Raw genomic sequence first — 105,977 nt, 5'->3', positions numbered from 1 at the left:
GCCCCCTCCCCGGAGGATTTCCTCGTCCCCGCCTCGGATTGGCCCGCCCGCCGGGTCTACAATTTCATTCGCGCTGTCGCCTCCTGGGCCGGGCCTCTCTCCGTTCAGAGTCAGCAGGACGTGCTCGTTGCAAGCGATGCACTGGCCTGGTGGGACCCCAGTGCTGGACGGCCTCCTCTCTCGCTTCCCTCTGCCCTCCCGCCAACCGAACGGTTGCTTCTTTGTGGCAGTGGCTTGGTCCACCTGCGCCTCGCTCACTCCGAGTCCTCCTATACTGGGCCTGCTTCACTCGGCGAGCACTGACAGGCAAGCTGCTTCGCTCGAGGAGCAGCGACTCAGCGAGCAGCGGGGCCGCTCCCAAGCAAGCGCTCGATCGTCTCAAGCAGCTCATCCAGCTCTAAGGGCTTACTCAGTCCAACGATCTGGCGCTGTCGGATCTCCTGCTCAGGGAGACGGGCACTGACCAGGATCGTTGGAATGGAGGCCAGCTCTTCCATCGTTTGCAACTGGTCGAATAGCTCGATGCCGTTCATTCCGGGCAACTGATAATCGAGAATCAGCAACCCGGGCCTAATTGAGCGCACCGCTTTGAGAGCCTGAAAGGCATCGTGAACCAGCAGCACGCGGTGGGGGGTCTCTTGAGAGATTGCTTGGACCAGAAAGGTGCCGATCCCGTCATCATCTTCCACGATGAGAATGGTTTTTGCCCCGGCCTTCTCCTCTGGCAGCTGCTCCTCACGCTTGTGTGACATAGGCTCATCTCACAATCACTGCATGGCGCAAGAGCCTATGGCTGCGCGGATCGCCCGCCACTCCTCGGGGGCCCACTGGTGGAGTGGCGCCATCTGTGCCGGCTCTTTTCGCCCGGAATGGCGCGCCCTATTTCGGTCTCTACCGAAATTTCCGAGCGCTTTACGATTATATCACGCTGCGGCAATCCTTCCAGAGCCAATTCCACCGGGAATGGCCACCCTACAAGCCGTACTCCCCTTTTCCCTCAAGCTGCCCGTTCCTGATCGCTTGGTACTGGTGGGTGAGTCGGGGCTGTTTTCTCCACGGCGCTCCGGTTCGCTCGGCCGGTCGCTGCTGACCTGCCTGGAAGAGGTCTCCTGAGTCTTTCACGCCCGGCAGGCGCCTGCTGTTTCAGTTCGGCTCCTCCCCTTGGCTCAGGCAGGGCCTTCTTTGGCGGAGGCCAGGCTCCAGGAACCCCGCAGGAGCAGGACTGGACAGCTTGCATGATCCAGCACAAAGCGCGCGACATGCCCAACCGAGGCCGGACCTTGCTCTGGTCCTCGCTCTCCGCGTGGTGAACGCGCACAGAGGACGATGAGGGTTGCTCCCCACTCCTGGGCACAGCGGAGAATTTCTTGCTCGGCTCGTCCTTCACGTTGCAGGAGCTCTGCCCCACGCACATAGCGCGCCCCTTCCTGTAGGATCTCTTGCGCTGTTTCGCGCTCTGCTTGCCGTAGTTGCTCTTGACGCGCTAATGGCAGATGGGGAGGGCGCCAGAAGCGCTCTCGTCTCCGCTCCAGCTCCCCTCGGGGGCGCGTATCAATCACATAGAGCAGGCCCACTTGCGGCTGCTGACCGCTCGCCGAGGGCCAGAGCTGGCTGATCGCCTGCCCCAGAACCTCAGCATTGACTCCATCGAGACAGCCAAGGAGACGCAAGGTCGACACCGTGAGAACCTCCCTTCCTGGCTCTAGCCCAGGCTACCGGCGCTCCCCTGGCGCCAGCCAGAGAAGTGCTCTCTGCCTTTGCTCCCTGCCTGGCCATTAGAGCAGGAGCCAGATCAGCACGGCCCCCACCAGTAGCATCAGTGGCGTCACCAGGATACCTACCTTAAAGTAATCCAGGCCAGAGATGTCAAGCTGCCGTTGGCGCAGAATGAGCAGCCAGAGCACGGTCGCCAGCGAACCGACTGTCGTCAGGTTCGGCCCCAGGTCACAGCCGAAGATGGTCGCTGCCACAAAAGCGAGCTGCGTCGTCGGCGCAAGCTGCCCGTGCAGTGCCTGCAGCGAGGCAGTCAGTACTACTGCCATCGGCACGTTGTTGATCAAATTAGTTCCCAGCGCTGCCCCCAGGGTTCCTACTAAGACCGCTCCCAGGGTGCTCCCTCCTGACAGGCGGAGCAGCAGCTCTCCAAAGAGACGCGTCAGGCCGGTCTCTTCAACAGCCTGAACAATGATGAACATGCCGGCGATAAAGCCAAAGAGCGACCACGAGATATGCTCGGCCAGCTCACGTGGCCTGAACTGATGCCAGCGCAGTGCTCCCGCGAGCAGGAGGAGCGCCCCCGCCAGGGCCACACAGGAAAGGGGAAAGCCGTTGGCTGAGGCCAGCACATAGGCCACTGCCACTGCTGCCAGCACCAGACAGCAGTAGCGGAAATAGCCCGGAACTTTGATCGCCTCCTCCGGCGAGGGAAGACGCTTCAGGTCAAAGCTCCCCCGCACTTCACGCCGGTAGAGCCAGCAAAATACCCCGATGTTGATGGCAATTACTGCCAGCGCTGGTATCCAGAGCAAACGCAGAAAGGTCCACAGGTCAAGCTGAAAGCGTGAGAGCACCAGGATGTTAATCGGGTTACTGACCGGCAGCAGAAAGGAGGCGGTATCAGCAATGAAGGTGCACGCGAATAGGTAGGGAATGACTGGCAGCCGCAGGCGCGTGACGAGGGTGTAGACGACGGGCGTTAGGATCAGGGCAGTGGCATCATTAGAGAGCACCATTGAGATCAGGCTGCCGATCAGAAAAACGTTGAGCAGGAGGAGCCGGGCTCGCTGCCGCGCTAGACGGGCGGCCACGATCGCCAGCCAATCAAAGAGACCAGCTTGATCGGCAAAGGCCGACAGGGCCATCATGCCCAGAAAGAAGAGAAAGACATTCCAGTCCCCTAGCAGTGTCTGGAGCGCTACCAGGGGACTGATCAGACCCAGGAGCAGCAATAGTGCCGCTCCCGCCAGGGCGATCAGGGCCTCATTCCAGCGGAAAGGGCGCGTCATGATGCCGACGAGCGTCAGCAGGGCAATGAGGGCTGTCAGCAGCGTCCTGGTCAGGGCCGGCAGTGGAACCAGTAAGAACATGAGCAAGCGCTTGCCAGGTGATCTCGACGGGCAGCACCAGGTGGCTTCATTTGTCTCACCTTTCCGCCGGTGCGGTTCCCTGGGCCGGGAGCGCTGTGGTCACAGCCTTGACAAGGCCCCTGGCTCGTCAGCACCTGTCGGCTGGCCACCGGTTGCTGTTCCTTTTGTCTGCAGAGCAGCATAGCAGACGGCCAGGTTCAGCGTCAAGCCAGGTTCGACCTGATCTCTGCTCTGCGCGCGCTGCACCTCACCGCTGCGGCCAAGATGGCTCAGATGGTTCTGGTCCCGTTGATCTCCCGGACCCCAAAGGTCCCCCCGGCGGCCTTACTCCCAACGATCTCCCTTCTGGTGACCCGGCTTTCGCTGGGAGGCGCAACGCTGGCGCCCATGCCGCTGGGGGCAAGCCTGTCGAGGTCGGCTGCGACCCGCTGGCCTGCCCCGGCTGCTGGCGTCGTCTACCCCTCTGGTCCTGGCCTCTCCATACCCTGATTCCTCCTGCGAGGATCACCACAGCCCCGAGCAGGCTGATTGCCCCACCGAGTGGCCAGTCGTTCTCGTAAAAGCCTTGGGGGTGCTGCCGATAGAGCGTACTCCTGAATTCTTGGATCGCTCTTCCATCGAGGTCGTAAAGGGTCAGGGCCACAACTGTGTAGGCCTGACCAACCAGGTGCGTCCCCATGCGTGCCTGTACATCAATGGCCGTGCTCTCATCGGGTCGGTAGAGCAGTCCCACGAGCATCAAATCTTTGAGGGTAGTTGTCCCCTTGATCGGCGGCGCAAAATCTTGCTCTCTGAGCAGATAGAGGGTGGGACTCCCCTCTAGCTGCAGATAGCCCTCATGAGTCTGGGGATCTGAGAGATAATGCGCAATCGCTGCCCGCCCGCTGCTGCGGTAGGTCACCTGATGCGATTGCCAGCCCACGATTAGACCAAGGCCGATTACCAGTAGACCAGTGAGACAGATCAGCCAACGTAGCATCGCTCCTCTTCTCCTTCTGGCGCTCCTTCTCATCTTGAGCCGGCGGCTGCCTTGCTTCCTTTGAGCTTTGCCATCTTGCACTCGCCCCACAGCAGCGCTCTTGCCCGATGGCACTCCATAGAGAGCAGTATATCCTACCCAGGCCGCTGTTGAGAGCAAGCAGCGCCTCCTCTAGCTAGCCGCGGCGCGGAGGACTTGCTCCCCCTCTCCCTCTTCTGCTCTCGACGGCAGGCCCACGGCTATGGTATCATCGGGAACACGACACACGACAGAACCGTGGTACCATAGACCGGGAATAAGCGGTGTATCTGAAGCGTCTGGAGCTACTTGGCTTCAAAAGCTTTGCAACACGCACCTGCCTTGAATTCAGTCCAGGCATCACTGCCGTCGTTGGACCGAATGGCGCCGGCAAGTCCAACATTGCCGATGCCATTCGGTGGGTCCTGGGTGAGCAGAGCATGCGCCAGCTTCGAGGCAGGAAGAGCGAGGACATTATCTTCGCCGGCGGGCATGGCAAGGCCGCCCTCGGCATGGCCGAGGTCTCGCTGACCATCGATAACAGCACCGGCTGGATGCCCTCGGAATATAGCGAAATCACGGTCACGCGGCGCAGCTACCGCTCGGGAGAGAACGAGTATTTCATCAATAAGCAGAAAGTACGACTCAAAGACGTCTTGCTGCTTTTAGCTCAGGCTCGCATCGGTCATGATTCCTACACCGTCATCGGGCAGGGCCTCATTGATGCTGCCCTGAGCCTGCGCCCTGAAGAGCGACGGAGCCTTTTTGAGGACGCCGCCGGTATCCGTCCCTACCAGGTGCAGCGCGCTGAGGCTGAACAGCGCCTGCGCCAGACAGAGGCCAACTTACAGCGCCTCCATGACATCGTGAACGAGATCGAGCCTCGTCTTGGACCGCTTGAAGAGCAGGCCAGGCGTGCGCGCGAATATACGCGCCTACAAGAGGAGCTACGTCAGGCGCTGGTGGCCTGGTATCACTTGCAGTGGAACCGACTCCAGACCGCCGCGGCACGGGCCGAGGCCGCTGAAACAGAACAAGCGGCGCGTCTCCATCAGCTTGAGCAGGCACTGCACGAGGCCGAGAGCCAGCGTGGCGAGCTGTTGCAGCAGCGCCAGGAGGCCCAACAGCAGATCAGCGCCGCTCGCCGTGCTGCCGGAGAGGCTGCCAGCCAGCTACAACGCCTTGAACGTGAATTGGCTGTCGCTGAGGAGCGAGTGACAGGCATGCAGCAGCAGCGCGAGGAGCAGCAGCGCCAGGAGCGCCAGCTCCGTGAACGTCTGATTGCTACCGAGCAGCGCCTGACCGATGTAGAGGAGGCGCATGAGCAGGCTCGTGAAGCTCTCGATGAAGCGGCCCAAGCCCTTGCCTCTCTGGAGGCAACGGTCGCCCAGGTGCAGAAGGATTACGAGCTAGATGAGCGTCGTCTGCGTGCTGCCCAGAACGACCTGATCCAGACTCAGGCCCGCCTTGGGGCCGCTCAGACCGAGCTGGGACGCCAGCAAAAGCACCTGGGAGAGCGCAACCGCGCCCTGGCCGCTCGCCGCGAAGCCCTGGCCCAGGCTCAGCAAGCCCTGCGCTCGCTGGAAACGCGCTTGGCTGAACAGCGTTCGCAGCTCCAGGTGGCTCGCGATGAGGAGCAGCAACTGATCCAGCGCAAGCAGGCGCTCCAGCGCCTGATGCAGGAGGCCCAGCAGGAGCTAGAGCGCCTGAAAGGCCTGCTGGCTGAAGCCGAGCGCACACGGCGCACGCTGGCTGACCGTCTCGCCATGCTACGCAACTGGCAACGTGATCTGAGCGGCTACAGTGAGGGCGTGCGCGCCCTGCTGCGTGCTCCACGCGACCAGGTTCCAGGCCTGATTGCTCCCCTGCCGCGCTTGCTCCTGGCACCTGCCGGGCTGGAACGCGCCATTGAGGCCGCGCTTGGCGAAGCACTGCAGGGTGTCGTCGTCAGCACGCGGGCCGAAGCCGAACGTTGTCTGACCTATCTGGAGCGCCAGCGCGCCGGACGTGCCTTGCTGCTCTGGCTCTCTGAGGAGCCTGGCTCCTCCAGTGCTGCTGTGCCCTCGCCGGCCCTCCCTCCTCAGACCGGTCAGGAGCAGGAGCGGGCTGCCTTGGAACAGCTCCTGAACCAATCACCTGACCTGCGCCCGGGCGTGGTGGGTCTGGCCTGGCAGTTTATTGAATGTGATGACCGCTATCGGCCTCTCTGCTATCGCCTCCTCACAGGTACTGTCTTGGTAGAGGATCTCTCGTTTGCCTTCCGGCTCCAGGCTCAGGCGCCGGCCTTCTCTGCCCGGGCGGGGTGTCCTCTACGTGCCCTCGTGACGCGCAAAGGAGAGGTGCTTGCTCTACAGCAGGGCTGGCTGAGCGGGGGCAATGCTCAGGGCGAGCACAGTGGGGGCCTCCTTCACTATGAACGCGAGCTGCGCGAGCTACCGGCCCAGCTTGAGACCCAGAGGGCCCACATCGATCGCCTCAATGGCTTGCTCAGCGAGATCCAGCGCTCCCAGGAAGGGCGCCGCGCTGAACAGGCCTCCCTCGATCGCGACTTGCAGAAGAATGCGGCGCGTCTGCAGGAGCTAAATCGTGCCCTGACGCACAGTGAACGTGAACAGGAGCGACTGCAGACAGAGCTGAAGATGGCCGCTTCGGTTGAGCAGCAATTAGCGGCGGAAATCGCTGGTCTGGAGCAGGAGCTGCAGGCCACCCGCGAGCGGGTCCAGGCCCATGAACGAGCTCAGCAGGAGCTGCAGGGCCTTGTTGAGGAGCTGCAGGCCCAGGTTGAGGAGCGCGCCGCCGTCTACCGCCGCCAGCAAGAGGAGCTGGGACGCCTGCGCACTCAGATGGCCGTCAAACGTCAGGAGACCAAGACCCTGGAGCGCCAGGTGACCGAGATTCAACAGCAGCGGCAGGAGCTACGCTCCCAGCTTGATCAGCAGCAGCTCCGCTTGCGCCAGGTCGAGGAGCAGCAGCAGCACCTGCGCGAGCGCATCGCTCGTCTGCAGGGTGAGCTAGAGCAGGCTCGCGAACAGGCGCGACAGGCCAGCCTGCGTGTCCAGCAGCGCGAGCAGGCCCTGCGCGAATTGGAGCAGCGCCTCGCGGCCAGTGAGCAGCAGCTTGCCGCCTTACGCCAGGAGCAGAGTCAGTGCGAGGTCCTCTATCGGCGCTGTCTGTTGGAGAGTCAGCGGGCTCGCGATGCCCTGGACGCTCTCCTCAGCCAGATTCAGGAGGATCTGGGTCTCAGTCAGCCCCAGGAACTGGGAGCGCTGATCTCTCAGCTCCCTCCCCCCTCGACAGCAGAGGACCAGCGTCCAGGACCAGGCCCTGAGGAGGACGAAGAGGCAAGGCAGCGTCGCCTGCGCCGCCAGATTGAGCAGACGCGCAGCCGTCTCAAAGCTCTCGGCGGTTGCGATCCCGATGCCCCACGCCAGTACGAGGAGGAGCGTCAGCGCTTCGAGTTCCTTAGCTCCCAGATCGCGGATATGGAGCAGGCGGCCGAGCAGTTGCATACAATCATCGGTCAGCTCGATGCGACCATGACACGCCAGTTTGAGACCACCTTCGAGGCGGTCAATGCTCGCTTCCGCGAGCATTTCCGCACTCTTTTCAATGGCGGTCAGGCGCGCCTGGAGTTGGTGGTCAGCAAGGGGGGCGAACGCTCTCAGGAGAGCAACGAGGGACGCTCCGCCAGCAGACATGGCGGCACCAGCAGTCAGGCTGCCCGCAATGGGCATGGAGCCGCGGCAGAAGACGAGCCAGCAGGCACAGAGGAGACCGCTAGCGTGGCGCGTAGCGGCTTGCCCTTTGGGGTTGAGGTCATCGTCCAGCCCCCCGGCAAAAAGGTGCAGGATCTCTCTCTGCTCTCGGGCGGAGAACGGGCCCTGGTCTCGGCTGCCCTGCTCTTCTCGCTCCTGGAAATCAATCCGCCGCCGTTCTGTCTGCTGGACGAGGTCGACGCCGCCCTTGATGAGTCCAATGTCTCGCGCTTCTGCGATATTCTGAAGCGCCTGGCTGAGCGGACGCAGTTCATTGTCATTACTCATAACCGAGTGACCATGACTGCTGCCCAGGCTATCTACGGCGTCTCCATGGGAAGTGACAGCGTCTCTCGCTTGGCCTCCCTGCGCTTGAGCGAGGCGGAGGCCGTGGTCGCTCATCAGCGCTCAGGCTGAGGCCCGAGAATTTCGGCCCTGATCCCCTCGCTCAGGCGTGACCAGCCTCCCGCCAGCATTGTGCGCGCCACCTTCGAGCGAGAGGTCGGCAGCTCTGTTCTCTGCCAGTTGCCTCTTGACAAAGCTGGCCTTGCCATGCTACGATACTTCTCGCCAAGCGCGAACGCCTGTGAGTGCAGGCGAATCGGCGACTCTTGCGGAGAGGAAACACCCGTTCCCATCCCGAACACGGAAGTTAAGCTCTCCAGCCCCGATGATACTGCGGGAGCAGTCCCGTGGGAAAGTAGGACGTCGCCGCTTCACCTGCGCTCACGGGCGTCGTCTGTTTCTCCAGACTGCTCCCCCACTCTTGAAGCTAGCTCGCTCTCCCGATCGACCCGATTGACTTCCTTCCCCCTCGGTTGATGCCACTCGCTCTGGCTCTGGTCAACAAGGGGCGAGCGAAGGGTCGCACAGGCCGGCTAAGCCCGTGCCCTCCCAGCACCCTCCACCTTCCGGGCCTTTAGGACCAGGTCCGCAAGATCCTGGCAACCCTCTCTAGCTCCTCCTCGGTATTGTAGAAGCCTGTCGAGAGACGAAGGGCCTGCCGCTCATGAATGCTTCGAATGAGCACATTGTGCTCTTGCGCCAGGCGACGGACCACCGCCTCTGGCTCTGCACGCTCGAAGGTGAATGAGAGCAGACCACTGGCTCCAGGCTGCGGCGTCAGAAGGCGGACCCCCGGCACGTCTCTGAGGAGATCAGCCGCATAGCGGTTGAGGGAGGCAATTCGCTCCCGGAGCCAGTGATGGCCCACCTCTTCGGCCAACCAGCGTAGGACTCGGCTCTGTCCCACCAGAGCGGCTGTCTGCCTTCCACCTAGCTCAAAGCGCTGCGCCGTCTCGTGCAGCTCCCAGTCTCCGCTTTGCTCGTGCTTGAGCGAGTAGTAGCCGACGTAGGTCGGCTGCACCTGAGCTAAGGCCGTGCGCCTCACGTAGAGGCCCCCCGTGCCATCTGGGCCGCACAGCCATTTGTGCATCGGAAAGGCATAGAAGTCGACCTCTAGCTCCTGGACATCGACGGCAATCGCCCCCGCGGCCTGCGCCCCATCGACGAGTACCGGCAGCCCGTGGCGCCGCCCCAGGGCGGTTACCGCGCTCACATCAAAGCGAGCCCCGGTCATAAAGGAGACATGCGAGAGCACGATCAGGCGCGTCCGCGGTGTAATGAGCTTGGCAATCTCTTCCTCGGCCGCACGCTCTCCGCGTTCCCCCAGATCGGCGATGCGTATGCCTATTCCATAGCGATCACGCAACTGGTAGAGCGGAGCCAGCGCGCTGATATGCTCGTGATTGGTTGTAATGACTTCATCGCCTTCCCTCCAGTTGAGGCCGAAGGCAATGATGTTCAGCCCCTCGCCGGTATTGTCTGTCAGCGCGATCTCGTCCTCGCTCGCATTGAGCAGCTCGGCACAGCGCCGCCTGGCCTCCCGATAGCAGGCCAGTAGAGAGGTTTGGGCCTCCGCTCCCAGTCGCCCCTGTCGCCATTCTGCCTGGAGCCGCTCACGCATGGCCTCAATCACACAGGATGGCAACGGCCCAAAGGTTCCTGTGTTCAAATACGTATGTGCCGTCGTCGCCGGCATGGCTTCACGAATCGCCTGGAGCTTCTCTACAGCAGCAGAATCGTGCAAGGCCACACTCCTTTGCTTTTGCTTTGCTCGCTGTGGTTTGGGAATCTCTCTGGCTTCCCCTTCCTGCATCGATCCAGCTCTTTTCAGGAGAGGGCAAACATTCACATTATATGACAGACGGCCTGGCCATGGGTCGGTCTGGCTCCTAAGCCGGGCCACCTGCCAGCAGGCAGCGGCAGACGCCTGTTGCCCGGCCTGCCCGGCGCGCGCTATTATAAGCAGGGGGATGCTTCTTATCTTGCAGGACTGTCCTGGCTTCCTGGCAGGCTAGCCAAGACAGGCCCACGCCCGACATCCGGCCAACTTCATCAGTTCAGTTCGCAATGACAAGGGAGTGAAAACACGTGCGCGTTCGCGAAGCGCGACCCGGCGATCTGGCCCAGCTCTGGGATCTTCGCCAGCAGGCCGAGAGCCTCGATGGCTGCCTCTTTTCTCGCGCAGCCTGGGAAGACTGGCAGGCTAGCCTGGCTCGGGGTGAGCCTGGCCCGGCCCTCTTCGTCTTGCTCGATGACGACGACGATCTGAACACCTGGGGACAGGGGGGGACACTGGAAGGGCTGGAAGGAGAGCTGATCGGCTATACGTTGTTGCATCTCGTGCGCGACGCTGAGGGCTATCACTTGCGCTGTGAAGGCACGGTCCACCCCCGCCACCGTCGCCGCGGTGGCGGGCGGGCGCTGCTCATCTGTGCCCTCAACCGGGCCCGCCTCTGGGGGGCAGAGTTAGAGGTCGAGAGCCAGCAACAGGGATACCCCCTTTGGTTTGAGGTCCTGCTCCCGCAACGTGACCCAGCCGCTCCACGGCTCGCCGCCCGCTGCGAACTGGAAGCTGTGGCAGCCACCACAAGCGCTGGGCAGCAGGCCGCCGACGACGGCCTCCGCCTGTATCGCCGTCTGCTCCTCTAGCTAGGCCAGCGTACAAGGGAAGGTCGCGCCGGTCCGCTGCGCCTGGCCCTTGCCTCGCTCACACGATTAGACCTTCTCATAGGGGGTGCGCACGCTATAGGTGCCGTCGGGCAAGCGCTCCAGCGTGTAATCTCCAAAGAGGATCGGATCGACTAGAGCTAGACAGACAAAGATACGGACGAACAGCTCCCGAATCTCAATTTCGGCATGCGGGGCAGTACGCTCCTCGATCACGTGGCGCCAGGCTCTCGCATTGGCCGTCACCACTAATGGCGCTTCCGTCTCATTGGGCAGCAGTGAGCGTGAGCACTGCTGCACCCGCTTACGCAGATCAGTACGTGCTTCCGCGCTCAATAAGGGATCACCGGCCTGCTGGCGAGTCAGCAGATACTCGCTCAATTCAGCATATTCCGTTGCGGCACGCTCAATACGCTGTAAAAAGAGACGATGCAAATGCTCGTCCTGACGGTACTCTGGACGCTCCACAAAGCGCAGGGTCCGACCATCGACAAAACGCTGGCTGGTCTGCGAATAGCTGAAGCCAGCCCGATGGCGGATCAGCTCATGCGTCAGGCTGCGCGAGACGCCGTAGACAAAGAAACTAAAGGTAGCGTGTTCCAGCACCGAGCCATGACGCGATGCCTTCAGGTGATCGAAATAACGGCCCGCCTGAGCGTTGAGCGTGCGCCGCGGGCCAAAGCTCAGATAGCAGGTCTGCCCCGCTACCTTGCAGAGCTGGGCTCCGTCGGGCAAGACGGTGGGATCGTGCACATACTCGCTGAAGCGATAGGCAGGATCAAAGCCCTCTAGGAAGGGAGCCAAACCCTGCAGGTTCGTTTGCGGACGTGCCAGCAACACTACCCCCGGGGCAGTCAAGTAGGGAACGCCGGCGGGGGAGTGCTGGACTGGGACATGGATAGCCGCAAAGCCCGCCTCCATCTGACCCTGCAGCTCATGAAACAGCTCCTCAGCGGATCGCTGTGTCATCGCGTAGATCACTCTCCTCTTTTCCAGGTTGCAACCTGCCAGACCTATGCTATCCTGCTGAGCGCCCCTGTGTCGGCGCCTTTCTCTCTGCCTCAGCCTGCAGCTCCTGTCAGGAACCGCAGCGATCCACAAGGCAGCGCCAGATCACGACCTTGCGGGCAGCAGGCGCAAACCACCTACCTCCTGCGGCAACACTAGCCACTTCCTGCAGCCAGTCTAGCTGCTTGCCGCTGGACGCCAGGGCACAGATAGCAGGTGCCAACAGTCTACCACATCCTGCGAAGAGGGGGGCAGTGAGAGCCAGGGAGCTGCGCGTCTCCCCTTCTTGGGCTGCCGCTCGTCTACTCACTCACTCGCGGTCACGGGGGGCAGAAGCGGGGGGTGATGAAACCGGCGGCGTCGCCAGCATGGCCTCCAGCGTCGCACGGCGGATGCGATACGCCTGGCGCCGGCCACGGTGAGGCAAAGTAATGGCCTCCAGTACGCCGGTTTTAATCCAGCGCCTCACCGTTGTATCATCGACCCGCAGTTGGCGGGCCACCTCACGCACCGTGAGTAAATCAATAGCTTCGTGTTCCACAGAGCCTCCTTCCTGGCTGCTTCGAGTATTCTCCTGCTCCCATGATGGCCTTGCCGGCCAGAACCCCACAGGCTCCACTTCAACTGTGGCTGTGTCACCTTCCCTCCTCTGCCCAATACCGGCAAGCAATAAAAAGGAGCTAATCTCGCATGATCAGCACTCGAAGACATACCATGTCGATTTGCCTATTTATTTAGAGAGACGAACATCCCCCTGTGAGGTAACACGCCGAGCATATGCGGGCAGTATTCCTGATATAGAAGGAAGAGGGATGTTTAACCGCCAATCATGGACATCGTGCGGTTAGCTCTCTTGAAACGTGTATCGCCAATATAGTGCTTCAGCTCCTTGTGCCAAACGGCGCGGCGGATAATAGCCATCAGCTCCTCATCGGAAGCCCCCGAGCGGAGGGGTGTCCGTAGATCGGTCTCCTCGGTGGCAAAGAGACACGTGCGCAACTGACCATCAGCCGTCAGGCGAATCCGGTCGCAGGTGGAGCAGAACGGCTCGCTGACAGGATTAATAAAGCCTACCTCACCGATGCCATCGCTGAAAGTATAGCGCCGGGCGGTCTCTGATGGATCGCCCTGAATCGGCACCAGCGGGCCATACTCGGCCTCAATGATCGCCTTAATCTCGGCGCCGGTCAGAATATCCTCCTTGCGCCAAATCTGGTCGGCATCGAGAGGCATGAACTCGATCCAGCGCACCACATAGCCCTTACGCCGTGCCAAGCGTACGAAATCAAGCACTTCCTCCTCCGTGAAACCACGCATCGCTACCGCATTGATCTTAATCGGGCGGATGGAAGGATACTTCTCCAGCTCCTCCAGGCCCTCCAGTACGCGTTCGAGCTGATCGCGACGCGTCAAGCGAGCGAATTTCTCTCGTACCAACGAATCGAGGCTGACATTAATGCGCGTCAGGCCGGCTTCGGCGAGCGGACCAGCCAACTGCTTGAGCAGGACGCCATTGGTAGTCAGGCTGAGGCTGCGCAGTCCCTCGATCTGGCGAAGTTTGCGCACCAGTTCGGGGACATCGCGGCGTACCAGCGGCTCGCCGCCGGTCAAACGGATCTGCTCAATGCCCATGCGCACTGCCAGACGGGCCAGCCGCTCAATCTCTTCATAGGTCAGAATCTCTGCCTTCTTGAGCCACGGCAGCCCCTCGGCAGGCATACAATACGTACAGCGGAAGTTACACTTATCTGTGATCGAGATGCGCAGATTGCGAATGCGCCGGCCATAACTGTCAACAAGCGGGTCCATAGAGCGCCTCTCCAGACAGAGCGAGGATGGCATCGTACCGCGTGGGTAGGATAGACATCCTATTATATCACCGCCAGCGCAGCGCTAGCCAACCAGCCAGATGAGCTACCTGACCAGTCGAGCACAACTGTCACCGCTCTGCCTCATGTAGCCAGCGAGCGGCGGTGGCGAGGGGAAGCCAAAGCGAGCCAGCCGACGAGCGAGCAGGTGAGGGCAAGCCCGAGAGAGCCAGCAGCAAGACAAAGAGCCCCAGGGGGACTCAGTCAGGGGCCAAGCGTGTCCTCCCCTCTCGGGCAGCCGATTGGTTGGCTGGACACGGCCTTGACCCGTCTCCCTGGGGCTACTGGCTCGTGCGTACGATCAGCTCAGAAGGATCAGGCGTCGTAGTAGAGGGCGAATTCAATCGGCACGGGGCGCATGCGCACCTCGTTGACCTGAGCGCGCTTCAATTCAATATAGTGTTCAAGCACGTCAGTCGTGAAGACGCCTCCCTCCAACAGGAACGCATGATCGGCCTCTAGAGCGTTGAGAGCCTCCTCCAGCGAGCCCGGAACCGAGCCGATCTCACGCAGCTCCTCCGGGGGCAGGTGGTACAGGTCACGATCGATCGGTCCGAAGCCGTGCTCGCTGGGTTCGATCTTGCGGCGGATACCGTCGAGGCCAGCCATCAGCAGAGCAGCGAAGGTCAGATAAGGATTGGCCGTCGGATCGGGCGGACGGAACTCAATCCGCTTCGCGGATGGACAATCTGTATTGGGGATGCGCACAGCGGCGCTGCGGTTGGCCTTCGAGAAGACGAGATTAACCGGGGCCTCGAAGCCGGGCACCAGCCGCTTGTAGCTGTTGGTAGTCGAGGCGGCGATCGCCAGCAACGCGGGGGCGTGCATCAACAGGCCGCCGATATAGTAGCGCGCCGTCTGGGAGAGGCCAGCATAGCCCTCGGGGTCATAGAAGAGCGGGCGCTCATCCTTCCACAGGCTCTGATGGACGTGCATACCAGAGCCATTATCACCGAAGATCGGCTTCGGCATGAAGGTCGCCGTCTTTCCATGCTTGCGCGCTGTATTCTTCACCACATACTTGTAGATCATCAGGTTATCGGCGGTCTTGACCAGCGTATTATAGCGAATATCGATCTCGCATTGACCGGCGCCGCCGACTTCATGGTGCTGGGCCTCAACTGGAATGCCCAGCTCCTCCAGCGTCAGTACCATTTCGCTGCGCAGATCCTGCAGCGTATCGCTGGGAGGCACAGGGAAGTAGCCCTCCTTGGGGCGCAGGCGATGGCCCAGGTTGACGCCGCCGTTGCGGCCATTATTCCAGTGCGCCTCATCCGAATCGACCTCGGCATACTGTACATTCTGGGTCGAGGTAAAGCGCACATTGTCAAACACGAAGAACTCGGCCTCAGGGCCAAAGTAGCTCACGTCGGCGATCCCGGACGAGCGCAGATATTCCTCCGCCTTGCGTGCGATTGTCCGCGGATCGCGGGTGTACGGCTGCTTGTGCGCGCCCGGCCCTGGGTGGGCAACAGTGCAGATGAGGCTCAGCGTGGGGACGCTGGTAAAGGGGTCCATGAACGCGGTATCTGGATCGGGGATTACCAGCATGTCGCTGTCGTCGATGGTCTGGAAGCCGCGGATGCTCGACCCGTCAAAATACTTCCCCTCGACGAACGTCTCCTCATCCAGCTCGTGCAACGGAACGCTGAAATGCTGCCAGGTGCCCGGTAGATCTACAAATTTGAAGTCTACCATCTTGGCACCGCGCTCCTTGGCAAATTGCAGAACTTCTTCAGGTGTCATGCCGTTGAACTCTCCTCTTTACTGGTCTCTCCCCAGCCTCTTTGCCGGACACGCCTTCGGCTCTCGTTGCCACTCCGTGCTCTTGACTTCTGACTGCTCGTCGCTCTGCTTTTATTCTGCTGAACAGATGACTGCTAGCGTGCCGTTTGCTCAGCAACGCCTTCGGGTAGCGGCCTCGCTCCTGTCCACACTGCTCTCTTCCGTTCCCGCTCTCTCTCTGGTTATCAGGCGAGGCTCAGCTCCCCTACTTGCTTCTATGATACGTCCCCCCTTGCTGCTGAGACTACGGGCACTTTGTCTGAAAGCAAGGCGCTCTCTTTTGTGCGATCTGCCCAAAAAGAAAGCCCCTTGTAGACTTGGGGCCAAACAGCTATGATACACAGCAGGTTTGCTTGTGAAGGTAAGGAGTGCTTCCAGCTATGCCCTGGTTCACCGATGATAATCTCAATGATCACGATGGAACAGACCCGGCTCCCGAGGTCTCTTTTCCTACCCTTCCTACTAGCAGCGATGACCTTGCCGACCTCACTGAGCGCATGTCAGTCAGTGACCCCGCTGAGCTGCCAAGCTGGCAGTCAACCGAGACAGCTTCCCCTCCCCTCCCGGGAGCGCGTCCGACTCGACGGCTGACTACTTCCCTGCCTCCCGTATTTTCCCCGTCGGCACTGGAAGCGGGGTGGTCGCAGCCCCTCCGATCCCCGACCCCTGCTCAAGGACGGGTTCGGCGCTGGCTTCCCCTGGGAACGTTTCTGCTGGGGATGCTCAGCGGCGCCAGCGGCGCGCTTGCCCTTTTGCTTGTAATGCTCCTCATGCTGGGTACTGATCGGCCTCCGCTTTCCTCTCCTCCTGCTGGTCAGAGCGATGTGGTATTACAATTGTCTTCAACCTATCTGACGGCGCTTGTGACGCGCAGTTTACCCCAGGTTGGCTTACCGGGCCAGGCTAGTAACGTGCGTGTGATTCTCCAACCAGGCGCCCTGGTCGACGTCACGGGCGACGAGACGCTTACCCTACTCGGCGTCTCCGTTACCCGTCCATTCACCTTGCAGCTTCAGCCGCTGGCCTCAGCCTGTCATTTGCAAGTTCATCTGCTGCATGCTGATTTGGGGGGATTACCGCTAACCTGGCTGGCCCTTCCCTTAGAGACGCGCCTCAATGAGCTGCTGACTCGCCAGCCTGCTCCCACGGGCTTGCCTTCTGGCTTTCGCTACTGTACTGTGGCGGTGCACACGACCGCTGACGCTCTTTGGATTAGCTACCGGGCAGAGCCAACGGCGGGCGCTTCGTCAATCTCTCGCTGGCCTCAGACAAGCTAAAGAAGGATGGACCCCCGCGGGGGCGAGAGCGAAGGCACGTTTGCCGGTAGCAGGTCCTGCCTGCTTGGACCATCAGCCGCCCTCGCTTGGCCTCCCGTTTGGCCATCGCTGCGTGAGCGAGCGAGCTAGCGAGCTAGCGAGCTAGCGCTTTTGCCCGTAGGCCACGCTGAAGTGATAGCTAGTGTGCAGCTCATTACATTCGCGTTGCATAGTTTGGAGCAGGGCCTCAAAGGCTTCTCGCGGGATCTGGAAGCGCTGACTGACACGCTCACTGAGTGCCACAAAGGTTTCTCGGAGATCCAGGGCGACGAGCCGCCCAAGAGGTCCCCCCCACTCGCCCATCGGCACGGCAACGACATGTTGCTGAATAGCGCTTAGGCCGGCATCTTCCAGGTAGCTCCCCAGCGAATGGGCAATCGTTCCATGACCATCGAGACCGCGGCTGGCAAGATATTGGCCGATGAGAGTAAAGACCTCTTGTGTAGCTGGACCAGCAGGGGCCACGTCTGGCCCTCCTTCAACGAGTTCAATCCAGCCCCCAGGGGCCGTGACGCGCGCAAGGTCCCTGACGAGCACCGGCCAGCAGGTGATAGGCAGGGAGAGCGCCATGAGACGCTGATGCACGAAGTCAAAGCTGTCGTTTGCAAAGGGCAGGCCATCCAGGAGGTTGGCGCGCACAAATCGGAAATTGGCTGGCGGCGAAGTAGCTTGCTTGATCTGTTCGATATCCAGGCCGACTACCAGCGCTTGGGGGAATTCCTGACAGAGTTCATAGGCCCAGAGGCCTGTGCCACACCCCGCGTCAAGAATGCGGCGCGGCTTGCTCACTGGTGCCAGATAGTTGGCCCGCAGGACCGCTCGCAGAGCATAGTGCTGAAGGTCTAGGCGATCAATCTCCCGCATGTCCTTGGGCAAAGGCAATGGATAAGGCAAGGTGGACTCAGCAGCAGGCCCTCTCTCCCTCAAAGGGCCACTGATCAGCTCTCCTGCAGCAGGCATTGACTCATCTCCCGGCGCTGGCTCACTCCCCCCTCCATGCTTAAAGAACCACCAGGGCATGGTTCCTCCTTTCGCACACGTCGCTCTCGGCTTACACTCAAATGCAGGGTCTTAATTGGGCCAGATTGGGTTTTTGTCATGCTTGTCCTTCTCCTTCCCTCTGAGAAGCTATCTCCGGCATCTGCCTCTTCTCCTTGCCTCTCCCACTTGCCCGCCTATGGCCCGTCTCGACGGGCGAGAGCGAGACGCGCGAGCAAAACGCCAGAGGACAAAGCCCCCCCAGGGTATGACTCCTGTATTGCTTCTTCCACTCAAAACAGAGGACAACCTACCGCTCTTCCCGGTCCCCTCTGTATCCAATCCTCGGCACACCCCAGGCAGTCACTCGCATCAGCTCCTTAACGACTGCTAGCCAGGTGGCCAAGCGATCGCCCGGCACAACTCGCATCGAGAATCTGGCGCGGATGATGCAGTGAGGCCAGAGAGTCTCTTCGTAGGACGACTCACACACACTACGACTACGTCATGCTAAAAGCCGAGCCGATTGACCTCCTTCAAATCCTTGGGCGGGATAGAGAGCTGTTCGTCTCACCTGGAGAGCGCCGTTTGCGCTACCACTCAGGCTCACTGAGCGAAGCTTCCAGACAGACAAAGGTGGGCGCCTCGGGTGCTGGCGGTCCCCAGGCCGGCACAGGGACCGCTGGCGGCAGCGCCAGTTTGTGTCACAAAAGCCACCAGGGCATAGTTTTCTGCCTTGCTCCTTTCTTGCCAGGCACTCCCCCGCTTCTCCTCAAGGATGCACAGCTTTGGCTCAGAACACTTTTCAGTTTAGAAAAGAGGAGATGAATATGTCAATTCGAATATATGGAGACGGTGCGTGGCCTTCAATTTTAACGGATTTTTAATGCATACCTCGGTAATGGTGCGGAGCAGCGTCAAGAAAGCCGATCTGCCCCTTGACAAAATTGATTAGGCCATGCTAATATCCGAGTGCAACACTAAGATATTAGCCTGCCCTAATATCGAGAGCGCGTAGCGGATCGACAACACGAGGTAGGTCACAACTGGGTAGACTGACGAAAGGACTTGCTGGAGTGAGGTACGTCCAAGCCTACTTTACTGGAAGCCTTCTACAGCGGATCACACGTGTAGTGCTCCTGGTGGCCGGCGTGGTGGTCGTTGCGGCCCTTGTCTGGCAGGGGATCACCGCGGAAGGCAATCCCGACCCCACTGTTCCGCACCTGAGTCCGGGAGCTGCTATTTTAGACACTGGCCTGTTAGTGTTCCGTGAGGGACTGGAAACCATCCTGGTGCTGGCGGCGGTCACGGCCAGCATGATGGGGAAGCATGAGAAGTATCGCCGCCCCATTGCTGTTGGCGCTGGTTTGGCCCTCCTGGCCACTCTCATCACCTGGTTCGTCGTCGTTGGCATCTTGAGCAACGTCAACGCCCCTGAGCTGCACATCCAGGCGGCCACCGGTCTGCTGGCGGTTATTGTGCTGCTGATCATCATGAACTGGTTCTTCCACCGCGTCTATTGGACCGGCTGGATCTCTTTCCACAACCGTCGACGGCGCAGTCTGCTGAGCCTGGGGGAGGATGAGGAGGCACGCATTGTCTGGGGCATGGTGGTTTTGGGCTTCACCTCGGTCTATCGTGAAGGCTTTGAGGTCGTGCTCTTCTTACAGAACCTGCGCATGCAGGTCGGCTCAGAAATCGTGCTCATTGGTGTTCTGATTGGCCTGGCCTTCACGGCGACCGTTGGTGCACTGACGTTTGTGGCTCACCATCGTCTGCCGTACAAGCGGATGCTGGTGCTCACGGGCGTGATGCTGGGTGTGGTGCTCATTGTGATGGTGGGCGAGAGCGTCCAGGAAATGCAGCTTGCTGGCTGGCTCAGTACTACCCCCGTTCCCTTGCCCATTCCCGACTGGATGGGTCTCTGGTTCGCGGTCTTCCCCAATGTTGAGGGGCTGGTGGCTCAGGCATTGGCGGCCATTCTGGTCATCGGGTCCTACTTCCTGGCCGAGTATGTGCGCGTCTGGCGCCCGCGCCAGCGCGGCGAGCAGCCCGCCATGCGTCCCGAAACACCCCCGGCTGTCGAGGTGGCTACCCCGGCTGCCTCGGCTACGGAGGCCTCTTCGTGAGGCATTCCTGATGGCCGGTGCCTGAAGGCACCGCCTCCCTACCATGCCACACGGGGGGCCAGGAGGAGGGTTCTGCGCGCCCATCCCTGCCTGGCCTCTCCGTGTCTGTTCTTTCTTCCTTGGCCGGCGGGGCTACCTCTCAGAAATGTTCGACGACTTGCTCACAGGTGAGCCGCACAGTGACACGCTGCTCTCGGCTGAAACGCTCCATCTGCAGGCGGGCGGCCTCTTCGCCATCGTAATGCCGTGCCAGGCGGTAGATGTCGGCCTGGGCCACCGTTGGGTCATCGATGAGACGCACGCGACCGCTGATCGTCACATAGCGATAGCCGTCTTCTACACACAGTGATACTCGCGGATCGCGGCGCATATTACGCTCCTTGACGCGTCCCACCTTTGTATTCATGAGGATCTCATCCCCATCGAGCATAAACCACATGGTGGTGAGATGTGGTGAGCCGTCTGCGTTCACCGTCCCCAGTACTCCAAAGCGGGGCTTCTCCTGCAGGAAAGCGCGTGCACGCTCCGAGAGTGCTGGCATGGCTCAGGATTCCTCCTTTTCTCTGCTCTCGTGCTTCTCTTCTATCGTTCTCCGAAGTGGGTTCGGCTCCTCGGCCCTGATCTCTCTGGCGAGGCGGGCCAGACAGGGAGCGAGAAGCCAGGCTCTTCACTCAGGTGCCCTTGTGCTCTGTCAAGAGCTGACCGGCCGACAGAGAGGGACGGCTGACCAGCGCCCTGGCGCTGGAGCTAGAGAGTCGGCTGCTGAGGGGCAGCCTGCGCGGGCGAGGCTGAGGCTGGCTGATGGAGCGCTGGAATCACTGCCTCGCCATAAGCTCGGATAAAGCGGCTCTGGTCGCGCCCCACGTTATGGACATGCACCTCATCAAAGCCAAGATCGAAGAAGCTCTGGATATGGCGCCGGTGCTCCTCCAGGTCAGGTGAGATCAAGACGCGGCCCTGGAAGTCTTCCGGGCGCACCAGTTGGGCGAAGGCTTCAAAGTCCTCAGGGGAACGGATGTCTTGCTTAGGGGCCTTGATGCCGCCATTAGGCCATTCCTTGAGGGCATTGTTGACGGCCTCCTCATAGGTCGGTGCCCAGGAGACATGCAGTTGAAGCAGACGCGGCATGGTACTCGGATCTTTGCCGGCCTCACGTGCTCCTTTCTCAAAGCGCTCCAACAACATCTTGAGCTTCTCGGGTGGTGCGGCTGGCGTGATAAGACCATCACCTAGACGCCCGGCGGTCTCCGCCGCCTTGGGGCCAGAGGCTGCGACCAGAATGGGTGGTGGTGTCTCTGGGCGTGTGTAGAGGCGGGCGCTTTCCATGCGCAGGTGTTTGCCACTGTAGCGCACCTTTTTGCCGCTGAAGAGCAGCTTGATGATCTCGATGGACTCGATCATGCGCTCCAGGCGGATAGGCGCTTCGGGCCACTCACCACCAACGATATGCTCATTGAGGGCTTCGCCAGTACCGATCCCCAGCCAGAAGCGCCCTGGATACATGGCCGCCAGGGTGGCGGCGGCCTGGGCAATGATGGCTGGATGGTATCGGTAGGAAGCGCAGGTCACGCCCGGGCCAAAGGTCAGCTTCCTGGTCGCAAGCCCAAGGGCTCCCATCCAGGACCAGACGAAAGGACTGTGCCCCTGGGTCGGCGTCCAGGGGTGGAAGTGGTCGGCTGCCATCACGCCGCCAAAGCCCGCTTCTTCAGCCTCCTGGCACCAGCGCAGGAGATCACTCGGATGGAATTGCTCTAGTGCTGCCGAATATCCAACGACTGGCATGATGTCATCTCCCTGAGACAGTGCGAGAGCCGCGCGGCCTCCCAGCTCTCGGCCAGGCCCGACCGCTGCAGGTCCTCCACGGTATCGATATCGAGAGCCAGCCCAGGACTCTCATAGCGAGTATAGGGAAGGTGGCGTAGCTGAGCGGCTTCCCTGTAGCGTTGCAGGCTGCTTTCTCCAAACAGATAGGGCAGCAGCCGGGGTGGTCGCTGCAGCAGGGCATTGGTGCCCTGGCCATCATGGGCCGGCGCCAACACCACCGGATAGCGCTGCGCCTGCTCTAGCAGGGCCTTAACCTCTTCAACTTGCAGGAGTGGCAGGTCAGCAGAGATTGTCAGCAGGGCCGTGACTCCCTCGGCCTGCAGCCGTCGGGCGGCGGCCTCGAGCGCCCCATTATGGCCCGGTTGCTCCTCGGGCCAGCCCTCGGCGCCCCAGGCGGTTGCACAGGCCCGCACGTGCTCGTCCGCACTGACCACAACAATTCTGGTAAGCATGCCGCTCGCCTGCAGCGTGACCACAACGTGGTGGAGCATGGCGAGCACCAGTCGGGCGCGCTGGGAAGGTGTCAGGTGGCTCGCCAATCGCCCTTTGGCGGCGGCGAGCCTTTTCACGGGAACCAATGCGCCGCAGTGGTCCAGGGACCTGCTGCCTTGCTCCGCTTCCTGCGCTTGTGTTGCCACAGTTATCGCCATCCCCGCATGATATGTCCTCGAACTAGGCGCTGTGCGTGCAGACACGCAGCACCTCGCGCGCCAGACGGGCCTTAGCCTCGTTGTCGCGCATAATAGTATCGGTTACCAGCACACGCGGGCCGAGGGCCTCGATAGCCACTGCCAGCTCCGCGTCTTGCTGGTCAATAACCATCACGTCTAAAAAGTCAGCATAGCAACGCGCCACACCCAGGGCCGAGACCTCATGTCCGAGACCACGCATCAGTTTATCCGCCGGCCCCTTGATCGGGGCGCCGCCGACGATGGGACTGATGGCGGCCACCGTGGCCGGGGTGGTGCGCAGCGCTTCTCGTACGCCGGGCAGGGCCAGGATGCTGCCGATGCTTACAATAGGATTACTCGGAGCCAGCAGGACAACCTCAGCCTGCCGCAGGGCTTCAAGAACGCCTGGAGCTGGCTGGGCTTGCTCGAGGCCCACGAAGACAACGCCCTGGACCTCATCCGTGCAGCGTCGTTTGACCATATATTCCTGAAAGTGCAGCAGACCGGCGGGGGTCTGAATGTGGGTTGCTACGGGGTCATCGCTCATGGGCAGGATGCGCAGCGTCAACCCGAAGAGACGGCGCAGCTCATCGGTGATTTCGCTGGGCGTGCGTCCCTGGCGCAGACGCAGCGTGCGGTGAATATGGGTTGCCAGGTCGCGATCTCCAAGCAGAAACCAGTCCTCGTGACCGTAGCGTGTCAACTGCTGCATCACGTGATAGGTGTCGCCGCGAATGCCCCAGCCGTGGCGCTCGTCTACAACGCCTGCCAGGGTATAGATCACAATGTCGACGTCAGGTGAGACGCGCAGCCCGTAGAAGTCGCGATCGTCTCCTGTATTGACGATCACGGTCACCTCCGCTGGCGGAACGACCTGGACGACGCCTTGAAGAAAGCGTGCACCTCCGACACCACCGGCGAGCACGACGATCATGGCTCTCTCGCTGCTCCCTTCTGGTGTATTGCCCTGTTTACACTGCTATGCAGTTGCGACAGGCTACCTGATTTATGACACATCTCCCTCTTCCCTCTCACCACTCCTCCGACGATCGAGACGAATGACAAGAGTCTCCAGGGGCAGACGGGGCCGGCGTTTGGGATCGGCGGCGGCGTAGCCCAGAGTAATCAGCGCCTGTGGATGCAGGCGCCGGTCCAGCTCAAGGGCCTCGCAGACAACTGTGGGGCAGAAGAGTGGCGCGCACATCCATCCGGTATCAAGGCCCAGCTCATAGGCCATCAATAGCATATTTTGTACAGCGGCCCCCAGACTCTGGATCGCCATGATGCGCTCATTTTCCTGGCGCTCAGCATCAGGATAGCGGTCCAGGTCTTCCAGATACAGGCAGGCAAGAATCAGCACTGGAGCCTGGCGGATGCGCTGGCGCGATTTTTCTAGGCGCAGGGCAATGATTTCCTCGGGCTGCTGATCTAAGCGGAGCTGCGCCTCCCAGGCGGCACTCATCCGCTCAATCAAGCGCTCCTTGCGCTCGCGATCGCTGAAGATGACAAAGCGCCAGGGCTGCCGGCCATGCGGCGATGGCGCCCAGCGCGCCGCCTCTAGTACCTGCTCTAGCAGGGCCTCAGGGACCGGACGCTCTTGGAAGACACGGACACTACGCCGGCTGCGCAGGAGCGTCATCAGGTCACCTGCGCGCTGAGAAAAAGTCACAGCTCGTTCACAAGCGGTTGTCACGGCTCGTTCGCTCTAGTCTTTTGCTTGGGACTTGGCACACAGCCTGCTCTGGTAGAGGATGGGCTTGGCATGGCGTAGGGCCGTAGGGCCAACTGATGCCGGCGTACCCCTCCTCCAGAGCTGGCAGGAGAACAGATCACGCTCGCCAGAGAGTCGGCGCGCCGCCTGGCCACGCGGGCCATTCCTTTCTGGCCTATCCTGCTTGGCTCTCTATACTGGCCACTCGCCCGAATCTCATAGACGACTAACGAAAGAGATCGCTGGCAGCATCCCGCAGCAGCGGCTTGACTCCATCCACGGCAGGGCGATAGGAGTAGCCCCGAATCAGCGCAACGGGAATACCGGCGGTCTTGCCCATGACCAACTCTGCGGCTGCTGCTAGCTCATCAGCCACTGCAATGGCACTGACACGCAGCTCACGGCCATAGGCGTCAGGCTCGCCTCGATAGTCGCGAATCGGCGCCAGCCCAGCTACGCCAATCGCCATGTTGACCTGGCCATTGCGCCAGGGACGCCCCCAGGTGTCCGTAATCACGATCGCCAGCCGTTGCGGCCTCTCCGCCTCTGGCAGCGGCTGAGACTCATCGGCGGATGCCAGGTGCACAAGCTGCTCACGCAGCAGGTGCGCCGAGTGATCAGGATCGCGCGGTAGCAGGCTCACCTGGTGCTGATCAGCCAGGTTGGATTCATCCACGCCGGCATTAGCGCAGATAAAGCCGTGATGTGTCTCGCAGATCAGGACCCCGCGGTCCATACGCACCAACCGTCGTGTTTCGCGCAGAATCACCTCCACCAGGCGGGGGTCCTTACCAGTCTCGTGGGCAATGGTCCGGGCGAAGGCCGAGGGAGTGACCTCCTCCAGGCTGATCAGCCGTCCCTCGGCTTTTGACACAATCTTCTGCGTAACGACCAGGATATCGCCATCGACGAGCGTCAACCCCTGGTTTCGCAGGGCAGTATAGATGATAACCCCCAGGTCGCTCCCTGGGGTAATCTCGCCAATACCTGTGACGGGGATAATCCGTAGTTCCGCGCCCATACATCCTCCTGGGTGAGTATTATATTTCGTCACTCGCTCCTCCTGCAAATGCAGAGCAGCCGCGCAAGAAAGTGGTCCGCACTCAGCACGCTGGCATCCCCTAGCCCGACAGCATAGAATGAAGAAAGGAGGAGAGCAAGCTGCCATCTGATCTGTTTCTCGCCGGGCGGACATCTTGACTGTGTGCTCGCCTGGGCGAGGTTGAGTAGAGGAGAAGTCGAGCGGCTGCTGGTGGCGCCCGCTCGGCCCGTTTGAGCAGCGGAGCCTTTGCGGGGCCATGCAGAGCCCGAGCAGGTTTGCTGCTACAGTGAGAGAAAAGAGGAGACCACGATTACGCTGATGATCCGAGCACTGGCACGTTTGCTGCTATCCCTCATCTTCATTAAAGGCGGCGCTGATGCTTTCCTGAACCCGGGGAACCGTCCGGCGCGAGTAGCCCGCTTCGGAATCGCCCAGCCGGAGCGGGCGGTTGTCCTGAACGGGGCCACAATGGTGGTCGCTGGGACGGCTCTGGCACTGGGCTGGTTGCCGCGTCTGGCTGCCGCAATCCTGCTTGGCGTGCTCGTTCCCACAACCATCGTGGGCCATCCGTTCTGGCAAGAGAGCGATCCGCAGGCCCGTCAGGCCCAGCAGATTCAGTTTGCCAAAAACCTGGGCCTCATGGGTGGCCTGTTGCTTGTCCTTCTGGAAGAGAGGCAAGCGAAGACCAGAGGGGCTCGTCTCCCAGGCCGGTAAGTCCACGGGCAGGCCCGGCGGACGATCGGCAGCCAATGAGAGCGACTGACCACCGGAGCAGCCGCTCACCGAGTGCCGATCGTCCACGGCGGCCTGTTCTCCTGCAGAGAGCGGCTCCCTCTTGCACCGCTCCTGCGCTCTGTGTCATAATATCGACAAAGATAAAAACAAGACCTTCGGGGCAGGGTGCAATTCCCGACCGGCGGTATGGCAGCCATACGCCACAGCCGCGCATGAGCTGCCGAGCCCGCGACTCGCTGAGCGCTTGTGAGACATGTCAGTGCAAGACTGGAGCTGGCTAAGCCAGAGAGGTTGCGCTGACAGCCAAGACCATTTTGCATGGTCGGCGCCGGCGATGGATTCGGTGAGAGGCCGAAGCCGACGGTAACAGTCCGGATGGGAGAAGGCTTGGTATCTCGCGAAACGGATGAGTTGATCCTTCGCTCGCTGCCAGCATGACGCGCCTGAAGCGGTGCAGTGCATGCGATCAGGCTCTCCGTCAGCGCCTTCCTGCATCTCCCTCACATGCCCCCCGGGTCGGTTGAACTGACAGCGTCGCTGTCTGATATCTCCCTGGCAGAACAAGGCCGTTGCTGGGCAGGACCCCAATTCTGGTCGGAGCCGCTCCGGCTGCCGAGCATACGGCGGCTCAGGATGGGAGAAGCAGCAGCGTTGTCACGAGAACAGATCACCGAGGGCCATGATGGGTATCGACACTTCTTCCTCTCGCAGCCAGCAACTCCCGCTGACGCTGCCTCACCAGGACCGCCAGGGCCAGGGAGAAGAGCATGAGCAACTCAAGGCACTGATCGGCGCGCCAAGGCCTGGAGCCAGTAGGGCACGTCGACGGAGCAGTGCCTTGAATGTAGTGCCACCCGTGCTGGTGGCCGCTGTGCTTCTGGGCCTCTGGTATCTCGCTACCGCTTATTGGCGGATCAATCCGCTCTTTTTACCAGCTCCTGCCGATGTCTGGCAACGCCTGCTGGATGGTCTCAGCTCGGGCCTCTATGAGCTGAATGCTCTGGCCACCATTCAGGAAAGTCTGCTGGGCTTCCTGCTGGCGGTGGTCATCGGGCTTCCCCTGGGCTATGGCCTGGCCAAGTCACGTCTGATCGCTGCCACAGTTCAGCCTTATCTGGCCGCTGGCCAGGCGATCCCCGCCATTGTCATCGCGCCCTTTCTCGTGCTTTGGCTGGGTTACACCTTGCTTCCTACCGTCATTCTGTGTATGCTGGTAGTGCTCTTTCCAATGGTGATCACGACTGCGCTGGGTGTGCGCACGATCGATCGCTCCATTTTGGATGCAGCGCGTGTCGATGGGGCCGCCGGCTGGTCGCTGCTGACCGCTATTGAGTTTCCCCTGGCACTGCCCGCCATCATGGCAGCGGTGCGTACCGGCCTGACGCTTTCGATCACCGGCGCCCTCGTGGGCGAGTTTGTTGCCGGCGGCAATCAGGGGCTAGGGGGCCTCATTCTGCAAGGACAGCACCAGTACGATACACCCTTTATGTTCGCAACACTGGCGTTGCTTGCCGCGCTGGCGGCAGTCTACTACGGTCTTGCCTGGCTGCTGAGCAAACTGGCCGAAGCGGTCTATTGATGCGCCCAAACACGCCTGCTGGTGCGCTTGACGAAGGGCCGCGCTCCGGCCTCCTAGCTCTACCTGCCACCTGCTCGGCGCCGCTGGCCAGCCAGCGTGCCGCTCCTATGTCCAGTCGCTCACTCTCGACAAGCAAGCATTGTTGTGTTGTCTGTATGGGGGATTGTGCGCCTTATGCGGAAGATCACGTACCTCTTGTTTACAAGTGGCCTGCTTGTATGTTGCCTGCTGCTGAGCGCTTGTGGCCAGTCGGCGGGGCAAAGTGCGCCCTCGTCCAATGGAGGAAAGACGCTGACAGACGTGACCATTGGCCTGGGCTACATTCCCGATATCCAGTTTGCGCCCTTCTACGTGGCCAAGGCCAAGGGCTATTACAGCCAGGCTGGACTAAACGTCACCATTAATCATGGGATTGTCACCGACCTGATTGGCTCGATGGTGGCGGGACGTAACACCTTTGTTTTCGCCAGTGGCGATGAAGAACTGACAGCCCGCAGTAAGGGAGTCCAGGCCGTCGATGTTGCCACCATCTTCCAACGCTACCCGGTCTGCCTGATCGTTCCTGCGGACTCGCCGATCCGCACCTTGGCCGATCTCAAAGGTCATAGCGTTGGGGTCCCCGGTCCATATGGAGCTACCTATGTCGGACTGCTCGCTTTGCTCTACCACCAGCATCTGAGTGTCAACGATATTCATCTCCAATCTATCGGTTTCACCCAGGTTGCTGCCTTGCTCGGCCACAAGGTCGATGCCGTCATGGGGTATTCGAACAATGAGCCGCTGCAGCTGCGCCGTCAAGGTTTTGCTGTGCGTACCTTTGAGGTCTCGGACTATCAGCCGCTGATCTCAAACGGCATCGTGACGCTGCAGGAAACGCTGCACCAGCAAGCGCAGATGGTGCGGGCCTTTGTCCAGGCGACCTTGCGTGGATTGCGGGAGGTCATTGCTAACCCCGATGAGGCTCTGCAGCTGAGTAAGAGTTATGTTCCGGGGATGGATCTCGCCAAGGCCAGGGAAGTGCTTCAGGCAACCATTCCTATCTGGCGCGGCAACGGCCACCTCGGCTACAATGATCCAGCGGTCTGGCAGGCTACGGCCTCCTTCATGACCGCGCTTAAGCTGGTTCCTTCTGTCTCTGATATCAGTGCTGCCTATACCAATCAGTTTATAGCCTAGACGAGGAGACGCCGAGGCACAGGGAACGGACCGGTGCCCGTCGGGTGCGGGGGCGATCCTCGCCAGCGCCCGACGGACATCGGCTTCATTGGCCCGCTAAGCAAAGCCAAGCAGAGCAGACAGGAGATTCCATAGGGCGGCGCCTCACCGGCAGCGAAAGGCAAGCGAGCTGCCCTTCCGATGTGATATGCTTAAGGCAGAGCTATCGCTCCGACCGGTCCAGTGCGCCAGCTCAAGTCAGCGGCAGGTCGGTCGATGTCTGCCTTTGATCTGATCTGCCATTGCTCGGGTTGCGGCTCCCCGTCGGCGACAACTGTTGACGTCTGTCCTGTCGCGGTCGGGGACCGGGCCCGCCAAGGAGGACATGATTACCGCGCTGATCTTCGACTTCGATGGCCTCATTCTCGAAACCGAACTGCCCGAGTTTCTGGCCTGGCAGCAGCTCTATGCCCTCTATGGCCAGCGCTTCGAGTTAGAGGCCTGGTTACCCTACATTGGCATTGGTCCTACCTCTAACCCCTTTGACCCCTTGCGCGAACTAGAACGCCGTCTGGGACATGTCTTCTCTCCCGAAGAGCGCGAAGCGCTCCGGCAAAGCCGGCGGGAATACTGTCGCCAGCTTCTAGAGGGGCAGGCGGTCGCAGAGGGAGTGCTGGACTATTTAGAGGCTGCCGAGCGACTGGGTTTGCTCCTGGGAGTAGCCTCCTCCTCATCGCGGCGCTGGGTTGTTGGGCATCTCGAGCGCCTGGGGTTGCGCTCGCGGTTTCAGTGTATCTGCTGTGGCGACGATGTCCATGTGACTAAGCCGGACCCAGCGGTCTATCTCGCGGTCCTGCGCTGTCTGGGCGTAAGACCAGAGGAAGCAATTGCTCTCGAAGATTCGCCCAATGGCGTACGCGCGGCACGGCGGGCGGGCATCTTTTGCGTTGCCGTGCCCAGCGTTCTCACACGCCACGCGACCTTTTCTGACGATGCCACGCCCGATCTGCAACTGCCAAGCTTGAGCGCTCTGCCTCTCGAGGAACTGCTCCAGCGGATCTCGGCCCTGCGCACCAGCCGCCAGCGATGACCGGCGTGCGCTGAGGACTGACAAGCGTCCTGCGCCGTTGCCTGCCTTCAGGCGTCAGAACCAGGCTCGGCCAGGGTGAGGTTCTGGGCCAGCCCCAGCCATCCCGGGTCTCAGGCAGGTGGATTACTCCGGTGGCTCCGTATGAATGGCGACCGAGCCGAGCCGGGGATACTCCTGGCGCAGGGCGCGCTGGACTTCCTCAGCTCGGAGATGGGCCTGACTCAGGGGCGTCTCTGGAGCACAGGTAATATGCAGAACGAGATCCAGCTCATCTTCACGTCCGTTGGCCTTCACCTGTCCTCTGGCTCCTGGCGACTGTTCCTTGCGGGACCCAGACCCAGAGCCTGTTGCTCCCCCAGAACAGTCCTCGGCCCGGCAGGAGCGATAGAGGTGGATATCGTGAGCGCTACCTGGACCGGCTACTGCATCGGCAAGTTGGCGAATGCGTTGCACCATCTCGGGATAGTCGCTAGTGACGTCCTGGCGCCGCTCGATGGTAGCCGGTGGAGCAGCCTCCAGGTGGGTGGTGACACGCTGAAGCTGGGCATTGCCCCGCAGCACCGCCTCCTCAAGGCGAGTGGCGGCTGCGTGGGCGCTGGCCAGATCCATATCCGCCTCCACCTCAATATCGAAATCGGCCTCCAGCTTGCCGCCTACTTCACGCACACGAATGTCGTGCGCCCGAATCCCCTGCTGCTGTGCCAGGTAGTGAATCTGCTCGCGTACCGTCTCCTCAGCACTGGCCACTGGTTCCAGGTGCACGACTACATCGGTCTCAGCCTGAGGAGCGTGCGCCCGCACGCCAGCGATTGCGGCCTGCTCGACGCGCTCGCTGAGGGCATGAGTCTCCTCGAAAGTGAAAGAGCGCGGGGCAGCGACCACCACATCGGCGAAAATTTTGTTACCGGCGCGGCGCACCCGTATCCGACGCAGTTCGCTGACGCCTTCGACCTGCCGGATGGCGCTTTCAAGGTGGTGCAAGAGTTCCTCAGGCGCGCGGTCGAGGAGGGCATCGACTGTTTCACGCGCCAGGCGCAGCGCGACGTAGATCACGATCAGAGAGACGCCGAGGGCGGCGACAGCATCGGCCTGCTTGACCCAGGGCGGCAAGTGCCAGATCTCCGCCAGGCGCAGGACCAGCAGGCCAGCGATCACAATCGCTGAGCTCCAGATATCGGTGCTGAAATGGAGTGCATCGGCCTCGAGGGCCTGGCTACCCAGGCGACGCGCAACGCGCAATAGGGCGCGCGAGCGTGTCACGTCGACAGCAATCGAGATAGCCATCACTAGCAGAGCCAGAATGCTTGCCTCGACATGCCCCTCGCTCAGAATCAGGCGACGCAGGGCTTCGTAGATGATCCACAGAGCAGTGGCCAGCAGGAGGATGGCCTCGAAGAGAGCTGAGAGGTTTTCGATCTTGGCATGGCCGTAGTTATGGGTAGCATCGGCAGGCCGGTCGGCGACCCGTACGGCCAGAAAGGTCAGAAGGGCCGCCGCAAGATCCAATGCCGAATGGGCCGCCTCGGCCAGGATGCCCAGGCTACCGCTGAGCAGACCAGCCATGAGCTTCAGAGCGGTCAGCCCGACCGCCGCCCCCACCGAGGAGAGCGCGACAAGCACCTTCTCCCGATGTGCCTCTCGTGCTGCTAACATGCGCTTCGTTCCTCATCCTTCACTGTCGGTGCTCAAGATGGACAGGGGTGGACCGCCGGATCTCTGTCGCATGGGCCGAAGGTGAGAGCGATCACGGTTGCGGTCGCCGTTGGTCTGCGCCAGAGGAGCTTGCGGGACAGTCATGCGCATGGCAGTTGACCTGCTTTGTTGCCTGCGCTGCCTCCTGACGGCACACCCCCAGTAATATACCTGATTGTCGGCTCACCAGGGAAGAGCAGGAAAGCGCGAAAAACCGCAGCTCGTTCATCCACTGGTTGACAACGCACGCCACTGCTGCTATCCTTAAAAACAATAACAAGTGCATACAAGTCTGTCCCGCGTTGAGCGAAACTAGTATGAGTCCGACGGCCAACAGCGAGCCGAAGGTTGGTGAGAGTTCGGCAGGGATGCGTCGGCTCAGAACCCGTTCGTGAGCGGCTGGCCGAAGAAAGTCCGGGTCGAGCGCGTCTTCTCTCGCAGGCCCAGGTCTGGCTGGGGCAAAGTGTGATCGACTGGGGCAAGTAGGCCAGGTGGGTGGTTCCCACGCAGCAGTATAACCGGCAAGAGTGGTCACAGCACAGTTCCACACGATGAGGTGAGGAATCTCTGGTGCTGGCATGAGCAGACTGCAGCGGCAATGGCCAAGGCGCCAAGTTGCCAGTGAGGCCCTGGCTGGTGTAAAAGTGGTCGCGTTCCACTGACTGGGCGGCACGGCGGATCATCATCTCATGGTCCGGGTCGCTACCAACCAGTCAATGGCATCGCCAAGAGGCTCCAAGGACCAAGGGGCGGCTGTATGGCATAGTCGCTGCCTGAGTAAGTAGAGCTGCAGGTCGCTGCGTTGCCAGACCGAGGCTGCGCTGCAGGTGGTGACAAGCAGGGTGGTACCGCGGGAGCGTTACTCGTGGCTCTCGTCCCTTCGATGCAGAGTGGTCAGGGACGAGGGCGTTTTTATTTGGTCTCTCTCTGACCGGCTGGCTGCGCAGAAAGGCTGGCAGATAGAGCCGTCGCTGCAGAGAGGTGAAGACAGTGGTCAGGCCAGTCGGCCAGCACGTATGCCGCCCTCGTTCCTCGCAACAGCCCAGGAGTTCAGGAGCGTGTTTCGATGGTGAGCGTTTCAATTGTCAATGTTACCAGCTATACTGGTCTGGAGCTGCTGAGGCTGCTGGCCAATCACCCTCACTTTCGTGTCGCTTCGGTGACAGGGCGCAGCGCTGCTGGTCAGCGCCTGGGTCAGGTCTTTCCTCAGTTGTATGCTCTGGCCGGCGGCGCTTGCCAGGAGGCGGCACGCCATTTGGCGGAGTTGCCGATCACAGAGGAGCCAGAGGCGACAGAGCTGGCTTTTGTCTGTCTGCCTCATGGTGCTGCCGCGGAGGCGGTACAGGTCTTGCTCCAGCGCGGCACGAGAGTAGTAGACCTCTCCGCTGATTTCCGCCTGCGTGATCCTTCCCTCTATCAAGAGTGGTATAAGCATACGCATCCGGCTCCCGCCTTACTGGAGCAGGCTGTCTACGGGCTATGTGAGCGCTATCGCGAGCGTCTCCGTACAACCGCGCTAGTAGCTAATCCTGGCTGCTACGCGACGGCGATCATCCTGGCTCTGCTGCCAGCTCTCTCGGCGGGCCTCGTCAGCCGGGACCTGATCGTCGATGCCAAGTCGGGCCTGAGCGGGGCTGGACGAGGGCTACGCCTGGATACTCATTATGCTGAGGCCAATGAAGATCTAAGCGCCTACAGCCTCGGAGGCCATCGCCATCTGCCCGAGATCGTGCAGGAGCTAGAAACCGCGGCCCGCGCCGCTGGCCAGGCCTATGAGCCAGGTCTGCGCCTGACCTTTGTCCCTCACCTGGCTCCTATGACACGCGGTATTTTGGCCACCTGCTACGCGGAGCTGCGCCACGACAGCTCGGGTCGCTTCCCGGACCGAGCCCAGATTCAGGCCATTTATCGTGACTACTATGCAGATGAGCCGTTCGTCCACGTCATTGATCAGCCGCCGCATACTAAGTGGACCTATGGGAGCAATCACTGCCTGCTGTATGTGACGGTTGATGAGCGCAGCGGGCGGCTCTTGGTGCTTTCGTGCCTGGACAATCTGGTCAAGGGGGCTGCTGGGCAGGCCCTGCAGAATGCCAATTGCATGTTTGGTTTCGACGAGCGCTCTGGCCTGCAGGTGGGCGCAGTCTACCCGTGAGGCCCCCGTCTTGTGAGCTTGTGCACGAGCCTGCGTCTACAAGCGGCACCCAGCCCGCTCAGAGCGAGCACCGCCCCCATTTGAGCGAACAGAGGGGACAGCTATCTTCCCCCGGGGCGACCAGAGCAGTGTGAGTCAGTGAGTGACCGGCAGGCCGGTGAGAGGTGCTTGCTAGTGAGAAGATTGATGGCTGCTGTGTTGCCGGTGCCGGCTGAAGCCTGTTTGACAACGGTCTGACGAGGAGTTAGCAGAGAAATGGCCATTGCATTTTCAAGAACACCTGATGGAGATATTATTAGTGATCATCATTTGATCGCCGAGGTCTTGCGTGAGGCGTTGCCATATATCGATTACCTCAAAGGGAAAATTCTTGTGATAAAATTGGGGGGGAGCACGCTGGAGCACCAGCAGATCGTCTTGCAAGACATTATTTGGCTCAGTGCCCTTGGCGCCAAGCCGGTCCTGGTGCATGGCGGGGGTCCCTATATCAATGAATGGCTCAAGCGCTTACAGATTCCCACGCGCTTTGAAAATGGTCTGCGCGTGACCGATGCCCAGACGTTGGAGGTGGTGCGGATGGTGCTGCTGGGGCAAGTCAATCAGGGGCTGGTGCTGATGGCCTCACAGATGGGCGGCAAAGCCATCGGGTTATGTGGCACCGATGCCGGTCTGGTGCGCGCACGCGTCGCAGATGAGCGTTTGGGCTTTGTTGGTGAGGTGGAGGAGGTTGATCCCACGCTGGTGCAGGTGCTGGTCGAGCAGGGCTATATTCCCATTATTGCGCCTCTTGGTCAGGGACCTGACGGCACCTGCCTGAATATCAATGCCGATGTTGTGGCCGCCCACCTGGCGGGCGCCCTCAATGCCGAGAAGCTGATTTTCTTGAGCAATGTGGTAGGCATTTGTCGTCCCGACGGCAGCCTCATTTCAGAGCTGACGGAGGAGGAGGCGCTGCGCCTGATCGATGAGGGGGTGATCCAGGGCGGGATGATCCCCAAAGTTGCAGCCTGCCTGGATGCCTTGCGCTCTGTTCCCCGCGTGCATATCGTCGATGGCCGCGAGCCTCATGTATTGCTGCGCGAGTTATTCACTGATAAGGGGGCTGGCACTATGATCGTGCGGGGCGCGCGCCAGCCGTCGGCCTAGTCGCTTCGGCTCTGCTTTTCTCGCCAGGCGAGCAGGCCTGCAGAGCATCACCGTGCAGGCCACGGCTCGCCTCGGTTCGAAGTGGCGAGCGGAGCTGACTGCCCGCTGGCCGCCTTGGGGGGAGGGCAGCGCAAGGCTGGCTAGGAGGGACTGGCTGGGATCGATATCTCCTCGGGGGAGAGGCTGCTTTCCCTGCCGCAGCCCATCGTCGCCAGGCTGGCTCTGGCGGAGCAGGCATAACTCTACTGGGGGAACGAGAGTTTGTCTTATGAAGAAGCGTATCGAGCGCCTGCGCGGTATGCGCGATGTCCTGCCCGATACATACCGTCGGCAGTTGCAGGTGGTGCAGCGCGTGCGCGCTCTCTTGGAGAAGGCCGGCTACGAGCCGGTGGATACACCGGTGCTGGAGCGTAGCGATCTTTTTCAGGCCAGCTTTGGTCAGGAGGCCTGGCAGAATCTCTATGCCTTCCAGCTGCATCAGCGCGAGTTGTGTCTAAGGCCGGAATATACTGCGTCAATCTGCCGTCTTTATTTGGAACAATATCAGCAGCATCCTCTCCCTCTACGGTTTCAGTACGTTGGCCCTGTCTTTCGCTACGAGGCACCTGGGCGGGGGCGCTACCGCCAACACACGCAGCTTGGCGTCGAGCTTTTCGGGGGTCTGCCGTTGCGAGCTGACGGAGAGATCGTGCAGCTTGCCTGCGAGATTTTGCATGAGTTGGGCATTGCCCGCTATCGCTTAGAGCTGGGCCACGTCGGAGTCGCCAGTGGCCTGATTGAGCGGCTGCAATTAGATAGCCAAACTGCGCGCTTGTTGCTCAGTCTCATGGAGCAGATCAGTCGTTCGCCCGAGGGAGAGCAGGCAGCACGCGCTCGGCTAGAGGCACTGTATCCTGAGCCAACGGTAGAGAGGTCGCTGCCGCCGACTGGTGGGGCTGAGGCGTCGTCTGCCCGCGCCGAGCGCTGGCAGCGCCGGCTCAGCTCTGACGGCTCTAATCATCTAGTCGCGGCCCTGCTGAACAGCTTTAGTCTGCCGTTTGGTGACGAGGACAGCCGGCGTGAGATTGTCGAACGCTTTCTTTGGAAGATCGGGCGTAGTGAGCAGCGTGCGCAGGTGTTCAGCGCGTTGGCGTTTCTGCAAAAGTTACGCGCCCTGGCCGGCTCACCCCCGGAGGTCTTTCAGGAGCTGCGCCAGTTGCTCCTGAGCTATCAGTTGGAGGCTAGCCCGCTGGAGGAGCTGGAGCAGCTAGTAACGACGCTCATGGAGGTAGCGGGGGTTGATCGCCGGCAGATCACTCTGAATTTGGCCTTGGGACGCGGGGTGAGTTACTATACGGGTCTGCTTTTCGAGATCCATGCCCCCGATGAGGAGGGCATGGATCTGCAGCTATGTGGCGGGGGACGCTATGATCACCTGATTCAGGCTGTGGGCGGAACACGTGAAGTACGAGCCTGTGGCTTTGCCTTCGGTTTAGAGCGACTCCTGCCTTTGATTCCTGCCAGCCAGTGGCAGGAGACTCCCCAGCGAGTGCGAGCCCTGGTGATCCCTGTCGGCAAGCATGACCTGGCCTATGCCAGTCAGGTGGCGCGCCAGGCTCGCCATGAGGGCGATATCATCGCTGAGCTAGATGTCCACTCTCAGCGGATGAGCAACGCCCTGCGCCAGGCCTCGCGGCGCGGTTTCCAGTTGGCCTTGATTGTCGGCGAGGAGGAGCGCCAGGCCAATACGGTCAAGCTGCACGATCTGGCCTCGGGGAGAGAGTGGACGGTAGCCCGCCGTGACCTGGCGGCGGCCTTGCGGGAAGGAGGCTGCCTATGAGTGAGTCGCGTACTGCTCCGGGGTCCGTACCTACTCAGCTCCGCTTGGCCTTACCTGGCAAGGGGACGTTGGAAGGGGCTACCCTGACCTTTCTGGCCGAATGCGGTTTGAAGGTCCAGCGCAGCAATCCACGTCAGTACCTGGCTCGCATTAGCAGCCTGCCTGAGCTAGAGGTAGTCTTTCAGCGTGCCGCTGATATTCCTGCGCTGGTGCACGATGGCGATGCTATTCTAGGCATCACAGGCTATGATCTTCTGGCCGAGTTTCGTGGCCTCGCCGAGGAGCCGGATGAGGATGAGGAGAGCGATGACGATCTGATGGTGCTGGAGCGCGATCTTGGCTACGGCTCCTGCCGGCTGGTGGTCGCGGTTCCTGAAACCTGGATCGATGTCAATACCTGTGCGGACCTCTGGCATCTGGCCGGCTATTACCAGGCGCATAAAGGACGTGGGCTACGCATCGCCACTAAGTACCCAACGCTGACGCGCCATTTCTTGCGCCGCCACGGTATTTCTCACTGCCGTATCGTGACCCCTCACGGCGCTTTAGAGGCCGCACCTTTGACAGGAGTGGCCGACTTGATCGTCGATCTGACAGAGACCGGCACGACTTTGCGTGAGAATCACCTCAAATTGCTTGAGGATGGCGTGGTGCTACGTTCGCAGGCGTGTTTGATCGGCAATGTCCGCCTGCTGAGCCAGCTTCCCCAGGCGCAGCGGGTGGCGCGCGTGCTCCTCGAATTGATCAATGCTCGCCTGCAGGCCCGCAATCGCGTCCTGCTGACGGCCTATGTGCCGGGCAGCGGCGAGGAGGTTCGCTCACTCTTGAGCATGCATTTGAAACGTCTGGTGCCGGGCTTTGAATACCATATTGGCAGCTCGGAGTCGACAGATGATCCCCAGGCCCAGCGCTGCCGGGTCTCGGGGGTGCTACAGATGGGGGAGGCGGTGGCGGATCTGGTAGAGATCATTACCGCTTTGCGCAGTGTGGGCGCCGAGCATATTGATGTGACGCCCCTGGCCTATCGCTTTGGTCAGGAGCCGGCTAGCTTGCGACTGCTGAGCGAGAGGACGGCGCGACGACTGTGAAGACACTGATAGTCTTTGATCTCGATGGGGTCATTACCAGTGAAGACGCCTATTGGGATGCGGCAGGGCTGACGCTGCATGAGTTGCTCTACAGCCCCCGCTACTGGAATGTGACAGGCCAGCGCGGCTATGAGCCAGTCACCGGAGCCGAGGAGAGCCGCCTTCTGAGCCGGTCCACCCTCCCAGAGGAGGAGATTCTGCTTTATAAGGCGCTGGCTCTCAACTCCAACTGGGATACGTGTTATGCAGCGGTCTGCTGGCGCCTGATCGCTCTGCTGGAGCAGGTGCTGCCCGCTCATCGGGCGCTACTGTTGCCATTGCGCCCCTGGGAAGCGGATTGGTTAGCTCGTCTGCGTAGCGTACTGGCTACCCAGCGGGCCGCGCTGGAGCCAAGGCTAGGGACACTGCTGAGTGGGACGCCCCCCTTTGCCGGGGCGCCCTTCTCTGGAATAGTGGGGCTGGAGCTGCTGAATCGCTACGATGCCTATGCCAGTGCCAGGCTGGGCCTGCGGATTGAAGGGGTCTTCTCCCGCCTTAGTCCGTTCTGGGATTTCTGCCGCTCTCTCTTCCAGGAGTGGTACCTTGGGGAGGAACTCTACAGCCGCACTTACGGGCATCCTCCGGCTCAGGCTGGCAAGCCTGGCTGCATCCATTTCGAGCGGCCCTTGTTGCCGCCTGAGGCGCTCAGAGAGACGCTGGATGCGCTGCGGGCTGCAGGCTATGTGTTGGGATTGGCAACAGGCCGCTGCTCGCAGGAGGCAACGCTGCCGTTGCAAGCCTATGACCTGCTGTCGCGCTTCGATCCCGAACACGTCTGTACCTATGACGCGGTCGAGGCGGCGGAAACTGAGCTGCGACGCGCTGGCGACACGACGCTTCTGAGCAAGCCGCATCCGTTCCAGTTTCTCTATGCGCTGGATCGGCGTGGTCCCAGCGCTGCCGAGCTGGCTCGCCCTAGACCGCCTTTCATTGTGGTCGGTGACTCCTCTGGCGATATACTGGGGGGACGAGCAGCAGGAGCTTTGACGGTGGCGACGCTGAGCGGCGCCCGCAGTCAGGAGGCTCGCCAGCGCCTACTGGCCTGCGCGCCAGACTTTGTCATTGACGATGTGTGTCGGCTGCCGTCGCTGCTGGCCGAGGTCGAACGCCTGGAGTCGATCCAGCGTCTGCAGTTTGAGGATCGTGCGAAAGCCGAGCGTTTGCTACGCTGGTGGTTCGCGCGTCAGCTCGATCTGCTGCCTGAACAGGTGACTCTGACGCCTCGCCCTGTCTCGCTCAATTCGTTTAACGGGACCTATGAGCAGAATGGAGAGCGCTACTTTTTCAAAACGCATGTGGAGGAGCAAAGCGCGCTCTCCGAGTATTATCACGCCGAGCTGCTACGCGATGCCGGCTACAATATGGTGCTGCCCTTGCGCGTGGTTCGTCAGGAAGGGCGCCAGATGGTGATCTATCCACTGGTGCAGTGGCCGGTGATGTTCGACCTGATGCGGGCCGTCGAGACGGGAGCACCCTGCCCGGTGACGGCGGAGATCCTGGTGGCTGCCGAGCGCCGGGCCTGTCAGCGCTTGCTGGAGATCTACCGTAGGACAGGCCGCCTCAGCAGTGCAGAGGAGCACGCTACCGCTCCCATTCATCAGCTCTTCTGGCACCGGCTGACCGGCGGACGTCTGACCCGTTTCTATCGCGGACAGAGCATCCCGCTGCCATCCTCCGCTAACGCCAGGACCGGTCAAAGCGAGATAGGCTTTGAGGACTTGCTCAGATGCCGCTGGGTGGTCAATGGGGAGCAACAGCAGCGCACTCTGGGGGAATTGCTGGAGGAAGCTCAAGAGCGACTCCACCCACGGCAGGCAGCTCTGACCGTCATCGGGCATGGGGATGCCCATTTTGGGAATATCTTTCTGGAGCATGAGCGCGACTATCTCTATTTCGACCCAGCCTTCGCAGGTCGGCATGCGGTGCTCTTGGACATTGTCAAGCCGCTTTATCACAATGTCTTTGCCAGTTGGATGTACTTCCCACAAGAGACAGCTCAGGGCTTGACTGTGCGGGTGGCTCTCCACCACGGAGCGGGTGGCGAATGGATTGAGGTCATGCACAGCTATCAGTTGGCCCCTATCCGCCAGGCAATCTTGATCACAAAGGTGCAAACCTTGCTACGTCCGCTGCTCTCCTGGCTGAAGGAGGAGGGGGCTTTGCCCGCCGACTGGGATCGCCTGCTGGCCTTGGCCCTGCTCTGCTGTCCTTTGCTCACCATTAATTTGCTGGACCACGGGCGTATTCCGCCGGCGGTCTGCTGGCTTGGCCTGACCCAGGCCGTGTTGCTGGGTAACGCTGGACTCCTGCCCTGGCGGACGCTACTGGAGAGCGAAGCGGAAGACGCCTCTTGAGTCCCACCCCTCCCCACAGGGCAGGTGTCTGACTAAAACAGTGCGTGATGAGAAGGAAGAAGGACCAGCTCGAGGAGAGGAAAGAGAGCAAAGACAATGATCGCCATTGTTGACTACGGCGCTGGCAATTTACGCAGTATTCAAAAGGCTCTGGAACACGTTGGGGCCCAAGCGACGGTGACCGCGGACCCGGCCATTGTCGCGCGTGCACGGGCGGTCGTGCTTCCAGGTGTTGGCTCCGGCGGGGCTGCCATGCAGCGCCTGAAGGCTACCGGTCTCGATGCAGCCATCCGCGAGGCTACAGCCCGCGGGCGTCCCTTTCTGGGCATCTGCCTGGGGATGCAGCTACTGGCTGAGCATCATGCCGAAGGGGAGGTCGAGGGCCTGCACCTCTTCCCTGGTGAGGTCCGACGCATTCCCCAGGGTCCGAAGATTCCGCACATGGGCTGGAACCAGGTTCACCCACTGCGCCCAGAGCTGCCTATATTTAAAGGAATACCTGCTGGGGCCTTCTTCTACTTCGCCCATTCTTACTATGTGGAGCCGCGCGATCCCGCCGGGGTAGCGGCCATCACCGACTATGGCACGCCCTACTGTAGTGTCATTGTCAGTGATCATCTCTGGGGAACCCAGTTCCATCCTGAGAAGAGCGGAGTGATGGGGCTGCGCCTGTTGGCGAACTTTGTAGACTGGGTTGGGGAGCGCGTGCCATGATTATCCTGCCCGCTATCGACCTGCGCGAGGGGCGCTGTGTGCGTCTCTACCAGGGTGACTACCATCAGACAACGGTCTACAGCCATGACCCGGTCGCGGTCGCCCGGCGCTGGCAGGAAGCGGGAGCACGCTGGCTACACCTGGTCGATCTGGATGGTGCCGCTCAGGGGCAGCCGGTCAACCTGAACACGGTCGAGCGCATTCGGGCCGCCACGACGCTGCAGATTGAGCTAGGGGGCGGTCTGCGTGATCTGGCCAGCATCGAGCGAGTGCTTGCTCTTGGGATCAATCGGGTGGTGCTGGGGACCAGTGCCGTGCGCCAGCCCGCTTTGCTTGCAGAGGCTATCCAACGCTGGGGGGAGCGCATCGTAGTTGGCCTGGATGCCCGCGATGGATTAGTCGCTGTCGCCGGCTGGCAACAGACAGAACGCATTGCGGCTGTGGAGCTGGCCGCCCGGCTCTGCGAGCTGGGAGTAGCGCGCTTTATTTATACCGATATCGCTCGCGATGGCACCCTGAGCGGGCCTAATTTGGAGGCCCTGCAGGCTATGTTACAGGTGGTGAGGCAGGCCCAACCACCGCGTGCCTTGATCGCTTCGGGCGGCGTGCGCGCGCTGGAAGATATCCGAGCCCTGGCGCGCCTGGGGGTCGAGGGAGTTATTATCGGCAAGGCTCTCTATACAGGAGATGTCGACCTAGCAGCGGCTCTGGCCTGTGCTGCCGCCTGTGAGCCGTCGACGGAAGACGCCGACTGACAGCAGAGAGACCGGCGAGGAGGAGAAGAAGACAGGGACTGGCCCGGGTCCTGTTCTGGTCAATCGCTGGCGCGGCGCGCCGGAACGCGCGGGAAGGGCGGAAGGAAGGTCGCCGCAGAACTGCGCGGGGCAACCGTGCAGAGCGCTAGGTTATGCAGCGGCCTGGCCGGCCAGGCCGCGCAGAGGAGAAGTATGAGGAAGGGGCAGCCATGTTAACGAAACGGATCATTCCCTGCCTGGATGTGGCCGCCGGGCGCGTCGTCAAAGGGGTGAATTTCCTCAACCTGCGCGATGCCGGCGACCCGGTCGAACTGGCAGCTTTCTATAACGCCGAGGGAGCTGATGAGCTGGTCTTTCTTGACATCACGGCTTCGTACGAGCAGCGCAGGACCATGCTGGATGTGGTCGCTCGGACAGCCGAGCAGGTCTTTATTCCGGTAACTGTTGGCGGAGGCATTCGCAGCGTTGAGGATATTCGGGCGACCTTGGGAGCCGGTGCCGATAAGACCTCTGTGAATACGGCGGCGGTGCAACAGCCCGAGCTGCTGCGTGCAGGAGCCGAGCAATTTGGGTCTCAGTGTATCGTGCTCGCCATTGACGCCCGCAGCAATCCGACCATGCCCAGCGGCTACGAGGTCTACATCCACGGAGGCCGGACACCAACAGGTCTTGATGCCGTTGATTGGGCCTGCCGTGGTGTCGAGCTGGGGGCGGGTGAGATCCTATTGACCAGCATGGACCGTGATGGAACACAGCAGGGCTACGATCTCACGCTAACAGCCCGTATCGCTCAGGCGGTCAATGTGCCGGTGATCGCCTCTGGGGGAGTCGGGACGCTAGAGCATCTCTACGAGGGGCTGACCACGGGAAGAGCTGACGCTGTTTTGGCGGCTTCGATTTTCCACTTTGGCCAGTACCGTATTGCTGATGCCAAGCGTTACTTACGCACGCGAGGGGTAGCCGTGCGCTGGGATGAGGAAGAGACAAGCGGAGGAGGAGGAAACAGAGATGGCGCTGAAGTTTGATCGCCAGGGGCTGATTCCGGCTGTGATCCAGGATGATGAGAGCAATGAGGTGCTGATGGTCGCGTTCATGAATGAGGAAGCCCTGCGCCTGACGCGCGAAACCGGCTATACCCACTTCTATAGCCGCTCGCGCCAGGCCATTTGGCGCAAGGGCGAGCAGTCTGGACATGCTCAGCAGGTGCGCGCTATCCTGGTCAACTGTGAGGAAAATAGCCTGCTGATCCGCGTAGTCCAGCAAGGCGGAGCTGCCTGCCACGAGGGCTATCGTAGCTGCTACTACCGGCGTCTGCTCCCCGATGGCCGCTATGAGCTGGTAGCTACGCGCCTCTTTGATCCAGCAGAGGTCTACGGTTATCCTGACCGCCAGCTCCAGCAGCCCAACGTCGGCGAGATCTCGGCGTCGACAACAGGGTTGGCCTCGGCAACACAGCAGCCAACGCCAGAGGAGAGGCTTCCTCGTGAGGCAGACAGTGAGAAGGCTGCAAATGAGACCCTTGGCCAGCAACTAGAGACGCTGCTCCGTCAGCTCTACACGGCCTATCTCTATCTGCGCGACCATGATTTGAGCGAGCAGTCCCATACCTCACGTTTGTTGCAGGAGCGCAATCCCACTTACCTGCTTGGACGGCTTGCTGATGAATTGCAGGAGCTGGCCGGCGTGCTTGAGGGGACACACCGCCATCAGAATCTCCAGGCTGATACCATCTTAGAGGGCAGTCAAGTCGGCTACTGGCTGCTGTTGCTGGCCGCCACGCACCAACTGCGGTACGAAGACTTCCAGCCTCATCAGGCCCTCCTGACAGGCTACCAGGCAACCGTCAGCGAAGAACTGGCAGTTGAGCAACAGCAAGCCTGCCTCAGTGCCCTCGCCAGCCCTGAGCACACTCACCGTATTGAGGGCCTGAGCCTGGGCTTTGCACTCATCGGGCAAGCCTGTGCGCTGGCCGGCCTCAGCCCGCTGGAGCCAGCGCGTTACGACCTGGAGCAGATGCGTCGCAAAGGTTTCGTCTCCTGAGTCCTGCCCAGGGAAGGACAGAGGTCAGGCAACACCAGGCAACACCAGGCACACCCAACCTGGCCGAGGCGTGGGCTATTCGCTGCCTCGCTCAGCGACAGAGGCGCAGATAGCTACCACGCCTTGCCTTGTGTAACACAGCCTGTTGTAGAGCTGCCAGCTCCGCATCGAGCGCCGAGCAGCGAACCAGGCGTCCATCCTCCTGGAGCACGAGAGGATCAACCATGCGCGGCTTGACCCGGGCGTAAACATCAAAAGGCTGATCGGCAGAGACCTCCTGTACCTCTAGTCCGGGCTGGAGCAAGCTCAGGCAACGAGCGATCTCAGGATGAGCTGCACGACGCAGCCGGGCTAGCAGTTCAGCATCTTCTAGAAACAGCTCCTCCTCGCGCAGCAGGCCCTCATCTAAAGCCAGACGCAAAGCTCGTGCTAGCTGGTAGTCAGCGAACATCTCCACCGGATGCATAAACAGTTCCGTTACCAGGCGCACGTACTGATGGACAAACCACATAGCAGCATCGCGGCTGACCACCACGATGCGCCCTTCCCAAACACAGAGCGTCTGGAGGAAAGCCTCGACTGCTGGCCGCGTCAAGTAACCCGCATGCCACAAGTCACGCAGTGTATAATCTACGCGATCGGCACACAACTCAGGAACAGGCTGCTCTAGCAGCGGCCAGTGATCAAAAGCGAGAATTCGCTCTAGATCGAACCCTGAGGAGCGTAGCAGTGCAGGCAGCTCCGAGCGTGCAAGCACCTGCCGCAGATGCTGCTCATGATAGTCCTCCTCGTAGCAGGAGAACAGATAGTCGGCCACATGAGAGAAGGCCGTATGAGAGACATCATGCAACAAACCTGCTAGCTGCTCCTCCAGACCACCGCCGAGCCGGCGAATCAACAGCATCACCCCAAGCGAGTGCTCATAGCGCGTCGTATCGCGTCCTGCACGTACCAGGTAAGAGGCCCCGGCCTGATGCACGCCCTTCAAGCGCTGCAACGGCGCCGAGTGTAGCACCGCCAGCAGCACGGACTCGCTGAGCCGCTGCTCACCCAGCAGAGGATCACGGATCAGCTCTTCAGCCACGCTCTGTCTGCTCCTTCCACACTTGCCTTGTCTTGGCCTTGCCACTTGCTTGTCTTTTGACCCTCTCCACCCTGCCGCCCGGTATCTTTAGCCATCGCGAGCCTGCTTTTCCGCCACCCCTCTTGCGAGCCGGGGGGCGGGAGAGGGGAGTATTGTACACTATAGCACCTCGTGGCTTGCATTGCCAGGCTAGCAAGGGCCAAAGCCCATCACACCACCAGCAGCGAGGCCACGAGTCAGGATCGGCCTCAGGCAACCCAGTAATGCAGAGTAAAGAGCAAAGCGTTGAAGGCAAAGAGGGGAGCGCAGAAGCCCCCGTAGACCAGATCGAAGCTGGGGAAACGCTTGCTCCAGTGCGCCAATACCAGGAAAAGTGGAAAGGCCATCATCAGATAGCGTGGCTGCGAAGCCAGGGTCTCGCCCGAGGTGAGCGGGAAACAAAGAGCAAAGAGCACCAGCGCCAGAGAGAAAAAGCGGTAGGCCGCAGAAAGCTGGCGCCAGCCGACGACCAGGATTCCTAACGGCAGCAGTGTGAAGAGGAGATCCATCAGATTGCGCGCCGCCATCTCCGTATGGAGTGGACCGCTCAGCAGCGCCCCCAGCGCCGGACCAAAAGCCACCCACGGCCATTCAAACTGCCGTCCCCAGACAGTGCGCTCCATCCGGCTGTAGACAAAAGGATCGCCAAAGCGCCACCCCAGGTAGAGCATATAGGCGGCCACCGTCGCCGGAATCAAGAAGGCCGGCAAGATAGCCAGCAGGCGTCGCAGCCACAGGCGCCAGGAGGGAACCGCCTCCAGAGCCGTCGCTCCTGGGTCTGCCGAGAGCGAGGGAGCACGCCAGAAGCGCTCAACCGAGAAGAACAAGAAAGGTACCATCAGCACAATGGCTGTCGAGCGCGTCAAGGCCGCAGCGCAGCCCAGCAGGCCCGCTAACCACCAGCGCCAGAGCGCTGCACCTTGCAACAGAAGAAAGATCGCCAGCGTAAGGAAGAGGAAAAGTGACTCACTGTAGCCGGCGAAGAAAAAGATCGCATAGGCATAGAACGTCAGGTACCAGAGCAGCTTGCGAGCCTGAAGTGGATCGCAAGCCAAGCTCTCTCTAGCCAGGATGTATAGCAGAATAAGGGCACCAAAGAAGAAAAGATTTGAAAGCAGCAGTTCTGACAGAAGAAATGAGAGAGGGAAATGGTTACCGAGAACGGCGGCCCCGAGACGGATCAGCCAGGGCCACAGAGGGAAAAAGGCCACATCCGCGATGGAGCGATAACCCACATGCGCGATGCGCCCGAAAGCCTCAGCATCCCAGCGATACCAGCCGAGCAAGCAGAAGCGCAGCCCGTTCTGTACACAAGGAATAGAGGCCATATTTTTGGGGCGGAGCAGGACCCCGCCAACATAGGTAACAAGGAGCAGCAAGAGGCGGCTGAGTCCGAAGGCCCAAGCCGCCTCTTTCCACGCAGATCGCAGCGTACCCATTGCAGTATTCCCAGACCATACCAGTGTTATGCAGTTGAGCTTAGCCTACCGTTGCATAGAAACGCATGAGCAGGAAGTCTGCCACTGCTCTGAACCGATCAGGCTACTCTCCGACCAGCGAAGGCTGCGCCGGTTGCACTGCCCTGGGTTGCGCTGCGCCAGGGAGATGAGCGGAGCCCGGTGGTGGGCTTACTAATCCGTCAGCTAGCGGGCGGAGGTTGAGGGCTGGGAAGCTGCGATCACCACCTGGACCGTATAGCTCTCCAGCTTGCGCGCAGACGACGGCGAGAGGGTTTCGCGATACAGCTCGCCAGGGAGCGCCTCAGCAAACGGGGTCGTCTCGACGCGCAGGCTATCGGCGAGCGTCTCCTCTTGCAGTTCCGAAGCATGGCGCTGCACCATAGCCGCTAGCTCCTCATCGGCGCAGATAGCGAGCTGAATATGATCCTCGATCTTCAAATTCGCCCGCTTGCGCATATCCTGGACATAGTGCGTCAGGTCGCGGATCAGCCCTTCCTCGCGCAGCTCAGGGGTAATCGTTGTTTCCAAGACGACCACTGCGCCGCGCTCTTCAGCGGTTACATAGCCGGGGCGAGCCGTCGCGATCACCTCGACCTCCTCGGGGGTCAAGGTCACCTCGCGGCCCTCGACCGAAAGAGTCAAAGCGCCCCGTTCGCGCAACTGGCGAGCGGCCTCGCTGGCCGCCTGGGCATCCAGGTTCTTGAGCGTAGCCAAGATCTTTTGCACCAGAGGTCCGTACTTGGGACCCAGGACGCGTGCCTGAGCACGCAGCGTATAGGCCAGCATCTCGCTATCGTCGCTGAGCAGCTCCAAGCGCTTAATATTCAGCTCCTCTAGAACCTGCTCTTTCAGGCGCAGCAGGGCCTCCTGCTCGGCCTGCGAGGGTAAGCGCACATAGAGGGCATTGAGCGGCTGGCGGACGCGAATCTGAGCCTTCTCGCGAGCGGCGCGACCCAGGCCGACAACGCGCATGACCAGATGCGTATCACGAGTCAGGGCCTCATCGATCAGCTCCTGGTGGGCCTGGGGCCAATCACAGAGATGCACGCTGAGCGGTGCCTCTTGATTAACACTGCGGACCAGATTCTGATAGAGGCTTTCGGAGAAGAAGGGCACAAAGGGGGCCAACAGCGTCACCAGGGTGGTCAAGCACTCGTACAGCGTCAGATAAGCGCCCAACTTATCATCATCCAGCTCCGATTTCCAGATACGCTCACGGCTGCGGCGCAGATACCAGTTCGAGAGGTTCTCGATGAACTCTTGCAGGGCCGCCGTAGCGTGGGCGCTATCGTAGCGTTCGAGGCAGGCAGTTACCTCCAGGATCGTCTGCTGCAGCTCTGAGAGAATCCAGCGATCCAGATCGCTGCGCTGCTCCACCGGGAGCTGATAGCGCCTTGGATTGAAGCGGTCGATATTGGCGTAGGTCACAAAGAACCAGTAGATATTCCACACCTTATCAAGGGCCCGGCGGACCAGCATCCATTTCTCGCTCAGGCGTACCGGGACCCCTTCGCGTGCCGCTCGCTCGACATCCTCCTGTGTGGGGATGCGCGGGAAGCGCAGATTCTGCTCTGGGTCCTGACTGGTATAGAGCCAGCGCATCGTATCGGCGCCCACGCGCTCGGCGGCGTCATCGAAGTCGATGGCGTTGCCCTTCGACTTATGCATGATCTCGCCATCTTCATCGAGGACCGTCGCGTAGCCAAGCAACGTTTTAAAAGGCGTTGTCCCCTCCAGGACCGTGCTCATGACCAGCAACGCATAGAACCAGTTCTTGAACTGGCCCGGGAACGACTCCGTCACGAAGTCCGCGGGGAACCACTGGCGCCAGTAGTCGCGGTTATGGCGATACTCCAGGGTTGAGAAGGGAACGATGCCGGCATCCAGCCAGGGATTGCCCACATCCTTAATGCGTGAGACCAGAGAGCCACACTGACGACAACGGATCTTGACAGCGTCAACCCAAGGGCGATGAGGGGAATGGCCTTCGAATTCCTCCCAGCCCTCAACAGCGCGCTCGCGCAGTTCCTCCTTGCTGCCGATGACCTCGAAAGTCCCGCACTGTTGACACTCATAGATAGGCAAAGCCAGGCCCCAATAGCGCTTCTTGGAGATCATCCAGTCGTCCATGTTGCGCAGCCAGTCCAGCTCACGCTCCAGGCCAAAGGCAGGAATCCAGGTCACCTGGCGGGCGACCTCCATGATCTCGTAGCGCAGCTTCTCCATCGAGATATACCACTCATCGACCAAGCGGAAGATCAGCTCGGTCTTGCAGCGCCAGCAGACAGGATAGCGGTGGCGGTACTGCTGCGAGCGATAGAGGAGGCCCTTCTGCGCCAAGTTCTCGGCGATAGGGCGAGCCACCTGAGAGACCGCCTGGCCGGTCAGCCAGTCGTAGCCATCGACGTAAACGCCAAACTCGTCGACGGGGGCTAACACCGCCAGATCGAATTCTTTCGACAGCGCGAAGTCCTCGCGACCGCAGCCCGGGGCAATGTGGACAATGCCGGTGCCTTCGGTCGAGCTGACTTCCTTCCAGGGGATGACACGATGGCTGACCCCCTGAGCAGCGGGCAGCTCATCGAAGGGGCCGCGGTAGCTCCAGCCCAGCAGCTGCTCACCCTTCAGACGCTCCAGGACACGATACTCACCCTTATCGCGCCCGCGCAGCTCCCGTAGCAGGCTCAGGCGCTCCTCAGCCAGATAGAAGATCTGGCCATCCTGTTCCACCTTGACGTAAGTCAGCTCGGGGTGAACCGCGGCGGCCACATTCGCGGCCAGGGTCCAGGGGGTTGTCGTCCAGACGAGCAGGGCCTCGCCAGGGCGTTCGACCAATGGGAAGAGGACATAGAGACTCAGGTGGCTGATTTCATGCCAGTCCTCCGACAGGGTCTCCATGTTAGAGATACCAGTCCCACAGCGGGGACACCAGGTCATGACATCGTGCCCCTTGTAGATAAGACCGCGCTCGTAGCAGCGCTTCAGAAAATGCCAGATCGTATAGTTATTCTCATCAGAGAGCGTGTAGTAGTCGTTGCCCCAGTCCATCCAGTAGCCGAGCCGAATCGACTGCTCAGTAATGCGGCGGGCAAAGCGGAAGACGCGCTCTTTACACAGCTCAACAAAGCGTGCAATGCCGAACTGCTCAATCTCCCGCTTATTCTTGAGTCCTAGCTCCTGTTCGACATTGACCTCAACCCACAGGCCCTGGCAGTCAAAGCCGTTCTGGTAGCGCTGCCGGTACCCCTGCATCGTCTTGAAGCGCTGGAAGAGGTCCTTGTAGGTGCGACCCCAGGCGTGATGGACTCCCATCGGATTGTTCGCCGTCATGGGGCCATCCAGGAAAGAATATTGCTTGTCACTCTGGTCGTTGCGGTGCAAGTAGCGCTGGAGCACGCCATGTTCATCCCACCACCGCTGAATCTCGTGCTCCAGGGCCGGATAGTCGACGCGATCAGCTGCGATCACGGGCCGAAAGACACTTGCTTCTCCAGACACGTCAGCTTCCTCCTCGCTCACTGACAAATGTGTTGTAGCCTTGCCTGGTACTAGGTGCTAGCAAAGACGATGGGTTGGCCGAGCTAAGTCGAGCTTCTTGCGGGTCTGTTCTGCTACGGTTGAGTCGCCCCGGAGGCAGAGCCTGGTGGCTCATCGACCAATTGGATTTCGAGGCGCTTATTGAGCCGCCCTTTGTTTTCGGCGCGCACAATGCGAATGCCGCCGACCTCCTTAGTATGGCGGACATGGGTGCCCCCATCGGCCTGCAGATCAAGGCCGACGATCTCGACAATGCGCACCTCCTCCAGGTCGGGAGGCAAGAGATTGGTACGAGTGCGAATGAGGTCAGGGATGGCGAAGGCCTTTTCCCGGGGGAGGGTATAAACTCGGATAGGCAGATCGGCCTCGATGGCCTCATTGACGCGCTGCTCAATGAAGGCCAGACGCTCTTTGGTTAGGCCCTCCATTGCAAAGTCCATCCGTGCCCGATCTGGGTACATCTGGCCACCGGTTACCGGGACGCGGAACTCCTGCCAGATCACGCCGCAGAGCAGATGCAGAGCTGTATGGGTGCGCATCATCCTGTAGCGGAACTCCCAGTCGATGCAAGCCGTCAGGTCGGTGCCCACGGGTGGGGGAGGGCAGTCGAGCAGGTGCCAGACAACCTCGTCCTGTTTACGCAGAGCGATGACCCTGGCCTGCTGGCGCCCATGATCCCAGGAGAGTGTGCCGCGATCGGCCATCTGGCCTCCGCCGCCGGGATAGAAGACGGTGGCATCGAGGGCCAGCTCATCGCCCTCTGTGGCAACGACTTTGGCGCTGCATTCAAAGGTATAGCTATTCTCCAGGTAGATCAGCTTCGTCTTCATCCTGCAAGCTCCGATCGCCATATAAAAAAACCTCTCATCCGTGCAGGACGAGAGGACTTCCCGCGGTACCACCCGCATTAGTCACGACTAGGCACCTGTGCCGGGTCCGTCCCTGAAAGGAACAGCCCCGCCAGCTCTCACGCTGTCTTGCCTGCTTGGCCTGGCGACCTCAGTGATCCCCTGAGAGGCCCCGCCCAATCATCCCTCGTCCTCGCGCTCTCAAGCGGCGCCGTTGCTTGTCAGTCTGACCTGGCCTATCCGGCACCCGTCGCAACTCGCTCCATGCCGCCGTCTCTCTCGATGTGATATACTATTTGTCGGTCCCCCGCCCTCAGCATGATCGGGCCAGCGTGGCACGCTTGAGCTTTTCTTGCACGTTCCTGCGAGCGCCCAGGCGCCCAGGTGCGTGTCCCGCGACTGCTGGCGCCGGTAGTCGCACCGGCCCCAGGGCGGAGCCATCGAGAGGTTGAGACAGGCGGCCCTCTCTGGTAACGGAGAGGCGCCGGCTAGCTCTACTCGCTTACGCGTTCTGCTAGCTGCTCAGGAGTGATCTTCGGCCTGCTCCTTAGCATCCGGCTCTCACCTGACCCGGACTCTCTGTCGCCAGGGAAGCGGCCTACTGGCTCCCTCTTCGCATCTGTTTGGACTGTGTGCTTGTGTCCGCTTCGGTGGATAAAGGCTACCGCGTTGAGTATGCCATATTCATCACTCTGTGTCAAGCCGCATAAAGGAAACCAATGGATAATTTACAGACATTTTATGGACCAAATGCAGGCTATGTGCTAGATCTGTATGAACGGTATCGCACTGATCCCTCGTCAGTAGATGAGAACACGCGCGCAATCTTTGCCCGCTGGAAGCCGGTGGTAGTTGAAGAGGAGGTAGAGGGCCTGGCTCCGGCAAGGGCCGAGGGGGCGCCGTTGGCTGTAGAGAAAGTCGTGGCCGCAGTGGCTCTAGCGCATGCCATTCGCGAGCGTGGGCACCTGGCAGCGCAGCTTGATCCTCTTGGGCGGCCTCCCCAGGGAGATCCCGCCCTCTTGCCAGAGAGCCACGGGCTCAGCGAAGAGGATCTGGCGCACTTGCCGGCCAGTGTGGTTGGTGGGCATGCCGCGGAGGGAGCCCGCAACGCGCTGGAAGCGATCCAGCGTCTGCGCGCCATGTACTCAGGGACGATCAGCTATGAGTTCGATCAGGTCAAGAGTCCCCATGAGCGCCTTTGGCTACGCGACGCCGTCGGTCTGCAGTTGTTCCAGCGTCGCCTTAGCCCCCAGGCCAGTCGCCAGTTGCTCCAGCGCCTGACCCAGGTTGAGGTCTTTGAGCGTTTCCTGCACCAGACCTATCCAGGCCAGAAACGCTTTTCGATTGAGGGCTGCGATGTCCTGGTGCCGATGCTCGATGAGCTGATCCGCTGCGCGCTGGAGTCAGAGACGCGCGAGGTGATCATCGGCATGGCCCACCGCGGACGTCTCAATGTGCTGGCGCATGTCCTGGGCAAGTCCTATCAGGCTATTCTGGCGGAGTTCGCCCATACGCGCCATGAGGAGGGAGTGCCGCTCACCGATACCTTTGGCTTTGGTTGGAGCGGCGATGTCAAGTATCACCTTGGCGCGGAGCACCTGCTCGGCGGAGAGCGCTCGGTGGCCCTCAAGGTCATCCTAGCTCCCAACCCCAGTCATTTGGAGTTCGTTAATCCAGTGGTCGAGGGCATGACACGCGCAGCCCAGGAGCGCCGCGATCGGCCTGGAGCTCCGCGTCAGGAGCTAGATGGGACGTTGCCGGTCTTGATCCACGGCGATGCCGCTTTCCCAGGCGAGGGCGTGGTCGCCGAGACGCTGAATCTCTGGCATCTGCAGGGCTACTCGGTCGGGGGCACGATCCATATTATCCTCAATAATCAGCTCGGGTTCACAACCGAGCCGCAGGAAAGCCGCTCGACGCTCTTCGCCAGCGACCTGGCCAAAGGTTTTAGCATCCCGATTATCCATGTGAATGCCGATGACCCCGAGGCGGCGCTGACGGCCATCCGCCTGGCCCATGCCTACCGCGATGAGTTTCACAAGGATATTCTGATTGAGCTGGTCGGCTACCGACGTTGGGGACATAATGAGGGGGATGAGCCAGCCTTCACGCAGCCACAGCTCTATGAGCTGATCCGCGCGCATCCAACGGTTCGCGAGCTGTATGCACGGCGCCTGCAAGAGCAGGGAGTGGTAACGGCCCAGGAATGTGAGCAGATGGTGGAGGAGGCCTTTGCGACCTTGCGACGGGCAAAGCAGGAGGTTGATGAAGATCCACGACGCTTCGAACAATTGGGGGGAAATGGGCAGAACGGGCTGGCGGTGGAGTTAGAGCCTGCCCCACCGGTATCAGCAGAGCAACTGCGCCAGTTTAATCGCGAGCTATTGCGCTGGCCCCAGGGTTTCACTGTGCATCAGCGCCTGGCCCGTGTGCTGCAGCGTCGTGCTGATGCGCTGGAGCATGGGAGCATTGATTGGGGCCACGCCGAAGCCCTGGCCTTTGCCTCGATTCTGGCCGATGGGATTCCGATTCGCCTCAGCGGTCAGGATTCGGAGCGAGGTACCTTTAGCCAGCGCCATGCGGTGCTGCACGATAGTCGCACGGGCGAGCGCTATGTTCCTTTGCAGCATCTCTCTCAGGCGCGTGCCAGCTTTGCCATCTATAATAGTCCGCTGACGGAGACAGCGGTCCTGGGTTTCGAATATGGCTATAGTGTGCAGGCGCCGGAGGCGCTCGTGCTGTGGGAGGCCCAGTACGGCGATTTCGCCAATGTCGCCCAGGTCATTATCGATCAGTTCATTGCCTCGGGGCGAGCGAAGTGGCGTCAGCAGTCATCGGTGGTGCTGCTCCTGCCGCACGGCTATGAGGGCCAGGGGCCTGACCATTCGAGCGCGCGCCTGGAGCGCTTCTTGCAGCTATCCGCGAACTACAACTGGCGTGTGACCAACTGTTCAACAGCAGCGCAGTACTATCACCTGTTGCGCCAGCAGGCGCACAGCCTCCAGCATCATCCGCTCCCCCTAGTCGTGTTGACCCCCAAGAGTCTGTTGCGCCATCCACTGGCGGCAGCAACGCTGGAGGAGCTGACACGTGGCTGCTTCCAGCCGGTGCTTGATGATGCTGAGGCGCAGCAGCGAGCAGATGCCATCCGCCGTGTCTTGTTGTGCAGTGGGAAGATCGCCATTGATCTGCTGGCCAGTGAGCAGCGGATGCAAGCCGGTGAGGTGGCCGTGGTACGCCTGGAGCAGTTGTATCCTTTCCCTGAGGAGGAGCTACGGCAAGTGTTGAGCGGCTATCCGGCTGTGCAGGAAGTGGTTTGGGTGCAGGAGGAGCCGCTGAATATGGGAGCCTGGAGCTATATGGGGCCACGTTTGCATACGCTGCTGGCTTCTCTTCCGGTGTCCCAGGTGACGCTGCGCGTGTTGGCCCGTCCTGAGAGCGCCAGCCCAGCCACCGGCTTTATGGACCGCTACGAGGCCGAGCAACGGACTTTGATTGAGGGGGCTTTGCTTGGTGAGGCCGGTCTGGTGGTAGAAAAGCGCTTCGGCGAGACGCCAGCGGGCAAGCGCCGACGCTAGGAGCGGGGGCCAGGGTCGGCCTGAGTCAGACAAGCGAGCCTGCACACAGTGGTGATCAGGCCAGATGTCGACAGGCTCAAGCCGACCCGGCCCGGATGCACAATGCTATAATACCAGAAGCCAGTGCACTCCAGAACCTACGACAGCGGTGCGCTGGTTCGCGGTTAGCTGAGTGGTGCCTTTGATGGGAGACCATGGCCCTCAGCCCAAGCGAAAGTCAGCACTGCAGCAGGAAAGGCAGAGCAAGGAAATGAGGATAGATGTTCGTGTTCCCAACCTGGGCGAATCGGTGGTTGAGGCCACGGTAGCGCGTTGGCTCAAGCGAGAGGGGGAACAGGTCCGTCAGGGCGAGGTGCTGGCGGAGCTGGAAACTGACAAGGTCAGTGTTGAGGTAACAGCGGATCACGACGGGGTATTGGCCGAGATCGTCAAGCGCGAGGGTGATGATGTCGCTGTTGGCGAAGTGCTAGCCCGGCTAGACGCCGCGGCTGTGGGGGCGCAAGAGCGTGTGGCTCCAGCATCTGGGGCGGGCGAGGGGGTGGCCTCACCGACCTCAGGTGCAGCCCAGTCCCCGACGGTACAAGTTGAGGGAGGAGGGCAGGTCGAGGGCGCCCCGGCAGGTTCACGGCTGGCTGATGGCCAGCGTCCCCCTTCGCCGCTGGCCCGTCGTATTGCCGCTGAGTACAACGTGGATCTCTCGCAAGTCAAGAGCAGCAGCCCACATGGTCGCGTGACCAAAGACGATGTTCTGCAGTATCTTGAGCAGCAGCAAGCTCGCCAGCAAGGCCGGGATCAGGCACAGGAGCAGAGGCAGGCGGAGCGAACAGCAGTTCCATCAGCCAGTGCGGAGGCCCGCGTAGGGGCGGCTGATGGGGTAACGGCCCGCGTAGGTGCTGGGACAGTGGGAGTTGAAGAGCGTGCCGCTCAGAGGGAGTCGGCGCTTGAGCCTCCGCCACTGTTGACGTCTGAGTTCCGACGGGAGGAGCGTATTCGGCTCTCGCGTCGGCGCCTGACGATTGCTCAGCGTCTGGTGGAAGCGCAGCACACGGCAGCCATGCTGACCACCTTCAATGAGGTTGACATGGGCGCCATTTTGGCGGTGCGGGCACGCCACCGTGAGGAGTTCAAGCAGCGCTATGGCATCTCGTTGGGCTTCATGTCCTTCTTCACTAAGGCTGTCGTGGGTGCGCTTAAGGCTTTCCCCTATCTGAATGCGGAGCTGCAGGGGCGCGAGCTGGTGGTCAAGCATTATTACGATATCGGCATTGCTGTTAGCACCGATGAGGGCCTGGTCGTGCCTGTTGTGCGCGATGCCGATCGCAAGAGCTTTGTTGAGATCGAAAAGGAGATCGCGGAGCTGGCCCAGCGGGCGCGTAGCAACCAACTCACGCTAGCCGATCTACAGGGAGGCACGTTCACCATCACCAATGGTGGCGTTTTCGGCTCGCTGCTCTCGACGCCGATTCTCAACGGCCCCCAGGTAGGTATTCTGGGGATGCATAAGGTCCAGGAGCGTCCAGTCGTGGTTGATGGGCAGGTAGTCGTGCGCCCGATGATGTACGTGGCGCTGTCTTACGACCATCGTGTTGTCGATGGCCGGGAGGCCGTGCAGTTCCTGGTCCGTGTCAAGGAGCTTCTGGAGGACCCTGAGCGGCTGCTCCTGGAGGGCTGAGCAGTGAGCGGGTGGTAGGCGCCAGACCTGAACGCTGGCGGAGGGGCCGGGAGGGAGCAGCCTCGCCGACAAGGTGTTTGCTTCAATTGACAGGGGCCGTCTGTTAGGCGATAATCAAAGCTGTGCTGTCCGCTCCCGGCGGACCCTTCTTGCCAGCGGGGAGCAGGGGGACGCGCTGGCATGCCCAAAGGCAGCACGGCGGGTCAGCGCACTGGAAGCGGACAAGCCTGGCTGAGGGGAGGGGGAGAGGGACGCTCTGGAGTCGTTCAACTGATGGCAGGAATCGAGGAAATGAGCCGGCTATGCAACCACCAGAGAATCCCTATGCCCGGCAGAAGGGGCATGCTGATGATCTCCAGGCCCTCGTTGGGCGATCCTTGGGACAATTCCGTATCGTAGAGCCGCTTGGCGCAGGCGGGATGGCGGCCGTCTTTAAGGCCTATCAACCGGCGCTTGATCGCTATGTGGCGATCAAGGTGCTGCCGGCACGCTATGCCCATGATCCTGTGTTTGTCAAACGTTTTGAGCAGGAGGCTCGCTCGATCGCTAAGCTGGCAAATCCCCATATCGTGCAGATCCATGATTTTGGCGAGCAGGATAAGATCACCTACATCGTGATGGAGTATGTCGATGGCGGAACGTTGCGGGACCGCCTGAAGAGCCGCTCGCTGTCGCTGCTGGAGGCTGTTGACTTTTTGCTGCAGGCGGCGGAGGGGTTACGCTGTGCCCATAGCCATCATATTGTCCATCGCGATGTGAAGCCGAGCAATATGCTTTTGCGCCGCGATGGTCATCTCCTGCTCTCCGATTTTGGGATCGCCAAGATTCTGGAGGGGACGACACAGCTGACGCGTGCTGGGGTTGGCATCGGGACGCCGCAGTATATGTCTCCAGAGCAGAGCACGGGCCAGGCCGTTGATCAACGGAGCGACATTTACTCTCTGGGCATTGTCTTTTTCGAATGTTTGACGGGACGGGTGCCCTTTACGGCGGAGAACCCGGTCAGTGTGACGCTGAAGCATTTGCAGGAGCCGCTGCCGGTTGACTTGCTGCGTCAGGCTGGGGTGCCGGCTGCCGTTGAGCAAGTGGTGGTGAAGATGACTGCCAAGGCTCCTGCTGATCGCTACCAGTCGATTGAGGAGGTGGTGGTGGCGCTGGCTGCGGCGCTGCAGGCGGCGCATTTGCCGATGCCACATCCCTGGCGTTTGTCGGCTGGCCTTTCGACCTTCGAGGGAGGTGGTTCCGTCGGACTAGGCCCCTCTACGACGCTGTCTCCTCAAGCGAGCACCTGGCCTGCTGCCTCTGGTGGCGGGCAGCAGCCCGCTACAGCCCCTGGGGGGTCCGCTGCGTCAGGCCCTTTCGGGGGGTCCAGTGTGGGTCAGGGCTTCGCTCCGACGCTGCCTGCTCATGCAGGTGCGGGTCCGGCCTCGCCTACTTCGGCTACGCCCTTCCCCACGGTGACGCTGACCTGTTTTCGCTGTGGCACTCCTAATCCCAGTACTCGTCTGTTCTGTACTACGTGCGGTTATGAGCTGGCTGATCGCAAGGCGGCGAAAGATCGCTATGTGGATGCTCAGGGACGCGTCGTGCTGGCCAGCTTGACGCTGCAGAGTGGGCCGCTCGCTGGTCGCTCTTTCCGCTTCCATCAGGATGTGACGACGATCGGGCGCACCAATGGCAATGATTTTATTATCACCGGTCGCACGGTCTCGCGGCGCCACGCCCGGCTATGGTTCGATAATGGTCATTGGTATTTGGAGGATCTGCAAAGCGCCAATGGCACCTTAGTGAATGGCGAGCGCATTCAGCAGACAATCCTGCGCGATGGCGACGTGATCCAGTTCGGCGATGAACGTTTGATCTTTCATATAGTTTATAAATAACAGGGTATTGTTTTTGTTCGGCACGGCAAGGGCTAGCTGGGATGGAGCTGAGCTACTCAGGTGATCCTTGCTGGGAAAGGGTGACGAGCGATGGCTTCGTTCAATCCATTGAATGCGGCTTTGCAACAGCTACTGTTGGGCAGTGCGGTGCGTCAAAATCACGCGCTGGAGCATGCCACCATCGTGCTGCTCAGTCGCAAGTTCCCGGAGGTGCGTTTCTCGGGAATTTCATCGGCCGTGGGCTTTGTCGTTTTTGGGGATGTGCCCACGGAGGAAGTGCTGCCGGCGGCAGAGGAGGCACTGCACCTGCTTCGTACCACGCAGCCAGAGCTGGCGGTCCATGAGCGCTGCGGAACGAATCTAGCGGTAGCCGGCTTGCTGAGTGGCCTGTCAGCAATGACGGTAGCGCGCATGCGGCGCCCGTTTAATACGTTCAACAATGTGGTACTGGCTACGACGGCGGCCCTCGTGTTAGCGCGCCCTCTAGGGCTGACGGTCCAACGCTATCTTACGACACAGACTCCCTCACAGTCAATGCGTATCACAGGGGTGAAGCGCTTCGAGTTACTGGGAACGCCGGGCCACTTTGTGAGCACGGAGAACCCGGAAGCAGAGCGTCTGTTTTCCTGGTGAGAAGAGAAAGGAGGCCGCTGGTAACGATGGCGAGTGGAGAGCGTGATCGCCTCTTGGTCGAGCCGGCCTGGCTGGAGGAGCACCTGCATGATCCCCGGCTGCGCATCGTCGATATGCGTGGCTACGTGCGGACAGTGGAGTGCGGTGCGGGTGAGCAGGAGGCCGTCTATGAGGGTGCACGGACGGAATATGAGCAGGGGCATATCCCGGGGGCAATCTATCTGGATTGGACCAGTGACATTGTTGATCCTGACAGCGAGGTAAAGGCTCAGGTGGCGCCGCCGGAGCGCTTCGCTGAGGTCCTGGGGCGGCTGGGAATAGGAGATGAGCATATCGTTGTGGCATATGATGCTCATCCTGCCTCGCAGTTTGCCACGCGGCTGTGGTGGGCGCTAACCTATTATGGCCACCGCGAAGTACGGGTACTGAATGGGGGGTTTCCGCGCTGGCTACGCGAGGGACGCCCGGTGACGATGGAGATACCGCGGTTTCCACCGGCGCTCTTCACGCCGCGGGTGCAGCCCGAGCTGCGGGCGACGGCGGAAGAGGTGCTGGCCGTGTTGGGGCGCGAGGGAGTGCGTGTCATTGATGCCCGCGATGTAGGACAGTACAGCGGGCAGGTGGTGCGCCGTCCGGGCCGTCGGGGGCATATTCCTGGGGCTATCAATATTCCGCGCGAAGAGCTGGTTGATCCTCACACAGGGCAGTTCCGCAGCAATGAGGAGCTGGCAGAGGTGTTTGCGCGTGTTGGGGTGCGGCCAGAGGAGCGGGTGATTGCCTACTGTAACGGCGGAGTGGCGGCGACGGTTGTTCTCTTTAGCCTGGCGCTGCTGGGCTATCCTCATCTGACGAACTATGATGGCTCCTGGAATGAGTGGGGTGTGCGCCCTGATCTCCCCACAGAAGTCTAGGGGCCTGGGTCTGGTTGCTGGATTGTGAGGCGTGCTCATGGAGGGTTTTTTCTCTGCTGATTCTGGCGGAGGTAGGCGTGGGGAGTGGCCCGGGGCCAGCTCCTTTGACCTGGAAGCGATCATGGAGGGCTTCGGTGTGCCGTCTTGGCAGCCGCTTGGTCCGTTGCTGTCTCCCTATAGCTCTGAGCCACTAGGGGTGTTGCTGGAGATTGAGGGGGAGCCTTATCTACTGCGGCCTCGTCCGGAGGGACCGGCGGGTGAGGACAGTGAGCACTGCTATCGCTTCCAGCGCTTTTTACGTCTGGCCGGTTTGCCCGTACCTGCGCTGCGCCAGACGCCAACGGGGTCGTACTGCCTAACTCTAGGAGAGGAGCACTTTGAGCTGCAGCAGTGGTTAGGTGGGGAGGACTTCGCTAGCGCGGGGCCGCAAGGACTGCGCTGGGTTGAGGCCGCGGGGCGGACGCTGGCGCAGTTGCATGAGGCTTCGCTGCGCTTTCCGGGTCCGCAGCATCGCTGGCCTTCGGAGTTGCAGGCAGGAGGGCTGGTGCAGGGCTGGCTGAATCTGGCGCGGGAGCGGGCTGAGCGCTGTGAGGTGGGTGCCCTCTCTGCCGCGCTGCAGACGTGGGTTGAGCAGTGGGAGGCGGTACTGCCTGCGGCAATGATGACGCTAGGAGCTGCTCAGGGGCTGCTCGAGCTCCATATTCATGGGGATTACCAGGCGCTGCATATGCGCTTTAGCGCTGAGGGGGTCTGCTCAGTCTCAGACTTTTATGCTTCGCGCTGGGAGAAGCGCATTCTGGAGGTAGCGGCGGCACTCTTTGCTTTTAGTGCTTTGGATTGGCAGCCGGCGACGGGCCAGACGCGCCCACTGGTGGCCCGGGGTCTGGAGCCTGAGCGCGCGCGGGCATTCTTACGGGGCTATGGCTCGCTGCTTCCTCCCGAGGGGCAGGAGGCGGTTTGTCTGGCTGAGGCGTTGATGTTAATGGTGCCCATCTTGACGATCAATGGCCCGCTGGAGGACTTTGTCTTTGGGGAGGAAACAGCGCTGGAGCAATCCCAGGAGCAGACAGAGGAGATGCTCGAGCGCCTGGCCTGGGCCAGCGCCTGGCCTGGCTGGCTGCGGCGAGCCAGGCGCTGGCTCAGTGAGCTGTGGGAGGAAGCTGCTTCTGGTTGAGTGGACAGCCTCCTCTGCAGCGCTGCTTTGCCCTCTGCCACTACGGCTACAGCTCTAGGCTGGGGAGCCGAGCAGGACGGCTCACTCGGGGCCGACAACGCGATGAGGGACGTATGGTTCTTCCAGGTAGGCGATGTCCTCGGAACTCAGGCGAACGTTGAGTGCGCCGACGGCCTCTTCGAGTTGACTGACTCGGGTAGCGCCAACGATGGGGGCGGTCACCGGATCTTTTTGTAAGAGCCAGGCCAGGGCGATCTGCGCGCGTGGAACTCCGTAGCGGCTGGCCAGCTCTCCAACGCGATCGATGATCTGCTGGTCAGCGCTGGCGCTGGCGTCATATTTGATGCGCGCCATCTGGTCCGTTTCGGCGCGCTTGGTGGTGGGCTGCGAGGGATCACGGGCCAGTCTGCCAGATGCCAGGGGGCTGTAGGGAATGACGCCGATGCCTTCGGCGCGACAGAGGGGGAGCATCTCACGCTCTTCTTCGCGGTAGATCAGGTTGAGGTGGTTCTGCATGGAGATGAAGCGGCTCCAACCGTGCCGCTCGGCCACGAAGAGCGCTTTCTGGAACTGCCAGGCGTACATGGCCGAGGCGCCGATGTAGCGCACCTTGCCGGCCCGAACAAGATCATTGAGCGCTTCCATCGTCTCCTCAATCGGTGTCTGGTAGTCCCAGCGGTGGATCTGGTAGAGGTCGATGTAGTCGGTTCCAAGGCGCCGGAGGCTGTGGTCGACTTCACTGAGAATGGCTTTCCGCGACAGGCCAGCGCCATTAGGCCCCTCACGCATGCGAAAGAAGACTTTCGTGGCGATGACAACCTCGTCCCGCTTGACAAAGTCCTTGAGTGCGCGCCCAAGGATCTCCTCACTCATGCCAAGCGAGTAGACATTGGCTGTATCGAAAAAGTTGATCCCCAGGTCAAGGGCTTTTCGGATAATCTGCCGGCTCTGTTCTTCGTCGAGGACCCAGGCGTGAATCCAGCGGTTGGGGTCACCGAAGCTCATGCAGCCGAGACAGATGCGTGAAACTTCTAGCCCGGTCCTTCCTAGTTTTGCATACTCCATGTTACACCTCTAAAGGTCTTTACTAGCCGTTTTGCTGCCCAAGGGAGCAGTAGGAACACGCCACGCAGCGAGCGCGCGTGCGCAGGCGTCACATCACAGAGGATCAGGAGCAGATCCTGAGAGGAGTATAGCCTCCCCCAGGCGTGGGAGGAGAGGCAAATTGTCGTTAATCCTTGGCCGATTCTGCAGTGGACGGACCGCAACGCTGGGCGGTGACAAATTTCGTATTAGTCGGGAAAATACGAAATTTTGGCCGCGACTCTGCTTGCTAGCTGAGCGGCAACTTCAGGTCGGGCCGCCGCAAACTTCCCTAGATCAAGCCGAAGGGCTTCTGTAGACAGAGTGGCCGCTTGCTCTCCACACGCCCTACAACTGGGGGTCTCTTGGATGGTCTGGCTTGCTGATGCACGCCTTGATCACTCGCTGCGCACTCCTCGCTGTGCACTTGAGCCTCTTCCCTCAGCAGGGGCTGCTTGCACGTGCGGTGGCACGAGGCGCGGCAGAGCCTGCCTCTCTACCTCTCATGATCGGCGGGCTAGCTAGACTATAAGACACTCTGCTACGTGCAGGACGCCGGTCATGGGCAGCCCTCGTCAGATCTTACGCAGAGAAGATCAACTGTGGCGACGGCCTTGCCCCCTTGTCGTTCTGTCCCTCGCTTCACCAGCTCCAGAACCGCCAGGGAATCCAGCAAGCTCCTAATGATCAGCAGCCATCGGTAGCCCTCAAAGTGCTTAGTCCTCCAGAGGCCAGTAAGCCAGCTCCCCGTGCCGTCCCCTCACGTACCAGGGCTGCGCCACAAAGATCCGCTTGCCCCCTGGCAACACCTGCTCCTGCACCTGCAGTCGCTGCCTCTGCCGCGCCTCTTCGGATACCTCGAGCGGTTGCCCAAAGCTCGCCAGCACCGGTGTGCCTGGGGCTGCTTCCCCCCAGCTCATCTCTCCACGACAGGGCTGACAGACCACAAAGAGCGTCTTGCAGCATGTCCAAAGCAGCCGGAGCCGTTCCTTGACCGTTCCGGGGTCGATATCATCTGGACTCAGGTACGCATCATCACATCCCAGCGAGACGCTGAGTCCAGAGGCGTTCTCCCTCAACGCGATCAGGAGATCCAGGGGAAAGGGATCAGCGGTTGAGGACCACAGCGACACCATGATCTGGGCCTGACGACCTACGATCCTCTCCCACAGCTCGCGGAAAGAGGCACATACAAAGTCGCTATCCTCCTCCTGCAGGTAGGACCGGTAGAAGTAGTAGCCCATCCCAGCGGGCTTTCCCGGCGCGGTAAAATGAAAGCCGTGCCAGCTTAACGCCTCAAAGAGCAACGGCCACCAAAACATCTCTTCTCTCTCCGTCTGCAGCTCAAAGGTACCGTTCAATGTATCACTCATACTTGTGCCTCCCTTGTACCATAGGCAGAGCACTGCCCTGCCTTCCTCAAGATCGCATATCAATACCGCCACATCCTCTGTAACAGCTCATCGTCCCCCCTGTGGCCTAGCCGCTTCCCCAGCAAGACTCCGCGCCCTGCCCTCTTGACAAACCTACTCCTGAACATCTATACTTCATAGAAAGGCAAAGATATATTTTAGAAGAATAGAGCTATAATATGAGCACGAAGAGACCGCACTCCCGCCACGCAGATCGACGCACCGCCGCGCTCCTCCTACCGGTGCAGCCCATCCTGACAGGAGTTGTACGCGAGCGAGCGGAAGAAACGCCTGCTGCTGCGGAGAGGAGCGAGGGCCTGGGCGCCCTAGCGGGAGAGGACCTGGACCTCCTGAGGCGCATTGCCGACATAGCAGATCTCTACGCCCAGCACGAAGTCTTTGCCCGTTACCATCGGCGCCAGGCCCATAACACGCGTATTCGGCAGCTTTGGGATCTCAAAGCCTTCGCAACCTTCTGCCTCGAGGCCGGGGCACGCGCCACTGGTGTCAGCCTGCAGACAGACGTCGCTACCCTTACCCAGGCGCTCTTTCTGGAAGCCTCGACCTGGCGCTTTGTCAGCGCCGGCCTGATCCAGCTGTTTCTGAGCTGGATGGAGCGCCGGGGCTACGCCATCGACACAATGAACGTGCGCCTCTCCACGCTCAAACGCTACTGTCGTCTGGCCGCCGATGCTGGCGTCCTGAGCCAGGAAGAACTCTATCGCATCAGCCGCGTCCAGGGCTATCGTCACAAGGAAGGCCGCCAGATCGATCGCCAGCGTCCCATCAGCCGGCGCGGCCCCAAAAAGGCGGAGCCGAATATGCTCACGGAGGAGCAAGTCGCCTGGCTCAAGCATTGCCACGACACCAGCACTCCCCAGGGGCGGCGCGCCCGCGTCATCCTTTGCCTGCTTCTCGACCTGGGGCTGCGCGTCGGCGAGCTGGTGGCCCTCCAGGTCAAGGACGTCCAGCTTAGCCGCGGCCTGTTGCGCTTCTACCGTGAAAAGGTCGACAAAGAGCAGACCCATCGCCTGTCTGCCGACTGTCTCCAGGCCCTGCATGCCTACCTTCCCGACGTCGCCGGCGAACGCTATCTGTTCCCAGGGTACAAAGGCCGCCACATTAGCCCGCGTCTGGTCGAGTATCTGCTCAAGGACCTCGGCGACCAGCTTGGCATTGATCACCTCTCTCCCCATGACTGTCGCCATTACTGGGCAACTTATCACGCTCGCCGGCAGCGCAACCTGGCCCAGCTCCAGCAAGCCGGGGGATGGAACTCGCCGGCGATGGTCCTGCGCTACTACGTTGCCTCCGAAATTGCCAACGAGGGCCTCCTTTCTCCAGCGGAGTGGGAGAGCTAACATAGCCGTGGTCAGGGGAAGCAAAGTCCAGTAGGCCGCTTATCTGACCAGGCAGTCCAGCACCAGCATAGTCAAGAAGCAAAGGAGGAGAAGAGGATGCCCTTCAAAATTGGCGTCTATGGCTCGAACATTGTCGAGAGCGAACACGCCCTTGGTCTGGCCCGCGAGCTGGGTCAGGCTCTTGCCGAGCGCGGCTGCATCGTCATTACCGGCGCCTGCAGCGGCATACCCTATGCCGTGGCCAGAGCGGCCTTTGAGCATGGCGCCGAGGTCTGGGGCTTTACCCCGGCCCTGAACCTTGATGAGCATCGCCGCGCCTACCCGCAAGACGATGTCGGCATCTATCGCCGCCTCATCTATGTACCCCCCGGTTACTACGACCTCTTCGGACTGGTTCCGGCAACCCCAGAGCAGGACTGGGGAGCTCGCCTCAAGTACCGCAATGTGATCTCAACGGTTAACAGCGACGCAGGCCTCATCATCAGTGGCGGCTGGGGCACTCTCAATGAGTTCACCAACCTCATCTACGAGGGCAAGCCCATCGGCGTTCTCACCGGCAGCGGCGGCCTGGCTGATGAGCTGCCCACCTGGTACCCTCGTCTGCGCAAAAAAACAGCCTCGCCGGTTCTCTTCGAAGCGAACCCGACGAGGCTGCTCACGCTGCTGCTCCAGCACCTGGAGTGAGCCGGCGCCGCTCTTGTGAGCGCGGCGCCGAGAAACAGGGCGGACAGAAAGCCAGGAGCAGGAAGAGAATACAGCCCAATCACCAGAGCGCGCCCGCCGGAGGCACAGGGAGGAACCGACGCTGTGGTCATGCCTGAACCACTCGCCCCGCGATGCCTGCGGGTCCGATCAGGTCCAGACTGCGACCAGGCGTCGGTGACGACGAAGCCTCCGAGCGAAGGAGCAGGAAGCCGCACTCAGGCCGTCACTAGCTGAGGCTCTGGCTGCCGCTCAGCCTCAGCCGCCGTGACGCTAATGCGCCTGGGTCGGCTTGCCGCAACTACGGGCACGATGATGGTCAGCAGGCCATGCTCACAGCGGGCCTCCACCTTCTCGCTGTCAATCGGACGCTCAAAGGTCACCACCCGCTCACACGGACCGCTGCCAATCTCATGCAGCAGCCAGTGAACCTGCCGCCCTTCCTCAACCGCCGCCGGATAGCTGACGCGGATCAGCAGGCTCTGGCCCTGGACCTCCAGCCCGATATCATCAGGCCTCACGCCAGGCACCAGCGCCCTCACGACATACCCCTGCTCGCTCTCATAGACGTCCAGCGGCAGCTGCGGACGCGGTTCACCGCTCAGATGCCACAGCGGACGTACCACGCTCTGCTCAAACAGCCGGTTCATCGCTTCGCGCAGGCTGATCATCTCATGCAGCGGATCAAAGCGAGTCACCATCGTCATAGCACTCACCCCCTCTGCTGAAATGATCAGAAACTAGCGGCGTGAACCCTCTCATTCCACGTCTCCGCAGGGAGGTCAGCCCCCCACAGGCATGCCACCCCACGCCATGTGGGTGTACTCCGGCTCTTCCCCCACTCGCCAACCCCTCCTTCCCTGGGTGGCACCCCCTACGGTTGCCCTCTTACCGTTTCCACCCAGGGAAAACCAGGAAAGGGGGGGACTTTATTCCCATGCTTCCTTTCCTTTTTTCCCCTCAGCCAGTGCCTCCACCAGCTCCTCTCGCGTCGGCGTCGTCGCCGGCCCCGCTCGTTCTACCGCCAGCGAGGCGGCCACATTGGCCTCATAGGCCGCCTCCTCAAGACGCGCCCCTGCGGCTAGAGCTGCCAGCAAGGCAACCACATGGGCATCGCCCGCCCCTGTCGTATCCACTACGACCCGCGCCGGTCTGGCCGCAATCTGCCGCGGCTCCCCCTCAGCGGTTGCCAGCCAACAGCCCTCGGCTCCCACGCGTGCCACCACTATGCCCCCCGGAGCGAGCCGCGTACGCAACTGCGCGGCCCCACGAGCTGGCTCCTCCTCACCACTAAGGAGCCGGAGCTCACGAGCATTCAAACTCAGCACATCCACACGGCGCAGCACCTCTGCCAGCCGGGAAGCCGGAATCTCAGCGACTAGTGGTCCAGGATCGAGCACCAGCAGGCAGCCTGGCGCTAGGCCCGGCAGCCAGACCTCCAGAGCATCGCCCGAGAGGGGATAACACAGATCATAGCCAGAGATATAGACTGCATCGCCCTCCTGCAGCTTCAGGGCCTCTAACTCTTCGCGGCTCAGCTCTGCCTCCACTCCCGGCGCCGTCACAAAGGTGCGCTCGCCATCCGGCTCCACCAGTCCGATGTCAAAGCCCGTATCGCGGCCCACCACCGGCGGCAGCAAGAGCGGAATACCTAGGGCCTCCAGCTCGGCCCGTACTCGGCTCCCCATCAGTCCATCCCCCACCCGACCGGCATAGGCGGCTGGCAACCCTAGCCGCACGGCTCCAAGCAACAGATTGAAGCCTCCTCCCACCGCCTGTAAGGCACGCTGGGCCAGCAGATCTCCCCCGCGTTCCGGAAGTCGCTCCACATAGAGCAGCAGGTCGACGAGGACACTACCTACCACTACTAGACGTCGCGGACGTAGCCGGAGCGTACTCATAGCGCTTGCCTCCCACGAGCCAGCTCCGAGAGCGCCTGACCGCCGGCAGGCATCTCCCGCACGACTTGCCTGCCCCCAAGCATCACGAGCAACCAGTAGATGAGCGCACTCGCCGCAAAGCCCAGCACATAACCAAGGCTGCTGGAAGCAAAGATTCCCCGTGCCAGCGGACCGGTAAACCACGGCGAGGCTGTAAAGAGCAGCCCGACAACGATCCCAAGTAGCCAGGCAACCAGGGCCCGCCAATTGACGCCAGCCCGGTAATAGTAGCGGCTCTCTGGCCCTGTCTCCATCAGGCTGCGCGCCTCATAGCCACGACGCAAGCCCATGTCAACCAGGAACACAGCCGCCCAGGCCATCAAGCCATCAGACAGGAGCTGCAAGAAACTCTCGAACGGCCCAAAGAAATCTTGTGCAACGAGCAAGACATAGGCAGCGCCCGCGACCATCAGCACTCCATCGATCAGCACTGTCTTGTAGCGCTCCAGCCTCACCCCAAGCGCTAACAGATTCAGGCCTGAGGAGTAGATCGACAGGTCCGCCGCGGTCACAAGTCCGCCCACCGCCGTAATCAGATAAGGGGCAGCCATCCAGGAAGGGAGTTCCTGCCCAATCACAGCGATCGGATTGGCCGCGCTCGCCAAGGTCGGCAGGCGCGTAGAAAGAAAGACTCCCGTCATTATGAGCACCACGAGCGGAATTGTCGCCCCCAGCACAGTCCAGCCAACGATCGCCCGACCACTGCTCTTGCGCGGCAAATAGCGGGTATAGTCAGCGCCGGTATTGACCCAGCCAACGCCTGTCCCCGCAATGACAATGCTCAAGGTTGCCAGAACCCCACTATCCCAGCGACCGGCAGGAGCCGCCAGCATCCTTGGCCAGTCCGCCTTTGCCAGTAAGAAGAGCACAACCATCAGAGTGAGCAGACCAAAAATCCACGTTGCCGCGCGCTGAATCCAGACCAGGGTTGCATGGCCAAGCAAACCGAAGAGGACCACTAATGCCGCGACAGCGATCAGGCTCACCAGTGTCCAGCTCGGGGTAGCTGGCAGGCCGAGAAGCCCCAGCAGCCCCAGCAGTGCGTAGGCCGCCACAATGACCGTAATCGTCTCCCAGCCGACCAGGTTCAACCAACTGATGAGTGTCGGTCCCAGATTGCCACGCGTCCCAAAAGCAGCCCGTGACAGCGTCAACATTGGCGCGCCGCCCCACTTGCCAGCTACGCTCACCACTCCCACCAAAACGAAGGACCCAGCAGAACCAACCACTGCAACTAATAGACTTTGCCAAAGGTTGAGGCCTGCCGCAGTCAAGATCCCTCCATAGACGATACCCAGTATGCCAATATTGGCCGCGAACCAGACCCAGAACAATTCTGTAGGCCTCCCGTGGCGCTCATCATCCCCGATTGGCTCAATGCCATGCAGCTCAATGGCCCAGGGGCGATCAGCGACTGGCTGTTGCTGCTGTTGGGCGCTCATCAGCGTACCTCCTCCTGTTGCAGGCGGTCTCGCAGGGCCAACAACCTGCTGACCAGCCTGTCGATATCTAATGCATTGACCTGCACGACGGTGGTGCGCGCCTCCTGTGGGAAGACCTCTAGACCAGCGCAAGCCCCAAGCATCGCTCCAACGAGAGCGGCAATGGTATCGCTGTCTCCCCCCAGACGGGCCGCTATCAGGCAGGCGCGCCAGGGATCAGCTCGCCAGCGGGCCGCAATGGCAAAAGCCGCGGGCACCGCCTCTTGCGTCGCTACTCCTGTGCCGATCAGATCTACAATGGCATCCTGGGCACTCTCTTCATCCAGATGGCTCACGAGATCCACTGCCCAGATCAGACGTTCAGCTACTGAGGCTGCCGCCACATAGGCCCCATGCTCCTGTGCCTGGCGTGCCAGGTGCTGAGCCTCACCCAGCGCCTCCTGAAAACTTGCCCCTGCCACACCGGCGCTGATCACCGCCGCCACAGCTGTCGCTCCTGCTATCGCCACACCCGTAAAGTGGGTGGGTCGACAGACCTCCTCGATCCGCTCAAGGAAGCGACGCGCCGGCTCCAGCGGCACCGCGATCCCCACAGGCGCAATGCGCATGGCCGCCCCATTGGTATCGCCGCGCCGGCCTGCCTCTTCGGGGCGCAGTCCACGCCGCACTGCCTCTAGCGCCCGCCGTGAAGATGGGCCAAGCTGCTCACTGCCATCAGCTTCTGCCAGCTCAGCCCAGCGAAGCAGCTCCTCGACAAAGCGGTGACTTATCACGTGCCCCTGGCCTTCTACCAGCAGACGCGCGACTAGCAGGGCTTGCTGCGTATCATCAGTTACCTTGCCCGCCGGTTGGCCGGCACTGATTGCATTCTGCGGCGGCCCAGCTTCAAAGCCCTCCAGGGACGGGAAGAGCTGCGCCACCACGGAACGTGGGAGCATCTGTGTCGGCATCCCCAAGGCATCCCCAATGGCTAACCCCAGTAAGGCCCCTCGGGCTCGCTGTTCCCTCTCTTCTGGCTCGCGTAGTGCTGCTCCGCCGGCTTCATGCATGATCACTTACCTCCGCTGCCGCTCGCTCTGACTGAGGTCAAAGGTCATATGGAGGCGAAAATGCGCAGGGTCCAGCAAACTGGTAACATATTCGATCAGCCGTCCCTCCTGATCACGGGTCACCCGTCGGCTCAGCAAGAAGGCTTCACCAATCGACCGCCCCAACAGGCGCGCCTCTTCTGTGCGTAGATGCGTCACCTCAACCCACTCTTCTCCCGTGGCCGGCACGAGTCCCAGGCGCCCCGTCAGCGCCTCCATGAGCGACTCATGAGCGAAATCAATGTCCAACAAGGTACGCGTCTGGTCCGTCAGGGGAATGCGGCTGCGCTCTAGCGAGATCGGCTCACGCCCTTCTAAGAGGCGCAAGCGGTCTAGCGCGATGAACCGCTCCGCTTCCACCTGCCAGCGCGCTCGCAGCTCCGGCTCCGCGACCTCGCCAAAGTAAAGCACGCGCGTCGTCACGTGGGCCCCTTGACGCATCAAGGCCCGCGACCAGCCTTGACTCCAGTCCAGAGGCCGGTGATCAAAGGTAATGTAGCTGCCCGAGCCAGCTCGCGTCTGAATTAGTTGCTTGCGCGCTAACTCTGCTAGCGCTTGCCGCACGGTCATCCGACTCACTCCAAAACGGCGCGCGAGTTCATATTCGCCCGGCAGCCGTTGCCCCGTCGGGAGCTGCCCACTGCGGATCTCTTCTTCAAGGACAGCGCAGATCTGGAGATAGGCTCTATTCTGTCTAGACATCTTGTAGACAAGTTTACCCATTCCTGTCTAGTATGTCAAGGGGAGTGCTAGGAGCTTTCTCCTGCAGTATTTGGTGAGGCTCTGTATAGTGGAAATGGATGGTAACACCATTCCCATACATAATGCGGCAGCATGGTGAGTCGCTGAGAGACCAGGGACGCTCACCGAAACCGGGAACGTGTGTTGCGCCAAGAAGCGTTGTGAAGGGACGCCCTGCGACGCAGTGGCCTTCAGCAGCGCCATTCCGTTAGCACAAGGAGGGAAAAACCACTATGACCACTGTCTCGTCTGAAAAGCATCACAGTGTCATTGGCAAGGACGAGCTGATTCATCAGACAGCAGCCCGGGCCGGCCTGAGTCTGAAAGAGACGGGCAAAGTCATTGATGCCTTCACCGAAGTCGTGCGTGAGGAGCTAGCACGAGGGCACGAGGTACGCCTGATGGGCTTTGGTACCTGGAGCCTGCGCACCGTTGCCCCTCGTAAAGTCAAGTCCATTCGTGGAGGACAGCAGATTACCATTCCCGCGCGTAAACGGGTCGGCTTCTCTGTGGGAGCGGTTCTGGCCCAGGCGGCCAGAGGGCCGCAAGGACGGGCACAGGGGGAGAGCGAGCGGCAGGGAGAGCGGCGGCATCACTAATGAGCGCGCTCTCTCCCTCCGCGCTGCTCCCTGAGTTTGTCCGGCCAGACCTCTGGGAGCCAGAGGCTGATAGCTAGAGGCCACGCTGACTCTTTCAGGCCTGACAGCTTTGGCTACTGGTTGCTCTCCTCTAGAAGGCACGGGCGCCAGTGAGTCCGTTCGCAAGTCGGCGCGTCCGGTTCCACAACTAGCGCAGCGACTGGCCGGGGATGACCACGGTTTGAGTCAGCGCCCACCCTCTCAGACCAGCGAAGGGCCAGCAGCTGGGGCCCGGCTCCCTCCGCTTTGAGAGAGCAGGAGACGCTTTCGCGCGCTCCCGCCTGCTGACGCGAGGCCGATGGGCTGTTGCGGTCCATCGGCCTCGCTCCTAGTGAGATCAGGAGGCCCTACGGCTGCATACCCTCTGGGGACAGGCCCGCGCCTCGACCAGGGTTCGACAGCCCTGACCTGACAGCGGCTGTGGCACAGCTCTCACCTGCAGAGCGCCTGATTATCCACTGGCATGGGTACTGCCGCTTACAGATTCGGATGGTGCTCCAGGTACTGGAGCACCGCAGGTCGCTCATCCGGGCGCAGCGGACGGAAGGCCCCGCCGTCGTTGATGTAGACCAGACGCGTGCTTTGGAAATGGATCAGCATGTCCGGCTTATGGTCCCCATTGACGTCGGCGAAGCTCAACGTGACGGGCACCAGATTGGCATCTGGATCATAGAGCTGAGGGCCGCTGTAAATGCGGGCATGGGCCGGATCGCCTCCGGGAAGCTCGATGATCTCGATATGGCCACTCAGATTGAGCGCGATGAAATGGCTGGGAATCCCTGCCACTTCATTGTGGCCCACAAAGGCATCGATCTGGAAAGTCCGCGGACGCCCGTAACGCAGATCATCCAGTGTGGTCCGCCCCCACGAGATCAGCGGCAGCAGCAGGCACCAGAGCAGGAGCATACAGAGCATACCCAATCCGAGATAGAGTAGCGGATGGGCCTGGAACCAGCGGCGGGCCGCTGGTGGTCGGGCGATGCCTGTCTTCTCCTCCCGCGCTGTTCCTTCTTCTCTCACCTGGCCGGGCTGCTCGCTAGGAGAAGTTGTCGGGGCGGTCGCTACGGACGACGAACGAGATCCCATCGTTGTCCGACTAAGTCTTCTCTGCGCACGTTTCACCGCACCGGGCAGGTTTTCCTCACTGGCGTCAGCTCGCTTCCATTCTCCAATCTCCGCAGCGGCCACATCGGGCGGCGTCGGGCGGGGACGTGAGGCCCGCTGTGCCACTGGTTCCCCTGCTCCAGCCGGGCGCTCCGAACCGCTCTCCGACTGCAGAGGACGATGGCGCAGGGCGCTTTTCGGAGTGAGCCTATCGGTCGCTTCAAGTACAGGCATAGCCTGATTCTCCTTTCGTCGAGCGTCAGTCACTCAGTACTGCTTGGCGCAGCGCCTCAGAAATAGTGACGGCGGTCGGAGCACTGTCAGCGGCTTCCGCCTGTCGTCTCTGTCTCTCCTTCTCTTGCCAAGGTAACATAGAACTTCTGTTCTAGTCAAGAGGATAAGACGGGCCTCCTACGAGAACACTAGGTGGGAGAAACAGGTGCGCTAAGCGTCTCTCCTTAGCTCGCTCAGCAAACGGAGCGCGGTGCGCGCTCGGAGTCAGTCACTGGAAGCCAACAGAACAGGTCACGCATGGGTGCTAACAAGGCGAGAGAGAAGACAGCTCTGTGAATATTGAAAAGGGCCACAGGGCTGGCTAACCGGGCCTTCTTCCTGGAGGGGAAAGCCCGGTTACCTACGCTGAGGATAGTGTAGCATCCCCCCCAGGTTTTTGCTAGGGGCCTATAAGCAACTTTCCAGGGGGAAGGCAAGGATAGGCAAGGAGGCCTGGCAAGCGGCGCCAGCCTCTCAGAGCAACTCTTCACGGGCTAGGACGTTCTGCAAATCGGCAGGCAAGGGGGCCTCCAGTTTCAGCGTGACACCCGTCATTGGGTGAGGCAAGACGAGCTGTGCCGCATGGAGAAATTGGCGTGTCAGGCCTGGCAAACGATGGCTGCTGCTGCCATAGACCGGGTCGCCAGCCACGGGGTACCCGATGGCCTTGAGGTGGACGCGAATCTGATGGGTGCGGCCCGTCTCTGGCTCAACCGATAAGAGAGTATGCCGGCTGAAGCGACGTACAACTCGAAAATGGGTCCGCGCCTCGCGGCTATGGTGAGCTGTCACTGTCATGAGCTGACGGTTGCGTGGATCACGTCCAATGGGAGCCTCAATGGTGCCCTGCTCCAGCGGTACCTGGCCCACCACGAGAGCGAGATAGCGCTTGTGGATCTGGCGCCGCTGCATCATCTCCGCTAGGGCCGTCAGTGCCTGCTGATGCTTGGCTACCAGGAGCAGCCCCGAGGTATCCTTGTCTAGACGGTGGACCAGGCCGGGACGTTCCCCGCTTCCTACCTCGCGCAGCTGTGGGCGGTAGGCCAGAAGGGCATTCACCAGGGTGTCATCTTCATGGCCGGGGGCGGGATGGACTACCATGCCGGCAGCCTTGTTGACTACGAGCAAATCGTCATCCTCGTAAACGATTTCTAGGGGGAGGGCGCGCGGCACTACCTCCGTTGCGCGCTGCGGTAGCTGCCAGAGAATCTCGACCACATCCCCCGCGCGTAGCGTATAGCCTGCCTTCTCTTGTTCACCATTGACACGGACCGCGCCTTCTTCGATGAGGCGTTGCACCGCTGTTCGCGACAGCGGTGTCAACAGCCGCTGCACATAGCGGTCCAGGCGCTGGTGAGCCTCCTCGGGGCCAACCTGGTGCTGGCGGACCTCATAGCCATAGGGTGTTGCTGCGCCGCCTTCTCCTCGCTCTGTCTGTTGACGATGGAACGTGGATTCAGGGACCGACATGCTCCTCCCTCTGCTCTCCTCTTTCCGCTGTCTTCCAGTATCCTTGCGCCGCTTGTCTCTCCTGGGCTGACTCTCTCGGTCCAGAGGCTCGCGGTAGCGCGCCGCCAAGCATCAGCAGGAGCAGCAGGACAACGCCTACCGAGATGGCCGCATCGGCCAGGTTAAAGACTGCGAAACGGAAACCGATCTGAGGGATGCGGAAGAGAATAAAGTCAACGACATAGCCTCCATGCCGAACACGATCAATCAGATTCCCAACTGCCCCCCCAATGATCAGACCGAACACCAGCTTATAGCTCAGCGGTCCAGAGTTCAGACCTCGCAGATAGAGGGTAATCACGACTGCTACGGCCACGGCGATCAGGCCCGCCAGGACCGCACTATTGGCAAATAGCCCAAAGGCCGCACCGCTATTGCGCGTATAGTATAAGGAGAGATAGTCACCTAGCAACGGCACAACATGCCCGCTGTCAGGAGGACTCAGATAGCTGACCACCAGGGCCTTGGTCCACTGGTCGAAAGCCACCACCAGAACTATGACCAGCAGGGCGAGTAGATCGTAGAGACGTGCGCGACGCGCGCTCACTGCTCGTAGTTCTTCCTTTCTTGCTGGCTCCAGCCCAGGCCGCTTGTCCACCCCTCCATTTCCCCCTAGACCGGAGCGCAGGTGCCTGATCTTTGGCGGAGTCTCTTGGCTGGCCTTCCTTTACCAGCTTCATGAGACTATTGTATTGTAGCTGATTTTCGGTACCTTGAAAAGGAGCGGCCCGCTGACAAGCTCTCAGGCATACAGGGCGGGTCGCTCCCTTCTGCCGCTCTGACCCTCTCTTCGGCCTCCCGTTTGCCGCTTACCACTCTGCTGGCCGGGGCCGCAAAGCTAGCGAGCTGGCCCCTGTCTGTCAGGTCTCACTAGCGGCAGCCAGAGAGGGTAGTGTGGTCATTGGCCTTAACCAGCAAAGCTCTCACGGCCAGCCTGACGCTGAGACTCGCATTGCACGTCCCGTGCTGCCCAAGGAATAGCTTCCAGGCGCTTTTCGGGAATAGGGCGGCCACAACTCACACAAAGCCCATAGGTCCCCTCCTCAATGCGAGCTAGCGCCGCTTCGACCTCCGCCAGCAGGGCCTGCTCATTTTCCAGAATCGACTGCTCCTGCTGATAGGTTTGGATCTCGGTTGCCGAGTCCTCGTTATCTTGAGGCAGCGGCTCCACCGAGGTGGGTGGAGCAGTCAAGTGGGCAATGTCTGCCCGCAGCTCATCACGTTTTGCTTCCAGCAATGCCTTCATCTTTGCCAGGTCGATGCTCATGGCTTGGCCTCCTTTGTGATCATGCCTCGCTGCTGGAAGCCAATCGTTCACGTTCCTCACGGCGGCTATCGGCAGGAAACCACTCATGCACCTCTTCCCCTGACCTTCCGCCCCCGGATCTCTCGGCCTGCGCCAGAGGAGTCAATCCACTCAACGTGTCTCCTGCCCGTCTCCGTCCCTGATAGCGAGCGATTGGCCTCCCTCGAAAGAGAGGTGGGAAACGATCTCCCCCTCTCTCTCACAGCACAAGCGGCATTTCTCTCCGCGCAGAACGTGGGACTGCCAGGCTTAACCTGGCGCTCGTTTCCCACCTGTGTGCGCTGACAGCAGCGCTGGTGCTCGCGCCAGCCCGCGCCGAGGTCATCGCCCCCAGTCTTGCTCCCGTTACTGTTGCCAGCGGCAGCCTTCCCCGAGGTTGTCGCCAGATCTACAGCCTCACAGCCACGCGGTGGAAAGGCCGGCCTGGCCCTTCTCTAGGGCGTGACAGGAGCACTCGCATCACTCGCATGTCCTCAAATTGTACATCAAATCTCACGGAAGGCAAGTCGGTCTCTGCGGTCGTCCGCCGGAGCGCGCCTCCTTGCCTTTCGCTTTTCCTTCTCGCTTCCAGATCGCATGCTCTCGGCCACTATTGCCGCGCCCTGGCAGAACCTACCAAAGGGGGGAGAAAGGGAACTCCTCGCCTTCCTCTCTTGCCTTCTGTGTTATGCTAGAATTGTTCTCTGTGCTCTGGATAAGCAGACAGTCAATCCGAGCTGAGCTGAAATCTCGCGCCTGGACAGGAAGCAAGGCCATGTCGACAATTTCTGAGGATGGAGCACGTGCCCAACAGCCAACGAACGGTCAGTCAGTTCCCTCAGTCTTCAGTGAGTTCGATCTCTACCTCTTTGGGCAGGGCCGCGAGTATCGCTTGTACGAGAAGATGGGCGCTCATCCCCGCGTGGTGAATGGGGTCAGTGGGGTGCATTTTGCAACCTGGGCTCCTCATGCCGCGGCGGTTTCTGTGGTCGGTGACTTTAATGGGTGGGACCGCTCGGCCAACCCGATGCAGCTCCGCCACCGCGAGTTGGGGGTCTGGGAGTGCTTTATTCCCGGCGTACAGGTGGGGGCGCTTTATAAATATGTCATCTTTTCACAGGTCAATCAGCAGGTGCTGGAGAAGGCTGATCCCTATGCCTTCGCCGCTGAGCTGCGCCCCGCTACCGCCAGTATTGTCACTGACCTGCACCGCTATCGCTGGCATGATGAGGAATGGCTCCGCCAGCGCGCTGAGCGCCAGCGTCTTTCTGCCCCCCTGTCGATCTATGAGGTGCATCTTGGTTCCTGGCGCCATGTCCCCGAGCGCCATCGCCCCGGCGCTGTTGAGGAGGACCGCTTTCTGACCTATCGCGAGCTGGCTCACGCCCTGGCTGCTTACGTCAAGGACCTGGGCTTCACTCACGTCGAATTGCTGCCGATCACAGAGCATCCTTTCGATGGCTCGTGGGGATATCAGGTAACTGGCTACTATGCTCCAACGAGCCGCTATGGCAGCCCCGAGGATTTCCAGTACTTCGTTGACTACCTCCATCAGCAAGGTATTGGGGTCATTCTGGATTGGGTACCTTCTCACTTCCCCAAGGATGCCCACGGCTTAAGTCTCTTCGATGGATCTCATCTCTATGAGTACGCCGATCCCCGCAAGGGCGAGCACCGCGAGTGGGGGACGCTGGTCTTCGACTATGGACGCAATGAGGTGCGCAATTTTTTGATCGCTAATGCGCTTTTCTGGCTGCGCGAGTACCATATCGACGGGCTGCGCGTCGACGCTGTGGCCTCGATGCTCTATCTGGACTATATGCGTGGCCCCGGCGAATGGGTGCCTAATCGCTACGGAGGACATGAGCACCTGGAGGCTATCGACTTCTTGCGCCAACTCAATGAGGCTGTCTATGCCGAGAATCTGGGCGCATTGACCATCGCCGAGGAGTCGACCGCCTGGCCCTTGGTCTCACGTCCTACCTATGTCGGAGGACTGGGCTTCAGCATGAAGTGGAATATGGGTTGGATGCATGATATGCTTGAGTATATGCGCCTCGACCCTATCTATCGCCGCTATCATCATCATAAGATTACGTTCTCTTTAACATATGCTTTCTCCGAAAACTTCGTGCTGCCCCTCTCTCACGATGAGGTGGTCCATATGAAAGGATCGCTGTTGACCAAGATGCCGGGCGATCTTTGGCAGCGCTTCGCGAATCTGCGCGCTTTCCTGGGCTATATGTGGGGACACCCTGGCAAGAAGTTGCTCTTTATGGGCGGTGAGTTCGGCCAGTGGCGCGAGTGGGACTATCGCGAGAGTCTCGATTGGCATCTGCTGGAGCCACCAAGCGATCCGCACCATGCTCAGCTACGCGATTTCGTGCGCGATCTCAACCGCCTCTATCAGCAGGAGCCGGCTCTTAGCCTCCTCGACTGCGAGCCGGCGGGCTTCGCTTGGATCGACTGCCACGATAGCGAGAACAGTGTGATCTCTTTTCAGCGCCGTAGCGGGCGCCCGGAGGAGACGCTGATCTTTATTTGTAACTTCACGCCGGTGCCGCGCTTCGGCTATCGCGTCGGGGCCCCCTTTGCCGGCGAGTACTATGAGGTACTCAACAGCGATGATGTACGCTATGGCGGCAGTGGCCTCGGCAATCCTCTGCCGCTGCTGAGTACCCCTATCGCCTGGCAGTCTTGCCCTCAGTCCATCATACTGACATTGCCGCCGCTCTCCACCATTGTGCTGAAGTGGCGGCCCTTCGGTGCTGCCTCTACTCCACAAGGCGGTCATCAACCAGATATGCAATGAATGCCATCATCAAATGGACCACACTATTCGTGAGGAAACATGACGATGAGTCGTAATCATAATCATCCCACATCTCAACATCAGCCATCAAAAGGTACCCCGTCTAACCATCGCAACCGCAAAGCGGCGGAGCGCTTTCGCTCGTTCCAGAGCAAGCGCCGACCACTGACTGAGGATGAGCGCCTGCTGACGCGCCCAACCCGCCCGCTGGTCAGTCCCTCGGAGCCACCTCCGAGCGAGCAGATTCAGGCCGATGAGCACGCCTTGGAGCGGGCCTTGCACTTCGACTTTACGATCACTGACCCCTGGCGCGTCTTTCGCATTATGAGCGAGTTCGTGAATGGCTTTGATGCGCTGGCCCATATTCCGCCCGCCGTGGCCATTTTCGGCTCGGCTCGCACACGGCCCACTGATCCCGCCTATGCCGCGGCGGTCGAAACAGCCCGCCTGCTGGCCCAGGCTGGTTTCGCTATTATCACTGGGGGCGGTCCCGGTATCATGGAGGCTGCCAATAAGGGAGCGCAGGAAGGGGGGAATCTTTCCATTGGGTGCAATATCGAGCTGCCCTTCGAGCAGGCTTCCAACCCGTACCTGGATATCTCCATTGACTTCCGCTACTTCATGGTCCGCAAGACTATGTTTGTCAAATACTCCAACGCTTTTGTGATCTTTCCTGGCGGCTTTGGCACAATGGATGAACTGTTTGAGGCCCTGACCTTGATTCAGACCCGTAAGGTCAGCCACTTCCCGGTGATCCTCTACGACTCCCGCTACTGGGGCGGCTTGCTACACTGGCTCCATCATACGATGCTGGCCGAGGGCAAGATTTCACCAAGCGACGCCGAGCTACTGCGCGTCTCCGATGACCCTCATGAGATTTGCCGTCTGGTGCGTGAAGCGTACGAGACCTACCGTCGGGAGCGCGAGGACCCGAATCGCGAGAAGTCGATTCGCTGAGTCCACCTATTCCCAGGACGGCAATGCTCTCCTGGCCACCTGGCCTGATCCCCTCACTTTTCCTCTCTGGCTTGGCCCGATCTTCCGGTGGCTGACTCTCGAGATTGACCCCGGAGCAACTCCTGCCGCTCTGACCGGTCACTATGCTCTTCCCCTCGCTCGACTGGCGGCAGCCTCCCTTGAGGGGAAGCGCCGCCAGAGGGGCGGCGCAGCTCCTCGTAGTGGAGCAGCCCCACTCCGAGCATAACGAGTACCCCTCCAAGAAGCTGGTCGAGGGTCAGAACTTCGCCCAGCCAGCCGTAAGCAATGGCACTGCCGGCCACCAGCTCTAGCATGGCTACAATGCCGACACGGCCCGCCTCCAGATAGCGTAGAGCCGCTAGCTCGCACAGAAACGGGACCGCCATGCCAAGGATACCCACCGCCAACAGTGCCGGCCAGAGAGACGGCTGCAAACTGGCAAGTGGTATCCTCCAGGGTGGCTGCACCAGGAGCCAGAAAAGAGCGGCGATGATCGCTCCCCAGGCCGTCGCGCTCAGGGGCAGCAGTTCGCGTCCAACTCGGCGACCTAGCAACAGGTAAGCCGCAAAGGAGAGGACCGAGAAGAAGGCAGCGAGCAGTCCTAGCCCGTCCAGCCGCAGAAATTGTGGCTGCCAGGCGGCTGTGACCAGGACAATGCCACTGCCTGCCAGCAACAAGGAACTCAGCACGGGCAAGGAGGGCCAGCGCCGCCGCCAAAGGGCTTCACCGAGCACAAGCCAGGCCGGCGTACTAAACTGGATCACCAGGGCGATGGCCACTGGCAAACGACTGATGGCCATGAAATAGCTATAGGTTACCGCGGCCATCGCTAAGCCCAGAGCTAGCAGCCAGCCCCAGCTCTGGCGCGATGGCAGCACCTTCCCACGCTGCACTATCCCCAGTAAGGCCAATAAACAGCCTCCCCCAATGAGCATGCGGCATTCCACCAGGGTCAGTGGTGTCAGCGGGCTTTCGTCAAAGAGCTTGCGCGCAAGGTTCCCATTGAACCCAAAGAGCATAGAGGCCAACACGACGAGCAAGTAGCCCCAGAGGCGCCCGCGCCTCTCACCTTGTGCATCCACGCTCGTTGATCCTTCCTATCCTGCGTAGATAGAGCTGTTGCCAGTCCAGTCGCAGTACCTTCTTTTCACTTTAAACCAGAGCCGTGTCCAGGGGCAACGACTGAGGTCTCTGCTCTCCTTGTAGCTTGCAGAGTGGAGGCCGCTCTCTGGCATCTTGGGTTCATCTTCTTGCCGGTCCCTAGTTCACAGAGGCCACCATTGACGATGCCAGCGGCGGGCCTGCTCTAGCGCCTGGCATGTGGCACGCGTCAGGATGGTGGCGCTGCGCTCCAGTTCCCAGGTACCAGCGTACAGATCGACAATGCCCAAGTCGATGCCGACCAGAGCCTCTACAATGGCCGCCGTACAGTAGGGTACATAGGCGCGGCTATACCCCCCCTCGTGCAGAGCGACCAGGCGACCAGCACAGACCTCGTCGGCCAGAGCGATAACCAGCTCAGTCAGCCGCCGATACCCTTGTCGCGTCAGCATCATGCGCGCCAAAGGATCAAGCCAGCTCCCATCTTGCCCTGCAGAGATGAGAATGAGCTGCGGACGATAGTGGAGGCCAATCGGCAGTACAAGCTGTTCAAAGGCTGCCAGGTAGCCACGGTCGCCAGTTCCCTCCGGCAGGGGAATGTTGACGGTATAGCCCACACCGGCCCCAGCGCCTACCTGCTCTAGCTCACCTGAGAGACGCGGATACCAGTTGTGCTGATGGAGCGAGAGAAAGAGTACACCGGGGTCAGTGTAGAAAGCCTCCTGGGTGCCATTGCCGTGGTGGACATCCCAGTCGATGATCATGATGCGCTCGAGTCCATAGGTGCGGCGCGCGTACTCGGCGGCAATGACCACGTTATTGAAGATGCAATAGCCCAGGGCACGGTTGCGCTCGGCATGATGACCAGGAGGACGCAGCAGCGCATAGACATGGCGTACCTGACCGCGCATCACAGCCTCCACCGCTTGACAGGCCCCCCCAGCAGCCCAGATAGCCGCCTCTAGCGAGCTGGCGCTAACCGGTGTATCGTCATCGATCTCGCCCCAGTCTCCTTGTCGCGGCCCCCCCGCCGTGTAGGCCCGCAAGCCGTCGAGATAGGAGCGTGTATGATAGGCAAGCAGCTCCTCCTCCTGAGCAGCTCGCGCCCGCAGGTGTCGCATGCGTCTAAGCAGGCCAGAACGCTCCAGAAACTGCCAGGTACGTTTGATAATCGCCACGTCCGAGGGATGCGGCTCAGGATCTAGCTCAAAGCTTCCCTCGCGCATGCGCACGGTGCTTTCGACGCCCGCATCGTGGGCTAGAAAGCGCTCGTCAAAGAGCAAGCCACTGGTCACACCGGTCTCCGACATCTGTTCTCCTATCCTTCCGTGATGAGGACGACCTTAACGACAGGCGACAGGCATTGGCTACTGCTCTGACGGCGGGGTCTCTCCCCTCTGAAGCTTTCTCCACAAGGAAGCTGGTCAACAGAGCGAGCCAGAGGCCTCTATCTTTCCCGACTGGCTGCTGTCAGCACCTCCTGGGAAATGGCATGGCTGGCAGACGCCCCCCAGCCAGTGACAGTAAGTACAAGGGCCTTTCCGCACAGACCAGACGGGCAGGCACTAGCAGCCAGTAGCTAAGCAAGAGGGTAGTTCTGCCAATGCGCCTACCTGGACCTAGCGGGCGAGCAGCTATGTGGGGAGGGAAAGCCCAGCCTGCAAGTAGCAGTCGTGCAAGCTTCATAGCGAGAGGGTACCGCAAGCGTCGCTTACTGTCAACCTTTGGCTGAGCTAGGGGGTCCGCGCACTGCGTAGGACGACACAGCGACTGGTTGAGCAGAAGCAGTCGGAGACGGCTGGTACGCGTCAACGCCGTATCGGATCTCCAGGTGTTGCCGCCTCGCCTCCTGGCAGCGGGTTGATACGTGAGAAAAGGAGGACGAAAGCGTTTCTTTTTCAAGGACGGGCAGCAGGTTGCGCAGCGCTCGGGCTAGAGCAACGCTTCGTTGGCTATGGTGCCTAGCTGTTGTCCTCCTGCCAGCGAGCTAGCCATTGTAGCGTCTGTACATGACAGTAGCGCGACGGGAGTGTTATAATGCAGCGGGACCTCATGGGGCGCCGCCTCTCCCTATTCTGAGCCGAGCGATAACTGGAGGAAGAGAGAGCATCTATGATGATCGAAACCATCCCGCCGGGGACGGTCATGCGAGGCCAGTACCGCATCGAACGGGCCCTGGGCAGCGGCGGCTTCGGCCATGTCTATCTGGCAGTAGATCTGCGCACCAATCAGCCGTGTGCAGTGAAAGAATATCTGGTCACTGGCGCGAGCGGTCAGGCGCAACTCCAGCATGAGGCACGCGTGCTGAGCCGCCTGCATCACCCCCACCTGCCCAGCTTTATCGATGCTTTTAGTGAGCGTGGCCGCTACTACGTGGTGCTGAGCTACATTGAGGGTCGTGACTTGACCGAGCAGTTGCGTCTCGCCCGGCAGCGCGATGAGGCCATTCCGCTGCCGGTGATCCTGGGCTGGCTGCTAGCGGTCTGCGATGCCGTCCAGTTTCTCCATAGCCAGCAGCCGCCAGTGATTCACCGCGATATTAAGCCTGACAATATCCGTATCACCTCCGACGGGACAGCCTATCTTGTGGATCTGGGCAATGCCAAAGCGGTGGCTGATGGAGCACGCACGCTCTTTTTTGCTCGCCATCAGGGTACGCCCGGCTACGCACCTCCCGAACAGTACCCCGGGGGGAGTGGCACTGACCCCCGCTCCGATGTCTATGCCCTGGGCGGCACCTTGTATTTCGCTTTGACCATGCAGGAGCCAGCCAGCGTTTCGGCACGCAACCAGGCGCTCCAGCAGGGATACTCGGGTCTGCCTTCGCTTCAGGAGCAGCTCGCTCGCTTGATGAACGAGGAGAAGGCCGGCAAGGCCTTCCGCTTCGAAGGGAGTCGCTCCCCACGGGGTTCGCGCATGCCTCGGCATGTGGCTCAGCTTGCAACTCTGCCGCCGGAGATCCTGCAGCGATTGAATGCCATTATCCAGCGAGCGATGGCCCTCAAGCCAACCGAGCGCTATCAGTCAGTAGCAGAGTTCAAGGCTGAGTTGAGACAGGTGCTGGAGATGCTGCAGCCAGCACGTCAGGAGCCGAAGGCATCCCCAGCGGAGCGAGGGCGCCCGGTTGATCCTCACAAGACACAGCCGGACTTGCCCCAGCTCTACGACGATTTGCAGCAGACCCGTGCCAGCACACCTGGTTTTAACTGCCCCGTGTGTCAAATATCGCTAGCCGCCTCACAAGTAAGCTGTCCCCGCTGCGGCTGGACCAGTTCCGCTGCTTCCCAGCCAGCAAGCGGGCCAACTCGCTCAGCGCAGACAGGTCAGCAAGCTGGCCAAGGGCAACCACAACGTCTGATTCTCCCTTCAGCGCGAGTCCAGCCAGCTTCTCCCCCAGCGATGTCCGCTGTCAGCAATGCCGGCGGTCAGCCAAGACTGGCACGTTTGCGGCGCCGAAGCGTGGGCGCTTCTTCCGCCTCTTCTCCACCTGTCGCTCAGCCTCGCGGGTGGCCGCTCTCCCTCTCCGAAACGGGCCTGAGCTTGCGCACAGCTATCCTGCTGACGGCGATCGCTCTGGCCGTGCTCCTGCTGATCTTTGTCTTTCTGTTCTTGATTGCTACTGCCCACAGCGCCGGCAGTCTCCCGCCCCCCCTGCTCGGCGCCCTCTTCACTCTCCGACGGCACTCCTCTCCCTTGCCCGGCTGAGGCCACAGCGACCTTCACCGACTTCTTCCCGCTGGTCTTCTCTCTCCACTTCCTTATCTGCCAGCTTGGCTTGATTGCTTTCTCTCCCCCACGCGTTCCCCCAGCGCCCACGTTCTCACTGCTACCACTACCACCAGGTTGCTGCGCCGCTCTATCGCCATCCGCCGCTTCCTTTGCACTATAGATTGATTCCTGATCTTGTTACGGTACCGGTACCGTAACAACGCAGAGAAGAATGTCGGTAAGAAATTCAGGTGAGTAATCGACCATTTAGGAATTCTAGGACTACTGGTATTGTATACTTAGCTCAACATCACCGGCAGCGTTTGACGTTATGACCACGTGTGGTCCTGCGAGCGAGCAACCGGCAGAGAGAGGCGCGACGGAGCTGAGCGCAAGAGAGGAGGCCAGGAAGATGCCGAGATGGATTAGTAACATACCAATTTCCCTGCGACTCTTTGCCACCTTCGCCTGGGCGACGATCATCCCCTTTATCGCGATTGTCTTCCTCAGTAGCATTTACTTTCACGCCCTGGAGTCGGGCAGGCAGGCTGTGCAGATCAGTAACCAGACTATCAAGATCACAACGACCGAACTCGCGCGTCTGCAGAGCATGCATGCGCTGCTTGTGGCTCTGTTGCCGAGTGTTACAACCAACAGTACGAGTGATGCGACTGTTACGCGCGCCGAAGAAGACGTTATCTTGCAGGTGCTCAGCATCGAAGGCAGCTTTGACGTTGACAGCGTTGCCTATCAGGAACAATACCAGCTCGCAACCGCTCCGGCGATGGCTGACATCCGACGGATTCTGCTAGAGAATGATCCCCACACCACCATTATCCGTGAGCAGCAGCAGCTACTGGATCTGATCCTGGAGCACCAATGGCCCCAGTACAAGGCAGCCCAGGACGATCTGCTGATCGGCCTGGACACGCGCATGCCCCTGGCCCAGGCCGCCCAGCTCCTGCAAAAAGCTGATCAGCTCTACACGCCACTGCTGTCCAGTTGGCAACGCATCGTAGATATCGCCGAGCGGGTCAATACCGAGGTGGTACGCGTTGGCCCCTCGCAGACCGTTCCCATGCTGATCGGGACCGTGACCGCCATTCCCATTTCCATGCTCTTTGTCTTCTCCATTGGCTACCTTGTCAACCTGACTATTAGTCGTCCGCTGCGTCAGCTCATTCTGCTCACGCGGCGCATCAGTGCCGGCGATACTACGGCACGAGCCAAACTAAGCGGGCGCGACGAGATTGCCCGTGTGGCGGCCTCGATGAATAGCATGCTCGATACCATCGTCCAATTGATGGAGAACACGCAGCAGCAGCGTGACCTGCTGCAGACGCGTATCAGCAATCTGGCGAGCGAGGTCAAAGGGGTAGGCGAAGGAGATCTACGCATCCGGGCTGACGTGACGGGCGATGTCCTCGGCGTCCTCGCCTCTTCCTTTAACTATATGATCAGCGAGCTGGAGAGCCTGGTGATCCGCATTAAGCAGGTGGCTCGTGAGGTGGAGCACTCGACTCGGCTGACGTTGGAGCAGATGACACGCCTTGGCCAGATTGGTGAGTTCCAGATCCAGCAGATCAATGAGGCCGCCAGCGGTGTGGAGCAGATGGCCCTGGCCAGTCAAGAGGTGGCACAGCATGCCCAGACCCTGGAGGCCATCGCTCAGGATACGCAGCGCAGTGCCACCGGCGGGCATCAGGCTACCTGGGACGCCATTAATCGCCTTGGCCATATTCACGCCCATGTGCAGGCGACGACGCAGCGTGTGCGGAGCCTGGGCGAGCGCTCACAGGAGATCAACGATATTGTGGAGGTCATCTTCAGCCTGGCATACCAGACCCATCGCCTAGCCCTCGACTCGGCCATTCAGGCGGCAATGGCCGGTGAAGGACGCAAGGAGTTCGGCGCGGTGGCCGTACGCATTCGTCGACTGGCCGAGCAGGCTAAGCTAGAGGCCAATAACGTCGCTCGCATCGTTCGCAGCGCTCAGGAAGATATCGCAGAGGCTGCTACTTCTATGGAGCGTACCCAACGCGAGACAACCCTGGAGAGCAAGGTCTCCCAGGATGTTGAGCGCACACTGGAAGGGATCTTTACCACAGTTGAGCGCCAGGCCCGCGATATCGCCGAGATTACGAGCCTCGTGACCAGGCAAATGGAGCTGGCTACGGCTGCTGTCCAGATCATGCAGTATGTTGCCGATCTCACTCAGGCCAACAAAGCCCGGCTGAGTGAGGCCACCCATCATATGCAGCGTCTGGCCTCGTTGGTCGAGCATCTGCGGGTCTCGGTCGATGCCTTCAAGGTCTCGCGCGAGCAGTCAGCCGCGCCGGCCAGGGTGGCGAGCGAGCGTCGCAGCCTGACCACAACGGGATCACTTTCACCGCTCGGCTCAGGCACCCGGCCCGTCAGTTCCTCGCTCGCTCAATCACAAGTCGGACTGCCTCCTCTGCCTCCCGGTGGGGCGGTGACGCCTCTGCCGCCGACGGAGTTCTCACCTGGGTCCAGTCCCAATACTCCTTTACCTCCCTCACAGCTGTGGGTCCCGCAGCCGCCCCAGGCTCCCGAGAGCGAGCCTTATCAGTAGGATCTGATGCCCAAGGAGGATCGAGCATGTCCACCACTGTCCCTGATTATGTCTGTCCTGCCCGTGAGCCTCGTGGCCCTCATCTGACCTCGTCTCCCGGCCCCTGCTCAGCCTTCGATGAGCGCTGTGGACACCAGCGCTCGCCTGTAACCTGGCTCTTGGCGCTAAGTCTGGCCCTGCTCCTGCTGATGACGGCCTGTGTGCCAGGCAGCATACCCGCGAGCACTACGCAGTCAGGTTCTCAGATTAAGTATGGGGGCGCTTTGACGATTGTGCCGGGTCCTTATGGACGCTTCCAACGCTTCTTTAACCCTTTTGCTTCTGATAACGCTACCCTCAGCGGAACCAAAGGGATGATCTATGAAACGCTGCTCTTCTTCAATCAAGAGACTGGCCAGGTGAAACCTTGGCTGGCTACAGGCTTCTCATGGTCCAGCGACCTCAAGACACTCACCTTCCAATTGCGCCGCGGCGTTCAGTGGACTGATGGCCAGCCCTTTACCAGCGACGATGTCGCCTTCACGCTGAACTTGCTGCACCGCTTCCCAGCGCTTGACCTCCATAGTATTTGGACCACCGTCAAGCAGGTGACGAACCCCGATCCTTATCGCGTCGTCATTACTTTCAAACAGCCATCCTTCCCGGAAGAGTGGTATATTGGCGGCCAGACCTACATTGTGCCGCGCCACATCTGGGAGCACTTTCAAGATCCCGTCCACGAGACTAACCCGAACCCGGTTGGCACTGGGCCGTTCATGTTGAAGTCGTTCGATCCAACCCTTTATATTCTGGAGCGCAATCCCCACTACTGGCAGCCGGGCAAGCCTTATATCAGTCAGTTGCGCTATCCGGCCTATGTCTCCAATGCCAGCGCCGATTTGTTGCTGGCTCAGGGGTCCATTGACTGGACTGGCCTCTTTAGTTCGAATCTGCAGAGCTTTGTGGCACGCGACCCGGCTCATAATCGTTACTGGCTGCCCCCCATCGCCGTTGTAATGCTCTATCTCAATACCGCCCACTATCCCTTTAATTTGCTCGCCGTACGCCAGGCTATTAGTTTAGCCATCGACCGCGAGCGCCTCTCGAAAGAGGGAGAGAACGGCTATGAGCCGCCACCCCATCCCACGGCGATTGTGCTGCCCTCCTACCGCTCGTTCCTGGCCCCGCAGTATCGTTCACTCACTTTCCAGGTTGACCGGACTCGCGCTATCCGCTTGCTGGAAGAGGCCGGCTTTGTGCGAGGAAGCGATGGCTTCTTTATGGATCGCGAAGGCCGACGCCTGGCCTTCACAATGGAGGTCGTCTCCGGTTGGACCGATTGGGAGAAGGATTGTCAGCTCATGGCCAAGGATCTGGCCACGATCGGTATCTCTGTCTCAGTCAAGGCCCTGCCTCTCAATACCTATCTCTCTGATCTGCAACTGGGCAACTTTGAGAGCGCGATTTCATGGACTAATAGCGGCCCCTCTCCTTATTACCTGTACGATGCCCTGCTCGATAGCGCCAATACGGCACCTGTCGGCAAGCCAGCCCCTTCGAACTGGGAGCGCTGGAGCGATCCCACGACCGATCGGCTCCTGGCCCAGTATGCCCACTCGACCGATCCTGTTGTGCAGCAGCAGGCGCTCTATGGACTGCAGCGCATTATGGTGGAGCAGTTGCCTTCAATCCCGCTGCTCTACAGCGTCAACTGGTACGAGTATACGACGGCTCGCTTTGTGGGCTGGCCTGATGAGCACAATCCCTATGCCGTGCCGTCCCCGTATAGCTACCCCGACAATGAGCAGGTGGCGCTCTCTTTGCATCATGTTTGAGCGGTCCGTGTGCGTGGGTCGTTGATAGCGCTCACTCACGCTTTGCTGGGTTGCATGAATGATAAGCAGGCCCAAAAGAAGGAAGCACGAAGGGAATGTGAGCAGAATGGTTTCGATGCGATGGATCACGCAGGCGCCGATTGTGCGGCGCCTCTTCCTGGCAGCGATGTTGGTAGCCGTCATTCCAGGCGTCATTCTCTGGCTGCTCGGCCATGCCTATATCGATGCCCTTACTAGCCGCAGCGAGGCAGTCCAGGTCAGTACCGATGCAGTTCATGTGGCCACTACCCAGTTGGCTAACCTGCAGCATATGCATGCCGATTTGATCGCTCTGCAGGCGCAGACCTTTGTCTCCACCACCATCGCCGGGGCTCCCAGTACCGATCTGGCAGCCTTACGTCAGCGCCTGTCCTCCGAGATTAAGGCGCTGGAGGCCAACTTTGCTCAGGGGATCACCAGCTATCAGCGTAACTATCAATTGGTCACTTCCCCTCAAATGTCTCCCATCCGTAGTTTGTTAGAGAGTGAGAGCAGTACGCGCGGCTTCGCCAGCGACCAACAGCAGACGCTTCAGCGTATCGTGTCGGGCGAGTGGGAACGCTATCGACAGGCCCAGGATCGGGAGCTGGCGGCGCTGCAGTCCTCTAGCGCTACCAGCCGAACAACCCAATTGCTGCAACAGGCCAATAGCGCTTATACCCCCCTGGAAAACGATTGGAAGCATATCGTCGATCTGACAGAGACGATGGGGGATAAGGTGGTCGAGGTGACTGCCCCCCAGGTTACGCAGACGGCGATCGAGATCGCCCTGGCGGCAATCTTGATTGCCGCCGTGGTGCTGCTGGTCGGCACTTTTATTTACTGGACAATCGCTCGCCCCTTGGGGCAGTTGGCGCGTCTGACGCGCCGTATCGCTCGCGGCGATACAAGCGTCCGCGCTCCCGTTACCGGTCGCGATGAGATCGCGTTGGTGGCGCGCTCGCTCAATGCTATGCTCGACCACATGGTACGTCTCATACAAGAAATTCAGGAGCAACGAAACGCGCTGCAAAAGCAGATCGAGGCTCTGGTGAGTGATGTCAGTGGCGTGAGTCAGGCCAATTTGAGCGGACGTGCGCGTATGACCGGTGGGACGCTGCAGATCATTGCCAATGCCTTTAACTATATGCTGGCGGAGCTGAGTAGCCTGGTCATGCGCGTCAAAGGGGCTGCACGCGAGGTCGCCATCTCAACCACGGTGGTGGTCGATGCTTTGGCCCGCCTGGTGGAGACTGGCGATCAGCAGTTGCAGCAGATCGCCCGCGCAACACGCGAGATCGAGCATATTGCCGCCTCCAGTCGCCATATCGCCGACCGCGCCAATATGCTGCAAGCAAGTACTCATGAGTCCCTCCAGCATGTTCACCAGGGACGGCAGGCTGTTCAGCAGGTGCTTGAAGGGTTGAAGCGTATCTATGAAAATGTGCAGGCAACCGCAGCCAAGGTCGAGAAGCTCGATGAGCATTCGCGTGCCATTAACAGCACAGCCGAGGTAATCTCGGCCATCGTGGAGCAGACCAACCGTCTGGCCCAGGATGCTGCGACGCTGGTGGCCTATGAAGGGGACACAGTACGCGGTTTCGGGGCCGTGGCGGCGGATATCCAGCGTCTGGCTGAGCGCGCCAATGGACAGGCACGCTCGATTGTCCAGATCGTTGAGGGAGTGCGTCAGGATATCAGCGCCGTGACTAGTTCGATGCGCACGACAGAGCAGGAGAGCGCTTCCGGGGCAGAGCGGGCCCAGGAGGCCGGTGCCGCTCTGGAGACAATTTCGGCAGCGGTGGAGCTGCAGGCGCGTGAGATCGAGCGTATCACCGATATGGCGGCCCGCCAGTTGCAGGCGTTTACCTCGATTGTCCAGATCATGCAGCGTCTCTCGCAGGCAACTCGTCAGATGAACGTCAGTACTCGTCAGGCGTCACAGCACGTCGAGACCTTGGCGCAACGCGTCGAGTATCTGCGCCGCTCGGTCGAGGTCTTCCGTCTGCGTGAGGGGAGTACGGCCTGAGTACGTGAAGTATGTGAACCTGAGCTGTGCACCCGTCTGGGCGGAGAGATAACTCTGTCGTCGAGAAAGCCGGCAGCCTCCGACATGGCCTTATACCCGGGCCGGGCAGAAGGAGCAGCGCGCAGGCTGCTCCTTCTGCCCGGCCTGCTGTTCGCCAGGACTGATCTTCTAGCGGACGAGCAAGAGCCTTGCTAACGGGGAGACGCTTACTCAGGATCTGGCCGGTACTCGAACCAGTCGAAGTCAGCAGCTACACTGGTCGCTGCACCGTTGGTAGTCGCATAGAGAGCGAAGTAAACGCCGGTGAAGCCGCCGGCTACTTCGCTGGCCAGATAGCGTGCCTCGCCACGCGCCAGCTCGTGGGGTTCCTCATCGGCAGAGGCATACGAGAAGAGGTAGAGGGAGGTGGCTCCCCAGGCGGGTTGTCTGGGTTGGATGGCTCTGATGCTGAGGGTAATCGGGCCGGCCTCGACCGGCTCGCGGGCCACAATGGCCGTTAAGCTGCCGATACGCCGGCGCACGATCACGCAGCGCTCACCTTCATGGCGAGTCAGTGCGATTTCATAGTGGTGGTGGGCGTTCATCCAGACCACAAGGCCGGCCTCATGCCCATCAATCTGAGGCTCAAATTCGAGTTGGGCCGCTGCTGTACACTGGGCATGCTCCTGCCGCCGACCCACAAAAGCTACACCTCTCCCCTGGTCGAGGGTCGCAGCGTTTCCGACCAAGCGAAGAAAGCCGGGACGGGCCGTGAGCGACCAGCTCCCTGGCTGCGGCCAGCGCAGGAAGTTCCAGTCGAGGCCGAGCGTGGGCTGATCAAAATCATCGCGGGCAGCGGGCGAGGGCCAGGGCACTGAGGGAAGCTGTGGTCCTTCAAAGCTTAACTGGATTCGGCCATTGTCGCCCACGTGAGGCCAGCCGCTGGCATCCCAGACCACTGGAGCCAGAAAGGTTTCTCGTCCCAGGTGATGCAGCTTGGTGAACGGCTGGGGCCGGACCCCCAGACAGACCAGCCACCAACTATCATCATGGGCTTGTACCAGGTCTGCATGACCAGTGGCCTGAACCGGATGATGAAGACTGCGATGGCTCAAGATAGGGTTATGGGGGCAGACTTCCCACGGCCCCCACGGCGTGGGAGCACGGGCCAAGGTCTCCATGTGGCCATACTCGGTGCCACCTTCAGCAATCATCAGATAGTAGTAGTCAGCGATCTTGTAGAGATGCGGGCCTTCGGGATAGGCTCCGCCAGTCCCTCGCCAGATGAGGCACGGCTCCGTCAGAAGCTTCCCTGTGACCGGATCGATCTGGCTCTGCTGAATACCGCATTCCTGATCAGCTGTGCTGGTGAGATAGACGGCCCCATCGTCATCGAAGAAGAGGGAAGGGTCAATGCCTCCCTGTTCAAGCCAGATCGGATCAGACCAGGGACCGCGTGGATCGCTGGCCGTGACGTAAAAGTTACAGCGACCTTTCTTCTCCTCATACAGGTCCATATTGGTGGCGATCAGGTAGAAGGTGCCCTGGTGAAAGCGAATGGTTGGCGCGAAGATGCCAAGCGATGGCTCGCTCCTTGGCAAGGGTAGCTGCTCAGGTCGAGTAAGGCAGTAGCCAAGCTGCCGCCAATGCACAAGGTCGCGGCTGTGGAAGATCGGAACCCCTGGGACATACTCAAAGGAACTGGTGACGAGATAATAGTCATCCCCAACGCGGCAGATGCTGGGATCAGGATGGAATCCGGGCAGAATCGGGTTCATTGCCCGCATAGTCCCCACACTCCTCTCACAGTCGTGCTGGCTGCCGGTCAGTCAGGAGAGACAACCATGTTAACGAAAGCTGACTGTGAGCCTGATCGGCTTCACGTCTGGACTAGCGGCCCTGGACACGAAATTCCGCATGCAAGGTAGCCTCAGACGAGCCGCCCACCCAGACATCAAAGACGGATTCGTCAAGGACATAGGTTCCAGCCGCAGCACTCCAGTAGCGCCTCGCTTCCGGTCCAAGGGAAAAACGGAGCAGGCGCTCCTCACCCGGCGCCAGGCTCACGCGCTCAAAGGCTTTCAATTCACGCACAGGACGGGCGGCTCGTCCATAGCGTTGGTGCAAGTAGAGTTGGGCCACTTCTTCGACTGGGCGCGCTGAGCAATTGCGCAGCACTACGCTCACCTCTAATGTCTCTTGTAAGCCGATGGTGGTGGCACTTAGCTGCAGATTACTGTACTCGACCTCTCCGTAGCTGAGGCCGAAGCCGAAAGGATAGAGGGGGGTACTCTCCTCTTCCCAGTAGCGCAGTCCGCTGGTCTGAGGCTGATGCGAACGCAGATGCGCATAGATCAGCGGCACCTGTCCCACGCTGCGCGGCCAGCTTACCGGTAGCTTTCCGCCAGGGGTCACTTCTCCAAAGAGGAGCCTGGCTATTGCTGTGCCTCCCTCGCTGCCGGGATGCCAGGCAATCAGAATAGCCGCCGTCCGCTCAACCACGCGGCGCAGGTCCAGAGGCCGGCCACAGAGCAGCACCAGGACGAGAGGGGTTCCAGTAGCCGCCACTGCCTCCAGCAGCTCTAATTGCCGTCCTGGCAGATCAAGCGTTGAGCGTGAGGCCGCTTCACCACTCATATCAGCCGCCTCACCTAGAACCAGCACTGCCACATCGGCAGCGCGCGCCAGCGCCACGGCTCGCTCAAACTCGGCTGGCTCATCAAACGCAGGTCCATCTGGCGCGACAGCCCCCGAGGCAAGCTGATCAAGAGCAGCGAACGGCGAAGGGATGGGGCGCGTTGGCAATGGCACACCGGGCGCATAGTCAACCTGCAGCGTGGAACCTGCCACTTGACGCAGGCCCTCTAGAATGGTGACTGTACTCGCCAGGTCCGGTACAAAGACCCAGGGACCGAGAGTCGCTCGCTGATCAACCGCCAGTGGTCCGATCACGGCGAGTCGCCGTAGCTTTGTGCGGTCGAGGGGCAAGATGCCTGTATTGCGCAGCAGCACTGCTGAGCGCTCGGCGGCGACGCGCGCTAGCTCACGGTGAGCCGGAGCTTGTAGCACAGCCTGAGCCCGCGCCTCGTCGACATAGGGCTGCTCAAAGAGACCGAGACGGAGCTTGAGTACAAGGATGCGCCTTACTGCCTCATCAAGCAGACGCTCATCAAGCAGGCCAGAACGCACCGCCTCCGGCAGGGTTGTAAAGGCTGCCGGGCGCGCTCGAGGGCCAGATTCGCCAGCAAACTGAATCCCTAGCGCCATCTCCATATCCAGGCCGGCCTGCAGCGCCCGCAGAGCCGCATCGCGATCATCGCGCGTCAGGCCGTGGGTGGTCAAATCGATCACCGCGTTCGCGTCGCTGACCACAAAGCCCTGGAACCCCAGTTCTTTGCGCAGGATGTCAGTGAGCAGGCGGCGATCCGCGGCTGCCGGCACACCGTTGATTCCCACGTAAGAACTCATCACGTTTTCAGCACCTGCCTCCACAGCCGCAGCGAAGGGTGGAAGATAGACGTTGCGGAGCTCGCTTTCAGAAAGATTGACCTCATCATAGTCACGTCCCCCTAGTGCGGCCCCATAGCCGACGAAGTGCTTGGGACCCGCAGCAATACGCTCAGGCGCTCCGATTCCTTCGCCCTGGAACCCCCGGACATGGGCCGCGGCCAGGCGCGCCCCGAGATAGGGGTCTTCTCCAGCGCCCTCGACAATGCGACCCCAGCGGGGATCACGGGCAATGTCCACCATCGGCGCAAAAGCCCAGTGGATGCCGACAGCACGAGCCTCGCGCGCAGCAATCGTTTGCACTTGCTCAACCAAGCGGGGGTCCCAGGAGGCCGCTAGGCCAAGTGGCACGGGGAAGATCGTGCGCAGGCCATGAATGACATCGAAGCCAAAGAGCAATGGTATTCCAAGACGACTTTCCTCAACAGCCAGCCGCTGCAAGCGATTGGTCTGAACAGGGTCGGCGACAAAGAGCAGGCTGCCCACCCGTCCTGCGCGAATCTCGTCCTCTACAAAACTTGTCTGGGCCGTGAAGCCCGGGAAGTAAAAATACTGGATCAGTTGCCCTACTTTTTCCTCAAGGGTCATCGAGGCCAGTAAGCTGTCAAGGCGCAGCCGTAGCTGCTCATCGTGGCGTTCGCTTTGGCTCATCGTCGGTTGGTTCTCCTCCGTCTTCAACCTTGATATGCAACAGTATAGCTGAACTGCCTCCCAAAATCTCGTAGCTGCCTGACTGGTCCAGGCCAGCGGCTGCCCATCAGCTCCGTGCTCTCGCCCGCCACCTGAGGAGAACTGCGGTTCTCTGAAGAGAGCGCGACTCGAGGCCAGTATCTTTCGTCCAATCGGCTAGCCGGCAGAGACAAAGTCGTCTAGAATAGGAAATCAAGGCAGAAAGTGGCTGGACAGAGATCTGTCCTTTGCCAGGCAGACGTTTTTCACTGCTTGCAGGAGAAAGCAATGGCCTCCATCTCGATCCTGCGTATCCAGTTGCGAAATCTAGCTCGCCAGGCCACTGCGCCACTTCTGATCGTCAGTATGCTCGGGCTGCGCCTGGGCTTCAGTCTCGCCGGCTGGCCAGGCACCGATAGCGAAGAAGGCACGATGGGCCTGATGGCTCTGCATATTGCCCGTGGTCAGGACTGGCCCATCTTCTACTATGGGCAAAATTATATGGGAGCGGGCGAGGCCTATGTAGCTGCCGCTCTTTTCCATCTCTTCGGTGCCTCCTTGCTCTCGTTGCGCCTGGCTATGCTCCTCTTTCTCCTGCTCTTCTCTCTCGCCATCTACCAGCTCGCTCAGTTGCTGTATGGGCGCACAGTGGCACTCGGCTCCCTGGCTCTCCTCGCACTGGCGCCGCGCTATGTGCTGACGCCTGAGATGCGCGCCGTTGGCGGGGCAGTGGAGACGCTGGCTTTTGGCTCGCTAGCCATGCTGCTGGCGGCCTGGCTGGCAGTGACGTCGACCAGGGCGGAGGAGCGTTCGTCGTCTTTCAGGCGCCTGATGGTCTTCTGGGCTTGGGGACTTGTGGCCGGTCTTGCTCTCTGGAGCCATTGGCTTGTCGTGCCTTTTCTCGTCTGTTCCCTACTCTTGCTAGCCCTCTTCTGTTGGCGCGAGTGGCAGCAAGGCCCGGCCTTGCTAGTGCTTGTGGCTGGCCTGATGCTCGGTGCCTTTCCCCTCATTCGCTACAATCTGCACGCTCCCCCCGGCCAGGACTCGCTCAGCATTTTTCTGGCCCTGTATAACCAAAACCACTACCCAGGAGTCCCCCCTAGCGGCCTGTGGCTCTGGCTCAAGAAACTGGCAGGCACCTTCCTCTATAGCCTTCCTCTGGCCACCGGCATGACGCCTGTCTGTCCGTTGGAATCGCTGCCCTTCTATGGCTGGCACCCCGGCCAGAGTCTCGGCTGTGCCGCACTCTATGGCGGCTGGAGCTGCGGCTATCTCTGCCTGTTCGCCAGTGCGCTGATTCTGACGCTGCGCTCCCTTGCCAGGCGGTGCTCACTGGCCGGGAAGACTACCAGGGAGAGTGGTACCGCTGCACAAGCGATCGCATCTGCACGAAGGAGGCTGGCTCTAGAGAGCAGCCGCTTGCTCCTGTTACTGGCAGGCGCTATAACCTTGCTGGCCTATACCGTGAGCCTGACAGCAGCTCAGCGCCCTCAGAGCACACGCTACCTGGTGGGGATGCTAATCATCACACCTGCTCTGCTCTGGCCGTTGCTGTGCTCCCTGCGGCACGTTGAGCATCGTACTGGCCGCCTTCCACTCTCTCCCCTCTCGCTGGTCCGTGGCCATGCCTGGAATGAAGGTGTTCAGCGCTGGCTGGCCGGGGCGGCACTGGCCCTGATCTTCCTGGCCTTCCTTGGGGGCACGCTTGCCAATCTCGGTCAGATCGCCGGAGCTGCTCAACGCCAGCAGCAATACGTTGCCTTGGCAGCTACGCTGGAGCGCTGGGGCATTCGCCATGTCTATTCCGGCTATTGGATCTGCGATCGCCTGACCTTTGTCAGTCAGGAAAAGGTAATCTGCGCTCCCATCAACCAGTGGCTTACGCGCAACGAGCTGGTACGCTATCCTCCTTATTATCAGGAAGTCAGTGCCGACCCTTGGGCAGCCTATCTTTTCAGCGATGCCCAAAACGGCGAGTTCCCTTTGTTGAGCAGCCAGGCCCAGACACTAGCCGCCCGCCACTATCGGCGTGTGAATCTGCCCGGCTTTGTGCTCTACCTGCGTCAGCCGTAACTTTGGTCCCCCGGCCGGGTCCTCCAAGTACCTTCCAGGTCGACTCGTCGCCCTGACCACTGCTCTTGTATCCTCGTCCTTTTTGACAGGGGGGCTGCTTTTTGAGAGCGAATTAGGGTATCATTAGGAGAAGAGAGGCCATAACGAAAGGCAGACGCATGCAGCTGAGCAGCAAAATTCTAGCCGTTAGCCTTTTGCTTCTCCTCTTGACCGGTGCCTCGCTTGCAGCGGGGAACACCACACTGCGCGCCGCCCCACAACCAGCCAGCGCCTATGTCCTTGCGGGACCGCCCACCGTCAGCCCCGCGCTGATCGACCTTGTACTGACCAGCTATCATTCACCAGCCGCAGGCAAGGGCCAGGCTCTCTACGACGATGGGGTTGAGTACGGGATCGACCCTGTCTACGCCCTGGCTTTCTTCTTCCACGAAAGCACCTTCGGGACGGCAGGGATCGCCCGCGAAACCTTATCTCTGGGCAATTTACGCTGCATTCCCGACGCTGCTTGCATCGATGGATTTGCAGCCTTCCCAAGCTGGGAGGCCGGCTTTGTCGCCTGGTACCGGCTCATTCGCACGGTCTACATCGATAGCTGGGGATTAACGACCGTTGAAGAGGTCATCCCGCGCTATGCGCCAGCGGCTGATCACAACGATGTTGCAGGCTACATCCGGGCCGTTGAAAGCGCAGTCGATACCTGGCGCAGCGAGCAATTGCGGCTCTTTGGTCCCGTGAGCGGTACGGCCTCGACAACCACTGGCAAATCCCAGCAGCCGACACCGGTCCCCACGCCAACAGCGGTAGTGCCTTCAGCGAGTGGCGGGGCGATAGCAACTCCCTACCCGGCGGATGGCTACCGACTCCAGGGAAGCCCAACGGTCAGCGTTGATTTCATCGCCAGCCTGCTGAGTCAGTACCAATCACCGCTGGTCGACGACGCCCGGCTGATCTATGAGAGTGGAGAACGCACGGGACTTGATCCCGTCTACGCTCTGGCCTTCTTCTTGCATGATAGTACCTTCGGCACTGTCGGTCTAGCGCGCGTGACCCACTCCCCTGGATTGCTGCACGCGCCAGTGACCGCCACCTGCCGCTGTCATTCACTAAGCGGCTACCGGAGCTATGTTAGCTGGGAGGACGGTATACGCGACTGGTTCCGCTATGTCCACGACTATTATGTGGGTGAGCGGGGCCTCGTGACCGTTGGTCAACTTGTCCCAGCCTACGCCCAGAGCCGGGATCCGCTGGTTGTGAAAACCTTCATCCAGATGGTCGAGCGTCAGGTAACGCTCTGGCGCCAGCAAAGCCAACAGCAGGCCAGACAAGAGCAGCCAACACAAGCGGTGAACTCTCAGAGCTAGCAAGCGGACAGCTTGTGTTGGCTGCTCTTTCCGTTCTCTTCGCACCAGGCGATAGCATGCGGCTATTTGGCGTCAGTTCCAGACAATCTGCCAGCTCAGGCGCTCAGCCTGGCTGAGCGCCTGGCAATGTTCCCCAGTTGAACTCGACTAACCACTCGTACTAGTCGACGTGGGCCCTCAATCGCGGGCGGTTGACGCCATCTCGCCGGCAACATATACTGGAAACCAGCGGATAGCTGGAGGCAGTTGCTTTCATGTTTGAGGAACGCATGCAGGAAGATTCTCCTGCAAGGCCAGAGAAAGCAGTGGAGCAGGAACACCTCATTGACGAGCTGGCTAGTGCCGAAGATCGCTGGTTAACCGTAAGCCAAGCCGCCCGCGTCAGTGGGCAAAGCGAGGCGACAATTGAGCGCTGGATCAACCAGGGTCTCTTGCCAGTGCAACGCCGCTCTCTGGAGAGTAATAACGCCGTGCGCTTGGTTCGCGCCAGCGATCTGGCCTTGCTGAACGCCAGTGCTGCCCTCTCCAGTACGGCGGTCCAGGCGCCTGCTCCCGCCCTGCACACCCAGGCAGAGGAGCGTGATCACTGCTCCCAACAGGAGCAGCCAGGGTCGGATCCGACGCGAGATGTTGACCTCGTCTCTCCTGAGCTTTTCTCACACGAGGTGGCAGCTTTGCGTAGGCTCATTCGAGAACAGGCGCTGCGTCAACATGAAGCCCTGGAACGCCTGCGCAGTCGGCTAGAAGCGCGTCTTCAGCAGCAGCAAGAGGCTGCTACTCAGCAGCGTCTGGCTGTTGATGAGGCACTCACTCGGCTGCAAACTTCCTTTGAGGATGAGATTGCCGCTCTCCAGATCCAGACCAGTACGCGTCAGACTGAGCTAGAGCAGCAACTTGAAGAATTGACGACCAACCTGCAGCGGATTCATGACCAATGGCAGCATACACTGACGTTGCTGCGCCAGCAGATTGATGCCCTCACAACTCATGTGCAGCAGGAGGTCGAGGCGCAAGAGCAGCTTACGCGTGAGGTGCTGCACCTTACCACTCAGTTGGCTGAGCAACGCATTCAACAGGAGCAAATGACCCATACTGTCGGACAGCTCACGCAACAGTTGACCTTTTTGACCGCTCAGGTGGCGGAGCAGCGCCAGCGCCTGGAGCAGCAGCACGAAAGACAAGATCAGTACGGTCTGCAAATGAGCCGCCTCGAACGCGAGCTGGAGGATCACCGGCAGGATCAGCAGGAGGCACAGCAGGAGGTGCTAGGCGTATTAGCTGGCCAACAGGAGCAACTAGGAAACCTCCTGTTACGGCTCAATGAACAGACTCAGCGCTACGAGCTGCTCTCACAGCTGTATTTGAATGTTGAACAGCAACAAGGAGAACACGAGCGCCAATTACGACGTCTCTATCGACTGCTAGAGCACTTCTCTCCCAGTCCCCCCTCCGTCGGCTTCAGCGGTCACGATGACCTACTCTGAGCGGAGCAAGCTGGGAAGGAAGGAGGGAGCTGAGGCAGAGCCTGCCCTCTTCCTCCTGATCCAGCCACAGCACGGCGAGCGCGCCCACACGTGCATGTGGATCATCGTCTCGCCTCCTTCTCTCTCGGTCACCCCGCACCATGCGTCTTGTGGAGAGGAGCAGGCCTTTACAAGGCGCATAAACAGAGCCAGGTCGGGCAGGCGCGGTCTACGCTTTCTGTCTCCTTCTGCTTCTCCTGCCTGGCTATTTGCCTGCCTGCTTGCGCCCCGCGGTCGCTGGCAGCAAGCAGGTGGTAGTACTTTGAGTCGGCAAACGGCGCGCGTTGAAGAGAGCGAACGTATTATTGTACGGCAGAGTTCCCCGCTCTCTGGTCATAAGACTGGCCAGGGTGGGGGTCACCGCCCTCGCCTCTGAAGCAGAACGGCGGTGCCTGGTGGAGTGGCTTGTATGCTTGCTGGTCGCGAGCGGAGCCGGCCCCGGTTCAGTCTGTGCCTCTCCGTAGCCCTGGCGACGTCAGTGAGATAAAAGCCCTCCTCCGTGCGTCTTTTCTCTACAGATGGTCGAATCTTTCCGGTCGCGACAGACGCAACTCCTCTCGATTAGAAAGGAAAAGCAAGCGATATGCTCATTGACACCATCCGATTTGCCCATCTTCTCGAAGAGCATAACCTCCACGACTTGACCCATTTTCTGGCCCACACCGCCTTCATCATCTCCCACAAGTCCGAGAGCCTCGACACGCTAGCCGGAGTGCTCTGGTATCTCCCGGTGAACAGTCCGATCATTGTCGTGACCAACTGCCCCCTGGAAGAGTATGAGATACTCAGGTTGGGTCTGCGGGCCCGGCTGGCTTCTCACCGTCAGCTGTTTGTGGTGCATCAAAAAGACGACGCCCTGGCAGCCCTGCTGCGCGCCCACGGCGTCGCTCAGATCCTGGATAGCAGCGGTTTGGTGCGCGATGGCAAGGGAGAGGGAATGTATCTGGGGGCGCTGCTGGCGCACCTGCTACGCTATCCCCGCTGGCTCGCCTTCTACGATGCAGATAACCTGGTCCCGTGTGCTCTGCTGGAATACACGCTAGCTATGGGCCGCCTGTTCATGGCTGCGCATACTACCTATGCCTACCATGCCAGTGGGACCTTGCATAATATTCGCATCTGTTGGGCCGCTAAGCCCGGCTTGCGCAATGGAGAGCTGATCGTGGCCAGTGCAGGCCGCTGCACCAGTGTGGTCTCTCCAATCGTTTCCTTGCTCTGCCAGTCCTGGTCTGGTCTCCAGGAGCCGATTACGTCCTCCAACGCTGGCGAGCAAGGTATGACAATGACAACGGCGCGGACGCTGCGTTTCGCTTCCGGTTTCTCAGTGGAAACTTTCCTCCTGCTCGATCTGCTCTTCAAGGCCAGCCCCTTTCACACTGCGCCCACGGCGGCTTTGCTTCAGCAGTATCATTCTCACAGCCCCCACTTTCATACCAAGCGCGATGATGATCATATCCGTGAGATGATCGCAGCTAGCCTTGGTTCGTTCCTCCTCTTTGAGGAGCATCTTTCGCTCCAAGTGGAGAACGCGCTGCTACGGATCTGCGAAGAGCTGGAGCTGACCCTCAAGCCGCCTCTGGTCTACCCCGCACTGCAGGAGCTGGAGCTCAGTGGGGAGGAAGATCTCCCCGATCGTTACCGCTTAGTGGAGAGCATCGCTCGACCAGGGCGAGACACTGATAGTCTACTAGAGACATCATTGAGTTAGCGCCTTGCCTCCTCTTCGTCCACGATATGCTCGCTAGCCTGGCGCTGGGCATTCGTTCTTGCGCTTGCCTGCTTGGGGTGGGAGAGCTGGCCCCCGTCCACCCCTTGACAGGCTCCTGCCTACAGGCCACAATGAAAGGAACGAGCAGCATTGCGCGAGGTGAGGATCAGCAGAAACCATGTCTAGGCAGATGTTGGCGGCGCTATTCTACGCGCCAGGCGATGTGCGCCTGGAAGAGCGACCTGTGCCGGAGCCAGGCCCCGGTGAGATTGTGCTGCAGATCGCGGCAGCTACTACCTGTGGCACCGATGTCAAAACCTATGTGCGCGGTCATCCGCTCCTCTTTAAGAACCCGCCCGCAGGCTTCGGTCACGAGGCCGCTGGCATTGTGGCCGCTGTCGGACCCGGGGTCCAGGGATGGAAGGAGGGCGACGCCGTGGTCGCTGCCAATTCGGCTCCCTGTGATCGCTGCTTCTATTGCCGCCGCGGTCGCTATAGCCTGTGTGAGGACCTGCTGCTACTCAATGGGGCGTACGCCGAGTATCTGCTAGTTCCGGCCCGCATTGTTCAGCGCAATCTTTATCGCTTGCCGCAGGGTCTTTCTTTTACCGCCGCAGCCCTGACCGAGCCGCTGGCTTGCGCTCTGCATGGAGTGGAGGCCAGCGAGATTCAGCCGGGCGATACGGTACTCATTATCGGAGCCGGTCCGCTGGGCCTGCTGCTAACAGCAGCCGCGCGTTTGGCCGGGGCCAGGGTCCTGGTCAGCGGACACGGTGAGCAGCGGCTGGCTCTTGCTCGCCAGTTTGGGGCGGAGCAGACCTTCGAAACAGGCCCTCTCTCCTTAGAAGAGCAGCGCATCCTGCTGCGGGAAGCTACCCCCGAGGGACGCGGGGCTGATGTGGTGATCGAGGCGGTCGGTACCCCCCAGACCTGGGAGCTGGCAGTCTCACTGGTCCGCCGCGGCGGCCTGGTGAATCTCTTTGGGGGCTGCGCCTCCGGTACGCGGATTTCGCTGGAGACGCGCCCACTCCATTATGACGAGTTGACCCTTAAGGGGGTCTTCCACCACACACCGACCTACTTCGCGCGCGCCCTCGAGCTGATTGCCAGCGGGCAGATCCCTGTTGAGGCCCTCATTAGCGCTCGTCTGCCATTGGCCGAGGCCGTGACCGCTCTTCGGCTCTTGCTTCAGAAGCAGGGGGTTAAGTATGCTCTGATCCCGCCGGCCTTTGCCCAGAATCTCCCTGGCAGAGCAAGCCTTGCAGAATAAGCTGACTATAGAGATCGATAACTTGCTGCACGCTGAGTCGCCCGCCCGGACGGAACCAGGTGGCGACTTCGGTGCACATGGTAATCAGGGCGTACGAGGTGACTTTGATGTCACTCTGCTTAAAGATCCCCCGCTCCATGCCGTCACGCAGGATCTCCTGAATGAGATGCTCGTAGTGGTCGCGCAGGGCCATGATGTAGTCGCGGTTTGCTCCTTCCAGCGCCCGGATCTCGGTGTCAATGATAAAGAATTCATTTTTGAAGCTGGTATGCAGACGAATATGATTGGCAATGGCCTCACGCAGCCGCTCCAGCGGCCCCGGTTGCTCGCGCATGATCTGTTCCAGGCTGGCATTGAGACGGCGCATGTAGGTCTCCATGATCTCCACGAGCAGCGCCTGTTTGTTGGCATAATGGTAGTAGATGCTGGCCGCCTGGATACCGGCCATGCGCGCGATGTCTCGCAAGGGGGCTGCATGGTAGCCGTAGCGGGCAAAGAGTTCCACGGCAGCGGCAAGGATGGCCTCCCTAACAGAGCGGGGTTCGCTCTGCACGCTCCCGCTCTGCCCGCCGGGAGATTCACTGCTGTGTCGCTTCAGTTGGCTGTTTCTCACGTTGTTTCGATCCTTCCTCTCTGGCTGCTGACAACGAGATGGCTTCATGCCCTTCTCTCTGCCTGTCCTGTTCTGTTCAGCGCTGCTGTGCAGCAGTAGGAGAACTGCTGCGCGCGCCGTGTGGATGATGCCTTGTTTGGTTTGCGCAGGCTTTGCCCCTATTCTAGCAGAGCAACCCTTGCCTGCCCAGTGCGCAGGTAGGAGAGCGGGGAAAGCAGCTATGATCTCGCTTTCGGGGACAGAATAGGGTATAATCTAGGGAAATAAGGCCCTGCCTGCTCGGTCGTCCGTGCCCTGACCCTGACCTACCGGGCAGGTGTCAGACAGGAGGCCTCAGCGCTCACATCTACCCCACAGTTCTCGTGACGGCCCCCGGTGCTGGCATCTCAACTGTGCTCCCTCCGGCGGGGAAGTAGGTCAGATCGCCGTGGCTTTCTTTTTTGATGGCGTGCTGTCGACCAAGCCTGGCATCTCCTTCAGCCACTGTTTCTATGAGGAGGTTTCCGCATGGCAACAGACGAGACCGCGGAGAAACGCGGCTATTTCACAGGGTGGACCCTGAAGACCGAGGGCGTCATTGCGCCTGATGAGCGTCTTCCTTGGGGGCAGAGCATTCTTGTGGGCCTGCAGCATGTACTGGCGATGTTTGGCTCAACGGTCCTGGCCCCTATCTTCATGGGCTTTGATCCCAATACGGCCGTCTTTTTCTCCGGCATTGGCACCCTGTTATTCTTCGTGGTTGTGGGTGGGCGTGTGCCCAGCTATCTCGGCTCTAGCTTCTCTTTTATCGCCGTTGTTTTGGCTGCTACTGGCTTTGCTAGCGGCTTTCACGGCTCCGGCCTCAACCCTCATATTGGAGTGGCACTGGGCGGCATTATCGCTGCTGGTGTGGTCTATGCTATTATTGGACTGATTGTCATTGCCGCCGGTTATCGCTGGATCGATCTGCTGATGCCGCCAGTTGTCACCGGCGCCGTTGTCGCGGTCATTGGGCTGAATCTGGCACCAACAGCGATCAGCAATATGAGTGTCTCGGCCTTCGATACCTGGATGGGTCTTGTCACTGTGCTGGCCGTCGCTTTCGTGGCCGTCTTTCTCCCCGGTCCCTTGCGCCGTCTGCCCATCCTGCTTGGCGGCATCATCGGCTATCTGATCTATCTGCTGCTCGCCAACGGCGCGCACCTCGGCAAAGCGATTGATTTCGCGGATGTGGAAAAGGCGGCCTGGATCGGTCCACCCCAGTTCTCAACGCCTACCTTCTCGCTGGGGGCGATGGCCCTCATTGCTCCAGTGGCAGTGATCCTTGTGGCCGAGAATACCGGTCACGTGAAAGCTGTGGCGGCAATGACTGGGCGCAATCTGGATCGCTATCTGGGCCGTGCTTTTCTGGGCGATGCCTTGGCGACGATTGTGGCCGGCTTCGGCGGGGGCACGGGAGTGACAACCTATGCCGAGAATATCGGGGTCATGGCTGTCACCCGCATTTACTCCACTTTGACCTTCATTATCGCAGGCATGGTGGCCATCGTGTTGGGCTTCTGTCCCAAGTTCGGCGCGCTCATCAGGACGATCCCTTCGGGGGTGATTGGGGGTCTGGCAATTGTGCTCTTCGGTCTGATCGCCGCCACCGGTGGTCGTATCTGGGTAGAGAATCGCGTCGATTTCTCAAAGAGCCGTAATCTGATTACGGTGGCTTTTGCGCTCACCGTGGGGGCCGGTAATCTGGCGCTCAATATTGGAAATTTCCAGTTGAGCGCTATCGCCGTGGCAACCTTCGGCTCGATTATCCTCTACCAGATTCTGCGTGAGCCGTCTCCGCAGCCCGAGGAGGCCGTGTCTGCCGATGCAGCGGTCGGCTTAAACCCGGCGGCTGAGCCCCGGGCGGAAATGAACAAGCCAGACCAGCACTCGTAGCCTGCTCTCTGCCACCGGCTCGCCCTCTTAGCCATTAGCCAGCCAGCGAGAAAAAGGGACAGATGAGCCTTCCGGCTGGTCTGGTTGGTCTCTTGCACCCCGAACTCGGCAATGGTACAATGGGCAAAGGAGCGCTGGAGATACACTTTGCTGCGATCCGCTCCTGCCAGCCTTGGCGGGAAGGGAAGGCCATCGGAACGGCGCTCCTTTTGCCTTTTTGAAAGCCTGAATTCACCAGAGAAGAAGATCACCTGACCATGCGCAGTTATGCTCTGGCTCCCGAGTTGACCCCAACCTATGTCGAGGAGGTATGGCAGAAGCTGCCGCTTCACGTGCGTCCGACGCTGTTGCTACCAGCTCCCCGCCTTTCTGAGGAATTGGGCTGTCATCTGCTGCTCGCCAGTGAGACCTTTCAGTATACGGGCAGCTTTAAGTTTCGTGCCGCTTACCACTTGCTGGCTAGCGTTCCTCATCAGCAGATCATTACGGCCTCCTCCGGCAATTTTGGCCAGGCAGTGGCCTATGCTGCCCGTCTGCTCGGAAAAGAGGCGACGATTGTGGTGCCCTCAACAGCGGCCCAGGTGAAGATCGAAGCTATCCAGGCCTACGGGGGGTGAGTGGAGCTTACCGACGTGCATCGGGTGAGTCGTCAGGAGCGTGTGGCACAGTTGGCCCGTGAGCAACCGGAGGCTTTCATCGCTCCGGCCTATGATGATTATCGAGTCGTGGCAGGCAACTCGACGCTTGGCCAGGAGATTCTGGGGCAAGCGCAGGTCGATGTCCTGCTCGTACCTGTCGGCGGAGGGGGCTTGATCTCAGGCCAAGTGATCGCCCGTGACTTGCTCGCCTCCCCAACCCGCATTGTGGGGGCGGAGCCGCTGCCCGGCAACGATGCCGCTCGCTCTCTACGCAGCGGGCGGCTGCTCTCCAACGAGATGGAGCCCGAGACGGTCGCTGATGGAGCGCGTACACTGTCGCTTGGACAGCTCAATTGGGAGATTATCCGCCAGGGGGTGGAGGAGATCATCGAGGTCCCGGACGAGGTAACGCTGGAGGCGCTGCGTCGCCTCTTCCTGCAGGGCAATCTGAAGGCCGAGCCAACAGGAGCCTTGGCCCTGGGTGCCTTGCTGCTGCATCCCGAGCGCTTTCGCGGTCAGCGCGTCTGCTGCATTGTCAGCGGCGGCAATGTTGATCCGGCGCTCTACGCTCAGGCGCTGAACAAGCAATTCAATGGCAGAGCGGCTGAGCGGCAAATCCCCGCCGCGGACTCGCGCTAGGATTGGGTCGGTTTCCACAGATCTTGAGGGGTGGGGGGAGGGTAATGGCGCAGGAGCCGCTAGCTGCCCTGAGCTTCTCGAACGAGGCAG

The 105,977-nt window shown here is 60.7% G+C and carries 75 protein-coding genes, 1 rRNA gene, 2 pseudogenes and 1 riboswitch; of the genes and pseudogenes, 41 read left to right on the top strand and 37 right to left on the bottom strand.

Annotated elements, in window-relative coordinates; genetic code table 11:
- Nucleotides 1-303, top strand: a pseudogene (locus IRZ24_RS00390) (hypothetical protein); the annotation flags it as partial.
- Nucleotides 304-335: 32 nt separating this feature from the next.
- Here the strand turns inward: IRZ24_RS00390 and IRZ24_RS00385 are convergent.
- The 4 genes from IRZ24_RS00385 to IRZ24_RS00370 all read right to left on the bottom strand — a co-directional run bounded on the left by IRZ24_RS00385 (nt 336) and on the right by IRZ24_RS00370 (nt 4,065).
- Nucleotides 336-752: a response regulator gene (locus tag IRZ24_RS00385; protein ID WP_297159415.1), complete on the bottom strand. Its 417-nt coding sequence runs from the start codon at nt 750-752 to the stop codon at nt 336-338.
- Nucleotides 753-1,166: 414 nt separating this feature from the next.
- Nucleotides 1,167-1,679 carry a universal stress protein gene (locus IRZ24_RS00380; RefSeq protein WP_297159413.1) on the bottom strand — a complete coding sequence of 171 codons (513 nt, stop codon included), beginning with the start codon at nt 1,677-1,679 and terminating at the stop codon, nt 1,167-1,169.
- A 96-nt stretch (nt 1,680-1,775) separates the two neighbouring features.
- On the bottom strand, nt 1,776-3,086 hold the full coding sequence (locus tag IRZ24_RS00375; protein ID WP_297159411.1) for an SLC13 family permease: 1,311 nt from the start codon (nt 3,084-3,086) through the stop codon (nt 1,776-1,778).
- A 247-nt stretch (nt 3,087-3,333) separates the two neighbouring features.
- On the bottom strand, nt 3,334-4,065 hold the full coding sequence (locus IRZ24_RS00370) for a hypothetical protein (protein ID WP_297159409.1): 732 nt from the start codon (nt 4,063-4,065) through the stop codon (nt 3,334-3,336).
- 302 nt (nt 4,066-4,367) lie between these two features.
- Here IRZ24_RS00370 and smc point away from each other — a divergent pair, with 302 nt between their 5' ends.
- Entirely contained in the window at nt 4,368-8,255 is a 3,888-nt protein-coding gene (gene smc / locus IRZ24_RS00365; protein WP_297159406.1) for a chromosome segregation protein SMC, read from the top strand.
- 183 nt (nt 8,256-8,438) lie between these two features.
- Nucleotides 8,439-8,555, top strand: a 5S ribosomal RNA gene (rrf, locus tag IRZ24_RS00360).
- 202 nt (nt 8,556-8,757) lie between these two features.
- Here the strand turns inward: rrf and IRZ24_RS00355 are convergent.
- Complete coding sequence (locus IRZ24_RS00355) at nt 8,758-9,927, bottom strand: aminotransferase class V-fold PLP-dependent enzyme (RefSeq protein WP_297159403.1); 1,170 nt, start codon at nt 9,925-9,927, stop codon at nt 8,758-8,760.
- A 344-nt stretch (nt 9,928-10,271) separates the two neighbouring features.
- Here IRZ24_RS00355 and IRZ24_RS00350 point away from each other — a divergent pair, with 344 nt between their 5' ends.
- On the top strand, nt 10,272-10,832 hold the full coding sequence (locus IRZ24_RS00350) for a GNAT family N-acetyltransferase (RefSeq protein ID WP_297159400.1): 561 nt from the start codon (nt 10,272-10,274) through the stop codon (nt 10,830-10,832).
- 66 nt (nt 10,833-10,898) lie between these two features.
- On the opposite strand, the gene thyX is transcribed toward IRZ24_RS00350, so the two are convergent.
- The 4 genes from thyX to glnA all read right to left on the bottom strand — a co-directional run bounded on the left by thyX (nt 10,899) and on the right by glnA (nt 15,472).
- The gene (thyX, locus tag IRZ24_RS00345) at nt 10,899-11,819 is read right to left on the bottom strand and encodes an FAD-dependent thymidylate synthase (RefSeq protein ID WP_297159398.1); all 921 of its coding nucleotides are present in this window, start codon (nt 11,817-11,819) and stop codon (nt 10,899-10,901) included.
- Nucleotides 11,820-12,168: 349 nt separating this feature from the next.
- Nucleotides 12,169-12,399, bottom strand: coding sequence for a helix-turn-helix domain-containing protein (locus IRZ24_RS00340; RefSeq protein ID WP_297159396.1), 231 nt, complete (start codon nt 12,397-12,399; stop codon nt 12,169-12,171).
- Between the two features lie 275 nt (nt 12,400-12,674).
- Nucleotides 12,675-13,667, bottom strand: coding sequence for a GTP 3',8-cyclase MoaA (gene moaA / locus IRZ24_RS00335; protein WP_297159395.1), 993 nt, complete (start codon nt 13,665-13,667; stop codon nt 12,675-12,677).
- 374 nt (nt 13,668-14,041) lie between these two features.
- On the bottom strand, nt 14,042-15,472 hold the full coding sequence (glnA, locus tag IRZ24_RS00330) for a type I glutamate--ammonia ligase (protein ID WP_297159391.1): 1,431 nt from the start codon (nt 15,470-15,472) through the stop codon (nt 14,042-14,044).
- A 419-nt stretch (nt 15,473-15,891) separates the two neighbouring features.
- On the opposite strand from glnA, the gene IRZ24_RS00325 reads away from it, so the two are divergent.
- Nucleotides 15,892-16,788, top strand: coding sequence for a hypothetical protein (locus IRZ24_RS00325; RefSeq protein ID WP_297159388.1), 897 nt, complete (start codon nt 15,892-15,894; stop codon nt 16,786-16,788).
- A gap of 141 nt (nt 16,789-16,929) precedes the next feature.
- On the opposite strand, the gene IRZ24_RS00320 is transcribed toward IRZ24_RS00325, so the two are convergent.
- Nucleotides 16,930-17,847: a methyltransferase domain-containing protein gene (locus IRZ24_RS00320; RefSeq protein ID WP_297159385.1), complete on the bottom strand. Its 918-nt coding sequence runs from the start codon at nt 17,845-17,847 to the stop codon at nt 16,930-16,932.
- A gap of 1,034 nt (nt 17,848-18,881) precedes the next feature.
- On the opposite strand from IRZ24_RS00320, the gene IRZ24_RS00315 reads away from it, so the two are divergent.
- The gene (locus IRZ24_RS00315) at nt 18,882-19,934 is read left to right on the top strand and encodes an FTR1 family protein (RefSeq protein WP_297159384.1); all 1,053 of its coding nucleotides are present in this window, start codon (nt 18,882-18,884) and stop codon (nt 19,932-19,934) included.
- Nucleotides 19,935-20,073: 139 nt separating this feature from the next.
- Here IRZ24_RS00315 and IRZ24_RS00310 read toward each other — a convergent pair whose 3' ends face one another.
- From IRZ24_RS00310 to cofE, 6 genes are all read right to left on the bottom strand, one after another.
- Nucleotides 20,074-20,475, bottom strand: coding sequence for a PPOX class F420-dependent oxidoreductase (locus IRZ24_RS00310; RefSeq protein WP_297159382.1), 402 nt, complete (start codon nt 20,473-20,475; stop codon nt 20,074-20,076).
- A 206-nt stretch (nt 20,476-20,681) separates the two neighbouring features.
- On the bottom strand, nt 20,682-21,716 hold the full coding sequence (locus tag IRZ24_RS00305) for a TIGR03557 family F420-dependent LLM class oxidoreductase (protein ID WP_297159381.1): 1,035 nt from the start codon (nt 21,714-21,716) through the stop codon (nt 20,682-20,684).
- Entirely contained in the window at nt 21,686-22,396 is a 711-nt protein-coding gene (cofC, locus tag IRZ24_RS00300; protein WP_297159380.1) for a 2-phospho-L-lactate guanylyltransferase, read from the bottom strand. Before cofC ends, IRZ24_RS00305 begins: the two co-directional genes overlap by 31 nt.
- A gap of 34 nt (nt 22,397-22,430) precedes the next feature.
- The gene (gene cofD, locus IRZ24_RS00295) at nt 22,431-23,363 is read right to left on the bottom strand and encodes a 2-phospho-L-lactate transferase (protein ID WP_297159379.1); all 933 of its coding nucleotides are present in this window, start codon (nt 23,361-23,363) and stop codon (nt 22,431-22,433) included.
- 72 nt (nt 23,364-23,435) lie between these two features.
- Nucleotides 23,436-24,098, bottom strand: coding sequence for a nitroreductase family protein (locus tag IRZ24_RS00290; protein WP_297159377.1), 663 nt, complete (start codon nt 24,096-24,098; stop codon nt 23,436-23,438).
- 268 nt (nt 24,099-24,366) lie between these two features.
- Nucleotides 24,367-25,161: a coenzyme F420-0:L-glutamate ligase gene (cofE, locus tag IRZ24_RS00285; RefSeq protein WP_297159376.1), complete on the bottom strand. Its 795-nt coding sequence runs from the start codon at nt 25,159-25,161 to the stop codon at nt 24,367-24,369.
- Between the two features lie 267 nt (nt 25,162-25,428).
- Here cofE and IRZ24_RS00280 point away from each other — a divergent pair, with 267 nt between their 5' ends.
- From IRZ24_RS00280 to IRZ24_RS00265, 4 genes are all read left to right on the top strand, one after another.
- Nucleotides 25,429-25,896 carry a DoxX family protein gene (locus IRZ24_RS00280; RefSeq protein ID WP_297159375.1) on the top strand — a complete coding sequence of 156 codons (468 nt, stop codon included), beginning with the start codon at nt 25,429-25,431 and terminating at the stop codon, nt 25,894-25,896.
- A gap of 168 nt (nt 25,897-26,064) precedes the next feature.
- Nucleotides 26,065-26,308: riboswitch (FMN riboswitch) on the top strand.
- Nucleotides 26,309-26,596: 288 nt separating this feature from the next.
- Nucleotides 26,597-27,496: an ABC transporter permease gene (locus IRZ24_RS00275; RefSeq protein ID WP_297159373.1), complete on the top strand. Its 900-nt coding sequence runs from the start codon at nt 26,597-26,599 to the stop codon at nt 27,494-27,496.
- Nucleotides 27,497-27,670: 174 nt separating this feature from the next.
- Nucleotides 27,671-28,672 (top strand): ABC transporter substrate-binding protein, encoded by a 1,002-nt coding sequence (locus IRZ24_RS00270; RefSeq protein ID WP_297159371.1) that lies wholly within the window; start codon nt 27,671-27,673, stop codon nt 28,670-28,672.
- Between the two features lie 364 nt (nt 28,673-29,036).
- Nucleotides 29,037-29,741: an HAD-IA family hydrolase gene (locus IRZ24_RS00265; protein WP_297159369.1), complete on the top strand. Its 705-nt coding sequence runs from the start codon at nt 29,037-29,039 to the stop codon at nt 29,739-29,741.
- A 123-nt stretch (nt 29,742-29,864) separates the two neighbouring features.
- On the opposite strand, the gene IRZ24_RS00260 is transcribed toward IRZ24_RS00265, so the two are convergent.
- Nucleotides 29,865-31,394 carry a cation diffusion facilitator family transporter gene (locus tag IRZ24_RS00260; protein ID WP_297159368.1) on the bottom strand — a complete coding sequence of 510 codons (1,530 nt, stop codon included), beginning with the start codon at nt 31,392-31,394 and terminating at the stop codon, nt 29,865-29,867.
- 1,105 nt (nt 31,395-32,499) lie between these two features.
- Here IRZ24_RS00260 and argC point away from each other — a divergent pair.
- The 9 genes from argC (at nt 32,500) to hisI (ending at nt 43,543) form a co-directional block, all read left to right on the top strand.
- Nucleotides 32,500-33,588, top strand: coding sequence for an N-acetyl-gamma-glutamyl-phosphate reductase (argC, locus tag IRZ24_RS00255; protein ID WP_297159366.1), 1,089 nt, complete (start codon nt 32,500-32,502; stop codon nt 33,586-33,588).
- A gap of 255 nt (nt 33,589-33,843) precedes the next feature.
- On the top strand, nt 33,844-34,734 hold the full coding sequence (gene argB, locus IRZ24_RS00250; protein ID WP_297159365.1) for an acetylglutamate kinase: 891 nt from the start codon (nt 33,844-33,846) through the stop codon (nt 34,732-34,734).
- A 268-nt stretch (nt 34,735-35,002) separates the two neighbouring features.
- On the top strand, nt 35,003-36,553 hold the full coding sequence (locus IRZ24_RS00245) for a HisS family protein (protein ID WP_297159364.1): 1,551 nt from the start codon (nt 35,003-35,005) through the stop codon (nt 36,551-36,553).
- Nucleotides 36,550-37,641, top strand: a complete 1,092-nt coding sequence (gene hisG / locus IRZ24_RS00240) for an ATP phosphoribosyltransferase (protein WP_297159363.1) — start codon at nt 36,550-36,552, stop codon at nt 37,639-37,641. Before IRZ24_RS00245 ends, hisG begins: the two co-directional genes overlap by 4 nt.
- Nucleotides 37,638-40,034 (top strand): HAD hydrolase-like protein, encoded by a 2,397-nt coding sequence (locus IRZ24_RS00235; protein ID WP_297159362.1) that lies wholly within the window; start codon nt 37,638-37,640, stop codon nt 40,032-40,034. Before hisG ends, IRZ24_RS00235 begins: the two co-directional genes overlap by 4 nt.
- A 96-nt stretch (nt 40,035-40,130) precedes the next feature.
- Entirely contained in the window at nt 40,131-40,748 is a 618-nt protein-coding gene (gene hisH, locus IRZ24_RS00230) for an imidazole glycerol phosphate synthase subunit HisH (protein ID WP_297159361.1), read from the top strand.
- Nucleotides 40,745-41,503 (top strand): 1-(5-phosphoribosyl)-5-[(5-phosphoribosylamino)methylideneamino]imidazole-4-carboxamide isomerase, encoded by a 759-nt coding sequence (gene hisA / locus IRZ24_RS00225; RefSeq protein WP_297159359.1) that lies wholly within the window; start codon nt 40,745-40,747, stop codon nt 41,501-41,503. The genes hisH and hisA overlap by 4 nt, the downstream gene beginning before the upstream one ends.
- A 209-nt stretch (nt 41,504-41,712) precedes the next feature.
- The gene (gene hisF, locus IRZ24_RS00220; RefSeq protein ID WP_297159357.1) at nt 41,713-42,528 is read left to right on the top strand and encodes an imidazole glycerol phosphate synthase subunit HisF; all 816 of its coding nucleotides are present in this window, start codon (nt 41,713-41,715) and stop codon (nt 42,526-42,528) included.
- The gene (gene hisI, locus IRZ24_RS00215; protein WP_297159355.1) at nt 42,512-43,543 is read left to right on the top strand and encodes a phosphoribosyl-AMP cyclohydrolase; all 1,032 of its coding nucleotides are present in this window, start codon (nt 42,512-42,514) and stop codon (nt 43,541-43,543) included. The genes hisF and hisI overlap by 17 nt, the downstream gene beginning before the upstream one ends.
- A gap of 91 nt (nt 43,544-43,634) precedes the next feature.
- Here the strand turns inward: hisI and IRZ24_RS00210 are convergent, their stop codons facing one another.
- The 4 genes from IRZ24_RS00210 to IRZ24_RS00195 form a co-directional block, all read right to left on the bottom strand.
- Nucleotides 43,635-44,627 carry an HD domain-containing protein gene (locus IRZ24_RS00210; protein ID WP_297159353.1) on the bottom strand — a complete coding sequence of 331 codons (993 nt, stop codon included), beginning with the start codon at nt 44,625-44,627 and terminating at the stop codon, nt 43,635-43,637.
- 248 nt (nt 44,628-44,875) lie between these two features.
- Complete coding sequence (locus IRZ24_RS00205; RefSeq protein ID WP_297159351.1) at nt 44,876-46,105, bottom strand: mannosyltransferase family protein; 1,230 nt, start codon at nt 46,103-46,105, stop codon at nt 44,876-44,878.
- Nucleotides 46,106-46,309: 204 nt separating this feature from the next.
- Nucleotides 46,310-49,624 carry an isoleucine--tRNA ligase gene (gene ileS / locus IRZ24_RS00200; protein ID WP_297159349.1) on the bottom strand — a complete coding sequence of 1,105 codons (3,315 nt, stop codon included), beginning with the start codon at nt 49,622-49,624 and terminating at the stop codon, nt 46,310-46,312.
- A 113-nt stretch (nt 49,625-49,737) separates the two neighbouring features.
- Nucleotides 49,738-50,493: an alanyl-tRNA editing protein gene (locus tag IRZ24_RS00195; RefSeq protein WP_297159347.1), complete on the bottom strand. Its 756-nt coding sequence runs from the start codon at nt 50,491-50,493 to the stop codon at nt 49,738-49,740.
- Nucleotides 50,494-51,230: 737 nt separating this feature from the next.
- On the opposite strand from IRZ24_RS00195, the gene IRZ24_RS00190 reads away from it, so the two are divergent.
- The 6 genes from IRZ24_RS00190 to IRZ24_RS00165 all read left to right on the top strand — a co-directional run bounded on the left by IRZ24_RS00190 (nt 51,231) and on the right by IRZ24_RS00165 (nt 60,362).
- Complete coding sequence (locus IRZ24_RS00190; protein ID WP_297159344.1) at nt 51,231-54,089, top strand: 2-oxoglutarate dehydrogenase E1 component; 2,859 nt, start codon at nt 51,231-51,233, stop codon at nt 54,087-54,089.
- 250 nt (nt 54,090-54,339) lie between these two features.
- Nucleotides 54,340-55,761: a 2-oxoglutarate dehydrogenase complex dihydrolipoyllysine-residue succinyltransferase gene (gene odhB, locus IRZ24_RS00185; RefSeq protein ID WP_297159342.1), complete on the top strand. Its 1,422-nt coding sequence runs from the start codon at nt 54,340-54,342 to the stop codon at nt 55,759-55,761.
- A gap of 302 nt (nt 55,762-56,063) precedes the next feature.
- Nucleotides 56,064-57,644: an FHA domain-containing serine/threonine-protein kinase gene (locus IRZ24_RS00180; RefSeq protein WP_297159339.1), complete on the top strand. Its 1,581-nt coding sequence runs from the start codon at nt 56,064-56,066 to the stop codon at nt 57,642-57,644.
- A gap of 90 nt (nt 57,645-57,734) precedes the next feature.
- Complete coding sequence (locus IRZ24_RS00175) at nt 57,735-58,277, top strand: DUF6391 domain-containing protein (RefSeq protein WP_297159336.1); 543 nt, start codon at nt 57,735-57,737, stop codon at nt 58,275-58,277.
- 26 nt (nt 58,278-58,303) lie between these two features.
- Entirely contained in the window at nt 58,304-59,188 is an 885-nt protein-coding gene (locus IRZ24_RS00170; protein ID WP_297159335.1) for a sulfurtransferase, read from the top strand.
- Between the two features lie 37 nt (nt 59,189-59,225).
- Nucleotides 59,226-60,362 carry a phosphotransferase gene (locus IRZ24_RS00165; RefSeq protein WP_297159333.1) on the top strand — a complete coding sequence of 379 codons (1,137 nt, stop codon included), beginning with the start codon at nt 59,226-59,228 and terminating at the stop codon, nt 60,360-60,362.
- Nucleotides 60,363-60,443: 81 nt separating this feature from the next.
- On the opposite strand, the gene IRZ24_RS00160 is transcribed toward IRZ24_RS00165, so the two are convergent.
- Together IRZ24_RS00160 and IRZ24_RS00155 are read right to left on the bottom strand one after the other, a co-directional pair.
- Nucleotides 60,444-61,427 (bottom strand): aldo/keto reductase, encoded by a 984-nt coding sequence (locus IRZ24_RS00160; RefSeq protein ID WP_297159331.1) that lies wholly within the window; start codon nt 61,425-61,427, stop codon nt 60,444-60,446.
- Between the two features lie 734 nt (nt 61,428-62,161).
- Nucleotides 62,162-62,818: a hypothetical protein gene (locus tag IRZ24_RS00155; protein ID WP_297159329.1), complete on the bottom strand. Its 657-nt coding sequence runs from the start codon at nt 62,816-62,818 to the stop codon at nt 62,162-62,164.
- Nucleotides 62,819-63,036: 218 nt separating this feature from the next.
- Between IRZ24_RS00155 and IRZ24_RS00150 the strand changes: the two genes are divergently transcribed.
- Both IRZ24_RS00150 and IRZ24_RS00145 read left to right on the top strand, forming a co-directional pair.
- Nucleotides 63,037-64,218: a tyrosine-type recombinase/integrase gene (locus IRZ24_RS00150; RefSeq protein ID WP_297159326.1), complete on the top strand. Its 1,182-nt coding sequence runs from the start codon at nt 63,037-63,039 to the stop codon at nt 64,216-64,218.
- Between the two features lie 96 nt (nt 64,219-64,314).
- A complete protein-coding gene (locus tag IRZ24_RS00145) occupies nt 64,315-64,902 on the top strand; it encodes a hypothetical protein (protein ID WP_297159324.1) in 588 nt (195 codons plus the stop codon).
- A 236-nt stretch (nt 64,903-65,138) separates the two neighbouring features.
- Here IRZ24_RS00145 and IRZ24_RS00140 read toward each other — a convergent pair whose 3' ends face one another.
- The 5 genes from IRZ24_RS00140 to IRZ24_RS00120 form a co-directional block, all read right to left on the bottom strand.
- Complete coding sequence (locus IRZ24_RS00140; RefSeq protein ID WP_297159322.1) at nt 65,139-65,627, bottom strand: Hsp20/alpha crystallin family protein; 489 nt, start codon at nt 65,625-65,627, stop codon at nt 65,139-65,141.
- 222 nt (nt 65,628-65,849) lie between these two features.
- Nucleotides 65,850-66,821, bottom strand: a complete 972-nt coding sequence (locus IRZ24_RS00135) for a PfkB family carbohydrate kinase (RefSeq protein ID WP_297159320.1) — start codon at nt 66,819-66,821, stop codon at nt 65,850-65,852.
- A complete protein-coding gene (locus IRZ24_RS00130; protein ID WP_297159317.1) occupies nt 66,818-68,302 on the bottom strand; it encodes a cytosine permease in 1,485 nt (494 codons plus the stop codon). Before IRZ24_RS00130 ends, IRZ24_RS00135 begins: the two co-directional genes overlap by 4 nt.
- Nucleotides 68,302-69,351, bottom strand: coding sequence for an ADP-ribosylglycohydrolase family protein (locus tag IRZ24_RS00125; protein ID WP_297159314.1), 1,050 nt, complete (start codon nt 69,349-69,351; stop codon nt 68,302-68,304). Before IRZ24_RS00125 ends, IRZ24_RS00130 begins: the two co-directional genes overlap by 1 nt.
- Before the next feature lie 6 nt (nt 69,352-69,357).
- Nucleotides 69,358-70,092, bottom strand: coding sequence for a GntR family transcriptional regulator (locus tag IRZ24_RS00120; protein WP_297159311.1), 735 nt, complete (start codon nt 70,090-70,092; stop codon nt 69,358-69,360).
- A 272-nt stretch (nt 70,093-70,364) separates the two neighbouring features.
- Here IRZ24_RS00120 and IRZ24_RS00115 point away from each other — a divergent pair, with 272 nt between their 5' ends.
- Complete coding sequence (locus IRZ24_RS00115) at nt 70,365-70,730, top strand: HU family DNA-binding protein (RefSeq protein ID WP_297159309.1); 366 nt, start codon at nt 70,365-70,367, stop codon at nt 70,728-70,730.
- A 516-nt stretch (nt 70,731-71,246) separates the two neighbouring features.
- Here IRZ24_RS00115 and IRZ24_RS00110 read toward each other — a convergent pair.
- The 4 genes from IRZ24_RS00110 to IRZ24_RS00095 form a co-directional block, all read right to left on the bottom strand.
- Nucleotides 71,247-72,107, bottom strand: coding sequence for a hypothetical protein (locus IRZ24_RS00110; RefSeq protein WP_297159306.1), 861 nt, complete (start codon nt 72,105-72,107; stop codon nt 71,247-71,249).
- 513 nt (nt 72,108-72,620) lie between these two features.
- Nucleotides 72,621-73,616, bottom strand: coding sequence for an RluA family pseudouridine synthase (locus tag IRZ24_RS00105; RefSeq protein ID WP_297159303.1), 996 nt, complete (start codon nt 73,614-73,616; stop codon nt 72,621-72,623).
- Nucleotides 73,603-74,202, bottom strand: a complete 600-nt coding sequence (gene lspA, locus IRZ24_RS00100; RefSeq protein ID WP_297159300.1) for a signal peptidase II — start codon at nt 74,200-74,202, stop codon at nt 73,603-73,605. Before lspA ends, IRZ24_RS00105 begins: the two co-directional genes overlap by 14 nt.
- A gap of 360 nt (nt 74,203-74,562) precedes the next feature.
- A complete protein-coding gene (locus tag IRZ24_RS00095; RefSeq protein WP_297159297.1) occupies nt 74,563-74,922 on the bottom strand; it encodes a TraR/DksA C4-type zinc finger protein in 360 nt (119 codons plus the stop codon).
- Nucleotides 74,923-75,715: 793 nt separating this feature from the next.
- Here IRZ24_RS00095 and glgB point away from each other — a divergent pair.
- Together glgB and IRZ24_RS00085 are read left to right on the top strand one after the other, a co-directional pair.
- Nucleotides 75,716-77,752 carry a 1,4-alpha-glucan branching protein GlgB gene (gene glgB, locus IRZ24_RS00090; RefSeq protein ID WP_297159295.1) on the top strand — a complete coding sequence of 679 codons (2,037 nt, stop codon included), beginning with the start codon at nt 75,716-75,718 and terminating at the stop codon, nt 77,750-77,752.
- A 45-nt stretch (nt 77,753-77,797) separates the two neighbouring features.
- Entirely contained in the window at nt 77,798-78,709 is a 912-nt protein-coding gene (locus IRZ24_RS00085) for a TIGR00730 family Rossman fold protein (RefSeq protein ID WP_297159292.1), read from the top strand.
- A gap of 53 nt (nt 78,710-78,762) precedes the next feature.
- On the opposite strand, the gene IRZ24_RS00080 is transcribed toward IRZ24_RS00085, so the two are convergent.
- The gene (locus IRZ24_RS00080) at nt 78,763-79,812 is read right to left on the bottom strand and encodes a DMT family transporter (RefSeq protein ID WP_297159290.1); all 1,050 of its coding nucleotides are present in this window, start codon (nt 79,810-79,812) and stop codon (nt 78,763-78,765) included.
- A gap of 183 nt (nt 79,813-79,995) precedes the next feature.
- Nucleotides 79,996-81,141, bottom strand: coding sequence for a class II histone deacetylase (locus IRZ24_RS00075; RefSeq protein ID WP_297159288.1), 1,146 nt, complete (start codon nt 81,139-81,141; stop codon nt 79,996-79,998).
- 802 nt (nt 81,142-81,943) lie between these two features.
- Between IRZ24_RS00075 and IRZ24_RS00070 the strand changes: the two genes are divergently transcribed.
- The 4 genes from IRZ24_RS00070 (at nt 81,944) to IRZ24_RS00055 (ending at nt 89,993) form a co-directional block, all read left to right on the top strand.
- The gene (locus IRZ24_RS00070) at nt 81,944-83,536 is read left to right on the top strand and encodes a serine/threonine-protein kinase (protein ID WP_297159287.1); all 1,593 of its coding nucleotides are present in this window, start codon (nt 81,944-81,946) and stop codon (nt 83,534-83,536) included.
- A 415-nt stretch (nt 83,537-83,951) separates the two neighbouring features.
- Nucleotides 83,952-86,132 (top strand): methyl-accepting chemotaxis protein, encoded by a 2,181-nt coding sequence (locus IRZ24_RS00065; protein WP_297159285.1) that lies wholly within the window; start codon nt 83,952-83,954, stop codon nt 86,130-86,132.
- A 26-nt stretch (nt 86,133-86,158) separates the two neighbouring features.
- Nucleotides 86,159-87,946, top strand: a complete 1,788-nt coding sequence (locus IRZ24_RS00060) for an ABC transporter substrate-binding protein (RefSeq protein WP_297159282.1) — start codon at nt 86,159-86,161, stop codon at nt 87,944-87,946.
- A gap of 115 nt (nt 87,947-88,061) precedes the next feature.
- Nucleotides 88,062-89,993: a methyl-accepting chemotaxis protein gene (locus IRZ24_RS00055; RefSeq protein WP_297159281.1), complete on the top strand. Its 1,932-nt coding sequence runs from the start codon at nt 88,062-88,064 to the stop codon at nt 89,991-89,993.
- Between the two features lie 206 nt (nt 89,994-90,199).
- On the opposite strand, the gene IRZ24_RS00050 is transcribed toward IRZ24_RS00055, so the two are convergent.
- Together IRZ24_RS00050 and IRZ24_RS00045 are read right to left on the bottom strand one after the other, a co-directional pair.
- On the bottom strand, nt 90,200-91,759 hold the full coding sequence (locus tag IRZ24_RS00050) for a glycoside hydrolase family 43 protein (protein WP_297159278.1): 1,560 nt from the start codon (nt 91,757-91,759) through the stop codon (nt 90,200-90,202).
- Between the two features lie 103 nt (nt 91,760-91,862).
- On the bottom strand, nt 91,863-94,130 hold the full coding sequence (locus tag IRZ24_RS00045; protein ID WP_297159276.1) for a glycoside hydrolase family 3 N-terminal domain-containing protein: 2,268 nt from the start codon (nt 94,128-94,130) through the stop codon (nt 91,863-91,865).
- A gap of 306 nt (nt 94,131-94,436) precedes the next feature.
- On the opposite strand from IRZ24_RS00045, the gene IRZ24_RS00040 reads away from it, so the two are divergent.
- From IRZ24_RS00040 to IRZ24_RS00020, 5 genes are all read left to right on the top strand, one after another.
- On the top strand, nt 94,437-96,221 hold the full coding sequence (locus IRZ24_RS00040) for a glycosyltransferase family 39 protein (protein WP_297159273.1): 1,785 nt from the start codon (nt 94,437-94,439) through the stop codon (nt 96,219-96,221).
- Nucleotides 96,222-96,379: 158 nt separating this feature from the next.
- Entirely contained in the window at nt 96,380-97,582 is a 1,203-nt protein-coding gene (locus IRZ24_RS00035) for a glucosaminidase domain-containing protein (protein WP_297159270.1), read from the top strand.
- Between the two features lie 254 nt (nt 97,583-97,836).
- Nucleotides 97,837-99,066, top strand: coding sequence for a helix-turn-helix domain-containing protein (locus IRZ24_RS00030; protein WP_297159267.1), 1,230 nt, complete (start codon nt 97,837-97,839; stop codon nt 99,064-99,066).
- A gap of 622 nt (nt 99,067-99,688) precedes the next feature.
- Nucleotides 99,689-100,813 carry a mannosyl-3-phosphoglycerate synthase gene (locus IRZ24_RS00025; RefSeq protein ID WP_297159265.1) on the top strand — a complete coding sequence of 375 codons (1,125 nt, stop codon included), beginning with the start codon at nt 99,689-99,691 and terminating at the stop codon, nt 100,811-100,813.
- 178 nt (nt 100,814-100,991) lie between these two features.
- Nucleotides 100,992-102,083, top strand: a complete 1,092-nt coding sequence (locus tag IRZ24_RS00020) for an alcohol dehydrogenase catalytic domain-containing protein (RefSeq protein WP_297159262.1) — start codon at nt 100,992-100,994, stop codon at nt 102,081-102,083.
- Here IRZ24_RS00020 and IRZ24_RS00015 read toward each other — a convergent pair.
- Complete coding sequence (locus tag IRZ24_RS00015) at nt 102,016-102,636, bottom strand: TetR/AcrR family transcriptional regulator (protein WP_297159260.1); 621 nt, start codon at nt 102,634-102,636, stop codon at nt 102,016-102,018. The two genes, IRZ24_RS00020 and IRZ24_RS00015, sit on opposite strands and share 68 nt — an antisense overlap.
- Nucleotides 102,637-103,203: 567 nt before the next feature.
- On the opposite strand from IRZ24_RS00015, the gene IRZ24_RS00010 reads away from it, so the two are divergent.
- Together IRZ24_RS00010 and IRZ24_RS00005 are read left to right on the top strand one after the other, a co-directional pair.
- On the top strand, nt 103,204-104,610 hold the full coding sequence (locus tag IRZ24_RS00010; RefSeq protein WP_297159258.1) for a solute carrier family 23 protein: 1,407 nt from the start codon (nt 103,204-103,206) through the stop codon (nt 104,608-104,610).
- A 257-nt stretch (nt 104,611-104,867) separates the two neighbouring features.
- Nucleotides 104,868-105,887 (top strand): annotated as a pseudogene (locus IRZ24_RS00005) (pyridoxal-phosphate dependent enzyme).
- Nucleotides 105,888-105,977: the final 90 nt, after the last annotated feature.

It is taken from the genome of Thermogemmatispora sp., from assembly GCF_019683755.1.
Lineage (GTDB): Bacteria > Chloroflexota > Ktedonobacteria > Ktedonobacterales > Ktedonobacteraceae > Thermogemmatispora.
Note: the sequence above shows the minus strand (reverse complement) of the source record. Positions and strands in the feature narration are given on the sequence as shown.

Coding starts and splice junctions, on each gene's coding strand:
- IRZ24_RS00055 (WP_297159281.1), top strand. CDS start 88,062: ATGCGATGGATCACGCAGGCGCCGATTGTGCGGCGCCTCTTCCTGGCA.
- moaA (WP_297159395.1), bottom strand. CDS start 13,667: ATGGACCCGCTTGTTGACAGTTATGGCCGGCGCATTCGCAATCTGCGC.
- IRZ24_RS00140 (WP_297159322.1), bottom strand. CDS start 65,627: ATGACGATGGTGACTCGCTTTGATCCGCTGCATGAGATGATCAGCCTG.
- IRZ24_RS00370 (WP_297159409.1), bottom strand. CDS start 4,065: ATGCTACGTTGGCTGATCTGTCTCACTGGTCTACTGGTAATCGGCCTT.
- IRZ24_RS00045 (WP_297159276.1), bottom strand. CDS start 94,130: ATGAGCCAAAGCGAACGCCACGATGAGCAGCTACGGCTGCGCCTTGAC.
- IRZ24_RS00125 (WP_297159314.1), bottom strand. CDS start 69,351: ATGCATGAAGCCGGCGGAGCAGCACTACGCGAGCCAGAAGAGAGGGAA.
- argB (WP_297159365.1), top strand. CDS start 33,844: ATGGCCATTGCATTTTCAAGAACACCTGATGGAGATATTATTAGTGAT.
- IRZ24_RS00075 (WP_297159288.1), bottom strand. CDS start 81,141: ATGTCGGAGACCGGTGTGACCAGTGGCTTGCTCTTTGACGAGCGCTTT.
- IRZ24_RS00150 (WP_297159326.1), top strand. CDS start 63,037: ATGAGCACGAAGAGACCGCACTCCCGCCACGCAGATCGACGCACCGCC.
- IRZ24_RS00205 (WP_297159351.1), bottom strand. CDS start 46,105: ATGGGTACGCTGCGATCTGCGTGGAAAGAGGCGGCTTGGGCCTTCGGA.
- IRZ24_RS00050 (WP_297159278.1), bottom strand. CDS start 91,759: ATGCGGGCAATGAACCCGATTCTGCCCGGATTCCATCCTGATCCCAGC.
- cofE (WP_297159376.1), bottom strand. CDS start 25,161: ATGGGCGCGGAACTACGGATTATCCCCGTCACAGGTATTGGCGAGATT.
- IRZ24_RS00145 (WP_297159324.1), top strand. CDS start 64,315: ATGCCCTTCAAAATTGGCGTCTATGGCTCGAACATTGTCGAGAGCGAA.
- IRZ24_RS00130 (WP_297159317.1), bottom strand. CDS start 68,302: ATGAGCGCCCAACAGCAGCAACAGCCAGTCGCTGATCGCCCCTGGGCC.
- IRZ24_RS00305 (WP_297159381.1), bottom strand. CDS start 21,716: ATGCCAGTCGTTGGATATTCGGCAGCACTAGAGCAATTCCATCCGAGT.
- IRZ24_RS00025 (WP_297159265.1), top strand. CDS start 99,689: ATGCTCATTGACACCATCCGATTTGCCCATCTTCTCGAAGAGCATAAC.
- IRZ24_RS00085 (WP_297159292.1), top strand. CDS start 77,798: ATGAGTCGTAATCATAATCATCCCACATCTCAACATCAGCCATCAAAA.
- IRZ24_RS00170 (WP_297159335.1), top strand. CDS start 58,304: ATGGCGAGTGGAGAGCGTGATCGCCTCTTGGTCGAGCCGGCCTGGCTG.
- hisI (WP_297159355.1), top strand. CDS start 42,512: ATGGCGCTGAAGTTTGATCGCCAGGGGCTGATTCCGGCTGTGATCCAG.
- IRZ24_RS00155 (WP_297159329.1), bottom strand. CDS start 62,818: ATGAGTGATACATTGAACGGTACCTTTGAGCTGCAGACGGAGAGAGAA.
- IRZ24_RS00175 (WP_297159336.1), top strand. CDS start 57,735: ATGGCTTCGTTCAATCCATTGAATGCGGCTTTGCAACAGCTACTGTTG.
- IRZ24_RS00095 (WP_297159297.1), bottom strand. CDS start 74,922: ATGAGCATCGACCTGGCAAAGATGAAGGCATTGCTGGAAGCAAAACGT.
- IRZ24_RS00010 (WP_297159258.1), top strand. CDS start 103,204: ATGGCAACAGACGAGACCGCGGAGAAACGCGGCTATTTCACAGGGTGG.
- cofD (WP_297159379.1), bottom strand. CDS start 23,363: ATGATCGTCGTGCTCGCCGGTGGTGTCGGAGGTGCACGCTTTCTTCAA.
- IRZ24_RS00310 (WP_297159382.1), bottom strand. CDS start 20,475: ATGCCAGCACTCTCGGAGCGTGCACGCGCTTTCCTGCAGGAGAAGCCC.
- IRZ24_RS00030 (WP_297159267.1), top strand. CDS start 97,837: ATGTTTGAGGAACGCATGCAGGAAGATTCTCCTGCAAGGCCAGAGAAA.
- hisG (WP_297159363.1), top strand. CDS start 36,550: ATGAGTGAGTCGCGTACTGCTCCGGGGTCCGTACCTACTCAGCTCCGC.
- IRZ24_RS00160 (WP_297159331.1), bottom strand. CDS start 61,427: ATGGAGTATGCAAAACTAGGAAGGACCGGGCTAGAAGTTTCACGCATC.
- IRZ24_RS00110 (WP_297159306.1), bottom strand. CDS start 72,107: ATGCCTGTACTTGAAGCGACCGATAGGCTCACTCCGAAAAGCGCCCTG.
- IRZ24_RS00265 (WP_297159369.1), top strand. CDS start 29,037: ATGATTACCGCGCTGATCTTCGACTTCGATGGCCTCATTCTCGAAACC.
- IRZ24_RS00120 (WP_297159311.1), bottom strand. CDS start 70,092: ATGTCTAGACAGAATAGAGCCTATCTCCAGATCTGCGCTGTCCTTGAA.
- glnA (WP_297159391.1), bottom strand. CDS start 15,472: ATGACACCTGAAGAAGTTCTGCAATTTGCCAAGGAGCGCGGTGCCAAG.
- IRZ24_RS00375 (WP_297159411.1), bottom strand. CDS start 3,086: ATGTTCTTACTGGTTCCACTGCCGGCCCTGACCAGGACGCTGCTGACA.
- IRZ24_RS00195 (WP_297159347.1), bottom strand. CDS start 50,493: ATGAAGACGAAGCTGATCTACCTGGAGAATAGCTATACCTTTGAATGC.
- IRZ24_RS00270 (WP_297159371.1), top strand. CDS start 27,671: ATGCGGAAGATCACGTACCTCTTGTTTACAAGTGGCCTGCTTGTATGT.
- IRZ24_RS00065 (WP_297159285.1), top strand. CDS start 83,952: ATGCCGAGATGGATTAGTAACATACCAATTTCCCTGCGACTCTTTGCC.
- IRZ24_RS00115 (WP_297159309.1), top strand. CDS start 70,365: ATGACCACTGTCTCGTCTGAAAAGCATCACAGTGTCATTGGCAAGGAC.
- IRZ24_RS00060 (WP_297159282.1), top strand. CDS start 86,159: ATGTCCACCACTGTCCCTGATTATGTCTGTCCTGCCCGTGAGCCTCGT.
- IRZ24_RS00245 (WP_297159364.1), top strand. CDS start 35,003: ATGAAGAAGCGTATCGAGCGCCTGCGCGGTATGCGCGATGTCCTGCCC.
- IRZ24_RS00105 (WP_297159303.1), bottom strand. CDS start 73,616: ATGTCGGTCCCTGAATCCACGTTCCATCGTCAACAGACAGAGCGAGGA.
- IRZ24_RS00135 (WP_297159320.1), bottom strand. CDS start 66,821: ATGAGTACGCTCCGGCTACGTCCGCGACGTCTAGTAGTGGTAGGTAGT.
- IRZ24_RS00035 (WP_297159270.1), top strand. CDS start 96,380: ATGCAGCTGAGCAGCAAAATTCTAGCCGTTAGCCTTTTGCTTCTCCTC.
- hisA (WP_297159359.1), top strand. CDS start 40,745: ATGATTATCCTGCCCGCTATCGACCTGCGCGAGGGGCGCTGTGTGCGT.
- thyX (WP_297159398.1), bottom strand. CDS start 11,819: ATGACACAGCGATCCGCTGAGGAGCTGTTTCATGAGCTGCAGGGTCAG.
- IRZ24_RS00070 (WP_297159287.1), top strand. CDS start 81,944: ATGATGATCGAAACCATCCCGCCGGGGACGGTCATGCGAGGCCAGTAC.
- hisH (WP_297159361.1), top strand. CDS start 40,131: ATGATCGCCATTGTTGACTACGGCGCTGGCAATTTACGCAGTATTCAA.
- IRZ24_RS00190 (WP_297159344.1), top strand. CDS start 51,231: ATGGATAATTTACAGACATTTTATGGACCAAATGCAGGCTATGTGCTA.
- IRZ24_RS00260 (WP_297159368.1), bottom strand. CDS start 31,394: ATGTTAGCAGCACGAGAGGCACATCGGGAGAAGGTGCTTGTCGCGCTC.
- hisF (WP_297159357.1), top strand. CDS start 41,713: ATGTTAACGAAACGGATCATTCCCTGCCTGGATGTGGCCGCCGGGCGC.
- IRZ24_RS00020 (WP_297159262.1), top strand. CDS start 100,992: ATGTCTAGGCAGATGTTGGCGGCGCTATTCTACGCGCCAGGCGATGTG.
- IRZ24_RS00040 (WP_297159273.1), top strand. CDS start 94,437: ATGGCCTCCATCTCGATCCTGCGTATCCAGTTGCGAAATCTAGCTCGC.
- IRZ24_RS00325 (WP_297159388.1), top strand. CDS start 15,892: ATGCCCTGGTTCACCGATGATAATCTCAATGATCACGATGGAACAGAC.
- IRZ24_RS00165 (WP_297159333.1), top strand. CDS start 59,226: ATGGAGGGTTTTTTCTCTGCTGATTCTGGCGGAGGTAGGCGTGGGGAG.
- IRZ24_RS00180 (WP_297159339.1), top strand. CDS start 56,064: ATGCAACCACCAGAGAATCCCTATGCCCGGCAGAAGGGGCATGCTGAT.
- IRZ24_RS00275 (WP_297159373.1), top strand. CDS start 26,597: ATGATGGGTATCGACACTTCTTCCTCTCGCAGCCAGCAACTCCCGCTG.
- odhB (WP_297159342.1), top strand. CDS start 54,340: ATGAGGATAGATGTTCGTGTTCCCAACCTGGGCGAATCGGTGGTTGAG.
- IRZ24_RS00320 (WP_297159385.1), bottom strand. CDS start 17,847: ATGCCCTGGTGGTTCTTTAAGCATGGAGGGGGGAGTGAGCCAGCGCCG.
- argC (WP_297159366.1), top strand. CDS start 32,500: ATGGTGAGCGTTTCAATTGTCAATGTTACCAGCTATACTGGTCTGGAG.
- IRZ24_RS00385 (WP_297159415.1), bottom strand. CDS start 752: ATGTCACACAAGCGTGAGGAGCAGCTGCCAGAGGAGAAGGCCGGGGCA.
- glgB (WP_297159295.1), top strand. CDS start 75,716: ATGTCGACAATTTCTGAGGATGGAGCACGTGCCCAACAGCCAACGAAC.